The organism is Actinopolyspora sp. BKK2, from assembly GCF_011291845.1.
Classification (GTDB): Bacteria; Actinomycetota; Actinomycetes; order Mycobacteriales; family Pseudonocardiaceae; genus Actinopolyspora; species Actinopolyspora saharensis.
The window spans coordinates 230,685-346,027 of sequence record NZ_JAANTE010000003.1; the positions used below are offsets into that span (position 1 = coordinate 230,685).

100 protein-coding genes and 3 riboswitches (2 of these 103 cut by a window edge) are annotated in these 115,343 nt (G+C 68.8%); of the genes, 43 read left to right on the top strand and 57 right to left on the bottom strand.

Annotated elements, in window-relative coordinates; translation table 11 throughout:
• Positions 1-787: the 3' portion of a xylulokinase gene (xylB, locus tag G9Q41_RS07960; RefSeq protein ID WP_165632257.1), read on the top strand. 626 nt of this gene lie to the left of the window's left edge; only the last 787 of its 1,413 coding nucleotides appear in the window; its start codon lies beyond the left edge, outside the window; the stop codon is at positions 785-787.
• 201 nt (positions 788-988) lie between these two features.
• Positions 989-1,516, top strand: coding sequence for a gamma carbonic anhydrase family protein (locus tag G9Q41_RS07965; RefSeq protein ID WP_165632258.1), 528 nt, complete (start codon positions 989-991; stop codon positions 1,514-1,516).
• Positions 1,517-1,618: 102 nt separating this feature from the next.
• Here G9Q41_RS07965 and G9Q41_RS07970 read toward each other — a convergent pair whose 3' ends face one another.
• Positions 1,619-2,410, bottom strand: coding sequence for an IclR family transcriptional regulator (locus G9Q41_RS07970; protein ID WP_165632259.1), 792 nt, complete (start codon positions 2,408-2,410; stop codon positions 1,619-1,621).
• Positions 2,411-2,632: 222 nt separating this feature from the next.
• Here G9Q41_RS07970 and G9Q41_RS07975 point away from each other — a divergent pair, with 222 nt between their 5' ends.
• Both G9Q41_RS07975 and G9Q41_RS07980 read left to right on the top strand, forming a co-directional pair.
• A complete protein-coding gene (locus G9Q41_RS07975) occupies positions 2,633-3,757 on the top strand; it encodes a 5-methyltetrahydropteroyltriglutamate--homocysteine S-methyltransferase (protein ID WP_165632260.1) in 1,125 nt (374 codons plus the stop codon).
• Positions 3,758-4,101: 344 nt separating this feature from the next.
• On the top strand, positions 4,102-5,298 hold the full coding sequence (locus tag G9Q41_RS07980) for a hypothetical protein (protein WP_165632261.1): 1,197 nt from the start codon (positions 4,102-4,104) through the stop codon (positions 5,296-5,298).
• Positions 5,299-5,406: 108 nt separating this feature from the next.
• On the opposite strand, the gene G9Q41_RS07985 is transcribed toward G9Q41_RS07980, so the two are convergent.
• The 5 genes from G9Q41_RS07985 to G9Q41_RS08005 all read right to left on the bottom strand — a co-directional run bounded on the left by G9Q41_RS07985 (position 5,407) and on the right by G9Q41_RS08005 (position 11,610).
• A complete protein-coding gene (locus G9Q41_RS07985) occupies positions 5,407-6,144 on the bottom strand; it encodes an IclR family transcriptional regulator (RefSeq protein ID WP_092522068.1) in 738 nt (245 codons plus the stop codon).
• A 430-nt stretch (positions 6,145-6,574) separates the two neighbouring features.
• Positions 6,575-7,216 carry a sarcosine oxidase subunit gamma family protein gene (locus G9Q41_RS07990; RefSeq protein WP_092522070.1) on the bottom strand — a complete coding sequence of 214 codons (642 nt, stop codon included), beginning with the start codon at positions 7,214-7,216 and terminating at the stop codon, positions 6,575-6,577.
• Positions 7,194-10,097, bottom strand: a complete 2,904-nt coding sequence (locus G9Q41_RS07995) for a 2Fe-2S iron-sulfur cluster-binding protein (protein WP_165632263.1) — start codon at positions 10,095-10,097, stop codon at positions 7,194-7,196. The genes G9Q41_RS07990 and G9Q41_RS07995 overlap by 23 nt, the downstream gene beginning before the upstream one ends.
• A gap of 4 nt (positions 10,098-10,101) precedes the next feature.
• The gene (locus tag G9Q41_RS08000) at positions 10,102-10,371 is read right to left on the bottom strand and encodes a sarcosine oxidase subunit delta (RefSeq protein ID WP_165632264.1); all 270 of its coding nucleotides are present in this window, start codon (positions 10,369-10,371) and stop codon (positions 10,102-10,104) included.
• 15 nt (positions 10,372-10,386) lie between these two features.
• Positions 10,387-11,610 carry a sarcosine oxidase subunit beta family protein gene (locus G9Q41_RS08005; RefSeq protein WP_092522076.1) on the bottom strand — a complete coding sequence of 408 codons (1,224 nt, stop codon included), beginning with the start codon at positions 11,608-11,610 and terminating at the stop codon, positions 10,387-10,389.
• 170 nt (positions 11,611-11,780) lie between these two features.
• Between G9Q41_RS08005 and G9Q41_RS08010 the strand changes: the two genes are divergently transcribed.
• The 5 genes from G9Q41_RS08010 (at position 11,781) to G9Q41_RS08030 (ending at position 18,992) form a co-directional block, all read left to right on the top strand.
• On the top strand, positions 11,781-12,449 hold the full coding sequence (locus tag G9Q41_RS08010) for a GntR family transcriptional regulator (RefSeq protein ID WP_165632265.1): 669 nt from the start codon (positions 11,781-11,783) through the stop codon (positions 12,447-12,449).
• A gap of 203 nt (positions 12,450-12,652) precedes the next feature.
• Complete coding sequence (locus G9Q41_RS08015; RefSeq protein WP_165632266.1) at positions 12,653-15,145, top strand: FAD-dependent oxidoreductase; 2,493 nt, start codon at positions 12,653-12,655, stop codon at positions 15,143-15,145.
• Between the two features lie 99 nt (positions 15,146-15,244).
• Entirely contained in the window at positions 15,245-16,456 is a 1,212-nt protein-coding gene (locus tag G9Q41_RS08020) for a glycine cleavage T C-terminal barrel domain-containing protein (protein WP_165632267.1), read from the top strand.
• Complete coding sequence (locus G9Q41_RS08025) at positions 16,453-17,298, top strand: methylenetetrahydrofolate reductase (protein WP_165632268.1); 846 nt, start codon at positions 16,453-16,455, stop codon at positions 17,296-17,298. Before G9Q41_RS08020 ends, G9Q41_RS08025 begins: the two co-directional genes overlap by 4 nt.
• On the top strand, positions 17,295-18,992 hold the full coding sequence (locus G9Q41_RS08030; RefSeq protein WP_165632269.1) for a formate--tetrahydrofolate ligase: 1,698 nt from the start codon (positions 17,295-17,297) through the stop codon (positions 18,990-18,992). Before G9Q41_RS08025 ends, G9Q41_RS08030 begins: the two co-directional genes overlap by 4 nt.
• A gap of 337 nt (positions 18,993-19,329) precedes the next feature.
• Here G9Q41_RS08030 and G9Q41_RS22270 read toward each other — a convergent pair whose 3' ends face one another.
• Positions 19,330-19,722 carry a LuxR C-terminal-related transcriptional regulator gene (locus tag G9Q41_RS22270; protein WP_092522088.1) on the bottom strand — a complete coding sequence of 131 codons (393 nt, stop codon included), beginning with the start codon at positions 19,720-19,722 and terminating at the stop codon, positions 19,330-19,332.
• A gap of 336 nt (positions 19,723-20,058) precedes the next feature.
• Here G9Q41_RS22270 and G9Q41_RS08040 point away from each other — a divergent pair, with 336 nt between their 5' ends.
• Both G9Q41_RS08040 and G9Q41_RS08045 read left to right on the top strand, forming a co-directional pair.
• Positions 20,059-21,354 (top strand): glutamate decarboxylase, encoded by a 1,296-nt coding sequence (locus G9Q41_RS08040; protein WP_242687239.1) that lies wholly within the window; start codon positions 20,059-20,061, stop codon positions 21,352-21,354.
• A gap of 160 nt (positions 21,355-21,514) precedes the next feature.
• Positions 21,515-22,447 carry a nitrilase-related carbon-nitrogen hydrolase gene (locus G9Q41_RS08045; RefSeq protein WP_165632271.1) on the top strand — a complete coding sequence of 311 codons (933 nt, stop codon included), beginning with the start codon at positions 21,515-21,517 and terminating at the stop codon, positions 22,445-22,447.
• An 83-nt stretch (positions 22,448-22,530) separates the two neighbouring features.
• Here the strand turns inward: G9Q41_RS08045 and G9Q41_RS08050 are convergent, their stop codons facing one another.
• Positions 22,531-23,301: a 5-oxoprolinase subunit PxpA gene (locus G9Q41_RS08050; RefSeq protein WP_092522094.1), complete on the bottom strand. Its 771-nt coding sequence runs from the start codon at positions 23,299-23,301 to the stop codon at positions 22,531-22,533.
• 206 nt (positions 23,302-23,507) lie between these two features.
• On the opposite strand from G9Q41_RS08050, the gene G9Q41_RS08055 reads away from it, so the two are divergent.
• The 4 genes from G9Q41_RS08055 (at position 23,508) to G9Q41_RS08070 (ending at position 27,039) form a co-directional block, all read left to right on the top strand.
• A complete protein-coding gene (locus G9Q41_RS08055; protein ID WP_165632272.1) occupies positions 23,508-24,410 on the top strand; it encodes a carboxyltransferase domain-containing protein in 903 nt (300 codons plus the stop codon).
• Positions 24,407-25,384 carry a biotin-dependent carboxyltransferase family protein gene (locus G9Q41_RS08060; protein ID WP_165632273.1) on the top strand — a complete coding sequence of 326 codons (978 nt, stop codon included), beginning with the start codon at positions 24,407-24,409 and terminating at the stop codon, positions 25,382-25,384. Before G9Q41_RS08055 ends, G9Q41_RS08060 begins: the two co-directional genes overlap by 4 nt.
• 78 nt (positions 25,385-25,462) lie before the next feature.
• Positions 25,463-25,702, top strand: a complete 240-nt coding sequence (locus tag G9Q41_RS08065) for an acetyl-CoA carboxylase (RefSeq protein ID WP_092522100.1) — start codon at positions 25,463-25,465, stop codon at positions 25,700-25,702.
• Positions 25,699-27,039, top strand: coding sequence for an acetyl-CoA carboxylase biotin carboxylase subunit (locus tag G9Q41_RS08070; protein ID WP_165632274.1), 1,341 nt, complete (start codon positions 25,699-25,701; stop codon positions 27,037-27,039). Before G9Q41_RS08065 ends, G9Q41_RS08070 begins: the two co-directional genes overlap by 4 nt.
• A gap of 184 nt (positions 27,040-27,223) precedes the next feature.
• Here G9Q41_RS08070 and G9Q41_RS08075 read toward each other — a convergent pair whose 3' ends face one another.
• Entirely contained in the window at positions 27,224-27,583 is a 360-nt protein-coding gene (locus tag G9Q41_RS08075; protein ID WP_165632275.1) for a metalloregulator ArsR/SmtB family transcription factor, read from the bottom strand.
• Positions 27,584-27,846: 263 nt separating this feature from the next.
• On the opposite strand from G9Q41_RS08075, the gene G9Q41_RS08080 reads away from it, so the two are divergent.
• On the top strand, positions 27,847-28,716 hold the full coding sequence (locus tag G9Q41_RS08080; RefSeq protein ID WP_165632276.1) for an SAM-dependent methyltransferase: 870 nt from the start codon (positions 27,847-27,849) through the stop codon (positions 28,714-28,716).
• A gap of 72 nt (positions 28,717-28,788) precedes the next feature.
• On the opposite strand, the gene G9Q41_RS08085 is transcribed toward G9Q41_RS08080, so the two are convergent.
• The 3 genes from G9Q41_RS08085 to G9Q41_RS08095 all read right to left on the bottom strand — a co-directional run bounded on the left by G9Q41_RS08085 (position 28,789) and on the right by G9Q41_RS08095 (position 32,642).
• On the bottom strand, positions 28,789-29,208 hold the full coding sequence (locus tag G9Q41_RS08085; protein ID WP_165632277.1) for an organic hydroperoxide resistance protein: 420 nt from the start codon (positions 29,206-29,208) through the stop codon (positions 28,789-28,791).
• A 213-nt stretch (positions 29,209-29,421) separates the two neighbouring features.
• Entirely contained in the window at positions 29,422-31,941 is a 2,520-nt protein-coding gene (locus G9Q41_RS08090) for a DEAD/DEAH box helicase (RefSeq protein ID WP_165632278.1), read from the bottom strand.
• 365 nt (positions 31,942-32,306) lie between these two features.
• Positions 32,307-32,642 (bottom strand): YnfA family protein, encoded by a 336-nt coding sequence (locus tag G9Q41_RS08095; RefSeq protein ID WP_092522112.1) that lies wholly within the window; start codon positions 32,640-32,642, stop codon positions 32,307-32,309.
• 642 nt (positions 32,643-33,284) lie between these two features.
• Here G9Q41_RS08095 and G9Q41_RS08100 point away from each other — a divergent pair.
• From G9Q41_RS08100 to meaB, 4 genes are all read left to right on the top strand, one after another.
• Positions 33,285-34,493, top strand: a complete 1,209-nt coding sequence (locus G9Q41_RS08100) for a glycosyltransferase (RefSeq protein WP_092522116.1) — start codon at positions 33,285-33,287, stop codon at positions 34,491-34,493.
• 243 nt (positions 34,494-34,736) lie between these two features.
• Positions 34,737-36,665 carry a methylmalonyl-CoA mutase family protein gene (locus G9Q41_RS08105; RefSeq protein WP_165632279.1) on the top strand — a complete coding sequence of 643 codons (1,929 nt, stop codon included), beginning with the start codon at positions 34,737-34,739 and terminating at the stop codon, positions 36,663-36,665.
• Positions 36,662-38,896, top strand: a complete 2,235-nt coding sequence (scpA, locus tag G9Q41_RS08110; protein WP_165632280.1) for a methylmalonyl-CoA mutase — start codon at positions 36,662-36,664, stop codon at positions 38,894-38,896. The genes G9Q41_RS08105 and scpA overlap by 4 nt, the downstream gene beginning before the upstream one ends.
• 206 nt (positions 38,897-39,102) lie before the next feature.
• Positions 39,103-40,119: a methylmalonyl Co-A mutase-associated GTPase MeaB gene (gene meaB / locus G9Q41_RS08115; protein ID WP_165632281.1), complete on the top strand. Its 1,017-nt coding sequence runs from the start codon at positions 39,103-39,105 to the stop codon at positions 40,117-40,119.
• Positions 40,120-40,135: 16 nt separating this feature from the next.
• Here meaB and G9Q41_RS08120 read toward each other — a convergent pair whose 3' ends face one another.
• From G9Q41_RS08120 to G9Q41_RS08155, 8 genes are all read right to left on the bottom strand, one after another.
• Positions 40,136-42,325, bottom strand: a complete 2,190-nt coding sequence (locus G9Q41_RS08120; protein ID WP_165632282.1) for a diguanylate cyclase — start codon at positions 42,323-42,325, stop codon at positions 40,136-40,138.
• Between the two features lie 412 nt (positions 42,326-42,737).
• Entirely contained in the window at positions 42,738-43,445 is a 708-nt protein-coding gene (locus tag G9Q41_RS08125; RefSeq protein WP_245695676.1) for a M50 family metallopeptidase, read from the bottom strand.
• 178 nt (positions 43,446-43,623) lie between these two features.
• The gene (locus G9Q41_RS08130) at positions 43,624-44,406 is read right to left on the bottom strand and encodes an EI24 domain-containing protein (protein WP_165632283.1); all 783 of its coding nucleotides are present in this window, start codon (positions 44,404-44,406) and stop codon (positions 43,624-43,626) included.
• Between the two features lie 237 nt (positions 44,407-44,643).
• Positions 44,644-45,975, bottom strand: coding sequence for a dihydrolipoamide acetyltransferase family protein (locus G9Q41_RS08135; RefSeq protein WP_207630730.1), 1,332 nt, complete (start codon positions 45,973-45,975; stop codon positions 44,644-44,646).
• 97 nt (positions 45,976-46,072) lie between these two features.
• Positions 46,073-47,068: an alpha-ketoacid dehydrogenase subunit beta gene (locus tag G9Q41_RS08140; RefSeq protein ID WP_092522130.1), complete on the bottom strand. Its 996-nt coding sequence runs from the start codon at positions 47,066-47,068 to the stop codon at positions 46,073-46,075.
• Positions 47,069-47,195: 127 nt separating this feature from the next.
• Positions 47,196-48,317: a pyruvate dehydrogenase (acetyl-transferring) E1 component subunit alpha gene (gene pdhA / locus G9Q41_RS08145; protein ID WP_092522132.1), complete on the bottom strand. Its 1,122-nt coding sequence runs from the start codon at positions 48,315-48,317 to the stop codon at positions 47,196-47,198.
• 157 nt (positions 48,318-48,474) lie between these two features.
• The gene (gene lpdA / locus G9Q41_RS08150; protein ID WP_092522134.1) at positions 48,475-49,935 is read right to left on the bottom strand and encodes a dihydrolipoyl dehydrogenase; all 1,461 of its coding nucleotides are present in this window, start codon (positions 49,933-49,935) and stop codon (positions 48,475-48,477) included.
• A 346-nt stretch (positions 49,936-50,281) separates the two neighbouring features.
• Positions 50,282-51,523, bottom strand: coding sequence for a helix-turn-helix domain-containing protein (locus G9Q41_RS08155; RefSeq protein ID WP_347567488.1), 1,242 nt, complete (start codon positions 51,521-51,523; stop codon positions 50,282-50,284).
• A gap of 224 nt (positions 51,524-51,747) precedes the next feature.
• On the opposite strand from G9Q41_RS08155, the gene G9Q41_RS08160 reads away from it, so the two are divergent.
• From G9Q41_RS08160 to G9Q41_RS08185, 6 genes are all read left to right on the top strand, one after another.
• Complete coding sequence (locus tag G9Q41_RS08160) at positions 51,748-52,434, top strand: GntR family transcriptional regulator (protein ID WP_207630731.1); 687 nt, start codon at positions 51,748-51,750, stop codon at positions 52,432-52,434.
• Positions 52,435-52,698: 264 nt separating this feature from the next.
• Entirely contained in the window at positions 52,699-52,848 is a 150-nt protein-coding gene (locus tag G9Q41_RS08165) for an archaellin/type IV pilin N-terminal domain-containing protein (protein WP_165632154.1), read from the top strand.
• 341 nt (positions 52,849-53,189) lie between these two features.
• Positions 53,190-53,924 carry a thioredoxin domain-containing protein gene (locus G9Q41_RS08170; protein WP_092522138.1) on the top strand — a complete coding sequence of 245 codons (735 nt, stop codon included), beginning with the start codon at positions 53,190-53,192 and terminating at the stop codon, positions 53,922-53,924.
• The gene (locus tag G9Q41_RS08175; protein WP_092522140.1) at positions 53,921-54,571 is read left to right on the top strand and encodes a vitamin K epoxide reductase family protein; all 651 of its coding nucleotides are present in this window, start codon (positions 53,921-53,923) and stop codon (positions 54,569-54,571) included. Before G9Q41_RS08170 ends, G9Q41_RS08175 begins: the two co-directional genes overlap by 4 nt.
• 275 nt (positions 54,572-54,846) lie before the next feature.
• Positions 54,847-55,323 (top strand): ATP-binding protein, encoded by a 477-nt coding sequence (locus tag G9Q41_RS22275; RefSeq protein WP_245695678.1) that lies wholly within the window; start codon positions 54,847-54,849, stop codon positions 55,321-55,323.
• A complete protein-coding gene (locus tag G9Q41_RS08185; RefSeq protein WP_165632284.1) occupies positions 55,320-56,129 on the top strand; it encodes a SigB/SigF/SigG family RNA polymerase sigma factor in 810 nt (269 codons plus the stop codon). Before G9Q41_RS22275 ends, G9Q41_RS08185 begins: the two co-directional genes overlap by 4 nt.
• Before the next feature lie 189 nt (positions 56,130-56,318).
• Here G9Q41_RS08185 and G9Q41_RS08190 read toward each other — a convergent pair whose 3' ends face one another.
• Complete coding sequence (locus G9Q41_RS08190) at positions 56,319-57,278, bottom strand: M23 family metallopeptidase (RefSeq protein ID WP_165632285.1); 960 nt, start codon at positions 57,276-57,278, stop codon at positions 56,319-56,321.
• Positions 57,279-58,071: 793 nt separating this feature from the next.
• Here G9Q41_RS08190 and G9Q41_RS08195 point away from each other — a divergent pair.
• On the top strand, positions 58,072-58,533 hold the full coding sequence (locus tag G9Q41_RS08195) for a DUF6069 family protein (RefSeq protein ID WP_092522148.1): 462 nt from the start codon (positions 58,072-58,074) through the stop codon (positions 58,531-58,533).
• A 105-nt stretch (positions 58,534-58,638) separates the two neighbouring features.
• Here G9Q41_RS08195 and G9Q41_RS08200 read toward each other — a convergent pair whose 3' ends face one another.
• Entirely contained in the window at positions 58,639-59,811 is a 1,173-nt protein-coding gene (locus G9Q41_RS08200; RefSeq protein ID WP_165632286.1) for an NAD-dependent epimerase/dehydratase family protein, read from the bottom strand.
• Between the two features lie 319 nt (positions 59,812-60,130).
• Between G9Q41_RS08200 and G9Q41_RS08205 the strand changes: the two genes are divergently transcribed.
• Positions 60,131-60,613, top strand: coding sequence for a GtrA family protein (locus tag G9Q41_RS08205; RefSeq protein WP_165632287.1), 483 nt, complete (start codon positions 60,131-60,133; stop codon positions 60,611-60,613).
• Here the strand turns inward: G9Q41_RS08205 and G9Q41_RS21480 are convergent.
• The 10 genes from G9Q41_RS21480 to G9Q41_RS08250 all read right to left on the bottom strand — a co-directional run bounded on the left by G9Q41_RS21480 (position 60,582) and on the right by G9Q41_RS08250 (position 70,744).
• Positions 60,582-61,430, bottom strand: coding sequence for a glycosyltransferase family 2 protein (locus G9Q41_RS21480; protein ID WP_207630733.1), 849 nt, complete (start codon positions 61,428-61,430; stop codon positions 60,582-60,584). The two genes, G9Q41_RS08205 and G9Q41_RS21480, sit on opposite strands and share 32 nt — an antisense overlap.
• Before the next feature lie 28 nt (positions 61,431-61,458).
• On the bottom strand, positions 61,459-62,892 hold the full coding sequence (locus G9Q41_RS21485) for a hypothetical protein (RefSeq protein ID WP_207630734.1): 1,434 nt from the start codon (positions 62,890-62,892) through the stop codon (positions 61,459-61,461).
• Complete coding sequence (locus G9Q41_RS08215) at positions 62,889-63,815, bottom strand: NAD-dependent epimerase/dehydratase family protein (protein ID WP_165632440.1); 927 nt, start codon at positions 63,813-63,815, stop codon at positions 62,889-62,891. The genes G9Q41_RS21485 and G9Q41_RS08215 overlap by 4 nt, the downstream gene beginning before the upstream one ends.
• A 167-nt stretch (positions 63,816-63,982) precedes the next feature.
• Positions 63,983-64,420: an SRPBCC family protein gene (locus tag G9Q41_RS08220; protein WP_092522152.1), complete on the bottom strand. Its 438-nt coding sequence runs from the start codon at positions 64,418-64,420 to the stop codon at positions 63,983-63,985.
• Between the two features lie 66 nt (positions 64,421-64,486).
• Positions 64,487-65,332, bottom strand: a complete 846-nt coding sequence (locus G9Q41_RS08225) for a phosphoenolpyruvate hydrolase family protein (RefSeq protein ID WP_092522857.1) — start codon at positions 65,330-65,332, stop codon at positions 64,487-64,489.
• A 32-nt stretch (positions 65,333-65,364) separates the two neighbouring features.
• Complete coding sequence (locus G9Q41_RS08230; RefSeq protein ID WP_165632441.1) at positions 65,365-66,561, bottom strand: Tm-1-like ATP-binding domain-containing protein; 1,197 nt, start codon at positions 66,559-66,561, stop codon at positions 65,365-65,367.
• Between the two features lie 201 nt (positions 66,562-66,762).
• On the bottom strand, positions 66,763-66,915 hold the full coding sequence (locus tag G9Q41_RS08235; RefSeq protein WP_165632288.1) for a hypothetical protein: 153 nt from the start codon (positions 66,913-66,915) through the stop codon (positions 66,763-66,765).
• A gap of 152 nt (positions 66,916-67,067) precedes the next feature.
• Positions 67,068-68,246, bottom strand: coding sequence for an acyl-CoA dehydrogenase family protein (locus G9Q41_RS08240; protein ID WP_165632289.1), 1,179 nt, complete (start codon positions 68,244-68,246; stop codon positions 67,068-67,070).
• Positions 68,247-68,351: 105 nt separating this feature from the next.
• A complete protein-coding gene (gene fabG / locus G9Q41_RS08245) occupies positions 68,352-69,125 on the bottom strand; it encodes a 3-oxoacyl-ACP reductase FabG (protein WP_165632290.1) in 774 nt (257 codons plus the stop codon).
• Positions 69,122-70,744: a long-chain fatty acid--CoA ligase gene (locus G9Q41_RS08250; RefSeq protein WP_165632291.1), complete on the bottom strand. Its 1,623-nt coding sequence runs from the start codon at positions 70,742-70,744 to the stop codon at positions 69,122-69,124. Before G9Q41_RS08250 ends, fabG begins: the two co-directional genes overlap by 4 nt.
• A 390-nt stretch (positions 70,745-71,134) precedes the next feature.
• Between G9Q41_RS08250 and G9Q41_RS08255 the strand changes: the two genes are divergently transcribed.
• From G9Q41_RS08255 to bioB, 4 genes are all read left to right on the top strand, one after another.
• Complete coding sequence (locus tag G9Q41_RS08255; protein WP_092522859.1) at positions 71,135-71,776, top strand: TetR family transcriptional regulator; 642 nt, start codon at positions 71,135-71,137, stop codon at positions 71,774-71,776.
• A gap of 218 nt (positions 71,777-71,994) precedes the next feature.
• A riboswitch (glycine riboswitch) is annotated at positions 71,995-72,133 on the top strand.
• Positions 72,134-72,242: riboswitch (glycine riboswitch) on the top strand.
• 34 nt (positions 72,243-72,276) lie between these two features.
• The gene (gene gcvT / locus G9Q41_RS08260; protein ID WP_165632292.1) at positions 72,277-73,380 is read left to right on the top strand and encodes a glycine cleavage system aminomethyltransferase GcvT; all 1,104 of its coding nucleotides are present in this window, start codon (positions 72,277-72,279) and stop codon (positions 73,378-73,380) included.
• A gap of 50 nt (positions 73,381-73,430) precedes the next feature.
• Positions 73,431-74,711, top strand: coding sequence for a serine hydroxymethyltransferase (gene glyA, locus G9Q41_RS08265; protein WP_165632293.1), 1,281 nt, complete (start codon positions 73,431-73,433; stop codon positions 74,709-74,711).
• A gap of 201 nt (positions 74,712-74,912) precedes the next feature.
• Positions 74,913-75,974 (top strand): biotin synthase BioB, encoded by a 1,062-nt coding sequence (gene bioB / locus G9Q41_RS08270; protein ID WP_165632294.1) that lies wholly within the window; start codon positions 74,913-74,915, stop codon positions 75,972-75,974.
• 68 nt (positions 75,975-76,042) lie between these two features.
• Here bioB and G9Q41_RS08275 read toward each other — a convergent pair whose 3' ends face one another.
• From G9Q41_RS08275 to G9Q41_RS08285, 3 genes are all read right to left on the bottom strand, one after another.
• The gene (locus G9Q41_RS08275; protein WP_165632295.1) at positions 76,043-76,750 is read right to left on the bottom strand and encodes a DedA family protein; all 708 of its coding nucleotides are present in this window, start codon (positions 76,748-76,750) and stop codon (positions 76,043-76,045) included.
• A gap of 98 nt (positions 76,751-76,848) precedes the next feature.
• Positions 76,849-78,456, bottom strand: a complete 1,608-nt coding sequence (gene dacB, locus G9Q41_RS08280) for a D-alanyl-D-alanine carboxypeptidase/D-alanyl-D-alanine-endopeptidase (protein WP_242687241.1) — start codon at positions 78,454-78,456, stop codon at positions 76,849-76,851.
• 159 nt (positions 78,457-78,615) lie between these two features.
• Positions 78,616-79,245, bottom strand: coding sequence for a LysE family translocator (locus tag G9Q41_RS08285; protein WP_207630736.1), 630 nt, complete (start codon positions 79,243-79,245; stop codon positions 78,616-78,618).
• Positions 79,246-79,324: 79 nt separating this feature from the next.
• On the opposite strand from G9Q41_RS08285, the gene G9Q41_RS08290 reads away from it, so the two are divergent.
• Positions 79,325-79,825 carry an Lrp/AsnC family transcriptional regulator gene (locus G9Q41_RS08290; protein ID WP_165632296.1) on the top strand — a complete coding sequence of 167 codons (501 nt, stop codon included), beginning with the start codon at positions 79,325-79,327 and terminating at the stop codon, positions 79,823-79,825.
• 137 nt (positions 79,826-79,962) lie between these two features.
• Here G9Q41_RS08290 and tesB read toward each other — a convergent pair whose 3' ends face one another.
• Together tesB and pyk are read right to left on the bottom strand one after the other, a co-directional pair.
• Entirely contained in the window at positions 79,963-80,907 is a 945-nt protein-coding gene (tesB, locus tag G9Q41_RS08295) for an acyl-CoA thioesterase II (protein WP_165632297.1), read from the bottom strand.
• Positions 80,908-81,024: 117 nt separating this feature from the next.
• A complete protein-coding gene (pyk, locus tag G9Q41_RS08300; RefSeq protein WP_092522175.1) occupies positions 81,025-82,446 on the bottom strand; it encodes a pyruvate kinase in 1,422 nt (473 codons plus the stop codon).
• Between the two features lie 109 nt (positions 82,447-82,555).
• On the opposite strand from pyk, the gene G9Q41_RS08305 reads away from it, so the two are divergent.
• Together G9Q41_RS08305 and G9Q41_RS08310 are read left to right on the top strand one after the other, a co-directional pair.
• Positions 82,556-82,978, top strand: a complete 423-nt coding sequence (locus G9Q41_RS08305; protein ID WP_245695683.1) for a hypothetical protein — start codon at positions 82,556-82,558, stop codon at positions 82,976-82,978.
• Between the two features lie 20 nt (positions 82,979-82,998).
• Positions 82,999-85,353: a LuxR C-terminal-related transcriptional regulator gene (locus tag G9Q41_RS08310; protein ID WP_092522865.1), complete on the top strand. Its 2,355-nt coding sequence runs from the start codon at positions 82,999-83,001 to the stop codon at positions 85,351-85,353.
• 102 nt (positions 85,354-85,455) lie between these two features.
• Here G9Q41_RS08310 and G9Q41_RS08315 read toward each other — a convergent pair whose 3' ends face one another.
• The gene (locus G9Q41_RS08315; RefSeq protein WP_165632443.1) at positions 85,456-86,196 is read right to left on the bottom strand and encodes an FCD domain-containing protein; all 741 of its coding nucleotides are present in this window, start codon (positions 86,194-86,196) and stop codon (positions 85,456-85,458) included.
• Positions 86,197-86,519: 323 nt separating this feature from the next.
• On the opposite strand from G9Q41_RS08315, the gene G9Q41_RS08320 reads away from it, so the two are divergent.
• The 4 genes from G9Q41_RS08320 to G9Q41_RS08335 all read left to right on the top strand — a co-directional run bounded on the left by G9Q41_RS08320 (position 86,520) and on the right by G9Q41_RS08335 (position 92,151).
• Positions 86,520-88,820 (top strand): ATP-binding domain-containing protein, encoded by a 2,301-nt coding sequence (locus G9Q41_RS08320; RefSeq protein WP_165632298.1) that lies wholly within the window; start codon positions 86,520-86,522, stop codon positions 88,818-88,820.
• A gap of 240 nt (positions 88,821-89,060) precedes the next feature.
• A riboswitch (cobalamin riboswitch) is annotated at positions 89,061-89,137 on the top strand.
• 103 nt (positions 89,138-89,240) lie between these two features.
• Positions 89,241-90,200, top strand: coding sequence for an ABC transporter substrate-binding protein (locus G9Q41_RS08325; RefSeq protein WP_165632299.1), 960 nt, complete (start codon positions 89,241-89,243; stop codon positions 90,198-90,200).
• Positions 90,201-90,209: 9 nt separating this feature from the next.
• Positions 90,210-91,298 (top strand): iron ABC transporter permease, encoded by a 1,089-nt coding sequence (locus G9Q41_RS08330; RefSeq protein WP_207630740.1) that lies wholly within the window; start codon positions 90,210-90,212, stop codon positions 91,296-91,298.
• A 58-nt stretch (positions 91,299-91,356) separates the two neighbouring features.
• Entirely contained in the window at positions 91,357-92,151 is a 795-nt protein-coding gene (locus G9Q41_RS08335; protein WP_092522183.1) for an ABC transporter ATP-binding protein, read from the top strand.
• Between the two features lie 57 nt (positions 92,152-92,208).
• Here the strand turns inward: G9Q41_RS08335 and lgt are convergent, their stop codons facing one another.
• From lgt to G9Q41_RS08365, 6 genes are all read right to left on the bottom strand, one after another.
• Positions 92,209-93,276 (bottom strand): prolipoprotein diacylglyceryl transferase, encoded by a 1,068-nt coding sequence (gene lgt / locus G9Q41_RS08340; protein ID WP_165632300.1) that lies wholly within the window; start codon positions 93,274-93,276, stop codon positions 92,209-92,211.
• A 54-nt stretch (positions 93,277-93,330) separates the two neighbouring features.
• Complete coding sequence (gene trpA / locus G9Q41_RS08345) at positions 93,331-94,146, bottom strand: tryptophan synthase subunit alpha (protein WP_092522187.1); 816 nt, start codon at positions 94,144-94,146, stop codon at positions 93,331-93,333.
• Positions 94,143-95,423, bottom strand: a complete 1,281-nt coding sequence (gene trpB, locus G9Q41_RS08350; RefSeq protein WP_175455018.1) for a tryptophan synthase subunit beta — start codon at positions 95,421-95,423, stop codon at positions 94,143-94,145. Before trpB ends, trpA begins: the two co-directional genes overlap by 4 nt.
• Positions 95,424-95,431: 8 nt before the next feature.
• Positions 95,432-96,244 (bottom strand): indole-3-glycerol phosphate synthase TrpC, encoded by an 813-nt coding sequence (gene trpC / locus G9Q41_RS08355; protein WP_092522189.1) that lies wholly within the window; start codon positions 96,242-96,244, stop codon positions 95,432-95,434.
• Positions 96,245-96,571: 327 nt separating this feature from the next.
• Positions 96,572-97,207: a Trp biosynthesis-associated membrane protein gene (locus G9Q41_RS08360; RefSeq protein ID WP_092522191.1), complete on the bottom strand. Its 636-nt coding sequence runs from the start codon at positions 97,205-97,207 to the stop codon at positions 96,572-96,574.
• Positions 97,204-98,844, bottom strand: coding sequence for an anthranilate synthase component I (locus G9Q41_RS08365; RefSeq protein ID WP_165632301.1), 1,641 nt, complete (start codon positions 98,842-98,844; stop codon positions 97,204-97,206). The genes G9Q41_RS08360 and G9Q41_RS08365 overlap by 4 nt, the downstream gene beginning before the upstream one ends.
• A 78-nt stretch (positions 98,845-98,922) precedes the next feature.
• On the opposite strand from G9Q41_RS08365, the gene G9Q41_RS08370 reads away from it, so the two are divergent.
• Entirely contained in the window at positions 98,923-99,546 is a 624-nt protein-coding gene (locus G9Q41_RS08370; RefSeq protein WP_165632302.1) for a TetR family transcriptional regulator, read from the top strand.
• 75 nt (positions 99,547-99,621) lie between these two features.
• Here G9Q41_RS08370 and hisI read toward each other — a convergent pair whose 3' ends face one another.
• The 5 genes from hisI to hisH all read right to left on the bottom strand — a co-directional run bounded on the left by hisI (position 99,622) and on the right by hisH (position 102,464).
• Positions 99,622-99,990 carry a phosphoribosyl-AMP cyclohydrolase gene (gene hisI / locus G9Q41_RS08375; protein WP_092522196.1) on the bottom strand — a complete coding sequence of 123 codons (369 nt, stop codon included), beginning with the start codon at positions 99,988-99,990 and terminating at the stop codon, positions 99,622-99,624.
• Positions 99,987-100,760, bottom strand: a complete 774-nt coding sequence (gene hisF, locus G9Q41_RS08380; RefSeq protein ID WP_165632303.1) for an imidazole glycerol phosphate synthase subunit HisF — start codon at positions 100,758-100,760, stop codon at positions 99,987-99,989. The genes hisI and hisF overlap by 4 nt, the downstream gene beginning before the upstream one ends.
• Positions 100,761-100,817: 57 nt before the next feature.
• Positions 100,818-101,558 carry a bifunctional 1-(5-phosphoribosyl)-5-((5-phosphoribosylamino)methylideneamino)imidazole-4-carboxamide isomerase/phosphoribosylanthranilate isomerase PriA gene (gene priA / locus G9Q41_RS08385; RefSeq protein WP_165632304.1) on the bottom strand — a complete coding sequence of 247 codons (741 nt, stop codon included), beginning with the start codon at positions 101,556-101,558 and terminating at the stop codon, positions 100,818-100,820.
• 73 nt (positions 101,559-101,631) lie between these two features.
• Positions 101,632-101,784, bottom strand: a complete 153-nt coding sequence (locus G9Q41_RS08390; RefSeq protein ID WP_245695686.1) for a hypothetical protein — start codon at positions 101,782-101,784, stop codon at positions 101,632-101,634.
• 47 nt (positions 101,785-101,831) lie between these two features.
• A complete protein-coding gene (gene hisH / locus G9Q41_RS08395; protein ID WP_092522204.1) occupies positions 101,832-102,464 on the bottom strand; it encodes an imidazole glycerol phosphate synthase subunit HisH in 633 nt (210 codons plus the stop codon).
• Positions 102,465-102,555: 91 nt separating this feature from the next.
• Here hisH and soxR point away from each other — a divergent pair, with 91 nt between their 5' ends.
• Positions 102,556-103,017, top strand: coding sequence for a redox-sensitive transcriptional activator SoxR (soxR, locus tag G9Q41_RS08400; protein WP_092522206.1), 462 nt, complete (start codon positions 102,556-102,558; stop codon positions 103,015-103,017).
• A gap of 123 nt (positions 103,018-103,140) precedes the next feature.
• On the opposite strand, the gene G9Q41_RS08405 is transcribed toward soxR, so the two are convergent.
• Positions 103,141-103,821 carry a response regulator gene (locus G9Q41_RS08405; RefSeq protein ID WP_092522208.1) on the bottom strand — a complete coding sequence of 227 codons (681 nt, stop codon included), beginning with the start codon at positions 103,819-103,821 and terminating at the stop codon, positions 103,141-103,143.
• 1 nt (position 103,822) lies between these two features.
• Complete coding sequence (locus G9Q41_RS08410; protein WP_207630741.1) at positions 103,823-105,481, bottom strand: sensor histidine kinase; 1,659 nt, start codon at positions 105,479-105,481, stop codon at positions 103,823-103,825.
• A gap of 133 nt (positions 105,482-105,614) precedes the next feature.
• On the opposite strand from G9Q41_RS08410, the gene G9Q41_RS08415 reads away from it, so the two are divergent.
• Positions 105,615-106,970: an SLC13 family permease gene (locus G9Q41_RS08415; protein WP_242687244.1), complete on the top strand. Its 1,356-nt coding sequence runs from the start codon at positions 105,615-105,617 to the stop codon at positions 106,968-106,970.
• Between the two features lie 114 nt (positions 106,971-107,084).
• Here the strand turns inward: G9Q41_RS08415 and G9Q41_RS08420 are convergent, their stop codons facing one another.
• The 6 genes from G9Q41_RS08420 to hisD all read right to left on the bottom strand — a co-directional run bounded on the left by G9Q41_RS08420 (position 107,085) and on the right by hisD (position 114,055).
• Positions 107,085-107,234 (bottom strand): hypothetical protein, encoded by a 150-nt coding sequence (locus G9Q41_RS08420; protein WP_165632307.1) that lies wholly within the window; start codon positions 107,232-107,234, stop codon positions 107,085-107,087.
• Positions 107,235-107,289: 55 nt separating this feature from the next.
• Positions 107,290-109,662 carry an FdhF/YdeP family oxidoreductase gene (locus G9Q41_RS08425; protein ID WP_165632308.1) on the bottom strand — a complete coding sequence of 791 codons (2,373 nt, stop codon included), beginning with the start codon at positions 109,660-109,662 and terminating at the stop codon, positions 107,290-107,292.
• A gap of 43 nt (positions 109,663-109,705) precedes the next feature.
• Positions 109,706-110,656 (bottom strand): cysteine synthase family protein, encoded by a 951-nt coding sequence (locus tag G9Q41_RS08430; RefSeq protein WP_207630742.1) that lies wholly within the window; start codon positions 110,654-110,656, stop codon positions 109,706-109,708.
• Positions 110,657-110,965: 309 nt separating this feature from the next.
• Positions 110,966-111,580 (bottom strand): imidazoleglycerol-phosphate dehydratase HisB, encoded by a 615-nt coding sequence (hisB, locus tag G9Q41_RS08435; protein ID WP_092522217.1) that lies wholly within the window; start codon positions 111,578-111,580, stop codon positions 110,966-110,968.
• Complete coding sequence (locus G9Q41_RS08440) at positions 111,577-112,695, bottom strand: histidinol-phosphate transaminase (RefSeq protein WP_165632309.1); 1,119 nt, start codon at positions 112,693-112,695, stop codon at positions 111,577-111,579. Before G9Q41_RS08440 ends, hisB begins: the two co-directional genes overlap by 4 nt.
• Positions 112,696-112,741: 46 nt before the next feature.
• Positions 112,742-114,055 carry a histidinol dehydrogenase gene (gene hisD, locus G9Q41_RS08445; protein WP_165632310.1) on the bottom strand — a complete coding sequence of 438 codons (1,314 nt, stop codon included), beginning with the start codon at positions 114,053-114,055 and terminating at the stop codon, positions 112,742-112,744.
• Positions 114,056-114,247: 192 nt separating this feature from the next.
• Here hisD and G9Q41_RS08450 point away from each other — a divergent pair, with 192 nt between their 5' ends.
• Positions 114,248-115,343: the 5' portion of a M14 family metallopeptidase gene (locus tag G9Q41_RS08450; protein WP_165632444.1), read on the top strand. 170 nt of this gene lie beyond the right edge of the window; the window shows 1,096 of its 1,266 coding nt (coding positions 1-1,096); it begins with the start codon at positions 114,248-114,250; its stop codon lies off the right edge, out of view.

Genomic DNA, 115,343 nt, shown 5'->3' on the forward strand with positions numbered 1-115,343 from the left:
GGCGGGCGAAGTCGCCGGTCTGGAGGAGCTCAACGGTGCCGTGCTCGGCCCCGGTACCGGCGACAACATGGCGGCCGCGCTGGGCATGGGCATCGGACCGGGCGACGTGGTCGTCTCGCTGGGGACCTCGGGAACCGCCTTCGCCGTCTCCGACCACCCCACCTCCGAGGAGACCGGGACCGTGGCCGGGTTCTGCGACGCGACCGGTCGACACCTTCCGCTCGTGTGCACGTTGAACGCCGCTCGCGTGCTGGACTCCACGGCCAACGCGCTGGGAACCGACCTGGACGGGCTCAGCGATCTCGCGTTGTCGGCGGCTCCCGGTTCGGGAGGCCTGAGCCTGATCCCCTATCTCGAGGGGGAGCGCACTCCGGACCTGCCGGAGGCCACCGGCACGCTCACGGGCATGCGGGGGACGAACATGACCCCGGAGAACCTGGCCCGGGCCTCAGTGGAGGGGATGCTGTGCGGCCTGGCCGACGGAGTGGAGGCGCTGCGCGAGGTCGGGGTGACGGTGCGACGTGTCCTGCTGATAGGCGGAGCGGCCGACTCCCCCGCCGTACGCGCGATAGCCCCCTCCCTGTTCGGCGTGGACGTGCACGTGCCGGAACCGGCGGAGTACGTCGCGCTGGGAGCGGCCAAGCAGGCCGCGTGGGTCGCCGCCGGGAGCGAGCAGCCACCGGACTGGCAGCTGCGCTACGAGCGGCACGAGGCCGGCGACGTCGATTCGGGAGCCGAGGTCCGGGAAGCCTACCGGCGGGCGCGCACCAGGGTCTACGGCGTCTGATAGCGCCTCTCCCCGCCTCCCGGCCGGGCGGCGTCCACCGGGTCGCGGCGGCTCCACCGGGGTCCCGCCGGGCACTCGCGAGGAGCCCGCGGGATCCGGCCCGCGGCGGAGCACCCGGGCGCTCACCCGGATGCGTCCACGAGTCCCCACTCGCTCGTGTGTAGGTTGTCCCCTGCACGAGTCCGATTCCACGGAGGTGTCATGTACGCGGTGGAGATCAACGGGACCGCTCCGCAGCTCGCGGAGGACTCCTGGGCGGCCCACGGAACCACCCTGGCCGGCTCCGTCACGCTCTCCTCGGGGGCCAGCGTCTGGTACGGCTCGGTCGTGCGCGCCGACGGGGACCGCATCTCCATCGGCAGGTACAGCAACGTCCAGGACGGCTGCGTGCTGCACGCCGATCCGGGATTCCCGGTGACCATCGGCGAGCACGTCTCGGTGGGGCACCGGGCCGTGCTCCACGGGTGCACCGTGGAGGACGAGGTGCTGGTCGGGATGAGCACGACGGTGCTCAACGGTGCCCGCATCGGAACGGGCACCCTCCTCGCGGCAGGGACCGTGGTCCTCGAAGGCACTGAGATCCCACCGAATTCGCTGGTCGCGGGTGTTCCGGGCAAGGTGCGCCGGGAGACCTCGGCCGAGGAGCGCGAGCTCGTGAAGGCCAACGCCGAGCACTACCTGGAGCTGAAGCGACAGCACGAACGAGCCTCCGAGGTCCACTCCCGTTGAAGCCCTCCGTCCGGTTGTCCCGGCGGGGAGGCGAACCATCTTCCGCCCACCGGGACGCGGCCACCGGACCCGCGGACGGGGGCGCCCGGAAGTTTCGTGCGCTCAGCGTCCGGCGGGAGCGCTGCCCGCCGCCGCGAGCGAGCGGGACATCCCCAGCGCGGCGGCCCGCACGGCCGGGGTGAGCGAACTCGGCCGGGCGTCCCCGAAACGTTGGACCACGGACAGGGCGGCCACCACGTCGTGGTCGTCGTGAACCGGGACGGCCACCGACACCGCGTCCGAGGTCACCTGGCGGTCACTGATCGCCACCCCGGTGCGGCGCACTTCGGCCAAGGTGTTGCGCAGTGATTCCGGATCGGTGAGCGTGTACGGCGTGTACCGGGTCAACGGAGCCTCCAGCACGCGTTGCTGGACATCGGCCGGTGCGTGGGCGAGCAGCACCAACCCCACTCCGGTCGGGGGCATCGGGAAACGCCCGCCGATGCGAGTGCGAACCCCGACCGAGGAACGTCCGGCGATCCGCTCGACGAACACCATCTCGTCGCCAGCCCGCACGGCGAGCTGGACGTTCTCCCTGGTCACCTCGTAGAGGTCCTCCATGAACGGCAGTGCCACCTCGCGCAGCCCCGGACCGCGGGGAGCCAGTGCCGCTATCTCGAACAGGGCCAGACCTATGCGGTACCTGCGATCCGCCCCTCGTTCCAGGAGTCCGCGTTCGGTCAGCTCACCGGCCAGTCGGTGCACGGTCGTCGTGGCGAGCCCGGAGAAGCGAGCCATCTCACTGAGAGTCAGTTCCTGGCGCCGCGGCGAGAACGCCGCCAGCAGATCGACCAGTTTCCCCACGACCGTTTCTTTCTCCGGTCTTTCCCCGGATCTTCCCGCGTCGGACACCATGCCTCTCCCGAGAGCGAATCACCCGTTGCGGCCGCCGCGACGGACACACCCGGACAGAATGCAGGACGCGAAGCGGTCCATGAACCCCATTTTCCGCTCAGCGGAAATAAAATTACGGAAAGTTTTCCCGAACGCAGAAATCCGCGGAAATAACAGCAGCGCACGGGCGACGATCCGGGCGGATGCTGTGCAGCGCTTCCGCACTGCCCTAGTGTGCGCCGCATGGCACAGCGCAGTTTCCCACCGTACCGGGCCGACCACGTCGGCAGTCTGCTTCGCCCCTCCTACCTGCACGCGGCTCGCGAGGACTTCGCGGCGGGCCGCATCACCGCGGAGGGGCTGCGCGAGGTCGAGGACCGCGCAGTCACCGAAGTGGTGCGCATGCAGGAGGAGATCGGGCTCTCCACTGCCACCGACGGGGAATTCCGGCGCAGCACGTGGCACATGGACTTCATCTACCGGCTCGCCGGGATCGGGAAGTCCGACTCGACCATGCACGTGCAGTTCCACAACGAATCCGGAGACATCGAATTCACCCCGTCGGCGACCAAAGTGGACGGGAAGATAGCTCTGGAAGAACCCATATTCGCCGAGGATTTCGAGTACCTGCGCAAGCAGGTCACCACGAACACCCCGAAGTTGACACTCCCCTCTCCGAGCATGGTCCACTACAGAGGTGGACCCGCGGCCATCAGCGAGGAGGTCTACCCGGACATCGAGGAGTTCTGGAGCGACCTCTCCGCCGCCTACGCCGACCAGATCAGCGCCATGGGCCGCCTCGGGTGCCGCTACCTGCAGCTGGACGACACCAGCCTGGCCTACCTCAACGACCCGGCGCAGCGGGAGCAGCTCGCGGCCACGGGGGCCGACGCCGAACGCCAGCACCTGCGCAACATAAAGCAGATCAACGCGGCTCTGGCGGGGAAACCGGCGGACATGGCCGTGACCACGCACATGTGCCGGGGCAACTACCGCTCCTCCTGGGTCGCCGAGGGCGGCTACGAATTCGTCGCCGAGGCGGTGTTCAGCGAACTCGACGTGGACGGGTTCTTCCTCGAGTACGACGACGAGCGCTCCGGAGGATTCGCTCCGCTCCGCTTCGTCCCCAAGGACAAGGCGGTGGTCCTCGGCCTGGTCACCACCAAGAGCGGTGAGCTCGAGTCCAAGGACACGCTGAAACGTCGCATCGAGGAGGCCAGCCGCTACATCGACGTCGACCAGCTGTGCCTGTCCCCCCAGTGTGGATTCGCCTCGACCGAGGAGGGCAACGCCCTCAGCTACGAGCAGCAGGTCGCGAAGCTCAAGCTGATCGTCGAGACCGCCCAGGAGGTGTGGGGCACGTCCTAGGGATTCGACGCGGGGCCGGGGCCCGTGCGGCACCGGCCCCTCCCGTCCCGGAAACGTCTACTCCGTTCGAGCGAACTCGATCACGGGAGGTACCTCTCCCCCAGGTCCGAGCGGTACGCACGGGGGTGTGCCATCCGATCCGCCCCCGCGGAGCCTGCGGAAACCGCTCGGCGAAGCTCATCGAAACGCGTCGCGGGCAGGAGCGCTCAACCGGTCCCACGACCCCGGCAGCACCACCCGGACCCCCGCCCCCTGTGTGGCCGCCGCGCGGGAGACCGGAACGCACCGGGAGCGGGAAGCGCGGAAGCCGGATTCACACACCGGCGCGATGAGGAGGTCAGCCGATGACGTACGAGGAGAAGACGCTGCTCGGAACGTTGGCCGGAGTACTCCTGCTCGCTCCGGTGCTTCTCGGGCTCGCCCTGGGCTGGCCCGTTTGGGCCTGGCTGCCTCTTGCGCTCGTGCTGCTGACGATTCCGGCGCTGCTCGGCAGGGGAATACTCCAACGACGCGCACAGCAACAGATCCGCCAGGAGATGCGGGAGAAACAGCAGCGTACCGAGGATCCCCCGACTCCCCATCCCTCCTGCGAAGTGAGCGGACTCCGGGTGCCCACCGTTCACCCCGAGTACCCGCTGTTGCTCTCCGCCAACGTGCACTGGATACCGGGGCCGGGAGCTGCCGGTCCCGGCCCGGAACGCCAACGAGCCATCGCCGTGGAATCCGTGCACGACCGCGCCAGCGCGGTGACGGCCGAGACGGGGGCGCTGGACCACGAGATCACCGCGCACCGGTTGCAGGCCGCTCTCGGGACGCTCCGGCAGGACGGAGAGGGCTACCTGCAGGCCTGGGCAACTGACGTCTCCCTGTCCCTCGGGGAGCAGGACGCGGAACGACTGCGCGCGCTCAGCGAGGCGGCCAAGGACGAGGAGCTCCGGCAGCGCAGGCGGGACCAGGAGCGTGGACTGCGCGAGTACCTGGCCGAGGACGCGCTCAAGGACGCAGGCAGCGCCGTGGTGTGGTGGTTGGCCCAGGGCGAGATGACCAAGCAGCACCTCGAGGAGACCCTCGAGCTGGTGGACTCCCTGGACCGCCTCTCCCAGCTGGCGCACAGTTCCGGACCGGCCCGATCCACCCCGAGCTCGTCCAGCAGGTGGTGGACCACGTCCGAACGGACCAGCGCGGAGACCGAGCTCGGCGGAGCCGGGCAGCACGGATTCGAGTTCGACGGGCAGAACCCCGACCCCGGGATCCTGCCCATCAACGATCAGGCTGACCGGAGCGCGCTGCGGATCTACTTCGCCAAGCACATGATCGAAACGGTGCATCCGGAGGACGAGCACCAGCGCGCGCTGTTCGCCGACCGGGTCGCGGACATGTTCACCACCCACCGGATGCTCCGGGAGGCCGCCGGCATCCGCGCCCACTACTCGCTCTCCGAGCCGGCGGAGAATTCCCGGAGCTCGGACACGATGGTCAACGACGCGGCCGGCCCCCAGCACACGCGAGAGTCCCCCGCGGAAGGAGACGAGTCGCGCTGATCCCGCACACGGGTGGAAGGACGGGTCCGGAAGCCGCGCGGGCTCGGACGAGCGAGTCCGTCAGCCCTGGTTGCGCACGGCCTCCAGCCTGAAAGGCGGACGAAAGGCTCAGGACTCCAGGTAACCGAGCTGGGCGGAGAGCTCCTTGGAGGCCACCGTCATCGCGTCCACCAGTTCGCGCATCCGCCTGCGGGAGAAGCGGTAGGACGGCCCGGAGGCACTCAACGCGGCTATGACTCCGCCGTCGTGGTTGTACACGGCGACGGCGGCGGCGTTCAGTCCCAGCTCCAGCTCCTCGTAACTGGTCGCGAAACCGTCCCTGACGATCGCCTGGAACTCCTTGCGAAGTTCCTCCGGATCGGTGATGGTGCGGGCCGTGTACTGCTGCAGCTCCTCATTGAGCAGGTCCTCACGATCCTCTTCCGGGGAGTGCGCGAACAGCACCTTCCCGCTGGAGGTCGCGTGCAGCGGGGTCCGCTGTCCGACCCAGTTGTGCGCGGTGACGGCGGCCGTACCACGCGCCTGACTGATGTTGATGGCCACGTCGTGGTCGCGGATGGCGATGTTGACGGTCTCACCGAGTTCGGCCGCGAGCGAGTCACAGTACGGCCCTCCCAGCCGGGGAAGATCCATCCGCTCGGTCGCGGCGCCGGCCAGCCGCACCACCCCGAAGCCGATCACGTACTTGCCTCTGTCCTTGAGTTGTTCCAGCAGGCCGCGCGTTTCCAACACGCTGACCAGCCGCGACGCGGTAGACTTGTGCACACCCAGCTCACCGGCGATCTCCGTGATCCCGACTTCGCCGTTGCGTGCCACGAGTTCCAGGATCGTCACGGCCCGATCCACCGACTGGACGAGTGCTGCCGATCCCTTACCTCGTGCGTCCGCTGATTCACTCACTACTCAACCGTATCCGTCCGGGGACAACTGCCGGAACCAGCTGTCTGCCCAGCCGCACCGTCGAACCAAAAGCACGACCGGGACTTCGCTGGACTCCCTGTTCGCAACAATGCTCGCCCGTGTGGACGAACCCGGCGGTACCGGCGAGCTCACCGGTTGCGCTACCACCATCCGGCCTGGGCGGGGGAAATCGCCCGAACCGGGACCCGTCACTTTTATCCTACCGCGCGAGGGAACCACCACGACCCCCGCGAAACCGGCCCTCCACCGGGTGAGCCACTGATGCGGCCGAACCGGAATCGCGTCGATCGGTCCCACCGACGCGGTTCCGGCCCGACGGACTCGGTCGAGTGCTGATGCTGTCGTGCCCGCTGACTCATCCCTCCAAGAACTCGGCCATGGCGTCGAGCAGCAGGTCCGCGAGGTACTCCGCGAACGAGCAACGCACCAGAACGCGGTACTCGGGTTCCGCACCCACCTGCCACAGCACCGCGCCCGCGCGCCCGAGCAGGGTCTGCGCGCAGTCACCGACCGAGAAGGCCCGCGGGTGCAGGTCCAGCGAGCACACCTTTTCCAGCACCTCGCGCGCGGCCGGGCCGGCGAGCCGCAGCGTCGTCCGGTTCGCGGACACGTCCACCGAGGAACCCCGCGCCTCCTGCTGCGCGGCACGGACCGCACGCAGCACGCCCCGGGCCCGCTCCTCCTCGGCCACCAGCAGCCACTCGTCCGGCCCCAGCCACAGCAGGGCCCGCTCCTCGTCGCCGCTGACCTCGTTCGCCGCGGGCGGCGTCAGACCGAGCGTCTCGGCGATCGCCCCGGAAGCAACCTCGTCCGGAGGAACTCGGAGGTCGAGCTGAGTCAGGAACGGCTCCTCCCTGAGGCGGACTCCCCTCGGCCCGAGCGCCGTGGCTCGTTCGAACTCCGCGCTGCGGTGTTCCAGGGGGCTGTGCCGCGGTGCCGCCACTGCGGCGGTGTCCTCTTCGGCGAGATCGGTTTCAACCCTGTGCAGGACCGTCACGTCGAACTCCTTCCGGATCGTAGAGAACTGGGGTGGTTACCTCCACCTCGATGTCGGAACCGTCCACCGGGGAGCGCAGCACTTCCCCGATCCGTTCCTGCCCCCCGCTGACCAGCCCTAGCGCGAAGGTGCGTCCGAGGGCGGCGCTGTGGTAGCTCGACGTGACGTGCCCCTGCATCGGCACCGGAGGACGCCGGGAAGCCCCGGGGTCGACCAGATGAGCCCCCTCGGGGAGCAGGGTGTCGGTGTCCACCGGCAGCAGCCCCACCAGCTGCTTGCGGTCCTCGCGCAACATCTCGGGGCGACTCAGCGAGCGTTTCCCGATGAAGTCCTTGCGGCGGGACACCGCCCAGTCCATGCCCAGGTCCAGCGGGGTGACGGTACCGTCGGTGTCCTGCCCGACGATCACGAACCCCTTCTCGGCGCGCAGCACGTGCATCGTCTCCGTGCCGTAGGGAGTGATGTCCAGGTCGGCGCCCGCCGCCATCGCGGCGTCCCACAGCGCTCGTCCGTACCACCCGGCCACGTTGATCTCGAAAGCCAGCTCGCCGGAGAAGGACACCCGGGCCACCCTGGCCGGTATCCCGTTGCCGAGCACCGTCTCCCGGAACCGCATGAAGCCGAAGGACTCGGCGGAGACGTCCAGATCGGGGGCGAGGCGCCCCACCACCGTCCTGGAATCGGGCCCCACCACGGCGACGGCCGCCCACTGCTCGGTCACCGAGGTGCAGTAGACGTCCAGCTCGGGCCACTCGGTCTGCAACCACTCCTCGAGCCAGTCCAGCACCTTCGCCGCGCCGCCGGTGGTGGTGCTCATCAGGTACCTGTCCTCGGCAAGTCGCATCGACACGCCGTCGTCGAGCACCATCCCGTCCGCCCCGCACATCATTCCGTAGCGGGCTCTGCCGACCGGGAGGTTGGCGAAACCGTTGGTGTAAACCCGGTCGAGGAAGGTCGGGGCGTCCGAACCGACCACCTCGATGCGCCCCAGCGTGCTCACGTCCTGAATGGCCACCCCGGTGCGCGCCGCCGCGCACTCCCGCAGGACCGCGCTGTGCATGTCCTCGCCCGGACGCGGGTAGTAGCGCGGCCGTTTCCACTGGCCGACGTCCTCGAAAACAGCTCCGGCCTGTTCGTGCCGGGAGTGCATGGGGGTCGTGCGCACCGGGTCGTAGAGCGACCCGTTGGTTCGGCCCGCGAACAGTGCCAGCGGCACCGGCGTGTAGGGCGGGCGGAACGTCGTGGTGCCGACCTCACCCGGGGAGTCGGCCGCGAGGACGTCGGCCAGCACGCCGATCGCGTTCACCCCGGAGTTCTTGCCCTGTTCGACCCCCGTGGAAATGGTCGTGTACCGCTTGACGTGCTGGACCGAACGCATCCCCGTCTCGGTGGCGGCGTGGATGTCGGCCACGGTGGCGTCGCGCTGCAGATCGACGAAGTGGTCCGCGCAGGACTCCGGGGGACGCGATTCGTCCGGAACCGCCCAGACCGGACGGGGCCGGGAACCGGGGCGGTCCCCGTCCACCTGGGGGACCGGTGGCGGCGCGGTTCGGAAACCGGCCACGGTCGCGGCCTCGGCTCCCGCCGCGAACCCCTGTGCCAGGCAACCGGCCAGATCGTAGGTCCCGCGGGCCGCTCCCACGACCCGAGTCGAGCGCCCCCCGGTGTTCGACGGCACGAACCCGGCGACGACCGGATCCCACCGCACCGCTCCGCCGCTCTGGGCGAACAGTTGGACGGCCGGGTTCCAGCCACCGCACACGGCCAGCAGATCGCAGGAGACGTCCACGGGTGCACCGCTGAGCGCACCGTTGTCGTCCAGTCCGCGGATTCGCACCGCGGAGATCCGCGGGGATCCCTCCGTGGCGACCACGACAGCGCCGGGGTGAACCTGCGCCCCGGCCGCGCGGGCCTGCTCGACCAGTCGAGCTGGGGGATTCGGTCTGGTGTCGACGATCGCGGGAACCCGCGCTCCGGAGGAGAGCAGATCGAGCGCCGTGGTGTAGGCGCTGTCCGAGGTCGTGAACACCACCGCGTTCCGCCCCGGAAGCACGGCGTAGCGGTTGAGGTAGGAGCGCACCGCCGAGGCGAGCATGACCCCGGGGCGATCGTTGTCGGCAAACACGAGGGGGCGCTCGTGCGCCCCCGTGGCGAGCACCACCTGGCCCGCCCTGACGTGCCAGAGCCGTTGCCTGGTGGCCGCCTCCGGGGTCGTGGGCAGGTGGTCGGTCCTGCGCTCGGCCACGAGCAGGTAGTTGTGGTCGTAGCAGCCGAGCACGGCCGAGCGGGGCAGCACCCGCACGTTCTCGTTCTCGGCCAGCTCCCTGGCGGAGCGCCCCACCCATTCGGTGGCCGGATGCCCCGCGATGTGCGACTGCCCGTCCAGCAGCATGCCGCCCAGCTCACGATGCTGGTCGACCAGGATCACTCGCGCGCCGCTGCGGGCGGCGGCCAGACTCGCGGCCATGCCCGCCGGTCCGGCCCCGACCACGACCACGTCGGAGTGCACGAACTTCTTGTCGTAGCGGGCGGTGTCCCGCTCCCCGCTCAACCAGCCGACACCCGACAGGGTGCGGACTTCCAGCCCCTCGTACAGCTCGATCTCGGTGGCGGCGAGCATCGGTTCCGGACAACCGTCCAACCGCTGCACCAGGGCGTTCGGCTCGGTGCAGTCGGCCGTGAGCACCCCGCGGGCTCGGCCGCGGTGCACGGAGGAGCCCACTTCGATCGTTCCGCTGGCCAGCAGCGCCGAGGCCAGGGTGTCCCCGGGACGTCCCTGAACCGTGATCCCGTCCACGGTGCAGTTGATCAGCCGGGTGCGGTCGATCCGTCCGGAGCGGACGGAAGCGTTGAGCCGGTTGGGATTGGACGAACTCATCATGGCGCTACCGACTTTCCCGACGCCGGGGGATGTCCGGCGTCATCTCGTTGGTCGCGGTGTCACGGACGACGGAGAACCACCGGCGGCAGCCGGCGGTGTGCACCCACCGCTCGGTGAGTGCCCCCATCGGGTTCGCTCGCACGAACAGGAACTTCCCCCACTCGGCGTCGTCGAGCTCGTGGGGATCGGCCGGGTAGGCCACATCGGCCTGCCCTCCGTAGCGGAACTCGACCTCGTCGCGGTCGCCGCACCACGGACATCGGATGAGCAGCATTGATCTCCCCCTTCCTCAGTGGGCCACGGCCGCAGCACCGTGTTCGTCGATGAGCGCCCCGCTCGTGAACCGCTCCATCCCGTAGGGCTCGTTGAGCGGGTGCGGAGCTCCGGTGGCGATGGTGTGGGCGAACACCCACCCCGCCCCCGGCGTGGCCTTGAAACCACCGGTTCCCCAACCGCAGTTGACGAAGAGGTCCTCGTAGGGGGTGGGGCCGATGATCGGCGATGCGTCGGGGGTGACGTCCACCGTTCCCGCCCAGGTGCGCAGCAGGTGGGCCCGCGCGAAGACCGGGAACAGTTCCACGGCCGCGGCCAGCTGGTTCTCGATCACGTGCACCGAGCCGCGCTGCGCGTACCCGTTGTGGGTGTCTATCCCCGCTCCGAGAACCAGCTCCCCCTTGTGGGCCTGACTGGTGTAGACGTGGACGTGGTTGGACATGACCACGCACGGGTGCACCGGTTCCAGGATCTCGGTGGCCATCGCCTGCAGCGGATGGCTCTGCAGCGGCAGGGAGATCCCCAGCGTGTCCGTGAGGAGGCTCGTCCTCCCGGCCGCGGCCAACCCGACTCGTCCCGCGCCGATCGTCCCCCTGCTCGTGTGCACCCCGGTCACCCGATCGCCTGCCGTGACGAACCCGGTGACCTCACAGTTCTGGATGAGGTCCACGCCCATCTCGTCGCACTTGCGCGCCAGCGCCCACGCGACGAGGTCGTGCTTGGCCACCCCGGCTCTGCGCTGGTAGGTGGCCCCGAGCACCGGGTAGCGCAACCGCGGTGAGGTGTCCAGGATCGGGCACACCTCGGCTGTTTCGTCCGGGGTGAGCCATTCGGCGTCCACCCCGTTGAGCTCGTTGGCGAAGGCTCGTCTGCGCGCGTCCCGCGCCTCCTGCTCGGTGTGGGCGAGATTGAGCACGCCGCACTGGCTGAACTGGAACTCGTGGTCCAGCTCCTCCGGAAGTCCCTCCCAGAGCCGCAGGGCGTGATCGTAGAGCGCCGCGCTGGCGTCGAGGAGGTAGTTCGAGCGGATGATCGTGGTGTTGCGTGCCATGTTGCCACCGGCGAGCCATCCGCGCTCGAGGACGGCTACGTCCGTCACACCGTGGTTGCGCGCCAGGTAGTAGGCGGTGGCAAGTCCGTGCCCACCCGCGCCGACGATCACCACGTCGTAGTTGCTCTTCGGCTCCGGATTGCGCCACAGCCGGTCCGGAGCGGGAGAAGTGTGTCCGTCAACGACCAACGGGGCTCCTTGCTGGGAGTGCGTTCGGGTTGCTCGCAGTAGTGCTCGTGATTTACCGGTTCCCACTCCGGAGTGAGTTGCGCTCCACTTTCGAGTGGCCACAGCACACGAAGGGTTATATACAACTAACCAACAACTGAAATGTCAGTCTGTACGGTAGACTACGAGCCGTGTCGGAAGCGGTCAATTCCCCATCGGGTGATGGCTCAACCCGGAACCTCTCGCAGGCGGAGCGGGCCTACCTGACCCTGCGGGAGGAGATCCTCTCGTTACGACTGGAACCCGGTTCACCGGTTCAGGAGGAAGCCCTCACCCGTGAGCTCGACCTCGGGCGCACCCCCTTCCGAGAGGCCGTGAAGCGACTCGCGGCCGAGTCCCTCGTCGCGATCTACCCCCGCCGGGGGACGTTCGTCACCGAGGTCAACATCACCGACCACGCGCTGATCGCCGATGTGCGCCGACGCCTCGAGGGGCACGCGGCCCGCAGGGCGGCCGAGCGAGCCACCGAAGCGGAACGCGCGGAACTCGAGGAGCTGGCGGAAGCGGTCGAGCACCTCCCCGAGGAGCGGGACGCGGTGATGGGCGTGGACGCCCGCATCCACCGCACGCTGTACCGCTGCACCCACAACGGATACCTCGAGAACACCCTCGGGCAGTACTACAACCTCGCGTTGCGCATCTGGGGCCTCTTCTTCGATCGACTGCCCGACGTGACGGGACACGTCACCGAGCACGCAGAGTTGCTGAAAGCGGTGGTCTCCGGCGACGGGGAACGCGCGGACCGCATCGCCGTGGAGCACGTCGACCACTTCGAGAACGCCATTCGCCGGGCGATCTGAAGCTCCGCCCCGCACGCTCCCCGAAACCCGAAGAAATGTTCGGGAACTCCCTGTTCAGGCGCATGATGCCGCCTCTCCGAAACAGTTGTCTTTCGCCCGAATGTGTGTCTTGACACACCTATAGCATCGGGCGCACTGTTGCGAGTGACGCAGATAGTTGTTCTAAACGCAACACCGGTTCCCGACTTCGACAGGGGGCGGCTATGGCTTCGGCGCTCGGTTCGCGTGCACGCACTGTGATAATCGGTGCCGGAATCGTCGGATGCAGTACCGCGTATCACCTCGCCCAGCGCGGGATGACGGACGTGCTCGTGATCGAGCAGGGCCCGCTCTTCGCCACCGGAGGATCCAGTTCACACGCCCCCGGGCTGGTCTTCCAGACGAGCGGTTCGCAGACGATGACCCAGCTCGCCAACTACACGGTCGAGCTGTTCAACTCGTTGAGCGTCGACGGTCGGCCCTGCTTCCACCAGGTGGGCGGTATCGAGGTGGCCACCACCAGGGCCAGGTGGGACGACCTGCACCGCAAACTCGGGCTGGCCACGGCTTGGGGGGTGCAAGGAACGCTGCTCACCCCCGCCGAGGTGCGGGAAAAGATCCCGCAGGTGGACCCGGACCACATCTACGGCGGGTTGTACGTCCCCACCGACGGGATCGCCAAGCCCGTGCGCGCGGCCGAGGCGATGTCGCGCGAGGCCGAGCGGCTCGGTGTCCGCTTCGCCGCGCACACCGAAGTCACCGGGTTCGACGTCTCGGACGGCAAGGTGCACGCCGTGCACACCTCGGCGGGCACCGTGGAGACCGACACCGTGCTGTGCTGCGCGGGCATCTGGGGACCTCGGGTGGGGGAAATGGCCGGGGTGTCCGTCCCCGTGCAACCGGTGGCGCACCAGTACGCCGTCACCGAGCCCGTTCCCGGGCTCACGGCCGGTTCCGAGGAGGTCGAGCAGCCGATCCTGCGCCAGCAGGACAGCTCGATGTACTTCCGCCAGATCCACGACCGCTACGGGGTCGGGTCCTACCGGCACCGCGTCATCCCGGTGTCCACGGAGGAGATCAGCCCGACCGCCGCCCCCGGCGAGGGGGCCGAAGCCCCGCCGGAGGGAGGCGGTTGGAAGGGGATGTCCTCGGTGCACCCCTTCACCCCGGAGGACTTCGCCGAACCTTTCGAGCGCGGCCGTGAGCTCGTCCCCGACCTGCGTCGAACCCAGGTCTCCGAAGGGATGAACGGCGTCTTCCTGTTCACTTCGGACGGAGGGCCGGTGCTCGGGCCGACCCGCGAGGTGGACAACTTCTGGCTCGCCGAAGCGGTGTGGATCACGCACTCGGCCGGAGTGGGCAAGGCCGTGGCCGAGTGGATGACCGACGGTGTCCCCGGCACCGACCTGCGTTCCGCCGACGTGCGGCGTTTCGAGAACTTCGCCCACAGCAACAGCTACGTGGCCGAGCGCAGCGCGCAGACCTTCCGCGAGGTCTACGACATCATCCACCCCCAGCAGCCTCCGGAGCACCCGCGCCCGCTGCGGACCAGCCCGTTCTACCCGAGGCAGCAGGAGCTCAGCGCCGTGTTCCTCGAGGCCAGCGGGTGGGAACGCCCGCACTGGTTCGAGTCGAACGCACCGCTGACCACCGAGCGCGAAATAGTCGCGCCCGGCGAGTGGGCGAGCCGGTACTGGTCCCCGATCATCGGAGCCGAGCACCAGATCACCCGCGAACGGGTCGCCATGTACGACATGACCTCACTGTGCCGCGCGGAGGTCAGCGGTCGCGGTGCGCTGGACCTGCTGCAGCGGGTGACCACCAACCAGCTGGATCGGGCCCCCGGCTACGTCACCTACACGCTGATGCTGGACGACACCGGAGGGGTTCGTTCCGACGTGACCGTGACCCGCCTGTCCGAGGACACCTTCCAGGTCGGCTGCAACGGTCAGCGCGACATCGCGTGGATGCGCGAGCACGCGGACGAGGCGACCACGGTGCGGGACACGACCGGTGGAACCTGCTGCATCGGCCTGTGGGGGCCCTACGCCCGGGCCGTGCTGCAGTCGTTGACCGACGAGGACGTCTCCCACGAGGGGTTCCGCTTCTTCCGAGCCAAAAGGCTGTTCGTGCGCGAGGTCCCGGTCACCGCGCTGCGCCTGTCCTACGTCGGTGAACTGGGCTGGGAGCTCTACACTTCGGCGGATTTCGGTCTCCGGCTGTGGGACCTGCTTTCCGCCGCGGGCGCCGAGTACGGCGTCATAGCCGGAGGCAGAGGTGCTTTCAGCAACCTCCGGCTGGAGAAAGGATATCGGGCCTGGGGCGGCGACATGTGGAGCGAGCACACTCCCGACGAGGCCGGACTCGCCTTCGCGGTCAAACCGGACAAGGGCGAGTTCATCGGTCGTGACGCTCTGCTTCGCCGTCGCGAGAACCCGATTCGACGCAAGTTGTGCTGTCTGTCGATCGACGACGGCACTGTGGTCATGGGGTCCGAACCGGTCTTTTCCGATCGAACCGCCCGGCAGGCCTGCGGCTTCACCACGAGCACGGGCTACGGCCACAGCATCGGGCTCAGCCTGGCCTACGCCTGGCTGCCCTCGGAGTTGTCCGAGGCGGGAACTCCGGTGGAGGTTTCCTACTTCGGACGACGCCACCCCGCGACGGTGATGTCCGATCCGGTCTTCGACCCCGAGATGAAACGGATGCGCTGCTAAAAGCGCATCGAAACCGATCCCCCGATCATCGTCCCCACCGTCCTCCGCGAAGCGGTGGGGGTGATCCGTTCAATCCGAAGATCCCTTGAGGAGTCCCCCATGAGCATCAACCCGACCCCTGCGATCCTGCAGTACCCCCGCATCCGCAAGTCGCCCTTCTTCTACGCCTCGCGCAGGCACGGGGTGGGCATGTACAGCGTGTACAACCACACCTACCACGCCAGGCACTACGGCGACCCCGTCGCCGAGTACTGGCACCTGCTGAACGGTGTGACCCTGTGGGACGTCGGTGTCGAGCGGCAGGTCGAGATCACAGGGCCGGACGCCTTCGACTTCACCAACATGCTGGTTCCCCGTGATCTCAACAAGTGCCGGGTCGGGCAGTGCAAGTACGTGTTCATCACCTCCGAGGAGGGCGGGATCATCAACGATCCCGTACTGCTGCGGCTCGGTGAGAACCACTTCTGGCTGTCGCTGGCCGACAGCGACGTGCTCCTCTGGGCCAAGGGGCTCGCCTACAGCATGGGCATGAACGTCCAGATCAGGGAACCCGACGTGGGCCCCGTGCAGGTGCAGGGCCCCAAGTCCCGCGACGTCATGATCGACCTGTTCGGTGACTCCATCAAGGACATCCCCTACTACTACGCGGTGGACCGCGAGCTCGACGGCATGGACGTGATCGTCTCGCGGACCGGTTACACCGCCGAACTCGGTTACGAGATCTACCTGCACAACGCCAGCCGCGACGGTGTGCGCCTCTGGGAGAAGATCTGGGAGGCCGGTCGTCCCTACGACATGCAGGTGATCGGTCCCTGCCACATCCGCAGGATCGAGGCCGGCATCCTCTCCTGGGGCTGCGACATCACCTACGACACCAACCCGTTCGAGGTCGGCTACGGCTTCGAGGCGACCTGGATGGTCGACCTCAACCAGGAGGCCGACTTCATCGGCAAGTCGGCGCTGACCCGCATCTACAACGAGGGAATCAGCCGCAGGCTGGTGGGCGTGAAGATCGGCGGTCCGGAAGTGGGCAGCTTCAACGACGGTTCGATGATCGACACCTTCCCCGTGCGGGACCCGAACGGCCTGCACATCGGGGATGTCACCTCGGCCTGCTACTCGCCGCGAGTGGAGAGCAACATCGGCTACGCCATGGTGCCGATCAGCTACCGCGAGACCGGAACTCCGCTCGTCGTCGAGACCCAGCACGGGCCGCAGGAGGCCGTGGTGGCCGAGAAGCCCTTCCTCGACCCGAACAAGCAGATCCCCAAGCAACTCGAGCAGCAGGAAGAAGCGGCGGTGTCGAAATGAGCACGAACGCGCGGCAACAGCTACAGCACCACCTGCGCAACGCTCGTTACGAAGTGCTGCCGTTGCGTGGAACACTGGAACAGGTGCAGGGGCTTCCCCCCGGCACGACGGTGACCGTGACCTCCTCGCCCTCCAAGGGGACCGAGGCCACCCTGGATCTCGCGGCCAGGCTGCGCGGTTCGGGGATGCACGTGGTCCCGCACCTGGCGGCGCGGCTCGTCCGGGACAACGCGCACCTCGACGAGCTGCTGTCCCGGATCGAGGCCCTGGGGCTCACCGAAGTGTTCGTGATCGCCGGTGACGCGGACAACCCCGCAGGCAGGTTCACCGACGCGCTTTCCCTGCTCCGGGGCATGGAGGAGATCGGCAACAGGCCGCACCGGGTGGGCATCACCGGTTATCCCGAACCGCACTCCTTCATCTCGGACCAGATGACGATCCAGGCCACCGACGAGAAGGCGCGGTACGCGGACTACATCGTCTCGCAGATCTGCTACGACCCGAACACGATCGCCTCGTGGGTCAAGACCATGCGGGCCAGGGGGGTGACCCTTCCGGTCTACATCGGGGCTCCCGGCTCCATCGATCCGAGCAAGTTGCTGCGGATCTCGATGAAGATCGGGCTGGGCCAGTCCATGAGATTCCTGCGCAAGCAGCACGGGGTGGTCGGGAAACTGCTCACCCGCTACACCCCGGAGAACTTGTTCGACGAGCTCTCCCCCTACCTCGTGGACCCGGACTACAACATCGCCGGTTGCCACTTGTTCACCTTCAACGAGATCGCCAAGACCAGGCAGTGGGCCATGGAAACGGCCGACCGCTTGCAGGAGGTGCCCGCATGAACATGCCGTCCGATCTGGACATCTCGCGGTCCTCCCCGCGCAGATCGCTGGAGGAGATCGCCGGGCAGTTGGGGCTGGCTCCTCACCTGCTCGAACCGTACGGCCGGGACGTGGCCAAGGTTTCCCTGGACGCCCTCGAGGAGGCCGGTACGGAGAACCGTGCCAAGTACGTCCTGGTATCGGCCATCACGCCCACTCCGCTGGGGGAGGGCAAAACGACCACGACCGTCGGGCTCGGCCAGGCGCTGCGCCACCTGGGCAAGACCTCGGCGGTGACGGTCCGCCAGCCCTCCATGGGCCCCACCTTCGGCATCAAGGGCGGCGCAGCGGGCGGTGGATACAGCCAGGTCGTGCCGATGGAGGCGCTGAACCTGCATCTCACCGGGGACATGCACGCGGTCACCGCCGCCAACAACATGCTGGCGGCGATGGTGGACAACCACTTGCACAAGGGGAACCGGCTGGGGCTGGATCCACGTCGCATCACCTGGCGGAGGGTCACCGACGTCAACGACAGGGATCTGCGCAACATCGTGACCGGACTGGGCGGCAACGACGACGGCTCACCGCACCAGACGGGTTTCGACATCACCGCGGCGAGCGAGGTGATGGCGGTGCTCGCGCTGTCCACCTCGTTGCACGACATGCGTGCCCGGCTCGGACGAATCGTGATCGGCTACACCTACGACGGCGAGCCGGTCACCGCCGAGCAGCTCGGCGCGGCCGGAGCCATGACGGTGATCATGCGCGAGGCCATCAAGCCCAATCTGATGCAGACGGTGGAGAACACGCCCGTACTGGTGCACGCGGGCCCCTTCGGCAACATCGCCCACGGGAACTCCTCGATCGTGGCCGACCGGATAGCCAGCAGGTGTGCCGACTACGTGGTCACCGAAGCGGGGTTCGGCGCCGACATGGGGGCCGAGCGGTTCTTCAACATCAAGTGCCGCAACTCCGGGCTCCGCCCGGACGCCGCCGTGCTGGTGGCCACCGTGCGCGCGCTCAAGGCTCACTCCGGTCGCTTCCGCGTGGTGGCGGGCAAGGACCTTCCGGAGGAGATGCTGGCCGAGAATCCCGACGACGTGCTGGCCGGAGCGGCGAACCTGCGCAAGCAGATCGACAACCTCCGGTTGCACGGTGTCTCCCCGGTGGTGGCGGTCAACGCCTTTCCGTCCGACCACGCCAGTGAGCACCAGGCGATCCGCGACGTCGCCGAGCAGGCCGGGGCCAGGGTGGCGATCAGCACCCACTTCAGCGACGGTGGCAAGGGGGCGGTCGAGCTCGCCGAGGCGGTCGCCGAAGCCGCCGAGGAGCCGAGTCGCTTCGAGCTGCTCTATCCCGACTCGGCCGACCTGCGGAGCAAGATCGAGACCATCGCCACTCGGGTCTACGGAGCCGAGGACGTCTCGTACGAGCCCGCCGCGGCGAAAGCGCTGAAGAGCTACACTGAGAACGGCTTCGGTTCGTTGCCCGTCTGCATCGCCAAGACGCATCTGTCGCTGAGCTCGAATCCGAGTCTGCTCGGAGCCCCGACCGGGTGGACATTGCCCGTACGCGATGTCCGCGCCTCGGTCGGAGCCGGGTTCGTGTACCCGATCTGCGGTGACATCCGCACCATGCCGGGGCTCAGCTCCCGTCCGGCCGCGGAACGGATCGACATCGACGATCGCGGTGAGGTCGTCGGATTGAGCTGAACGCCGCCCGCCCCGCACCGCACCGATCACGACTGCTCGTCGGGTCGGTGCGGTGGTGCGAGGTGGCCGACCACGGTACTGCGGGGAACACGCGTCGATGTTTCCGGACTCCCGAGAACGGGACCGAAAAGCGACTGCCCTTCGCAACGCGCGGCCAAAACTATTTCCGAATTTTTTTCGTTTTGAATTCTCACACTATCGTGCCAAATACTTCGACCCCGCACAACCGAAGCAGCACACGGGCACGTTTTCTCTTCACTTCTCACCTGTCGGACACTTCTACTTGATCATTTCAGTGAAAAGACGTCCCACGTCGGGACGCCCACCGAGATGTTGATCAAGTTTCCCTGCTCTCGTCCAGCGCCGTGATCGCGGCAGAAGTGCGGTCCGTGACCCCCAACTTGGTGAATATACCGTGCAGGTGATTTTTCACCGTCCGCTCCGATATCGCCAGCGAGCGCGCGATCTGACGATTGGACCTGCCACGCACCAAGTGGTCGAGGACCTCTCCCTCCCGCTGGGTCAGCCGATCGAGCCCGGACGACTCGGACTTCACGACCTCCTCGTCCCCGTCCTGGTCCTCCCCCTGGGTCTCGGCCAGCCTCACCCGCAGCGTGACCAGCTGGTTGATCTGGTCGACCAGATGATCCAAGGCCTCCGAGTGCTCCATGGCCTCGCGCAGCATCGCCGTGATTGCCGAATCGAGTGCCTTCCGGTAAGAATCGATCATGAAATGACTCCCGCCACTCTCCACCATTGCCACCTATCGACCTGACGGTCCCCTACTGACGCTTCGAGCCACAGAAGTGATCTCGGTCACTTTTGAGCCCGGGGCCGGATCGACCGCCATCCTGGTTGTCGTCACGCCGGAGGCAACATTCCACCTCACCCGGAGCGATTTAGCACTTCTGTTCATGGAATTCGTACTAACGGACCATTAAAGCCAACCTTCATTCCAGCCCGTGATCAACCGGAGTGGAACCTTCCTCCTATGGGCTCGCACGGCCCTGCCGACATAGGTTTCGGAAAGTCGGTACAACGACAACTCGATTCCTAGGAGATGAACATGTCGGGTAGGCCGGCGGTCAGCCGACCTGGCACACCAGCTTCCACACAGGTACCGCCAGGCGAATTGCCCGAACACGGCAGGGAGGCCTCCGCCGCGGCGGATGTGCTCAGGAAGCGCATGGGGGGTGACACACCACCCGCGATGAACCTCGCCACCTTCCTGGCCACGTCCTACGAGCCGGAAGTCGCCCAGTTGTTCAACGAATACCTCGAATACAACCTGGTCGACCGGGACCAGTACCCCGCTGCGACCGAGATCGAGCAGCAGTGCGTGCGGATCCTCGGAGGACTGTGGAGCGGCGATCCCAAGAGCGTGGTCGGAGGCGCCACCACCGGTTCCAGCGAGGCCGCGTTACTCGCGGGGACTTCCCTGCTGCGCAGGTGGGAGCACAACTCCCGTCCCCGGGGAGGTAACGCTCGACCGAACCTGGTCTTCGGCTCCAACGCGCACGTCTGCTGGCACAAGTTCTGCCGGCACTGGAACGTCGAACCCCGTGTGGTCCGGGTGGGGGAGCAGGCACTGCACCTGACCCCCGAGTCGGTGACCGAGCTGTGCGACGAGAACACCATAGGTGTGGTCGGCGTCCTCGGATCCACCATAGACGGCAGCTACGAACCGATCGCCAAGATCGCCACAGCCCTCGACGAGCTCGCCGACTCGAGCGGTGTCGACGTGCCGTTGCACATCGACGCGGCTTCCGGCGGTTTCGTGGCACCGTTCCTCGACCCCGAGCTGGACTGGGACTTCCGGCTGCCCCGGGTGCAGTCCATCAACGCATCCGGGCACAAGTACGGTCTGGTCCCCCCTGGACTGGGTTGGATGCTCTGGAGGAACCGCCAGGCGCGCACCGGATGGTTGGACTTCCGGACGAACTATCTGGGCAGCACGCGCACGCATCACGAGTTGACCTTCTCGCGCTCCGCCGCTCCGGTGGTGGTGCAGTACTACAACTTCGTCCGACTCGGTTTCGAGGGCTACCGCGCCACGCACGCGCGCAGCCGCGAGATCGCGGCGATGCTGGCCGACGCACTGGCCGAGACGGGGCCGTTCGACATACTCGGAGACGGCCGCCAGCTTCCCGTGGTGGCTCTTCGGCTCCGGGACCACGTGCAGTGGAAGCTGCACGAGCTGTCCGACCACCTGGGCCAGCTGGGCTGGTCCGTTCCCGTCTACGCACTTCCGCCCGACATGGAGGACACGGACGTGCTGCGTGTGGTGGTGCGTGACGACATGACCCGCGAAAAGGCCGAGAGCCTGCTGAAGAGCGTGCGGAGTTTCGTCACCGGCCCCTGAGTTCACCACAGTTTCTCCGTGGTCGCCCCGCCCCGGTACCGGAAGGGACGCGTACCGGAAGTCCTCAGCGCAACGGGAGTTCGCCCGACCACGTCGAGTTTCCGGAGCTCGCACAGCGCTCCGGACCGTTTCGAACACCAACCGGATGAAAGGAGCGGCAATGTCGCCGATCCGTGCCGTCTGTAGGCTCAACAGCCAGGAACCTCCCTACGCGGGGAGTGGACTGCGCCTGGGAATCTTCCAAGCCGAGAACCCGGTGGGAACCCCGGAGGCGGTCGAGAAGAACCTGCGGCGGCTGCACGAGGCCGTTCGCATGGCGGGCACGTACCGCTGCCAGCTGACGGTCTTCCCCGAGTGCTACGTCACCGGTTACGCCCTGAGCCCGGAGGAGTGCCAGCAGCTGGCCGAGCCCAGCTCGGGCAACACCGTCTCCACGGCCCGCGAACTGTCCCTGCGTCACGAAACGGCCATCGCGCTGCCCTACGTGGAACGCGCTGCCCGCGGCACCGTGCACGACTCGATCGCGCTGGTCTCCGACGGCGAGCTCGTCGCCAACTACCGCAAAACCCACCTCTACGGTGCCGCCGAACGCGCCAACTTCACGGCAGGTACCGAACTCCCACCCGTGTGCAAGATCAACCAGTACCCGGTGGGGCTGTTGAACTGCTACGAGTGCGAGTTCCCCCCGCTGTACCAGAACCTGGTGCAGCGCGGGGCCGGTCTCGTGGTCGGCCCCACAGCCGCGGATCAGCACTTCGTGCTGCACGACGGAACACCGACGCAAGTCCCCTACCCGGACGCCACGGAGCACATCATCCCGGCCATGGCCTCGGTGTGGCGCGTCTTCGTCGCCTACGCCAATCGACGCGGCTGGGAGAGCACGGAACGCGGGCACTGGCAGTACCGCGGCAACTCCGGAGTGTGGGCACCGGACGGAAGTGCGCTGGTGACGGCAGGCCCCGAGGAGCGCGCGGTGGACTCACTGCTGGTCAGCGACTGCGTTCCGGATCGCATACCTCCGTTCAGCCCGGAAGGTGACCACTACAGCGATCTCCGGGTCTCCCTCCGGGAGGAACTGTTGCCCGCCACCTGATCGGTGCGGGGCGCCCCGGGCCGAGCCACTCCGGCCGGACCGGGGGCGCCCGGCTGACGGAAGTCGCTGACAGGCGTGCCTTTTCAGTCACGCTTCGCGAGCACGGTGGCCATCGGCGCGGTTCCGACCCCTTCCTCGTCGAAACGGGCTCGGATCGCCTCCGCGATCTCGACCGCGTTCGGCCGGTCACCGTGCACGCAGATCGTGTCGGCGTCCACCGGAACCGAAGCACCGTTCATCGAGACGAGCTCCCCCCGCAGCACTGACGTCGCCTGTTCGGTGCACTGCTGCGGGGACTTCGCCCGAGGGACCGGTTCGATGACGATGTGGCCGTTGTCGTCGTAGTCCAGATCCGCGAACGCCTCCCGCACCACGGGGTATCCCTTGGCAGCGAGCCGTTGGGCCGTCTGCCCGGCCAACAGCACGACGTTCGTCTCCGGGGCGGCGTTGGCCAGCGCGTCCACCACCGCATCGGCCACGTTCTCGTCCCGCAGCGTCAATCCGTACAGCGCTCCGTGCGGCTTGACGTGCGTGACGGGCACTCCGAGGCTGTCCGCGATACCGCGCAGCGCCCCGAACTGATACAGGCACGCGTCCGCCGCCTCCTGCGGGCTCAGCGCGATGGCCCGCCTCCCGAAACCGGCCAGGTCGGGCATGCCGGGGTGGGCTCCCACCGAAGCCCCCGCTTCCCGCGCGATCCGCAGAGTGCTGTGCATTGTGCCCGGGTCCCCCGCGTGCCACCCGCAGGCGACGTTCACCGAGTTGACGAGCGGAATCAGTTGGTCGTCCGCGCCGAGAGTCCAGCGCCCGAAACTCTCCCCTGCATCGGCGTTGAGGTCCACCAGTGTCTGCATTCCGCACCTCCACGGCGAGTGAGACCGGTCACAAACACTCTACGCTATATTGACGATTCACGCAGACGGACGTTGTCACGCGCTGCGAAATCAATCAGCCTGTCCCTCGAACGTGCGAAACCCGTGCGGGTAAGTCCTGCGTCATCAACCAGCGCGATGCATGCTCGTGCACACGGACAGATCGCAGTCAACCCCGGAGGTCGACTATGGCGGAAACGACGGTACGACTGCCAGAGGCCCGCTACGAGTTCGGGGGAGACGAGTTCGTTTTCGTCGAGCTGGACCGGGAGATGAGCCTGCAGGCCAACTTCAAGGCCATGGCGATCACCGGAGCTCTCCGCGACCGGGATCTGGAGGGGATCGTGGACATCTGCCCCTCCAACGCCTCCTATCTGGTCAGACTCGACCCCGGGAAACTGCATCCCACCGAACTGGTCGAGGAACTGCGGCGGTTGGAACACTCGGCCGGAGAACTCGACGGGAACCGGGTGGTCTCAACCCGGATAGTGGACGTTCCGGTACTTTTCGACGATCCCTGGACCAGGGAGACCCTGCTCCGATTCAGGGACAATCACCAGGACCCGAACGTGACCGATCTGGAGTACGCCGCTCGGATCAACGGCTTCTCCACCGTCGAAGAACTGATCGAGGCGATCGGCAGCGCTCCCTTCATCGTCACCATGCTCGGCTTCGTCCCGGGGCTGCCCTTCTGCTACCAGATGGTTCCGCGGGAACGGCAGATCGAGGTGCCCAAGTACGTGCGGCCGCGAACGGACACCCCGGAACGGGCGTTCGGTTACGGCGGTGCTTTCTCGGTCGTCTACCCGGTCCGCGGTGCGGGCGGGTACCAGCTGTTCGGGATCGCCCCGGCCCCCGTGTTCGACGGGAGGCAGAGCCTGCCCGACTTCCACGACCGGATCGCGTTCCCGCAGCCGAGCGACATCCTGCGCTATCGACCCGTCGATCGTGCCGAGTACGACCACGTCCGCTCGGAAGTGGAGGCGGGCACCTTCCGCTACCGCATCCGCGAGGTGGAGTTCTCCCCCGCCGCCTTTCTCGAGAACCCGGACGCGGTCAACCGCGATTTGGTGAAGGAGTTGGACCGATGAACGAAGTACTAGTCCGTTCGGGAGGGTTGTACACCACGGTGCAGGACGCCGGTCGTGACGGGCACTACGCGATCGGCATGCCCCCCTCCGGGGCGATGGACCGCTACTCCTTCACCATCGCCAATCTGCTCGCCGGGAATCCGGGGTCGGACGCCGCGTTGGAGGCGACCTACCTGGGGCCGGAGCTCGAGTTCACCGATTCCCGCGCCGTCGCGGTCACCGGGGCGGACAGCTCCGTCACGATCAACGGGGCCTCCGCTCCGATGTGGACGAGTCTGCGCGTGGGTCCGGGGGACGTCCTCGGGTTCGGACCGCTCGCGGCGGGTGCCCGCCCCTACGTCGCGATCGGCGGCGGACTGGACGTTCCCGAGTACCTGAACTCCCGCTCCACCTACAAGCTCACCGGGATCGGAGGGTTCGAGGGACGTGCGCTGGCCGAAGGGGACCGTGTTCCGCTCGGCCAGGCGCAGGACCCTCCCGCCGAGGGAACCACCGTCCCCGCGGAGTTCCTGCCCGAGTTTCCCGACGTGGTGGACGTGCGCCTGGTGGTCGGGCTGTGCTCCTACCGGCTCACCGAGGACGCGCTGAACTCCTTTTTCGACACGACGTGGAAAGTGACCAAGGACGCCGACCGGATCGGCTACCGTCTCCGCGGAGGGACGATCGACTTCATCGAGCGGGAGCAGCCCTTCGGGGCGGGCAGCGACCCGGCCAACGTCGTCGACCTCGGCTATCCGATCGGGTCCGTGCAGATCCCCGGAGGCAACGAACCGATCATCCTGTTGAACGACGCCGTCACCGGCGGCGGTTACGCGACCGTCGGCACGGTCGTGTCGGCCGACCGCGATCGCATAGCCCAGACGGGCACGGGCGGTCACGTGCGGTTCACCGCCACGGATGTCGACTCCGCCGTACAAGCTCGTCAGGACCGCGACGCGTGGTTGCACAAACTCCGCACGGTCCTGAGTGGTTGAGGTCCGGAGAAACGTGAAACCACCCCGGCGCTCACAACGCGCAGCGGATCAAGCGGACCACTCGTCGAAGGAGGCTTCATGTCCACGATGAACGCACAGCTGCCCGGTGTGTTCTACCGACGTCCCTCCCCCGAACAGGACCCCTTCATCGAGGAGGGCGGGACGGTCGAACCCGGACAGCTCGTCGCCCTGATCGAGGTGATGAAGACGTTCAACGAAGTCAAGGCCGATCGTTCGGGAACGATCAGCAAGTTCCTGCTCAACGAAGGGGACGAGGTCGAGGCGGGCCAGGGCATTGTCGAGGTCGATGAAGCATGACGGGACGCAGCAGAATCCTGGTCGCCAACCGCGGTGAGATCGCGGTGCGCATAGTGCGGGCCTGCCACACGGCGGGCCACGAGGCCGTCGCGGTCTACTCGGACACGGACAAGAACGCGCGCTGGGTCCGCATGGCCGACGAGGCGTTGCACATAGGTGGCTCCCCCGCGGCGAAGTCGTACCTCAACACCGACGCGATCCTCGAGGCGGCCAAGTACGCCGAGGTCGACGCGGTTCATCCCGGGTACGGCTTCCTCTCGGAGAACGCGGCTTTCGCCCGCGCGGTCACCGCGGCCGGTTTCACCTTCATCGGCCCTCCCCCCGAGGTGATCGAGCTGATGGGGGACAAGGCCAGCGCGCGCAGCGCCGCGACCGAGGCCGGGGTGCCGGTGGTGCCGGGCAGCAGGCCGGTCACCGACACGGACGACGCGGTGCGCGTCGCCGAGGAGATCGGCTATCCGATCCTGGTTAAGGCCGCGGCAGGCGGCGGTGGACGCGGCATCCGGCCGGTGCGGGACGCCGAGCAGCTGACCGAGGTCTTCGCCGGGGCCCGGGCCGAGGCCCAGTCCGCCTTCGGGGACGGGACCGCCTACCTGGAACGTGCGCTTCCGGGGGCCAGGCACATCGAGGTGCAGTTGTTGGCCGACCACCACGGGAACCTGGTCCATCTGTTCGAACGCGACTGCTCGGTGCAGCGTCGCAGACAGAAGCTCCTGGAGGAGGCTCCCGCGCCGGACCTGGACGAGCGCACCAGGAACGAGCTGGGCGAGGCGGCAAAACGGCTGGGCGAACACGTCGGTTACCGCAACGCGGGCACGGTCGAGTTCCTGGTCGACCCGGACGGACGGTTCTACTTCATCGAGATGAACACCAGGGTGCAGGTGGAGCACCCGATCACCGAGGCCATCACCGGAGTGGACCTGGTCGCCGAGCAGCTCAGGATCGCCGACGGTGCGGAGTTGTCCCTCACGCAGGACGCGGTCCGTCATTCGGGGGCCGCCGTGGAGCTGCGGATCAACGCCGAGGACCCGGACAACGGCTTCCTCCCGACTCCGGGTGAGATAACCGCCTTCGAGGCTCCGGGAGGGCCCGGCGTCCGGCTCGACACCGCTCTCACCAGCGGTGAGCAGATCAGCCCCTTCTACGACTCGCTGATCGCGAAGCTGGTCTGCTGGGGAGCGGACCGGCGACAGGCCTACGCGCGAGCACGTCAGGCCCTGTCGGAGTTCCGCGTGGAGGGCGTGGCGAGCACGATCCCGCTGCACCGCGAGCTGATCGACGACCGGGAGCTTCTCGGGGGGCCGGTGCACACCACCTGGCTGGAGGAGCGGAGCTGACGGGGCCTTTCCGGTGGACCTGCCGGTTCGGCCCGGTTCCCCCTTCGAGGCGGGTAGTGCCGGGCGGGGATTCCGCGCCCTTCGGGGCCGGTGTTTCCCGGAGCTCCTTCAGCGGCACCACCCCACCCCGCGCTGCGCGGAGTCTGCTCGAGGGTCGACTTCCCGCACGCGGGGGCGAACCGCGTCACAGGGATCGCTGACGTTCGAGCGTGTTCGGGTGGAGGTGTTCCACGCGGTGCACCGCCTCGTCGAGGAACTGGGCGACGTGCGTGTCGTAGAGCGAATACACCACCGCTCTGCCCGCCCGGTCCCCTTTCACCAACCAGAGTGAGCGCAGCACGCGCAGCTGGTGCGAGACAGCGGATTGCCCCATTCCCACGGCTTCGGCCAGCTGGTTCACCGAACGGGCGCCCTGGCGCAGCTCGCTCAGGATCAACAAACGGGACGGCGTGGCCAGCGCCTGCAACGTCTCGGCTACGGAGACGGCCGAATCGTGGTCCAGGCGCGCGGTCGGGGTGGTCGCGTCGCGGAGTCCGTGACCCATGGGCGCAGTCTATCGAGTGACTGATCACCACGGCGGGCAGCGCCGCGAAGGCCACCCCGCCCCGGGTGTTCCTCCCGCACCGGTCATGGCAGATGTTTCGGCTGCTCACACGCCTGCGGAAGGCTCTCCTCGCCGCTCCGTCCGCTGGCTCGTCGCCGCGCAGCACCGCTGAAAACGCGATATCGATCACATTCGTTTGTCAGTCGAACGAGTAAAGTTAGTGTCACTAACGAAATGAGTTGGTTCGACTCGGAGGTGATCGGGTGAGCGCACTGCACGACTGGGACATCACGACCGGAGTCGGGATCACGGCTCTCGCCGTCGCGAGTGGGCGTGCCGTCGAGAGCGGCAGGGACGACCGACTCATCTCCGATCCCCACGCGGCCGCGCTCGTGGGAGCCGCCGAGTCCCCGGTCGAGATGCCCGTCTCCCCCACCGAGGAGGCACCACTCCTGAAGCGGATGGCCGACTACGTGGCGGTACGCACCCGCTACTTCGACGACTGGTTCGCGGAGGCGGGCGCACGAGGTGTTCGACAGGCCGTCATCCTGGCCAGCGGCTTGGACACCAGGGCCTTCCGCGCGGAGTGGCCGGAAGGGTTCCGGCTGTTCGAGATCGACCAGCCGAAGGTCCTCGAGTTCAAGGACTCGGTTCTCGGCTCCGAGAGCGCGCGGGCACGGTGCGAACGCCACGCGCTCGGGGTGGACCTGCGCGAGGACTGGGCCCACGAGCTGATGCGCGCCGGTTTCGACACCGCGCAGCCCACCGCGTGGCTGGCCGAGGGGCTGTCCCCCTACCTCCCCGCCGAAGCCGAGAGCGGTCTGCTCGACACCGTGCACTCCCTCTCGTCTCCGGGGAGTCGGCTGGTGATCGAGCACACCGAACTGCCCGCGGACCTCGCTCACTCGCAGTTGAACGAGATCGCACTGCAGTGGGGCATCGACATGACCGAGCTGATGTCCGGTGAGCGGAAGCCCGACCCAGCGGAGCGGCTGCGCCCCGCGGGGTGGAACGTCTCGCGCGAGGCGTTCACCGACATCGCCGAGCAGTACGGCAGGCAGCTGCCCAGCGACGAGGCCCTTGGAACCGTCTTCCGCAACTCGTACGCCCTCTCCGCTCGCCTCGAGGGCTGAACGGACCTGCCGACAGGTCGAACGCGGCGGCGTTCCCCCGGAGCAGCTCGCCCCGGGAGAACGCCGGACCGCTCACTCCGCGCTCAGCTCGATGTCCACATTCCCGCGTATCGCGTTGGAGTAGGGGCACACGCGATCGGCGCCCCGCGCCAGCTCGAGGGCTCTGGCCTCGCCGAAACCGGGCAACCCCACCCGCAGCGTCACGGACAGCTGGTACCCCCCGTTCCCGTCGGGGCCGATGCCCACGTCCGCGGTGACCGAGGAACCCTCGATGTCCTCCTTCTCCTGCTTGGCCACCAGTTGCAGCGCGCTGTGGAAGCAGGCCGCGTACCCCGCCGCGAACAGTTGCTCGGGATTGGTTCCCGCACCGCCGGCCCCGCCGAGCTCCCGGGGAACGGACAGATCCAGGTCCAGCACCCCGTCGGAGGAACGGGTGTGCCCGCCCCTTCCCGAACCGGTCGCGGTGGCCTCGGCCGTGTAAGCAGCACTCATCCTCGTCGCCCTCCCGAAAGCGTATTCGATTACACCCTTGAAAGTAGGACAAAATTGAATTGCGGGCAACTTTTATACGTGCACCCACCTCACCAGGGAAAACCGAGACGGCGCTGAGCGCCACAGCGCGGCGGGCTCACTCGCCGCTGAAACGCAGAACGGCCCGCCACCTCGGCCGAAGAGCCGAAGCGACGGGCCGCCCCGGAAAGCTCGTCAGTACTGCTCGAACCGCCCCACCGAGGTGACCCGAACCACCGCCACCCCGGCCTCGTCCGAGGCAGGCAGATCCACCTCGGCGCTGATCCCCCAGTCGTGGTCCCCGGAGGGGTCATCGAAAATCTGGCGCACCAACCAGCGCTGCGACTCCTCGGTGACCATGAACAGGGCGGGGCCACGGGCGTCGGCATCGGTGCCCAGCTCGTCGTACTCCTCGAAGTACTCGTCCATCGCCGCTCGCCAGTCCTCGGCGGTGAAGCCGTTCTCGCCCTCGAGCGCGGCCAGCTCCTCGAACCGCTCCCGCGCGGCCAGCTCGACCCGGCGGAACATGGCGTTGCGCACCTGCACGCGGAAGGCCCGGGTGTTCTCGGTCAGCTTGGCGGGTCCCTCGTCGACCGGTTCGGCACCCTCGGATTCGGCGGAGGGGTTGCGCAGCCGCTCCCACTCGTCGAGCAGACTGGAGTCCACCTGACGCACCAGCTCCCCGAGCCACTCGATGATGTCGCCGAGCTCCTCGTCCTTGGCGTCGTAGGGGACGGTGTGCCGCAGCGCCTTGTACACATCGGCCAGGTACCGCAGCACCAACCCCTCCGAACGGGCCAGGCCGTAGTGGTTGACGAACTCGACGAAGTTCATCGCGCGCTCGTACATGTCCCTGGCCACCGACTTCGGCGACACCTCGTGCTCGGAGACCCAGGGATGGCCCTGCCGATAGGTCTCGTAGGCCGCCTCCAGCATGTCGGCCAACGGCCGCGGGTGGGTGATCTCCTCGACCACCTCCATCCGCTGCTCGTACTCCACGCCCTCGGCCTTCATCCTGGCGATGGCATCACCGCGCTCCTTGGCCTGCTGCGCCCCCAGTACCTGGCGCGGATCGTCCAACGTCGCCTCGATGATCGAGAGCACGTCGACCGCGTAGCTCGGTGACTCCGGATCGAGCAGCTCGATGGCCGCCAGCGCGAACGGCGAGAGCGGCTGGTTGAGCGCGAAGTCGAACTGCAGGTCCATGGTCAGCCGCACCAACCTGCCCTGCTCGTCCGGCTCCTCCAGCTGCTCGACCACTCCGGCCGAGACCAGCGCCCGGTAGATCGCGATGGCACGCAGCATGTGCTTGCGCTGCGCCGGACGGCTCTCGTGGTTGTCGGTGAGCAGCTTGCGCATGGCCGCGTAGGTGTCACCCGGCCTGCTGATTACGTTGAGCAGCATGGCATGCGTGACGTTGAAGCTGGAGACCAGCGGCTCCGGCTCCGCCGCCACCAGCTTGTCGAAGGTCTTCTGCCCCCAGGACACGAAACCCTCGGGGGCCTTCTTCTTGACGACCTTGCGGCGCTTCTTCGGGTCGTCGCCCGCCTTGGCCAGCGCGCGCTCGTTCTCGATGACGTGCTCGGGCGCCTGCACCACCACGTAACCGTCCGTGTCGTAGCCCGCACGTCCGGCACGTCCCGCGACCTGGTGGAACTCCCTGGCCTTGAGGTGCCTGGTCCGGTTCCCGTCGAACTTGGTCAGCCCGGTCAGCAGCACGGTGCGGATGGGCACGTTGATGCCGACCCCGAGGGTGTCGGTGCCGCAGATGACCTTGAGCAACCCGGCCTGGGCCAGCTGCTCCACCAGACGGCGGTAGCGCGGCAGCATCCCCGCGTGGTGCACGCCGATGCCGTGCCGGATCAAGCGCGAGAGCGTCTTGCCGAACCCGGCGGTGAACCGGAAACCGCCCAGCTTCTCGGAGATGGCGTCCCGCTCGGCCCTGCTGGCCACGTTCATGCTCACCAGCGCCTGCGCCTGCTCCACGGCGGAGGACTGGTTGAAGTACACCACGTAGATGGGGGCCTGATTACCACCGAGCAGTTCCTCGATGGTCTCGTGCAGCGGGGTCATGGCGTAGCGGAAGGTCAGCGGGACCGGGCGCTCGGCGGAGCTGACCACGGCCGTCTCCCGACCGGTGCGCCGGGTGAGGTCCTGCTTGAAGCCGGTCACGTCCCCGAGCGTCGCCGACATCAGCACGAACTGGGCCTGCGGCAGCTCCAGCATCGGCACCTGCCACGCCCAACCGCGCTGCGGTTCCGCGTAGAAGTGGAACTCGTCCATGACCACCTGGCCGACTTCGGCGCGCTCCCCGTCGCGCAATGCGATGTTGGCCAGGATCTCGGCGGTGCAGCAGATGATCGGAGCGTCCGGGTTGACGCTGCTGTCGCCGGTCAGCATGCCCACGTTGTCCGGTCCGAACGTGTCGACCAGTGAGAAGAACTTCTCCGAGACCAGTGCCTTGATGGGCGCGGTGTAGAAGCTGCGCTGCTTGTTCGCCAGGGCGGTGAAGTGCGCGCCGACCGCGATCAGGCTCTTGCCCGATCCGGTCGGAGTACTGACGATAACGTTGGACCCCGACACCACCTCCATCAGCGCTTCTTCCTGAGCGGGGTAGAGGTCGAACCCCTGCTCGGCGGTCCAGGTGGTGAAACCCTCCAGGAGCGTGTCCGGATCGGCATCGGGCGTCGGGGGGAGCTGGTCGGTAAGCGTCATCTCTCCTCCATCTTCCCGTTCGGCGTCCGTGGTGGGCACGTGGGGTCCGACACACTCGTCCGGAGGTGCTCCCCCGACTGGCCAAGCCCCACCCCCGTGATGTGCAGTCCCGCGGCGCTCGGCGCAGCACGGTGACGGCTGCCGGCACCGCCCCCAGCGCCACCGAGCCCACCAGGGGGCGAGGCAGCCCTGCGGACGAACCGACCTCCTCCCGCTCCGATGCGCCCGCCACTTCCCCGGACGACCGCCCGGTTTGAGCGGCACGACGTTCGCGCCTTCCGGTCACATCCGGCCGAGCCCGGTAGCCGACTCCTGCCGCCGACGGGGCCGAGTCACCGCGACCGAGGTTGCGCTCCGGTGAGAACTCACCGGACGCGCGGGGCGTACATGATCACGGCCACCCCGAGCAGGCAGATCAACGCACCGATGACGTCATAGCGATCGGGCCGGTAGCCGTCCAGCGCCGCTCCCCAGGCCAGCGACCCGGCCACGAACACGCCTCCGTAGGCGGCGAGGATCCGTCCGAAGTGGGCATCGGGTTGCAGGGTGGCCACGAACCCGTACGCCCCGAGCGCCGCCACACCGGCACCGATCCACAACCAGCCACGGTGCTCACGCACCCCCTGCCAAACCAGCCAAGCACCGCCTATCTCGCAGAAAGCGGCCAGCACGAACAGGGCGATGGAACGGGCTATCAACACGGCTCCACGCTACGACCTCTGCCGAACTCGCACCGACCGCCGTCCTACGTCGCCCGCAGGAACGACCGCGGCTGTTCGGAGCAGCCTCCCGAGGACCACACGAAAGCGTTGTGTGAAAACCATCTCACCGATGGTGATCGCCTCGGCGAGTACCGTCGATCTCGAGAGCCCGCTCACGACCCGGCACCGTGCACGGTCCAACCACGGTTCAACCACGGTTCAACACTGCCCTTCGATTCCCGGACCAACGTATGCCTGCTTGTTCAGAGTTGCCCATGACCGTCCTCGGCGGACGAGCTCCGGCGGACCGGGGAGTTCGCCGCGCGAGCCGGTCCACCGACGAGCACGGCGCACCGGTGGGAACGCGCGCGGTGCGCTCTCCCGGGGCAGAGCGTCGCGGTGTGCGCCTCCCGCTGAACAGCGCCGTCGTACCGTCCGACACGCCGCGATCGACGGGACGGAGCCCCGAGATCTCCCCGCGCCCCCCGCGCGAGCGGGGGAAGCGCAGCCGGCAGGACCGTGATCTCTCCGCAGGGGGAGCTGCTCCTGTCGAACGCCACCCCACCGTTTCGGCCTGCGGTGAGCGAAACGTCCTCAACCACACGCTCGACGAGCACGATCGATGAAAGGGAAGCAGTCGCCTTGCGTATCGCCTTCGGCAGTCAACCCATCTACTCCCACCTCGTTCCGGCCGTGCTCCCGCTCGCTCGGTCGGCGGCCGATGCCGGGCACGAAGTGGCGGTGCTGACCTCGCCCGAACTGTCCGAACAGGTCCACTCGTTCGGGTTGACCCCGCTTCCCCTCCGGAACGCGGCCTCTCCGCGCGAGATGTTCCAACGCCCCGAACTGCGCGAGCGGCTCGGGCTGGACCTGTCGCTGTTCGACGAGCTCGGACGCAGGACGATGCGTACGCAGGACGACCACTTCGCGGCGATGTTCGCCGGACCGGTCGCCGGGGACAGCGCGGAGGAGGCCGTGGAGGTGCTGAAGTCCTTCGCCCCCGATCTGCTCGTTCGCGAGTCCACCGACCACTCGAGCTACTACGCGGCCGAATACCTCGGCTTGCGGCACACCGCCCTGGACATCGGCCCGCTGGGGCCGTTCAACACCGAGGCCATGCTCACCACGATCAACGAGCAGCGCGACAGGCTCGATCTGGAACCGGTGACCGATCCGCTGCACCCCTTCCGGAGCGGCAGGATCGGCATGGCCCCGGAAAGCTTCTACCCGGAGTCGCTGCGGATCCCCTCGGCGAGCTATTACAGCGCTCCCCCGCCGCGGGCCGAACAGCTCGACCCGGAGATCGCGAAACTGCCGGGCGACCGCCCCCTGGTACTGGCCACCCTCGGCTCCAACGCGGCCGGGGTGCTCGGCGGCGGTGAACTCAACCTGTTGAACACCATCGTGGAAGTACTCGGCGATCTGCGCGTCACGGGAGTGGTCGCCCTGGGCAGCGGAACCTCTCCCGAGGACTGGACCGGCTCCCGTCCGGACAACGTGCACCTGACCTCCTTCGCGCAGCAACAACTGCTGCTGCCCGCCTGTGAGGCCTTCATCACCCACGGCGGTTTCAACGGGGTCCGGGAGGCGCTCAGCAGCGGGATCCCCATGGTGGTGCTGCCCATATTCGCCGAGCAGCCGGCCAACGCCGAACGGGTCGAGCAGTTGGAGTTGGGCAAACGTCTCAACCTCGAGGACGTCGACCACGACTCGCTGCGCACCGCCGTGGGAACGGTGCTGGCAGACTCCGCCCACCGCCACCGCGCCAGGGCGATGGCGCGGGAGTTCCGCGCTCTCGCCCCGTTCGACGAAATCGTGCCCGGACTGGAGCGGCAGTTCGAGCAGCGGTGAGCCGCGGTGCTGGCCGGACCGTCGCTCGCAGCGGCCACGTGTTCCTCACTTGAGGACGTCCGCACGCCAGCGCCCGATCTCGGCGAGTATCGCGCCGAGCGCCGAGCGCGCGGAGTCCACGACGACGCCCGACGCTCCCGGTACGGCTCCCGAAGCCGGTTAACGAGCTCTAACAAATTTGGGACGTGCGTCACACCCGGCGCCGGTCTCGACAAGTCGGAAGCGGGCATACCATCGGCTTCCATGACGGCGTCGGAGCGCTCAACGTCGAGCGAGCACGGAGACCGGCTCGATCTGATGGCCGGGTTCGAACCGCCCACTCACGGGCAGTGGCAGGCGCAGGTCGATCAGGTGCTGCGCAAGTCCGGACTGCTCCCCCGGGACGCCCCCGCCCGGGAGCATCCGGAGGAATCGCTGGCAACCGAGACCTACGACGGGATCGAGGTCCAGCCGCTGTACACGGCGCGCGCCGGGCACTCCGCGAGCGGACTTCCCGGACTGGCGCCGTTCACCAGGCACTCCCGGCCCGCTGGCGCGGTCGACGGGGGCTGGGAGGTCCGCCAGTACCACGACGATCCGGACGCGGCCACGAGCAACCGCGAGATACTGGCCGATCTGGAAGGCAGGGCCGGTTCGGTGTGGCTGCGGACGGGTCCCGGCGGCATCGCCGTGGAGGACCTCGGGGACGCGTTGCACGGAACCCGGCTCGACCTGGCCGGTGTGGTGCTGCAGCCCGGACAGCACTACGAGAGCGCCGCCGCGGAACTGCTGCGCCTGGCCGAGCAGTGGGGCGTGGCCGCGGAATCGCTGCGCGGCAACTTCGGGGCGGACCCCGTGGGCCTGCACGCCCGCACGGGAATCCCCCACGACATGGCCCCCGCCGTGGAACTCGCCCGCCGCTGCGCGCGGCGGCATCCGGGAATGCAGGCCATCAGCGTGGACGGGCTGCCGTCCCACGACGCGGGGGGTTCCGACGCCGAGGAGCTCGGCTGCGCCGTAGCGGCCGGAGTCGCCTACCTGCGCGCGCTCACCGCGGCCGAGCTACCCGTGGAAACCGCGGCGGGCCTGTTGGAGTTCCGCTTCGCGGCCACCGTGGACCAGTTCACCACCATCGCCAAGCTCAGGGCTGCCCGCCGGATCTGGGAACGGGTGCTGCGCGCCTGCGGAGTCGCCGAGCACGCGCGGGGCCAGCGCCAGCACGCCGTCACCTCCTCGGCGATGCTCACTCGCCACGACCCGTGGGTGAACATGCTGCGTTCCACCATCGCCGCGTTCGCCGCCGGCGCCGGGGGTGCGCAGTCGGTCACGGTGCAACCCTTCGACACCCCGCTGGGGCTGCCCGACTCCTTCTCCCGCCGCATCGCCCGCAACACCCAGGCCCTGCTGACCGACGAAGCCCACATCGGACAGGTGATCGACCCGGCGGGCGGCTCGTACTACGTGGAGTCCCTGACCGACGAACTCGCGAAAACCGCGTGGAGCTGGTTCCAGGACATCGAGGCGGCAGGAGGCCTGCCCGAGGCGCTCGACTCGGGAATGGTCGCCGAGCGGTTGGACGACACCTGGCAACGGCGCCGTGCGGCGCTGGCCCACCGCACCGACCAGCTCACCGGAGTCAACGAGTATCCGGACCCGAGCGAACGCCCGCTCACCCGTCGCGCCCGTCCCCCGGAACCGGAAACGGGCGGACTGCCCCGGCACCGCTACGCCGAGGACTACGAGCGGCTCCGCGACGAGGCCGACCGCATGGCCGAGGAGCTGCCCGCCGGACGCCCCCGGGTCTTCCTCGCGACGCTCGGCCCGCTGGCCTCCCACACCGCGCGCGCCTCGTTCACCAGGAACCTGCTCGCCACGGGCGGAGTGACCACCGAGGAGGCCGGGGAGACCGAAACCACCGCCCAAGTGCTGGAGGCGTTCGAGCGCTCGGGGACCTCCCTGGTCGTGCTGTGCTCCTCGGACGAGATCTACGAGCAGCGCGCGGAGGAGACCGCAGCGGCCCTCGGGAAGGCGGGGGCGCGGCTCGTCCTGCTGGCCCGCTCCCCCCGGGGGGATCCGGCTCCCCGGGGCGTGGACGGCTTCGTCCACGCTCGCAGCGACGTGCCGCAAGTGCTGACCGACATCCACCAACGGTGGGCCTCGCCCACCGCGGCCGTTCCGAAAGCGACATCATGACCAGCCACGACAGGATTCCCGACTTCACCGAAGTCGAGCTGGACGAGCCCGCGGCCACTGAGGACGGACAGCAGTGGAACCGGGCGGTGCGGGAAACGACCGGCCACGACCCCGAGCAACTGGCCTGGCACTCCCCCGAGGGCATCGACGTCAAGCCGCTCTACGCGGAGTCGGACACCGAAGGGCTGCGCTTCCAGCACGGCTACCCCGGTGTGGCCCCCTACCTGCGCGGCCCGTACTCGACGATGTACGTCAACCAGCCGTGGACCGTGCGCCAGTACGCCGGTTTCTCCACCGCGGCCGAGTCGAACGCCTTCTACCGGCGCAACCTAGCCGCCGGGCAGAAGGGACTGTCGGTGGCGTTCGACCTCGCCACCCACCGCGGCTACGACTCCGACCATCCGCGGGTGGCCGGCGACGTGGGCATGGCCGGAGTCGCCATCGACTCGATCCTGGACATGCGGCAGCTGTTCGACGGCATCCCGCTGGACCGGATGAGCGTGTCTATGACCATGAACGGCGCGGTGCTGCCGGTGCTGGCGCTGTTCATCGTCGCCGCCGAGGAGCAGGGGGTTCCGCCGGAGAAGCTCGCGGGGACCATTCAGAACGACATCCTCAAGGAGTTCATGGTCCGCAACACCTACATCTACCCCCCGCAGCCCTCGATGCGGATCATCTCGGACATCTTCGCCTACACCTCGGCGCGGATGCCGAAGTTCAACTCGATCTCCATCTCCGGCTACCACATCCAGGAGGCCGGGGCCACTGCCGACCTGGAACTGGCCTACACTCTCGCCGACGGACTCGACTACATCAGGGCCGGGCTGAACGCGGGCCTGGACATCGACTCCTTCGCCCCCCGACTGTCCTTCTTCTGGGGGATCGGGATGCACTTCGGCATGGAAGTGGCGAAGTTGCGCGCGGCCAGGTTGCTGTGGGCCCGGCTGGTCTCCGAGCACGGCCCCACCGACCCGAAGTCGCTCTCGCTGCGGACCCACTCGCAGACCTCCGGCTGGTCGCTGACCGCGCAGGACGCGTTCAACAACGTGGCGCGCACCTGCGTGGAGGCCATGGCGGCCACCCAGGGGCACACCCAGTCGCTGCACACCAACGCGCTGGACGAGGCGCTGGCGCTGCCGACGGACTTCTCGGCACGCATCGCCCGCAACACCCAGCTGCTGCTGCAGCAGGAGTCCGGAACCACCAGGGTCATCGACCCGTGGGGCGGCAGCCACTACGTCGAACGCCTCACCCAGGACCTGGCCGAGCGGGCGATGACCCACATCGACGAGATCGAGCGGGCCGGTGGCATGGCCGCTGCCATCGACGCGGGGATCCCGAAGATGCGCATCGAGGAGGCCGCCGCACGCACCCAGGCACGTATCGACTCGGGCAGGCAACCACTGATCGGGGTCAACCGCCACCGCCCCGGGGATTCCACCGAGGACGGGGCGCCCGAGGTGCGCAAGGTGGACAACAGCGCGGTGCGCGCCGAACAGCTCGAAAAGCTCCGCAGGCTGCGGGAGCACCGCGACGAGCAGGCCTGCACCGACGCGCTGCGCAGGCTCACCGCGGCCGCCCAGGCCACCGTGGACGGACAGCGCCCCGACGACCTGGAGCACAACCTGCTCACCCTGGCCGTGGACGCGGCGCGGGCCCACGCCACCGTGGGCGAGATCTCCGACGCGTTGGAGGCCGCGTTCGGCAGGCACTCGGGGCAGATCCGTACCATCTCCGGGGTGTACACCGAGGAGACCGGCGACGACTCCAGCATCGAGCGGACGCGCTCACTGGTCGAGGAGTTCACTCGGGACGAGGGGCGCAGGCCCAGGATCCTGGTGGCGAAGATGGGCCAGGACGGCCACGACCGCGGCCAGAAGGTGATCTCCACCGCCTTCGCCGACCTCGGCTTCGACGTCGACGTGGGACCGCTGTTCCAGACCCCGGCCGAAGTCGCCCGGCAAGCCGTCGAGTCGGACGTGCACGTGGTCGGCGTGTCCTCGCTGGCCGCGGGCCACCTGACCCTGGTCCCCGCCCTGCGCACGGCGCTGGACGAGGTCGGCGGGGACGACATCGTGATCGTGGTCGGCGGCGTGATCCCGCCCGCCGACCACGAGGCGCTGCACGAGGCCGGGGCTGCAGCCGTGTTCGGACCGGGCACTGTGATCGCGGAAGCCGCCGACGGGCTGCTGCGGCGGTTGCGCACCGAGCTGGGGCACGAGGCGGGGTGACTTCCGCGGCCAAGCTCAGCTCGGCCGGTCGGGCAGCCGTCCCGCGTGAGTCGACGCCGGGAGCACCGACTGCCCACGCACCGGTCGTCAGCACACCGGTCGTCAGCACACCGGGAAGGCCTTCAACGAGCACACTCGTCCGAACAGGGTGCCCGGGCGTGAACGGAGCGTCCGGGCGGCGCCCGCGGCGAAACGGGACCTGAACCATGCCACGCAACATCGACGTCGACACCTACGCGGAGGGGGTGCTCGCGGGGTCCCGCGCCACGCTGGCACGGGCCATAACCCTCGTGGAGTCCACCCGCCCCGAGCACCGGGACAAGGCGCAGCGGCTGCTTGCCCGGCTGCTGCCGCACGCGGGCGGATCCCACCGCATCGGCGTCACCGGTGTCCCCGGGGTCGGCAAGTCCACCTTCATCGAGTCGCTCGGCACCAAGCTGGTCGGTGCGGGGCACCGGGTGGGGGTGCTGGCCGTGGATCCCTCGTCGAACCGGAGCGGGGGCAGCATCCTCGGGGACAAGACCCGCATGGGCGCCCTCGCCGCCGAGGCGAACGCCTTCATCCGCCCCTCCCCCACGGCGGGAACCCTCGGCGGGGTGGCCAGGGCCACCAGGGAAACGATCGTGCTCATGGAGGCGGCCGGATTCGACGTGGTGCTGGTGGAGACCGTCGGGGTCGGACAGTCCGAGATCACGGTCGCGGGCATGGTGGACTGCTTCCTGCTGCTCACCCTGGCCCGCACCGGGGATCAGCTCCAGGGCATCAAGAAGGGGGTGCTGGAGCTGGCCGACCTGGTCGCGGTGAACAAGGCCGACGGCCCCCACGAGGACGAGGCCCGCCGCTCCGCCCGCGAGTTGCGGAGCGCGCTGCGGCTGCTCACCCCGCCGAACGCCTCCTGGAAACCGCGGATCACCACCTGCAGCGGCCTCAACGGAGCGGGGCTGGACGAGCTGTGGCAGCAGGTGCTGGAGCACCACGCCGCGCTGTCCGCGGCCGGCGAGCTCGCGGAGAAACGCAGCAGGCAACGGCTGGAGTGGACCTGGGAGCTGGTGCGGGACCAGCTGATGAGCGAACTCCTCGGGAACCCGCGGGTGGAGCGGACGCGCGAGGAGATCGAGCAGCGGGTGCGCGACGGCGAGGTGACCGCGGGCATGGCCGCCGAGCGCATCCTGCGCGCGTTCCGCGCGGACGGTTCCAGCCGTGCGGAGGACTCGGGCGCGTGACCCGGAGTCCCGCACGTCATCCCGCGAGGTCGTAGGGAGCTGTTCCGCTCCGCAGCAACTCGGTCGTGCCCGCCGCGTCCAGCGGTGTGCCGTAGTACGGTCCGGAGGCGATCGCGCAGCCGGCTTCCCTCCACCAGCGCGCCTGGTGCTCGGTGCTCACCCCCGAGGCGGCTACCGGCACCCCGCAGTCCCGCACCAGCGGGATCACCCCGGCCAACGCGCGGGCCTCCGGGGTGTCCCGCTCACTCGCGCACTCACCGACCAGCCGCACCACGTCCGGAGCCAGCAGAGCGGCGTAGGTGGGGAACTCGCGCAGGAAGCGCAGTTCGGAGGGAGCTCCGCTGAACTCGTGCGCAGCGGTCTGCACACCCGTTCCGGCCAGGGTCGTTACGTTGTCGCGTGCCTCACCACCACTGCTCATCAGGGCTTTCATGGACACGCACAGCCGCAACCACCCGGCGTCGAGCTCTCCCCCGTCCACGAGGTCGCGCACCACGGCCACCAGATCCGGGTCGCGGGACTGGTTGGGGCTCAACCCCGCGATGAGCTGCGGGCGCAGCCCCTGCGCGTGCCACTCGCCGAGCTGGGTCCACGCGGTGCGCAGCATCCAGTCCCGCAGGGGCAGCGTGATCCCGGACAACTCGGCCAGCCGCAGGCACTCGTCGTGGTCGAGCTCCGCGCAGCCGGAGGGTTGCCAGGAGAGGCGTACCTCCACGGCGAACAGACTGCCCTCGGCCAGCGACACCCACGGTCTGTAGCGCACTTCGAACTCGCCGAGTTCCAGCGCTCCCGGCATCACGGCGGCCAGCCTGGCATCGGAACGCTCCGACGGGGCCCGGTGCGGGTCGAAGAGCGCCCACTGCCGCTTGCCCGCCTGCTCCGCTCCGCGCAGCGCCACTTCGGCCGCCCACATCATGTCGGTGGGTTCCTGGTCGCCCACGGCGCGTTGGATGACCCCGATGCTGGCTGTGGGGGCCAGCCCGCTCTCGCCGATGTAGATGGGCTCGTCCAGCTCCTCGTTGATCAACTCGGCGAACTCGGAGATCTCCGGCGTGTACTGCTCCTGCCGGATCAGGACGGCGAACTCGGTCCCACCGATGCGGGCCACCAGTCCGTCCTCGTCCTCGACGAGCCCCTGGAGCCGGTTTGCCACGGTGCGGACGATCTCGTCACCGACCTCGTAGCCGAGCCCCTCGTTGATCAGTTCGAAACCGTCCAGCCGCAGCTGGTACAGCGTGAGACGTTCCGTGGCGGGCAGTCCCGCGAGCGCGGTCTCCAGTCTGGAGCGGAAGTGCTGTCGGTTGGGCAGGCCGGTCACGGCGTCGTGCAGGGTCTGGTGCTGCAGGCGCTCCTGCAGGGAGCTCAACTCCCGCAGGTCCTCCACCATCACCACGAAGCGGCCGAGGAGTTCCTCCCCTCCGGGCAGGCTCGCGAGCGAGACGCGGGTCCAGACCTCGCCACCGTCGGCTCGCAGCAGGTTCCTGCGTTCCCGCAGCTCGTCGCGGGTTCCCCGCAGCAGCTCCGCGCAGGTGTTCGCGAGGAAGTCGGCCTCGTCGGGATGAAGCAGCTCGGCCAGCGTCCTGGAGCGCAGCTCCTCCCCCGAGTACCCGAGGATCGACTCCAGGGCCTCGTTGACCTCGAGGAAAGTGCCCTGCCGGTCGCATATGCCCACGCCGACCGGAGTCGTGCGGAAGATCTCGCGGAAACCGTCCCGACTGGCCCGGAGACCGTGTTCGCTGTCCGCCTTGGAGCGCAGCAGCGCGCGTCTCAGATGCTCCTGCTGGTCGAGCACGGTCGCGCGGTCCGCGGCGGCGTAGCCGGAGGCGAGCGAGGCCAGCAGACCGAACACCTGCCGGGTCGACTCGTCGGAGGAGGCGGGCAGCAGCGCACGGCAGAGCAGGTCGAGGCTGCGCGCGAGGCTGTCCTCACCGGTGGCGTTCAGCCGGACCAGCTGCTCGCCGACCCGCTCCCCGGCACGCTCGGCCTCGCCCGACGTCCGGAGAGCGTCCACGAGCTCACCGACCAGTTCGCGCAGCCTGTCCTCCAGGGACTCACGCGCCATCGGCACGTAGGAGGTGCGGTCCAGTCGCCGGGCCCACTGCGCCGCCAGTTCCGCGCACCACGGCTCGCTGCCCCAGGAAGCAGTTCGCTGATCGGGCACGAATCCTTCGCTCGAAGCACCACCGCCGGAACTCGCGCGACTCATCTCACCTCTCCCTAGCGACCGCACCGAACCCCGCACGCCCGAAGGCCGACGGGAAACCACCGCCGCACGTGCGGCGTACCGGAGCCGCACGCCCCAGCGCAACCGGCACGCCACTCCCGCTCACGGCTCGCTCCTCGCGACGGTTCCGCCCCGTGCTCCCCGAGACTACCGAGTGATCCCGACAAAACGTCCGAACGCACCACTCCGGCGTTCGACCCGGTCGCCTCGGAAGGGGCCCGCGGACTCGGCTCTCCGCGGGAGCGCGGACTCCCCTCGGCACGGCGAACAGGTCCGGATGCCGGCAACGAGCGGACTCCTCGGCACGAGCCGCCGTTCCGGCGCCGACCACCACACCGCCACTGCGACGATGCTCGTCCAACCGGCGCCGCGTTGGCAACCGCTCGGACGAGATTCAGCCGCTGACCAGTGCGGAGAACTCCGTCAGCGGTGGCAGGTCCAGCAACCAGCGCGCCCCCAGAACCAGCAGTCCCACGGAGATCACGAACCAGAGCCCCATCCAGACTCCCCCCGCGACACCGGTCAACCTGGCCAGCTGGTCCGCATCGGAATCGGACGCCCGCCCCCTGCGGCGCTTGCCGGCCAGCTCGAACAACGGCCGCACACCACCCAGCAGCAGCAACCAGCTCAGCAGTTCGGCGCACACCACTGTGACCGGAGGAGTCCCCCACCGGATCACGACCACGAGAGCGAGCCCGGTGAGCACCACGGACAACACCCCGTAGAGGTTGCGCAGCGCGATCAGCAACAGCGCCAGCGCCCCCACCGCCGTCCAGAGCATGACCTCCACGTGCTCGGCGGAAACCGTCCAGGCCGCGACGGCCCCCAGCAGCGACACGGCCGGATATCCCGCGAACAGGGTCAGGACCATCCCCGGACCGCGCGCGGGCCCGGTGGAAACGGTCAACCCGGAGGTGTCCGAGTGCAGTCGGATCCCGTTGAGTCTGCGGCCGCTGAGCAGAGCCACCAGGGCGTGCCCAGCCTCGTGGGCGATGGTCACCACGTTGCGCAGCACCCGCCAGGTGCCGCGGTAGCCGACCAGCACGAGCGCGAGCAGCGCTACCACGGAAGCAGGAACCGCTCCCGACACGTTCGTCAGCACTTGGCCGAACTCTTGCACAACGATCCTCGCAACCGACTCGGTTCGGGCTCCTGCACGTTCTCAACGACCGGCCACCGCGAGTTCCCCTCCGGCTCCGGGAACCGGCCGCCACCGGGGCGGAGTTCCACGGCCGGTGACCGGTGGGAGACCCCGCTCAGCGGCGGATGAGCTCTCCCCGTCAGGTGCTCCCGCTCGGGGCTCCCGCCGCGTGATCGCCGCCCCGCTCGTGGCCCAGCACCCGGTGCGCCAGCAGGACTCCACCGACCACCGCGGAGGGGATCACCACGAGCTGGGCGACCGGGATCAGGCAGAGCAGGTAGGTCGGAACGGCGAATCCCAGCACCTCGCGCCGGTGGCGCCACAGCACCCGGTGCCGCCGTCCTACTCCCATACCGAGCCGTTGGAACACGGGGCCGGTCACTTCCAGGGCTATCAGCCACGCGCCGAACAGCACTCCGCAGAGCGGCACCACGGTCTGTCCCAGCACGGGAACGAACCCGAGCGGGAACAGCAGCAGCGCCCCGAGGACACCGATCAGCACCAGCCGCAGCGCGTCACGCACGCCGCGCCACATCAGCAGGGGCTGGCCTGCCCCGTCGGATCCGCTGTCCAGCCCGCGCTCCCGTTCGGTGCGCTCTGCGATGTAGTCGTAGAACGGCCCGCCGATCAACAGGGTCAGCGCGACGAAGGACACCGAACCGAGCAGCACGGCCCCCGCGACCAGGGCGCAGGCCAGCACCACGCGCAGCACCCCGCGCCACCACGCGGACCACCCCTCGGCGAAGGGGGTCATCCAGGAGGCCAGGTCACCGCTGAACCAGGCGAGCACACCGATCCCCGCGAACAGGAGCAGACTGCTCAGCAGGGCGGGCACACCACCGAGCAGCAGCATCTTCGGTGAACGGAGTATGTCGAACAAGCCCTTGCCCAGTTCGCGGGCTCCGACTCCCGTGTCATTCATCGGCGAACTCTCGCGGCACCGCCGAAACAGCGCCGCCGATCCTGTGGTGGTCTCCCGTCCCGGCCGCCGGGACGCCCGTTCGGGGGAACCGTCCGACAGCCACGGCGACTGATCCTACCGGAACTCCGTTCGCGCGAGCGGTTCTCCCACCCGACCCCGAGGACGGGCGCGAAACGAGCGGGGCCGGCCGCACCCCGGCGACCGGCCCCGCTCTCGGCTCGTCTCACGCGATCCGTCTCACGCGATGATCCTGATCGGGTCCTCCAGCAGTCCCGTGAGCTGCTGCATGAACACCGCGCCCACGGCACCGTCCACCGCGCGGTGATCGGCCGACAGGGTGAGGCGGAGCATCTTGCGGACCGCGAACTCGCCGTCGCGCACCTGCACCTCGTCCCGCGTGGCGCCCACCGCGAGGATGGCCGCCTCGGGCGGGTTGATCACGGCGGAGAACTCCTCGATGCCGAACATGCCCAGGTTGGACACGCTGAAGGTGCTTCCGGACATCTCATCCGGCTTCAGCTTGCCGTCCCGGGCGCGCTCGGCCTTCTCCCGCCCCTCGGCGGCGATCTCCGAGACGCTCTTGCGGTCGGCGTCGGGGATGACCGGCACCACGAGTCCGGAGTCCAGCGCCACGGCCACTCCGAGGTGGACCCGCTTGTGCTGGAACAGCTTCTCGTCCCGGAAGGAGACGTTGACCGAGGGGTTGGCGCGCAGGGCGGTCGCGCAGGCCTTGACCACCAGGTCGTTCACGCTGACCTTCGGACCGCCCGCGGCCTGCAGCCGCTCGTTGAGGTCCGCGCGGAAGGAAACCAGGTCCGTGACGTCGACCGCGCTGGTCAGGTAGAAGTGCGGGGCCTGCTGCTTGCTCTCGGTCAGCCGCTTGGCGGTCACCTTGCGGATGTTGCTCAGCGGGATCTCCTCGAGATCCGGGTCCTCCTCCGCGGCAGGGCTCCCGCCTGCGGCGCTTCCCGTGGAAGCGGCGGGAGCGGTAGGAGCGGCCGCGGGCTGCTCCGAGCCGGAACGCTCGGCGGCAGCTTCGATGTCGACCCTGATGATCCTGCCCCCGGGGCCGGTGCCGGAAACGGTGGACAGGTCCACGCCCTTCTCCCGCGCGACCGCGCGCGCCAGCGGGGAGGCCTTCGGGCGGTTCCGCGGACCGTCCTGGGAACCGTTGGTGGTCTCCGCAGCCGAGCCCCGTCCGGCGGGAGCGGAGTCCTGCTGGGTCGGAGCGGAACCGCCCCCGTTGTCCTGCGATTGCGAACCGCTCGCCTCCCCGGAGGACTGCTGGGCGGAACCGGGGCTCTCGGAGGGGCCCGCCTCCGCGGCCGAACCGGAGCCGTCGCCGAGCAGACCGATCGGGGTTCCGATCGGGACAGTCTCGCCCTCCCCGATCAGGATCTTCTCCAGCACCCCGTCGTCGTAGGCCTCCAGTTCCATGACGGCCTTGTCCGTCTCGATGTCGGCCACCACGTCGCCACGGTTGATCTGCTCGCCCACCTGCTTGCGCCAGGCGGAGATGACGCCTTCCTCCATCGTGTCGGACAGGCGCGGCATGTGAATCTCGGTCATGGTCTTCCTCGGCTCCTGATGAAAGACTCACCGCGCCGGTGCGGGAGCTCGCTGCTCTTCCGCCGCCGGCACGGCGAGTCTGCGCCTTGCTGGGTTCTCAGCGACGATGTCCGACGGCTTCGAGTGTCTGGTGCACCGCCGTGGTCAGCGACTCGGCGGAGGGCAACGCCGCCCGCTCCAGCGGTTTGGCGTAGGGCAACGGCACCTCGGCCGCGGCGACACGGCGCACCGGGGCGTCGAGGTAGTCGAAGGCGCCGTCCGAGATCGAAGCCGCGATCTCCGCACCGACACCGTAGGTCAACCAGTCGTCCTCGGCGATGACGGCGCAGCCGGTCTTGCGCACCGACTCGACGATGGTCTCCCTGTCCAGCGGGCGCAGGCTGCGCAGGTCCACGACCTCGGCCGAGATGCCCTCCTCCTGCTGCAGCTGGTCGGCGACCTGGGTGGCGACGTTGGCCATCCTCGAGTACCCGATGATGGTGATGTCGCTTCCCGGGCGGACGACGCCCGCCTTGCCGATCTCCGCGGGGGCCACCTCGTCCGGAACCTCGCCCTTGGTGTTGTACAGGGCCAGGTTCTCCAGGAACAGCACGGGATCGTTGTCGGCCATGGAAGCCTTGAGCAGCGCCTTCGCATCAGCGGGCGTGCTCGGTGCGACCACCTTAAGGCCGGGGACGAAGGCGTAGTAGAGCTCGATGTTCTGGGAATGCGTGGCACCGAGCTGCTGCCCACCGCCACCGGGGGTGCGCAGCACCATGGGGGCGTTGGACTGGCCACCGAACATTCCGTAGATCTTCGCGGCGTGGTTGACGATCTGGTCCAGCGCCAGCAGCGAGAAGTTGATCGTCATCAACTCCACGACCGGGCGCAGTCCCAGCATCGCCGCTCCCACGGCGGCACCGACGAAGCCTTCCTCCGCGATCGGGGTGTCCCGGACGCGCTTCTCACCGAACTCGTCGAGCAAGCCCGCGGTGATCTTGTAGGAGCCCTCGAAGACTCCGATCTCCTCGCCGATGAGGAAGACGTTCTCATCGGCGAGCATTTCCTCGCGCAGCGTGTCGTGCAGCGCTTGCCGATAGGTGATGACGGCCAACGGTGTTTCTCCTGGGCATGCTTCGCCGCGGGCCGCGCGCACGGCCCCGGCAGTTCGTGGCGGGGTGTGATGATTCGGCGGGTCGTCCCGCCGGCCCCCTCGGGAAGGGGCCCGGCGGGACGACTCGTCAGAAGACCGGGTCGGCCGGAAGCCTGCGGGAGTCGTTGGCGACCGGCGTGGCGTAGGTGTAGTCGAACAGGTTCGAGGGATCGGGGTGCGGACTCTCGTCGGCGAAGGCGACTGCCTCGTCGACCTCGGTCTGCACGGTCTGCTCGATCTCGGAGGCGCCGTCCTCGTCCAGCACTCCGGCCGAGACCAACTGGTCCCGGAAAGCGGTGACCGGGTCGGCAGCCCTGGCCGCCTGGGCGTCCTCGGAGCTGCGGTACTTGGCCGGGTCGACCACCGAGTGCCCCTTCATCCGGTAGCTGACCGTCTCGAGCACGGCCGGCTCGCCGGTCTTCCTGGCGTGCTCGACCAACCTGCTGGACGCCTCGTTCACCGCGAGCACGTCGTTGCCGTCCACGCGCTCACCGTGCATCCGGTAGGCGACCGCCCGCTTGTAGAGCTCGGACTCGGCCGAGGACCTGTCCACCGTGGTCCCCATGCCGAGGTAGTTGTTGATCACGACGAACACCACGGGCAGCTTCCACAGCGCCGCGATGTTCAACGACTCGTGGAAGGCGCCGATGTTCGTCGTACCGTCGCCCATCTGACACATGACCACCTGGTCGTCGCCCCGGTAGTCGATCGCCAGCGCCGCGCCCGTCGCGAGCGGAATCTGTCCACCGACGATTCCGTACCCCCCGAGCAGCCCGACCTCGGTGTCGAACATGTGCATCGAACCGCCGAGCCCCTTGGAGGTTCCGGTGGTGCGGCCGTAGAGCTCGGCCATCACCCTGCGCGGCTCGATGCCCTTGGCGATGGCGTAACCGTGCTCCCGGTAGTTGGTGAACAGGTAGTCGGAGTTGCGCAACGAGCTCATCAACCCGACGACGGTGGCTTCCTCGCCCAGGTTCAGATGGCAGTACCCACCGACCTTGGCCTGGGTGTAGCCCTGGGCGGCGCGCTCCTCGAAACGCCTGATCAGCGACATCTGCTTGAAGTAGTCGCGCAGCTGTTCCGGGGACTCGGATCCCAGCGCGGCCTTCTCCTGAGTCTGTTGCGCCCGGTTTCCGCTCGAGCGGGTGCCGCCGCGACGACTTTTCGAGCCGGAGCTTGTCGGCTTGCTGCGGGTAGCGGTCTCCGCCATGAGAGATCCCCTCTTCGAGTGGGTGGTTGCGGCGTCCCGAGGACCGAAGGGCAACGCGGTGCGTGGCGGTTGCGGTCGAACGCCGATGCCTTCTGCAGCTCGGGATCCGCCCCTGGCGCACAGGGGCGGATCCCCACTGGGTGAACCGCCTCCGCGCTCAGCGACGGCGCGGCGGCGCGGTGTGCAGCGGGAGCCCGAGGGCCGACATGGCTCCCTCCATGCCGATCTCCCCCAGCGTCGGGTGGGCGTGGATCGTGTCGGCGAGCTCGTCGAGCGTGGCCTCCAGACTGATCGCCAGGGTTCCCTCGGTGATCAGGTCGCTGGCCGAGGGGCCGATCACGTGCACCCCGAGGATCTCCCCGTGCTTGCTGCCGGCGACGATCTTCATGAAGCCCTCCTCGTCGCCGGTGGTCTTGGCCCGACCCAGCGCGGCGAAGGGGAAACGGCTGGTGACGACGTCGTGCCCCGCCTCCTTCGCGGCCGCCTCGGTGAGCCCGACACTGGCGATCTCGGGATGGGTGAAGGTGGCCGCCGGGACCACTCCGTAGTCGATGTGGGACTCGTGCCCCGCGATGGTGTCCGCGGCGACCACGCCCTGGTGGGAGGCGACGTGGGCGAGCAGCGCCTTGCCGGTGAGGTCACCGATCGCGTGAAGGTGCTCGACGTTGGTCCGCATCTTCTCGTCGACCCGGACGAAACCGCGCTCGTCGGTGGCGACGCCGGTGGCCTCGAGGTCGAGTTCGGCGGTGTTGGGCTTGCGGCCGACGCCCATGAGCACGACGTCCACGTCGAGCTGCTGCTCCTTGGCGCCGTCCACCCGCACCCGCAGTGCTCCGTCGGCCTGCTCGATCGCGGAGACGGTCGACTCGGTGAGCACGCGGACACCGCTCTTGCTCATGGAGCGGCCGAGCGCCTTGCCGACCTCGGCGTCCTCGATCGGCACCAGGCTGGAGGCCATCTCCACGATGGTGACCTCACTGCCGAAGGCCGCGAACATGCTCGCCCACTCCGCTCCGACGGCGCTGCCTCCGATCACGGCGATGCGCCCCGGCACCTCGTCGAGACCGAAGGCCCCGTCGGAAGTGATCACACCGGGGAGGTCTCCCCCCGGGATCGGCAGGCGGACGGGAGTCGAGCCGGTCGCCAGGATCACGTCCCGCGCGGTCACCTTCTCCACCGGTTGTCCCCCGGCCGGGGCGGCGGCGTAACGCGGCCCGCCCTCGCCCAGCGGGGAGTCACCGGTCGGGTAGACGTCCACGCTCGTCGGTCCGGTGAAACGGGCGTGTCCGTCGATGACGGTCACGCCGTTGGCCTTGAGCAGGCCCGCCACACCGTCCGTGAGGTTCTTGACGACCCCGTCCTTGCGGCGCGCCACCGCACCGAAGTCCAGCGCCACGTTCTCCGCGCGGACCCCGAAGTCCTCGGAGTGCAGCACGGTCTCGTACACCTCGGCGGAGCGCAGCATCGCCTTGGTCGGGATGCAGCCCCAGTTCAGGCACACGCCACCGGCTTTTTCCTTCTCCACCAGGCCGACCGAGAGGCCACGCTGGGCGGCGCGGATCGCCGCGACGTAGCCACCGGGGCCGCCGCCTACCACGAGTAGGTCGAATTCCTGCACTTCGCTGTGCTCCTTTGTTCTCGCACCCGCCGAAAGCGTCGAGCTGTCGCATCCCGAGTGTCGTGACCGCGACCACGGTCGCGCCATGCCCTCACGCCCAGAGTTGACCCTCAGTGGCTGTGCAGTGCGCACATTTTCCCCACCATTCAGTGACGTAGCGGTAAACAATGAACACGAAAAGTGAACATGCCAGCAGTAACTCGAAGTTCGAGCCGGAAAAACGGCACCGCCAACCGACCCAGTGTCAAAAATTCGAGAAATTACCGATCAACACGGTTGACGCGCTCCGAGATCGATGTTCAACCGTCCGCGGTCGACCACGGGGCCTGCGAGCGGCAGCGCCGCTTCAACCGTCGGCGCGCATCCGCAACACCGACAGGGCCAGGGAGAGCGCGACGTAGGAGTCCCGGCCGTGCAGCGGCTTGCCGATCAACGTCGTGATCCTGTGCAGCCGGTTCAGCACCGTGTTGCGGTGGCAGTGGAGCCGCACGGCCGCGTTGGCCGTGGAGCAGTTCTCCTCCAGCCAGGCGGACAGGGTCTCCAGCAGCATGTCGCGTTCCTTCGGTTGCAGCGCCAGCACCTGCCCCAGCTGCTCGTCCAGCAGTCGCTGCGCCAGGTCGGGGGACTGCACCAGCAACGCCTCGGGATAGCGCTGTCCCAACGAGACGAGCTCGACGGAGCCCCGCGGCGAGGTCCCCAGCGCCGTGACGGCCAACTCGTGCCCCAGCCCCACCTCGGCCAGACCGCGCACCACGGGCGAGGCGCCCGCCCGTCCGCGGACCAACTGGCGCAGCGCCCCCAGCGCGGTGGACTCGTCGTGCTGCTCCAGCGCTATCAGCCCCACGAAGGTGTCCGCGCGCACCTGCCACACCGACCGGATGTGCAGCGCGGCCAGCGCAGCCTGCTGACCACGCAGCGCGAAGCTGCCGTCGGCGATCATCTCCGCCACCACGACGACGTAGGGGCCGGAAGTGGGCAGGTCCAGCTCCTTGGCGGTGCGCTGCGCGAACGCCGTGTCCCGCGCCCGTCCGCCGAGCAGGTCCTCCACGAGGGCGTGCCTTCGCTGGTCGTCGCTGCGCAGTTGTTCCAGCTCGGTGTTGCGGTAGGAGGTGGACAGCGCCGAGGACAGGGCGTCGATGACGTTCCACATCGCCGTAGCGGCACCGAGCACGGCGTCCGGATCGACCTGATCGGCGTGCGCCTGCTCGACCAGGGCCTCCCAGACCACGCGCCCCCCGAGTCGGAAGGTCCGCAACATCACCTCGAGCGGAACTCCCTGCTCGGCACGACGCCTTCCGATCGCCGCGGCCACGCTGTCGTCCTCGCTGCGCGGAACGCGTCCGCTGAGCACGTGCAGCACGCGAGCGAGGTAGTTGGCGCATCCCTCCCACAGGTCCTCCCGGGGAACCGGACGGTAGTCGGTCCACTCCGGGTTGTCGGTGAAGATCGCGCCCATGAGCCGTTGTGCCAGCTCGGGCACGTCGTCGAGCCTTGCCTGCGCGAGTGAACGCGTGATCTGTTCGGTGGGCCCGTCGGGGCTCTTGTGGGTGAACGCCCCGTGGACACCACCCGTGAAGGGATCAGCCACCACGCCTCCAGACGATACGCCCCGGGGTTCTGCCGGACCGGCACCGCGAATCGTGCTCAGGTCAGTCCGCCGCTGTTTCGCGGGCGACTGACGGCAGGCCGGGCCGCGCGCGATGCGCGTCCCGCCGGATTCACCGACAATTCGGGGCCCGGCCCTCGCACGGAGGCCCTCCGGGAACACGAGCGCGTGTGATCGCCCCCAGCATCGTGACGATCGGGAGTTCGATGGCCGTATCCGAATCAGCGTCCCGCGGACGCAGACCCCAGCTTCCGGAGGAAGTCGCGGTGCACATCCGCGAGCAGATCATAACCGGCCAGGTGCTCGACGGGGAGTACCTGCGGCTGGATCAACTCGCCGAGGACCTGGGCATCAGCGTGACGCCGGTGCGCGAGGCGCTGATCACCCTCACCGCCGAGGGGTTCGTCGAGCTCGAACCGCGGCAGGGCTTCGCAGTCGCCTCGCCGAACCGCCGCGACCTGATGGACATCTTCGAGCTGCAGGCACTGATCGCGGGCCGGTTGGCCCGCCGGTGCGCGGAGGAACTCACCTCCGAGGAGCTCGAACAGCTGCGCACGGTGCAGCGGGACCTGTCCCGGGCGCACGAGCTCGACGAACGCACGAGGGCGGCCGAGCTGCTCAACCGCTTCCACCGGGAGCTGGGCGACGCCGCCCACGCCAGGAAACTCGCCTGGTTCTTCGAACTGACCAGGCGCTACGCACCGCGTGAGCAGGCCCTGGCCGCGGCGGGCTGGACGGATGCCTGCGCGCGGGACCACTCCGCCGTGCTCACCGCCCTGGCGGAGGGGGACGGCGACTCCGCCGAGAGCAGGATGTACGAGCACCTGCGCGCCCTGGGCGAACTGCTGATCTCCTACCTCGACGAGCGGGACGCGTGGGCCGCGGAGCACTGAGCGAAGCTCTCCCGGCCGTGGGGCCGCTCGGCCCGAGCACACCGCGGCGGGGCGAGTGCCCGGGTCTCGTTCCGGCGCCGCCCGCGTCGGTTCCCCGAACCGACCGCAGCTGCGCCCGGAAAGCACCGATGAGCACTGATCCACCGCACCGTGTAACGATTCGGAAGCGATGTTCGACACCCGGAGTGCGGTGATCTTGTCACCTCCGGGGGGCGGAGCGTCACCGCGCACGCTTTTCGGCACGGCGCACACGGGGGATCGAAGATGCAGGTCAGTTCTCGCCAGGTGATCGCTTCCATAGCCGGCACCGTTCTGATGGTCGTGCTGACCGTCGTGCTGGCCACCTGGTTTCCCGCCGAGCAGGTACCCCCTGCCGACGGCGAAGCGGCAGTGCTCGGGTTGCCCGCGAACTGAAGCGGTGCGTGAACCGAGCGGTTCGCCCCGGTGGCCGTTCGGCTGATCCGGTGCTCAGCCGGCTATTCGCCCCTCGATCGCCACGGCGGGGAGCGTCTGCCCCTCCCTCTCCTCCTGTGGATCTCCGAGCGTAGTTGAGTTCACCCAAGCGAGCGAACAAATCGAACTCCACCGCGGGCATGATGGTGACGAACAACTATCACAGCGCAGCCCCTTCCCCCGTCACGGTGACATGACCCACCCCGGCGAATTTCACGATCGTGTGAGTAGGGGAAACTGACCGAAACGCCCGCGCGCGAGCAGTCCTCGCGCGAACCGACCGTCGAAGGTGTAACAGGCCGATGCCCAAGACAACCAATCCGATGGCGAAGCGCAGCGGGGCTTCGACCAACATCATCCTCACCGCGATCGTGCTGGTCGTAGCGGTGGCAGTCATCGGTGGCGTCGTGTTCTTCGGAGGTGGCGGCACCAACTCCACCAACGGCTCGGACAAGGTCGCCGCATCCGTGCTGCACCCCGAGGGAAGCAACAAGGTGCTCGACGCGGGTGAGGGAGCCCCCACCCTGGTCGAGTTCGTCGACTACCAGTGCCCCAGCTGTCACTCCTACTACCAGGCCGTGAACACCAAGATCGAGCAGGAGTACGACGGGAAGATCAACTTCGTGGTGCGGAACTTCCCGCTGGACATGCACCCCCTGGCCGAACCAGCGGCGCGCGCAGTCGAGGCCGCCGCCATGCAGGGCGAGTTCAAGCAGATGTATCACAAGGTGTTCGACAACTACTCCTCCTGGGCGGCCGCCTCCGGCGGGCAGAACGTGAGCAGCGACAAGCAACGCGCCCAGGAGCAGTTCACCAAGTTCGCCGAGCAGATCGGCCTGGACGTGGACAAGTTCCAGAAGGACATGCAGTCCGACCAGGTCCAGCAGCGCATCGACCAGGACAGGTCCGACGGTGAGCAGGCCGGGGTCTCGGGAACTCCCACCTACTTCCTGAACGGCAAGAAGGTCGAGTTCGGGAGCGGGGGCAACCCGGTGCAGCACCTGCGTGAGGAACTGGACGGAGCCCTGGCCAAGTGACAGCGACAGCCGAAACGACTCAACACGAGGGCCCCGGAAGCCCGGCGGAGCGCTCCGAACCCCCGCTCTTCGGGCGCGGACTGGGTTGGCTCTACCTGATCGGGGGCGGAATCGGCTTCATCGCCGCGTTCGCCCTCAGCATCGAGGAGTACCTGAGCCTGATCAATCCCGACTACGTGACCAGCTGCAGCATCAACCCGGTGGTCTCGTGCGGCTCGGTGATGGAGAGCGATCAGGCCACGGCGTTCGGATTCCCCAACCCGCTGATCGGCGTGGCCGCCTTCGCGATCGTGACCACGACCGGTGTCGCGCTGCTGTCCGGCTTCCGGCCGCCGCGCTGGTACTGGATCGGCATGCAGCTGGGCACGCTGTTCGGGGTCGTCTTCGTGCACTGGCTGATCTGGCAGAGCCTCTACGAGATCCACGCGCTGTGCCCGTACTGCATGGTGGTGTGGGTGGTGACCATAGCGGTGTTCTGGTACACCACGCTGCACAACCTCGAGAGAAGGAACCTCCCCGTCGGCCCGGCCCGACCGCTGGTGCTCGGCGTGGCCCGGGTCCACACCGTGGTGCTGGTGCTGTGGTACCTGGCCGTCATCGGCCTGATCCTGGAGGCGTTCTGGGCCTACTGGAGCACCCTGGTCTGACCCGCGGGAACTGATGAGCCCGCGAGCCTCCGGGCTTGTTTCCACAACCGAAAAAGCACAGCCGCAGCCGCCTGGCCCGCAACGACGAACATCCGTTTGCAATGCTTCGTTGTCGGGTACCAGGCGGCTATGAGCGTTCAGTTCCGTTCACGGTCTCTGTCCGAGCCGTGGCCCGAAGCGTCCTCCCCTCGATCGCACCCCCGAGATATTGGACGATCTCGTCCCTCTGATTCGATGTGCGGTGGTCTCGCATGAGGTTGGAACGAGGAGTCCGCGTGTCAGCATCCCAGTCGGATCACCACCAGGCAGCTGTGGAAAGTTCCGCTCCGCACCCGCAAGCACCGGGCACGGACGGAGATCCGCACGTGGTCGAAGTGCGGGTCGTGGCCGATCCCGAACAACTCCCCGTCATGCGCGCCGTGGTCGGTGACCTGGCCATGCGTGCCGACTTCGACGTCGACACCATCGCCGACCTGCGACTGGCCGTGGACGAGGCCTGCTCGTCGCTGGTCCGCATCGCCGCTGAGCGGAGTCAGCTGGTGGGGCGCTTCCGCACCGAGAACGACGTACTGGAGTTCACCGCCGAGGTGAACAGTCCGGATGCCTCCGGACCGCGCAAGAACACGTTCAGCTGGCGTGTACTGAGCGCGTTGTCGGACAACGTGGCATCCTCGGTTCAGGAATCGGAAGAGCACGCTGACGGGCATGTCGTGCGTATACAGCTGAGCAAGGGACGGATGGTCCACGAGTGACGCAGGCGGACTCCGAGCACGCCTACCGAGGTCAGAACTACGAGGAACTGGCCCCGTTATTCGTCGAGTTCGCGGGGTTGGAAAAAACCGATCGGCGCTACGCCGAACTGCGGGACAGGTTGGTGACCGAGCACCTGCCCATCGCACAGCACATAGCGCGGAGGTTCAGCAACCGGGGTGAGGCCCAGGAGGACCTCATCCAGGTGGCCACTCTCGGACTGATCAACGCCGTGGACCGATTCGACCCGCAACGGGGTGTCGATTTCCTCTCCTACGCCGTTCCCACCATCATGGGCGAAGTGCGGCGCCATTTCCGGGACACCGGCTGGACGGTTCGAGTACCACGACGCCTGCAGGAAAGGCACCTGTCCATTTCCTCGGCGATCTCGACGCTCTCGCAGAGCCTGGGCAGAGCCCCCACCCCCAGTGAGATAGCCGGACATCTCGGCATCAGCAGGGACGAGGTTCACCAGGGGCTGGAGGCGGGCAACGCCTACCGGAGCAGTTCCCTCGACGAACTGCTCAGCGACACCGACGAGATACCGCTCGGCGACGCCATCGGCTCTTCGGACGCAGAGCTGGACGAGGTGGAGAACCGCGCGGCGATCCGCCCCCTGCTCGAGGAGCTCGGCGAGCGGGAACGGCGCATCGTGGTGCTGCGCTTCTTCAAGTCGATGACCCAGACCCAGATCGCCGAGCAGATCGGGATATCCCAGATGCACGTCTCACGGCTGCTCGCGCGCACCCTGAGCTGGTTGCGGGAGCGCATAGAAGTGGACGTCCCTCCCGAACCCGTGAAGGACTGACCTCTCGCGGGGTCGGTCGTGAGAACCGTCTCTGCCCTCCCGTCTCTGGTTGTGACCCACGCGAATCGGGGCCGCTCGGACTGAGCGGCCCCGATTCGCATCCCGGCCCGGGGGGTGTTCGGTTGGGGAGTTGCCGGGGAACCGGCGTCGGGGGAAGCACGGTCCCCCGGCAACGACTCGTCGCGGGCGTCAGCCGAGGCCCAGGCCCCGCTGCTGCAACCACGGGATCGGGTTGAGCTCCTGCGCTCCGGGACCGACGCGGACCTCGAAGTGCAGGTGCGGTCCGGTCGACTGCCCGCGGCTGCCGACGGTGGCGATCTGCTGTCCGGCCTCCACCTGCTGGCCGACGCTGACCTGCGAGCTATGGATGTGCCCGTAGACGGTGACCTCACCGTTGTCGTGCTGCACGCGGACCCACATCCCGAAGCCGCTGGCGGAACCGGAGCTGATCACGGTGCCCGCTTGCGGAGCGTAGATCGGTGTTCCCGTGTCGGCGCCGATGTCGATACCGGCGTGCGTGCCACCACGGCTGTGGAAGCCCGAGGTGAGGAACCCTTGCTCGACCAGCTTGTTCGGCGTGGGATCAGGTGCCTCGGCCGCCTTCGGAGCCGCCTTGGCCCGTGGCTGCTTCTCCTGCTCGTCCGCCTTGTTCTGCTGCTCGGCCTTCTCCTTCTGCGCGGCCTCGCGGGCAAGAGCCCTCTTCTTCTCGGCCTGCTGCTGGACGGCCTTCTTCTGCTCAGCCTTGCGCTCCGCCTCGACCTGCTTCGCCTTCTCGGCGGCACGCTGCTGGCGCACCTGCTTGCTCTTGTCCAGGTTCTGCTTCTCCCCCCCGTCGCTGTCCGACTCGCCGCTGGGCAGCTTCACGGACTCGGGGGACTCGGGGGTGCCGTTGACGGCCGCGCTCAGCGGACGCTGTTCCGCCACCGGAGCGACGTCGCGGTTCTGCGACCCTCCGCCGTCCTCACCGCTCACGGCGACCAGCGGAGATCCGACCGCGACGAAGGCGCCCGCCGCGACCACGCCGGCGAGAATCTTGTTGCGGACGGGGTTGCTCCCGGAACTCGAAAACGAATTGCGAAGGGATTCGGGGATACGTGACTTGAGGGTGGAGAACTTGTCGCGACCGCCCTCGTCATGCTTGTCGGCCATGCTCGCCTTTCCGTCTCGGGGAGGTCCGGACACATCCCGTCGGGGGTCGGGTGCACTCCTCGGGGGTTGAAGTGCGTCGTGACCGAACCGTGACGTACCGGCTGCAACGTAGCTTTATGTATCCACTGCTTCAAGCTCTCACCCTTTGGATGCAGAGCAAGAGCACATGTGCCACGCATGCAAGCACTCTATGTGTTCATAAGCGGGTTGCGCTTCGATAACGCTGCAACCAAACGCCTACTTGGCTCACCACGCCTCCGACTGCGACACGGGGCGGCGCGGGCCGATCCGGGGGACCTCGGGACCCGTGATCGGATTCCTCGTCGAAGTCCCTGGTAAAACCACAAAACAGCTTCGGAAAAGATCCACGTCGTCGACTCATTCCGGATCAAGAACCTCCGGAATCGTGATCTCGAAGAGATCGCGAAAAGCGGTAATGTAGCCCGCCGGATAAATGATCGAATGAACACATCGGGGGCCACGTTAAAGCAAACAAGCCGCCAAAGTGATGTCCGACACGCGAATGCGGGGCTCGCTCGGGGAAAAAGACTCGCGACGCCGCACGGCGCCCGGAAGGTCACAGTGCGCGAGGGAGTGCTCCTTCACCGCGAAGCACTCGTCCCCCGTCCGGCACTGCCCCGGTCCCGCCGTAGCGGGCCGGGCACGGGGACGCCGCGGTCAACCACGCGACCACTCGTTGGAGTGAGGAAACGGGGGCAGGCGTTGCGGTGTAGCGCACCTGCCGTGAACATCGACTGTCGTTGCCCGGTTCGTCGCTGTCGGGAGGGTGCCGGTGTCCGAGCGGGACGCTCGACCGACGGGTGGCGGCTCCGGCCGTCCGGGGATCAACGTTCGACAGCTGTGGACCGGAGGAGCGGCCACGGCTCTCGTCGCGCTGCTGATCGCCCTGGTGGGGCTGGTGATCGCTCGCGGAGTTCTCCACATCCCCGTGCTCGGTCCATCGCGCTACGGCACGCTCGGGGACGTCAGCACGGTCTGGATGTGCCTGTTCGCGGCCGTGGCGGCGCTGCTCGCGACCGGGCTGATGCATCTGCTGCTGCTGAGCACGCCACGGCCGACGACCTTCTTCGGGTGGATAGTCGCGCTCGCCACGACAGCGGTGGCAGTGCGACCTTTCACAACCACGGCGGCGCTGGAAACACAGCTCGCCACGTGCGTGTTGAACGTGTTGCTGGGAATAGCGATAGGAACGCTGGTCGGCGGAGTGGCCGCGAGCGCGGCTCGTCGCCCCTGAAACGGGCACCGCGACGGCGGGACGAGAGCTGCCTCGTCCCGCCCGATTTCGGGAGCGACTCCGAAGAAGCCCCCGCGGCCACTCGTGAACCGCTGTGAGCGGTTGTCAGCCTTCCTCGGCCCGCATCGGGCTGGCCGCCGTACGCCACTGCACGGTGGGGCGCATGGCAGCGAGATCGACGCGGTCCTTGAACTGCTCGGCCACGCCGAACAGGGAGTTGATCAGGGTGTTGGACAGCAGGTGCGGGTCGAGGCCGAGCTCGACCAGACCGGTGTGCACGACGTTGTAGTAGTGCTGGTCCTGCTCCACGCGCGGGTTCTCGAGGTACTCCACCTCAACGGTGCCGTGGTAGTTGTTGGCAACCGTCTTGGCGATCTCCTCCACCGAGAAGCTCTCGGTCATCTGGTTGAACACGCGGAACTCGCCCGGATCGGCGGGGTTCTCCGCGGCCAGCCTGATGCACTCGACGGTGTCCCTGATGTCGATGACGCCACGCGTCTGACCGCCGGTGCCGTAAACCGTCAGCGGGTGACCGAGCACGGCCTGGATCACGAAGCGGTTGAGCACGGTGCCGAAAATGGCGTCGTAGTCGAACCGGGTCGCCAACCTCGGGTCCCTGGCCGTCTGCGGAGTCTCCTGCCCGTAGACGACCCCCTGGTTCAGATCCGTCGCACGCAGGCCCCAGATACGGCAGGCGAACTCGATGTTGTGGCTGTCGTGCACCTTGCTGAGGTGGTAGAAGGAGCCCGGCTTCTTCGGGTACAGCATCCGGTCGGTGCGCCCCTTGTGGGTGACCTCGAGCCAACCCTCCTCGATGTCGATGTTGGGAGTGCCGTACTCACCCATCGTGCCGAGCTTGACCAGGTGGATGCTCGGATCGACTTCCTCGATCGCGAACAGCACGTTGAGGTTGCCGATCACGTTGTTGTGCTGGGTGTAGACCGCGTGCTTGCGGTCGATCATGGAGTAGGGAGCGGCACGCTGCTCGGCGAAATGCACGATGGTGTCGGGACGGAAGTCCCTGATCATCTCGACGGTGAATTCCGAGTCGACGAGATCACCGTAGTACATCTTGATCTCCTGGCCGGAAACCTCCCGCCAGGCGTCGACCCGCACCTGCAGCGGTTCGACCGGAACCAGGCTACGCACGCCCATCTCGTGGTCATAGGCCCTACGGGCGAAGTTGTCTACTACGGCCACCTCGTGACCGCAGTCGGACAGGTGCAGAGCGGTCGGCCAACCAAGGTAGCCGTCCCCACCGAGGACGAGGATTCGCACGCCTTCTTCTCCTCTGTACAATGCCGGCTTCCACGATGCCGTTCACCGACATCGTGTCCACCATCTGCCAAGGTCCGTTTCCGAGACACCCTGCTCGCGGGTATCCACAGAATGTGATTCACCGGGCACGACGTGTGTGAGCGAAAACCCGTCTCACACGATCGTGTCCGATATGAAAGGCTAACTGCCGCCCTGTGACAGCCAACCTCACCTCCACGAATGGCATGCTCTCATCCAATGGGCCGGCGACGAAGCCATCTCCGTACATTCGTGGAGTCCACTTCGACGACCCGTTCCACCCACAGGAAGGGAGCACATCGTGGCCGCCACCTCGGGGCCGGAAGCACAACAGCCCACCGGAGGCGCACGTCACTACTGGCGACTGCTCCGCCGTTTCGCCGGAGCTTCCGCCGTAGCTACAATCAGTAGTCAGCTCGTGTTCCTGCTCTCCTACTCGCTCAGCTCCATGCCGATCCTGTCCACGGTGCTGGGCTGGCTGGCAGGAGCCGTCCCCAACTTCCTGCTGAATCGGAGAACCTGGGGCAGCAGGGGGCGCAGCGGGCTGCGTGGCGAACTCGCCCGGTTCCTCCCCGTCTCGGTGGCCACCGTGCTGATCGCCGGAACAGCCGCCAACTACGCCGAAACTCTCGCCCTGCATCTGTTCGCCGAATCCGCTGCCCCCCGAGTCACGCTGGTCTGGGGGGCCTACCTGGGAACCTACCTGCTGATGTTCGTGGTCAAGTTCTTCCTGATGGACCGGGTGGTCTTCCCTAGTCACCGGCGGCACGAGCCGGCTCGCTGACCTGCTCCTCCGAGGAGGTCGATCCCGCCGAAGCCTGCATCACGCGCCGGGCCTTGCGCTCACGCATCCAGGTGCCGAGCACCACCTTGGTGTAGCGGTACCCGTAGAGCACGTTGTTGCCCTTCTTGCTGAATCCGGCGACCCGCTGACGCATGGTCATGGCCTGCTCCCGAACGCGGTAACCACGTGCCAGCACCCCGACCAACAGCTCCGAGGACTGGTACTGCTGCTGCTCCAGGCGCACCGAGTTGGGAACCTCGGCGCGCATGGCGCGGAACCCGAACGAGGTGTCCGTGATGCGCTGCCCGGTCATGGCGCTGACGAGCCACGCGAACACGTAAGTGCCCACGCGACGCAGCAACTGCGGGTTCTCGCTGCTGCCCAGACGCCGCGATCCGGTCACGAAGTCGGCCTCGTCGTCGATGAGCGGACGCAGCAGGCTGGGAAGCTCCTCGATCTCGTACTGCCCGTCGGCGTCAGTGGTCACCACGTAGCGTGCCCCGCGCTCGGCGGCCAGTCGGTAGCCGAGCCGCAGCGCGGCTCCCTGCCCCCGGTTCTTCGGAGCCGTGCAGGTGTAGGCACCGTGACGCGCCGCCGCCTCGGCCGTGGCGTCGGTGGCACCGTCCACCACGACCAGGGTGTCCACGTTCAGGCCGCAGCTCGTCTCGGGGATCCCGTCCAGCACGGAGGGGATTGCGTCCTGCTCGTTGTAGGCGGCGATCAGCACAACTACCGGGGCGAACCGGTGATCGCCGTAGCGCGTGGCGTAATCGGCCAACGCGTCCTGGTCGACCTCGTCCGGAAAGGTCGTCGACATCTCATGCTCCTTCAGGCCGTGATCTCGGCTACCGGTTCGTCGTGGAACCCTTCGTGTCGGTCCGGCGGCCGGTTATGGCTGTGATTCCCAGTGCCCCGGCCAGGGGCAGCAGCACCAGCCCGGGAAGTTGATACCGCCAGGAGAACTCCATGGCCGCCGCGGTGAAGAGTGCGGCCGAAGCCAATCCTCCCGAAAGCAGACACACCGCTCTGAGCCCGCTCCGGTTGGCTCGTCCCACCCCCAGCATCGCCGCAACAGTGACGAGCAGAGCCAGCCCGAGGACAGTGCCGGGAGTATAGCCCCCGCTCTGCTGGTAGGTGCGCAGAAGCCCCGCGGCTCGGTCGTTGACCGAGTAACCACCGTCGTCGTAGTACTCGAGCCATCCGTTCAGGGACCACTCGGTGAAGTAGAGCGGATACTCGGTCTGGAAGTGCCACCTCGACAGCGGGACGTCCCCGGGCGACTGGGTGCGCATGGGGGCGAACCCCTTGAGGAAGTCCTTGGCCACCCCTCCGAAGACGTCCAGGGGCTGACTGCGCAGCACCTTGAACGCCAGTGAGTGCTGTGCGATCGAGTAGGTCGTGTCCTCGGGCAGCTCATCGGTGTCGACCTGGTTGTGGAAGAAGTGGATGTAGTAGTCGATCCCGTTGCGCTTGCGCTCGGACACCGGCTCCTTCGGGCACACGGCCCGCTGCGCCTTGGTGAGGTCCAGCTCGTCGCACTTGGCCACCATCGCCGTACGACCGAACACCACGCTCCCCGTCGATCCGCCGAGAGCGGGAACTCCGGTCCAGAGCATGTGGTAACTCGCGTACCCGGCCAGCACGAGCACGAAACCGCCCACGAGGGCACCTCCGGCGCGGAGCCGGCGCTTCCAGCCGTCCCGCGGACGCAGCCCGGCCGCCAACAGCACGAACACCGCCGCGGGGACGACGAGGGTGAGCCCCACCAGGCGGACCAGCACCGAGGCCGCCAGCACACACCCCGCGACGAGAGCGAGCCGTGGCCCCGGAGTTCCCCACCAGGTCAGCAGGATGAGCACGGTCAGCAGCAGCACCTGGAACAACAGATCGGACATGATCATGTGCTCGACCTGGAGCTGGTACGCGTCGAACAGCACCGGGGCGACCGCGAGAGCTGCCAGCCAACGCCTGCACCCCAATCGCAGCAGCAGGCAGTACCCGGCCAACGCCAGGGCGAGTCCGAGCAGGTGCTGGACCAGTACCACGACCCCGAGGTTCCCGAACAGCAACACCGGCCCGAGCAGCAGCAGCTCGTAACCGATCGGGTTGATGTTGCTGGGATCGAAGACCCCGAGATCCCGCAGGTACCGGGTGGAGTCGATGTACAGCAGCGCGGGCTGGTAAGCGACCTCCACGAGGAGGCGCAGCAACACCCCACCCAGCAGGAACAGCGCCAGCAGCCAGTGCCGCCGGACCGTACGCAACAGCCGGTGGGTCATGTCGTCGCGGGAACACTGCCGTCGGCGACGTGGCGGAAGTCGTCCCAGACCGTGCGCAGCCCCTCGGAGAACCGCACGCTCGGCTGGTAGTCGAGCTCGCGCTTGGCCTTCTCGACCTCGACGATCACCGCGGGCATCTCACCGTTCTTCGCGGGCACGTGCGTCACGGGGATCTCCTTGCCCGTGACGGCGCGCACCGACTCGATCAGTTCCATCACCGAGACGGAGCTTCCGGAGCCGATGACGGCCGTACCGCTGTACTGCTTGTCCCACGCGGCGACGATGGCTCGGACCACGTCGTCGAGATGGACGAAATCACGGCTCTGCGAGCCGTCTCCGTACACCTCCACTCCTTCGTCCGCCAGCGCGGCGCGCATGAGGCGCGGCACGAAGCTGTCCTTGTGCCCCATGCCGGGCCCGTAGATGTTGGTGAAGCGCAGTGCCGTGGTGGCGATGCCGTAGGCGCCGGTGTAACCGGACAGCAGCATCTCGCAGGCGGCCTTGGTCGCTCCGTACGGTGTCAGCGGCCGCAACGGCAGCCGTTCGGAGATCGTGCCGTAGCCGATGTCGCCGACAACGGCGTTGGTGGAGGCGAGCACGAAACGTGTGAGACCCCGCTGGCGTGCCAGTTCCAGCAGCCCCTGGGTGACCTCCACGTTCTCGGCAAAAGTCTCGGTGGGCTTGTCCACCGAGCGCAACACGGAAGTGATCGCGGCCAGATGGATGATCCCGGCACTTCCCTCGGTGACGGCGGCGTCCCGAACCTCGGGGTCTGTCAGATCGCCGGGGACGTGACTGACCAGGTGACGGTGTTCCTCCGGAATCTCGGGCTCGACTCGGTCGACGACCGTCACGGGGTTGCCGCGGTTCGCGAGGGCCCGGACAACGGCTTTGCCGACAAAGCCCGATCCGCCGGTCACCACGACCCGCTCTGCACCGACTTCCGGTTCACCTGATTTCGCTGCGGACTGCACAAAGCTGCTTGGCACGCATATGACTCTAACCGTTCCTGTATTCGCCGTGTGCGAGCCCGTCGCAAACCGATCCCCCGAACGAATTACCTGGGTGTTGGAGGGGTAAGCACAGAGTTTCACTCGTCGGTGTAAAAGCGGGCCAATCCGGCGAGTCCGGGGGCGAACACCTCCGTGACGAAGATCCGGTCCAGCTCGGCCTCCTGCTCCGCCTCGGTGTCGTAGCGAGCCGACCACTCCGCGAAGGTCGCACCGGTGGCCGTGACCGGAGCCAGCCGCACGATAGCCCGATAGCTCCTGACCTGGAACGGCCCCTCCAACATCTCGTAGCAGTAGCTGCGGCCGACCGAGTCGAACGCCGTCAACCGCTCACGCACCCGCGCTCCGTCACCCAGCCACAGCCGCCGGACCACCCCCACCTCGGTCGGGGAGCCGCCCTCCAGCTCGAGAGCGGTCACGGCGGGATGCCACTCGGCGAGACCGGCGAAGTCCCCGAACCACTGCCAGACGCGGTCCACGGGGGCGGGGATGACCGCACTCGCGTAGGACTCTGCCATCGGAACTCCTCCACAACGTTTTCGAAACGAAAATCCGCCCCGCGCCCGGGGAGCGGAAGGCGTCGGTCAGTCGCCGCTCTCACCCGCTCCGCGCAGGAATGCCTCGGTCCGGGCGACCACCGCCCGCTCGGTGGGCAGTCGCTCCATACTGCTCGCACCGTAGAAACCGTGACAGCGCCTGGTCCGGGACAACACGTAACCGGCGTCCTCGGGATCGCTTATCGGCCCCCCGTGGCACAGCACCAGAATGTCGTTCCGGATTTCGGCGGCCGCCGCGGACCACTCGTCTATCAACCGGACGCAGTCGTCGAGGTCCTTGGCAGTTTCCGCCCCGATGGACCCTCCCGTGGTGAGGCCCATGTGGCACACCAGGACGTCGGCCCCGGCCTCGGTCATGGCCCTGGCGTCGTCGGCCGAGAAAACGTAGGGGGTGGTGAGCAGGTCCGCTTCGCTCGCGGCACGGATCAGTTCCACTTCCAGGTCGTAGCTCATCCCGGTCTCTTCCAGATTCTGCCGGAAAGTCCCGTCTATGAGTCCCACGGTGGGAAAGTTCTGCACACCGGCGAACCCCATCCCGCGCAGCTCGGACAGGAACCTGTCCCGCATCATGAAGGGATCCGTTCCGTTCACCCCGGCCAGCACGGGAGTGTTCCGCACCACCGGAATCACTTCACGGGCCATTTCCACGACCGTGTCGTTGGCGTTTCCGTACGCGAGCAGTCCCGCCAGCGAGCCGCGTCCCGCCATCCGGTAACGGCCGGAGTTGTAGATCACGATGAGATCGATCCCGCCGGCCTCCTCGCACTTGGCCGAGAGTCCGGTACCGGCGCCACCGCCGATGATCGGCAGTCCCCGGGAGGCCTTTTCCCGCAGTCGCCCCAGTATCCGGGAACGCTCGCTCGTTTTCCCCACAGCACCAGGGGCCGTGCCGTCGCTGTCGGTCACTAGCGCACCACCTCGGAAAAAGCGGTCAACAGTTCGCGCACGAACTCCGGATCGTTGACGTTGTACGGCAGTCGGACGAGACGCCGCCTGTCGTCCTGGACGACGTTGCTCCGCAGGGTCTCGAAAAGGGCTTCGTCCGCCTCGGGATCGTGAAAGGGGCCGCCCGGGACGTCAAGGAGGGAAACTCCGCCCTCGGGCAGCAGGAAGCGAACCGGGGACGCGAAAGCGTTGAGTTTCTCCGCGATGAACAGACCAATGCGCTCGCACTCCTCCGGAGTGGTTCGCATCAGGGTCACCTGCGGGTTGTGCTCGTAGAGATTCCGGTCGGCGTACTTCTCCGGAACCGTTTCCCGCGGCCCGAAGTTCACCATGTCCAGAGCGCCGCACGAACCGACGTAGGGAACACCGCTGCGCGCCAGGGAGTCGAAGCGCTCCTCCCCCGCGCTCATCACACCGCCCGCGACGAGGTCGCACACCTCGGTGGTCGTGATGTCCAGCACAGCGCGCAGCAAGCCGTCCCCGGCCAGCTTCTCCATCGCGCGACCGCCCGTGCCGGTCGCGTGGAAGACCAGGGGGTCGTAGTCCTCACCGAGCTCGGCGACGACACCGGAAACGCAGGCCGTGGTGACACCGAACATGGACAGGGCGACAGCGGGCTTGTCCTCGCCCCCGGGGCCCGTTCCGGCCACGACAGCACCGTGGATCCCGTTGGCCGCGTTGGCGAGCACGCGGCGCGAGATCCGGTTCAATCCCGCCATGTCGGTGACCGAGGGCAGCAGCGTGATGTCGCTCGCGTCGACGTAGCCGGAGACCTCGCCCGACACGACGGTGGAGACCATGAACTTGGGGACGCCGATCGGCAAAGAGCGCATGGCCGGAGTGATCATCGCCGTGGCGCCGGACCCGCCGAGCCCGAGGACACCGGCCACATCCGTGCGCGACTTCAGGAACTCCTCGAACGCCTCGGCCATGCCGGAGACCGCCGAACCACGGTCGCCGGTGAAAACGCCCCAGCTTCCGTGCGGGTGATGCGCCGCTACCGACTCCGCGGGCACGGACACGGCCGCCGCGGCGGTATCCCGGGTGCTCAGGTCCACGGTCACCACCGAGGAGCCGTTCTGCCGGAGCAGGTCCGCGACGTGATCGAGCTCGGCTCGCTTGGTGTCGAAGGTTCCGACAACGTAAACGCTGCCCATATCACGCCCCGCGGTCACACAGTGATCATGCGTGTCGCACTCTACTGCTCCGCGCGGACGCGGGACAGCCCTTGTCCGGGATTCACCTCACTCGTCCGGGGGTTGATGAAAGCCGCGGAACGCGGACTCGGGAGCACCACGGACGACGAAGGCCCCGCCGGGCTTCCGGCGGGGCCTTCTCCGCGAGTTGCCCGAACAAGGTCAGTGGCTCTTTCCCCTGCCCTTGACCTTGTTGACGACCCGATCGATCTTTTCCTTGTTCTTGGGGTCCTGGGCATAGCGCTTGGCCTGTGCGACCGCACGCCTGCCCTGCGGACTCTTGGCGAAGTCGGCCACCTTCTTGAAGATCGACATGCCAGCTCCTGCCGTCGAATCGGTTTCCTCCGTGTCCAGATTACCCGAAACGCGAGCAAGCGAGACCGACGTCACAGCACGCTGCGCACTCGCGGTGTCACCAGGAGAAACGAGCCCGACGGGGCCGGCCGGCCCGAGAGGTTCGGACTCGCTCAGCCGAGCGCTCCCCGCACCGTGGCGTTGCCCTTCAACAGGTTCCTGGCCAGGGTGCGGCGCTGGATCTCGTCGGTTCCCTCGAAGATGCGCAGCAGCCGCAGGTCGCGGTACCAACGCTCGATGGGCAGCTCCCGGGTGTAGCCCATCCCGCCGTGAATCTGCATCACCCGGTCGACGATCTCGTTGGCGCGCACCCCTCCGTGCAACTTGGCGATGGACTGCGCGTGGCGGGAGTCCATCCCCTGGTCGGCTTGCCAGGCGGCCTGGAGCACCAACCAGCGCAGGGACTCGATGTCCACGGCCGAATCGGCGAGCATCCACTGGATGGCCTGCCTGTCTGCGATGGGCGCGCCGAAGGTCTTCCTCGACTGCGAGTACTCGGTCGCCATCTCCACCATGCGCTCGCACCCCCCGAGCGCACGCGCGGGCAGCAGATACCGCCCCCGGCCGATCCACTGCATGGCCAGTGAGAACCCGCCACCGACCTCACCGAGCACGTTCTCCTCGGGAACCCGAACCCCGTCGAAGGTCAGCGCGGCGGGCTGCCGGTCCCACTCACCCATGATGTCGATGGGTTCCGAGGTCCAGCCCATGTCCCGGTCCACGAGGAAGCAGGTCACACCGCCGTCGGCGCCCTTCTCCCTGTCGGTCACGGCGAAGACCATCGCGAAGTCCGCGTCGATGCCTCCGGTGATGAACGTCTTCTCACCGTCGATGACCCACTCCGCCCCCTCCTTCCTGGCGGTCGTGCGGATGTTCTTCGCGTCCGATCCCGCATCGGGCTCCGTTATCGCGAAGCAGGACTTGCGGGTGCCCTCGATGGTGGGCAGCAGGTAGCGCTGCTTCTGCTGCTCGTCCCCGTGGTAGAGGATGTTGTCCGCGCTGCCTCCGAAGCTGAACGGCACGAAGGTGCGCCCCAGCTCGACCTCGGTCAGGGCGGTCAGCACGGCCGACAACCCCATGCCGCCGTACTCCTCGGGCGTCTGCACTCCCCAGAACCCCGCCTGGCGGGCCTTGTCGCGCAGCTGCTCGGTCTCCTCCTTGCTCAGACCGCGCTCTCCCCTGCGCTCCCTGTCCAGCACCTGCTGTTCCAGCGGCATCAGTTCCCGCTGGACGAAGTTGCGCACCCAGTCGCGGATGTCGCGCTCGGTGTCCGACAACGAGAAATCGACCATGACGACTCCTTCTCCCGAAAAAGAGGTTCCAAGTGACGCGGAGTTCGGAGGCGGTGCACCCGCCCCTGGTGGCGACGGGTGCACCGTCGGAGGGCCCGCTCCGGTTCAGCCGAGCTTGCGGCCGCCGTCGACGTACAGCGTCTGACCGGTGATGAACGAGGACTTGTCGCTGGTCAGGAAGGACACCGCATTGGCGATGTCCTCCGGCTGCCCAACCCGGCGGACCGGAGTCTCACCCGCGGCACCCGCCTTGAGGTCCTCGAAGTCCATGCCGAGTCGTTGTGCCGTGGCCGCGGTCATGTCCGAGACGATGAATCCCGGCGCGATCGCGTTGACGTTGATCCCGAAGGGGCCGAGTTCGATCGCCAGGGTCTTGGTGAACCCCTGGATGCCAGCCTTCGCCGTCGAGTAGTTGGCCTGGCCGCGGTTGCCGAGCGCGGACACGCTGGACAGGTTCACGATCTTGCCCCAGCGCTCGGGGACCATCCGCTTCTGGGCCGCCCTGCTGCACAGGAAGGCACCGCGCAGGTGCACGCCCATGACCGTGTCCCAGTCCTGCTCGGACATCTTGAACAGCATGTTGTCCTTGGTGACCCCCGCGTTGTTCACGAGGACGCCGACCGTGCCGAGCTGCTCGGAGACGCGTTCGAAGGCCTGCTCGACGGAGTCGGAGTCGGTCACGTCCGCGCCCACCGCGAGCGCCCTGCCGCCGGAGGCCTCGATCTGCTCCACGGTCTCGGCGCAGGAGGACTCCTCGAGGTCCACCACGGCCACAGCCGCACCGGACGCGGCCAGGGTCTGCGCGATGCCGGAGCCGATCCCCCTGGCCGCTCCGGTAACCACGGCCACCTTGTCACTCAGTTCCGAAGACACGTTCACTCCTCACTGTCGTTGGTTCGGCGCAGCTCCGCGATGACCCGGGTGCGCAGCTCCCTCTTCAGGACCTTGTGGCTGGGACCGAGCGGGAGCTCGGCCACGAAGCTCACGCGGCGCGGATACTTGTGCGCCGCCAGCCTGCGCGCGGCCCACTCGGTTATCCAATCGCCAACCGACTGGTCGGTATCCACCTTATCGGCGGGAACCACCACTGCACAGACCTCTTCACCACGCACTTCGTCCGGCAGACCGATCACCGCCACCTGCTTCACGGCTGGGTGCTCGAGCAGCGTCTCCTCGACCTCGCGCGGATACACGTTGTACCCGTTGCGGATGATCAGGTCCTTCTTCCTGTCGACGATGGACAGGAAGCCGTCCTCGTCCTTGCGCCCGATGTCGCCGGTCCGGAACCAGCCGTCGACCAGCACGGCCGCGGTCGCCTCCGGGCCGTTGAGGTAACCGGCGAACACGTTGTGTCCCCGCACCACCACCTCGCCGGTCGCCCCGGACTCGAGCAGCTCGATCCGCTCCGCGTCCGGATCGGCGATCTCCACCTCGATCCCCCAGAGCGGATGTCCGACGGTGCCGGCACGGGTTCCCAGCGCGGGTTGGTTCACCGTTGCCGTGGGCGAGGTCTCGGACAGCCCGTAGCCCTCCAGGATCCTGGTGTCGAAACGTTCGTTGAACCGTTCCAGCACCCGCACCGGCAGTGCCGCTCCCCCGGATATGCACAGGCGGAGACTGGGCAGTTCCAACCCCTCCTCCGCCGCCTCGAGCATCCGGCCGTACATGGTCGGAACCCCGTTGAACTGGGTGATCTCGTGCTCGCGAATGAGTTCCAGCGCCTGCGCCGGATCGAACCCGGGCTGCAGCACCAGGGTGGCCCCGGCCCGGAAGGTGGTATTCATCGAGACGGTCTGCCCGAACACGTGGAACAACGGAAGGCAACCGAGCACCCGGTCGCGCGGGGTGGTCTCGTTGGCGTCGAAGGCGTTGACCGTGGCGTTCATGACCATGTTGAGCTGGGTGAGCACCGCCCCCTTGGGCTTTCCCGTGGTTCCGCTGGTGTAGAAGATCACGGCCGGGTCCTGCGGTTGCCTGGAGACGAAACCGCTCACGGGCTCCGCGGAGCGGGCCAGTTCGTCGAGGCCGTGCTCGGGCTGTCCCTCCTCTCGGGGTCCGACGGTGACCAGCCGGACTCCCGCCAACCGGGAACACCCGCGCGCCAGCTCGAGCTGGCCGGTGTGCCCGACGATCAGTTCCGCCTCCGAGTCGACCACCAGGTGCTCGGCTTCCTCCGGAATCAACAGCAGCGGAACCGGGACCACGACCGCCCCCAGGGTCTGCACCGCGTAGTAGACGCGCACGAAGTCCACCACGTTCGGAGCCACCAGGGCCACCCGTGACCCCTCGGCCACCCCGAGCTCGCGCAGCACGGCCGCGTACCCGCGCACCTGCTCCCAGAGCTCGCCGTAACCGAAGCGCTGCCTCCCCTCGACGACGGCGGTTCGTCCGGGGGCGCGCTTGGCGGGTTCCGCCAGCAGCGAGGCCAGCGAGAGCGTGGAACGCGGACCTGCCGCGCTCTCGTCCGCGGAGTTCGAACAAGGACGATTCTCGCTCATCAGCGATCTCCTTCGCGCACCAGGAGCCGCTGCCGCTCGCGGCACGCGCCGCTGCGGGCGACAGCTTAACTAACGTTGTTAGTTTTGCAGGAGCCTACAACGGAACCGCGAGTTTGAACAGGGCCGCGCGCACGGACGAACACCTCGTGAACGCTTCGAGCGCGCACGCCCGCCGCAGCCGGGAGGTGCGCCCCGGGCGCGCGGAACCCGGCACGTCCGCCGAGGCCCGATATGACACATTGAAGCCGCGAACCCGCTCCCACGCGCTCACCGGTGAACCCCGGGACACCCCGAGCGGCGCGCGGCCGAGGCCGAGCGACCGAACCCCCGGACGGAGGCGAGCCGAACGCGCCGGACATCAACGCGGACATCGAGACCCCGGAGGTAACAGTGCCCAGACCGAGCACTCCCCTGCTCTCGATGGGACGCATCCGCGAGTGCGCTCTGGAGATCATCGACGAGGCCGGCCTGGAGGCCCTGTCCATGCGAAAGCTGGCCGAACGCCTGGGAGTGCGGGCCGCCTCGCTGTACAACTACGTCCCCAACAAGGACGAACTGTTGCAGGACATCGCCAATTCGGTGATGGACGAGGTGGACGTGTCCGGGTTCGACACGGACTGGGTCACCGGACTGATGGTGTGGGCGCGCTCCTACCGGGCAGCGCTGGCCGAGCACCCCAACCTGGTTCCGCTGCTCGCCTCCGGGCCCGCGCGCAGGGAGGCGGCCCTGCGACGTGCCGACGCCGTGCACGGCGGCCTGGTCAACGCGGGGTGGCCGCAGCGGTACGCCACGATGATCGGCGCCTCGGTCAAGTACCTGGTCATCGGAGGAGCCATGGGCTCCTTCGCGGGTGGCTTCCCCGCGGACGCGGAACTGTACGAGGAGCGCTTCCCCAACCTGGAACGGGCGCACCTGCTCCCCCGGCGCGCCGCCGAGATCGACAACGCCAGTTTCGAGCTGGCCCTGCAGGCCTTCGTGGAAGGACTGCGCAGCAGGCACGCCGAACTCGCGGGAGACTCCGGGCAGTCCTGACGAGCCCCGCCGGGACCTCGCCGACCCGGGCCCGGCTCGCGCGGCGGCGCGAGCTCCCGCTGCTCCCTCGTGCCGGGACTTGCCGACGGAGGTGAGGATGATCTCCCCGCCCGGAGGGCAGGGATTCGCGGCTGATCGGACGAGGATCACCCCTCGGTGTGCTTGACTCGACACCGGGGGCTCCGTAGCGTCCTGCTCACAACCGAACAGTGCGCCGATGACGTCATGCGGGAGAGACTCCGCAAGCGGCTCGCGGCAACGCTGCCCGGCCACGGCAATGGCCTCAACGTGCACGCGGAGCGCCGAAGGAGCAATACTCCCCGATAAACTCTCAGGCCCAATCACCGCATGGCAACAGGCGATCACGGAGGAAAGCAGGGGCGGGAGCCCCTCGCCCACGGTGCAAGCCGCCACGGCACGAGCCACGACGCGGCGAAACTCTCAGGCCAATGACTCCGGGGAGACGCCTAGCAGGCGCCGTCCGGGAGGAGTCACACATCATGTCACCACCACGTCAGACACCACTGCACGACGTGCACCGACAGCTGGGGGCGAGTTTCACCGAGTTCGCCGGCTGGGAGATGCCGCTACGCTACGCCGGGGACATCGTCGAGCACAACGCCGTGCGCAACGCGGCCGGGCTGTTCGACCTCACGCACATGGGCGAGCTCAGGCTCAGCGGACCGCAGGCCGCCGAGGCGCTGGACCACGCGCTGGTTGCCAACGCCTCCGGACTCAAGGTCGGGCGCGCACGCTACACGATGATCTGCGACGACAACGGCGGCGTGCTGGACGACCTGATCTTCTACCGCACCGCTGACCAGGAGTTCCTCGTGGTGGCCAACGCTGCCAACGCGGAGGTGGTCTCGGCCGAGCTCGCCGAGCGGGTGCGTTCCTTCGACACCGAGTACACCGACGTCTCCACCGAGTACGCGCTGATCGCGGTGCAGGGCCCCGCAGCCGCGGAGATCCTGGCGCCGCTGACCGACACCGATCTCGGCCAGGTCCGGTACTTCGCCGGCTACCCGAGCCGTGTGGCCAACTGTGACATTTTGCTCGCCCGTACCGGCTATACCGGCGAAGACGGTTTCGAGCTGTTCACATCGACCGCGGACGCCGCTACGGTTTGGCACGCGCTCAGCGAGTCGGGCGCACCGCACGGGCTGCAACCCGCGGGCCTGGCGTGTCGGGACACCCTGCGGCTGGAAGCGGGCATGCCGCTGCACGGACACGAGTTGTCCCCCGAGCTGACTCCGTTCCACGCGAACCTGGGGCGAGTGGTTCGGCTGGACAAGTCGGCGGACTTCGTCGGTCGCGCGGCGCTCGCGGCGGCCGCCGAACAACCACCACGGAGGACTCTGGTGGGGCTGCGCGGGACAGGTCGTCGCGCGCCGCGGCACGGTTACACCGTGCTGGACAGCGATGGCGCCGAGACCGGTGTCGTGACCAGCGGAGCACCGTCGCCCACGCTGGGACACCCGATCGCGATGGCCTATGTGGACCGGGTCAACGCCGAGCCGGGTACCGAACTGCAGGTGGACATCCGCGGAAAGGCCGCGCCCGTGGAGGTCGTGGAAACCCCCTTCTACAACCGAAACCGCTGAACGCGGCCGACCGAGTCCACCGGTAATCACAAACACGGAGGTAATTGATCATGCCGTCAGGCGATCTGTTCAACGAGCGACTCGCCTCGGTCGATCCCGAGGTGGCCAATGCGGTCGATGCCGAGCTGCATCGCCAGCAGAACACGCTGGAGATGATCGCCTCGGAGAACTTCGCACCGCAGTCGGTGCTGGAGGCTCAGGGGTCGGTGCTGACCAACAAGTACGCCGAGGGGTACCCGGGCAAGCGCTACTACGGTGGCTGCGAGCACGTCGACGTCGTCGAACAACTGGCCATCGACAGGGTCAAGGACCTCTTCGGGGCCGCCTACGCCAACGTCCAACCGCACTCGGGTGCCCAGGCCAACTCGGCGGCCATGTTCGCGCTGCTCAACCCGGGTGACACCATCCTGGGCCTCGATCTGGCCAACGGTGGGCACCTCACCCACGGGATGCGGATCAATTTCTCGGGCAAGCTCTACAACGTGGTCCCCTACCACGTCCGCGAGGACGACAACCTCATCGACATGGATGAGGTCGCCCGCCTGGCCAGGGAGAACAAGCCGCAGCTGATCATCGCCGGCTGGTCCGCCTACCCGCGTCAGCTGGACTTCAAGCGTTTCAGGGAGATCGCCGACGAGGTCGGCGCCTACCTCATGGTGGACATGGCCCACTTCGCCGGGCTGGTCGCGGCCGGACTGCACCCCAACCCGGTTCCGCACGCCCACGTGGTCACCACCACCACGCACAAGACCCTCGGCGGTCCGCGCGCGGGTGTGATCCTGTCCGCCCAGCAGGATCTCGGCAAGAAGTTCAACTCGGCCGTGTTCCCCGGCCAGCAGGGTGGTCCGCTGGAGCACGTGATCGCGGGCAAGGCCGTGGCCTTCAAGCTCGCCGCGGGCGAGGAGTTCGCCGACCGCCAGCGGCGCACCCTCGAGGGGGCGCGGATCGTCGCCGACCGGCTGCAGCAGCCCGACGCGGCCGCGGCCGGGGTGCAGATCGTCTCCGGCGGGACGGACGTGCACCTGGTGCTGGTGGATCTGCGCAACTCGGAGCTCAACGGTCAGCAGGCCGAGGACCGCATGCACGAGATCGGCGTGACGCTCAACCGCAACGCGGTGCCGAACGACCCGCGGCCGCCGATGGTGACCTCGGGGCTGCGCATCGGCACCTCGGCGCTGGCCACCCGCGGGTTCGGGGCCGAGGACTTCAGCGAGATCGCCGACATCATCGCCACGGCGCTGCACTCCGAGTTCGACGAGGCGCTCAGCAAGAAGCTGCGTGCCCGCGTCGAGGCGCTCGCGACGAAGCATCCGCTCTACCCCAACCTCTGACGGAGGGCCTGTTGCGTTCCGGTCGCGGGTGGCGCACGCGACCGGAGAACGTCGGTGATCCGGATTAGTTGAAGGTGCCGCGTCCCCATCGGGGGCGCGGCACCTCTTCGACACCGGGCTCCGTACCGACAAATCAGCGCTGCCTTTCTTGTAGATTTCGCGATCTTGTGACCCTCCGGTCGTTCCGCGACCGTCGACGACATGACGAATCCGCTGGACGAACTGGTCACGAAGGCGCTGCAACGGCGGGCTCCGACGCGCGAAGAGGCGGCCGGAGTGCTCACCGAGGAGTTCGACGTTCTCGACGTCGTAGCGGCCGCTGCCCGGGTGCGCAGGCACTTCTTCGGGAACCGGGTCAAGCTGAACACGATCATCAACATGAAGAGCGGACTGTGCCCGGAGGACTGCACCTACTGCGCGCAACGTCTGGGTTCCGACTCGGAGATCCTCAAGTACTCCTGGGTCGCTGCCGAGGAAGCGGCCGAAGCAGCCGAGGCGGCCGCCGAGGCGGGGGCGAAACGCATCTGCCTGGTCGCCAGCGGCCGCGGACCTGGTCAGCGTGACGTCAACAGGGTCGGCTCGACCATCGAGGCCATCCTGCGCAAGCAACCGGACGTGGAGATCTGCGCCTGCCTCGGACTGCTCTCCGCGGGGCAGGCCGAGCAGCTCCGCGCGGCGGGCGCGTACGCCTACAGCCACAACCTGAACACCAACGAGGAACGCTACTCCGAGATCTGCTCGACGCACACCTTCGCGGACCGGACGAGCACGGTCCGGGAAGCCACTTCGGCGGGGTTGTCCCCCTGCTCAGGAGCGATCTTCGGCACGGGGGAGTCCGACTCGGACGTGATCAGCCTCGCTCTCGAACTGCGCGAGCTGTCCCCCGACTCCGTACCCGTCAACTTCCTGATTCCGATGGAGGGAACCCCGCTCGAGGGGCAGTGGCACCTGACGCCGCAGCGCTGTCTGCGGATCCTGGCCCTCTACCGGTTCTTCTTCCCCGACGTCGAGCTCCGCCTCGCGGGCGGCAGGGAGATCCACCTGCGGAATGTGCAGGCGTTGGCACTGCACGTGGCGAACTCGATGTTCTTGGGCGACTACCTGACCAGCGAGGGGCAGACCGGGGACCAGGACCGCAGGTTGATCACCGACGCGGGGTTCGTCATCGAGGGCAAGGAGGAGGCGACCCTGCCCGAGCAGCGGCAGGACCTGGTCCACATCCGCAGGCGCGGTGTCGGCACCGACGTGGCCCCCAACGTCTGAGCGGAGCTCGCCGTCCGGCGGCGGTGCGGAAGCGTGCTCCGCTTCGGAGCAGACCGGTGCGCGAGCGCTCACGCGGCGCGGTCGACGTCCTCGGCCGTGCCGTTTCCGGTTGCGAGGTCGGGGGCCTCCGCTCCGACCGGGCCCGCCGCGGTCTCCTGCGCGGCGCGGCGACCGGAACGACGTCGCCACAGCCAGAGAACCAGCCCGACCAGCACCAGCGCCCCCAGTGCGCCCCAGCCCGCTCCGCCGAGTATGTGCTCGATGTACTTGGCCGAGGCCCCGGCCAACCAACCGATCGACACGTGCAGCACGGCCCAGGAGATTCCCCCGAGCAGCGAGGCCGCCAGGAACCGGGCGTAGCCGAGCCCGCAGGACCCGGCCGCGGCCGGGGTCAGGGTGCGGACCACGGGCAGGAAGCGCGCCAGGAAAACCGCCCCCATCCCGTAGCGGCGCAGGTGTCCGCCGGCCCGGTCCCAGTGCCGTTGGCCGAGCTTGCGCACGGCGGCGCTCTCCCGCATGCGCCATCCGTAGCGACGCCCGAGCAGGAAACCGATGTTGTCGCCGATCACGGCGAACAGGGCCACCGACAGGGACAGCGTCAGGAAGAAACCGACGTCGGTGACGGCGGCCGAAGCGATCAGCAAGCCGCTTTCCCCGGGAACGAAGAAACCGATGCCGAGAGTGCACTCGCCCAGCACCAGCGCGCCGACCACCACGACGAGGAGTGGCCGGGGCAATCCCGCGATCGCGGCGAGCAGCTCACTGACAACAGACACACGCACTCCTCGGGCCGGCGACGTGACTCACGCTATCGCGTGATTACGGTCGCACGAATCCGGTGCGCCCCTGAACCACCCTGAGTCAGGGGACGAGCTCAACCATCGTTGTCGGTGCGACAGCTCTTGGTCCAGGAGCACTCGAGCGCTGAGCGGCGGGCGTCGACACCGGAGCCGTCCCTTCCAGCGGAAATGCGCGGCGGGTCGTGCTCCCGGGAACGCGGATCGCCCGTTCCGGGGGACGCGTCACCTCCGTGCTCGGCCAGTCGCACCGCCAGCGCGTCCTGCACGTCGCGCGGGGCGGCTCCCAGGAAGTCGTTGAACACGACCGAGAACACCAGAGGCCGGTCCGAGCGGGTGCGCACGTACCCGGACAGAGCGGTCACCCCGGTCATCGACCCCGTCTTGGCCACCACCTCGCCCTCGGCGGCGGTGCCTCCCATGCGCCCCCTGAGCGTGCCTCCGACCAACCGTTCGGGCGCTCCCGCGACGGGCAGCGCCGCGTACCAGGTGTCGAACCACGGTTCCGCACGCGCGGCGTCGAGCAGCAGGCTCAGCTGCCGCGGGCTCACCGCGTCCAGAGTGGAGAGCCCGGAGCCGTCGACGAGGCGGTAGCTCCCAGGATCCACACCGAGGGCGTCCAGCTCGTCCCGGAGCACCTGCATCCCGGCGGTCCAGCTGCCCTCGCCCAGAACCCGCCTTCCCATGGTCTTGACCAGCGTTTCCGCGTGCCCGTTGTTGCTCAACTTGAGGAAGGGGGTCAGCAGCTCGCCCAGAGGCATGGAACGGTGCTCGGCCAGCACCCTCGCCCGTTCGGAGGTTCGGGCGGTGCCCACCCCCTCGAAGGACACCCCGTGCTCGGCCAACGCGCGCCGGAACACGTCCAGCGCGTACCGGGTGGGATCCGGGACGCTGCTGAAGAAGCGCTTCCTCCCCGAATCGGCGGGCAGTTCCCCGGAAACGAGCACCCGGTCGCTCCCGTGCTCACGACGCACGGACAGGGTCTCCGGGGAGCCGGCACTGCTCGTTCGAGCGCGGTTGACCACGGTGACCGCACCGGTCGAGGGCCTGGTGCTCACCCGCACGGGGGTCCCCGGCTGCCCCGGACGCACCCGGACGAGCACCGAACCGGCGTCGTAGTCCTCTGTGGGGGCGACGGTGAGCGCCGAGACCGGTGCCGCGTAGTGGTAGGGCTCGTCCACGGCCATCCATCCGTTGGCCAGCCCCGGACCGGTGAACCAGCTGTCGTCGGCGAGCACCCTGCCGCGCACGACCTCGATCCCGGACGCGGCGACCTCGGCGGCCAGCTCCCGGTAATCGGCAGCCAGCATCGTCGGATCGCCGGTCCCGCGCAGGTACAGCTCACCGCGCAGCTCCGCTCCCCGCCTTTCCCCCGTCGCGAGCACCTCGGTGTCGAACCGGAAGTCCTCTCCGAGCGTTTCCAGCGCGGCCACCGAGGTGAACAGCTTGGCGTTGGAGGCAGGGGTCATCCGCGTGCGCTGGTTCCGCGCGTAGAGCACGCGGTCACTGCGCGGGTCGCGAACCACGACCCCGGCGGTCGCCCCCTCCAGCCGGGGGTCCTCGAGTATTCCGTCCAGGTCGTCGCGCAGCTCACCACCCGCGTCCGGAGGGGACGGCGAAGCGGCGCCGGTGGGGATCGTCAACAGCACGACGAAGCCCAGGAGCAGAGCCAGCCCACGTCGCAACGTCCCGCCTTTCGAACAGGGCACACGCAAGCAGCACGAACGAACACTGCTCGTGCTCGGTACAACCAAGCACAGCCCCGGCACGCGGTCAACACCGACGCACCGCGCCCGTGAGTGTTCGCCCGCGGAAGCGGGCCCCGTCCGGGGAGTCCCCGCCGATCAGGCCATCGCGATGGAGCCGGCCATCACCAGCAGCGCACCCCCGCAGCAGCGCTCGAAGACACGCTTCCGCCGCGGGGCGGCGAGAAAGGCCGACAACCACCCGACCGAGGGAACCACGATCAACCACCAGGCGGCGAACGAGGAGACCGCCACCCCGCTCAACAACAGTGCCTGGGGCATCGGATCACCGGAGGGATCCATGGCCTGCGGCAGCAGGGTGAGGAAGGTGAGCAGCACCTTCGGGTTGAGCACGTCGATCAGCAAACCGCGGAAGAACACCGCCCTCCGCGACGTCGGCTCCGCTGCCGTGTCGCGCACGGTTCCGGTGCCCGCCCGTCGCAGGATCTGCAGCCCCATGAAGGCCAGATAGCAGATCCCGATCACCTTGACCACGACCAACGCCCCGGGGACGGCCACGACCAGAGCGGACAGTCCCGCGGTGGCCGCGCTCGCGTGCACGAGCAGCCCGCAGATCACACCGGCCGCGGCCAACCATCCCCACCTGGTTCCGCTCGCGGCGTTTCTGGTCACCACCACGAAGTCGGGCCCCGGAACCAGGATGATCACCAGCAGGGCGAGCAGGAACGACCCCCAAGCGATGTGCACCGCGAACTCCTTCACACTCATCCGACGAATCTTCGACAGTCCTCGGAACAATGGGCCATTAGTTCGTGCACTTGCCAGCTACGACATACGATGTTCGGCGATGACGAACACAGTAGAACTGGATTCGGTGGACTGGCGGATTCTGGAGGAGTTGCAGAACGACGCGACGCTGCCCAACAGGACGCTGGCCGAAAGGATCGGGCTGGCCGCGTCGAGCTGCCTGCAGCGAGTGCGCAGGCTGCGCGAGCAGGGGGTGATAACCGGCTCGCACATCGACGTGGACCCGGCCGCGACCGGTCTGACCCTGGAAGCGGTGGTGTCCATCAACGTCCGCCCGCACACGCGGGCCGTGGTGGACTCCTTCCGGGAGTTCGTGATGGCCCAGCCCGAGACCCGTTCACTGCTCCACGTCAGCGGCCAGGCCGATTTCATGCTGCACGTAGCCGTGGCCGACAGCGCGCACCTGCAGAGCTTCCTCGTGGACAAGCTGTCCGCGCGCACGGAGGTGCGGCACTTCACCACGTCGGTGGTGCTCGAACAGGTCCACACCCGCGCGCTCACTCCACCCCGTCCACCGCGGCCCGCACGCAGGCGGAGTTGAGCACCGCAGGCCGGGCTCACCTCGAGACCGAGGCCGTGCGCACCGGGGCCTCGTGCGCCGGTCCCCGCCTCGACCCAGCGGTCCGGTCCGGCTCGTCGATGCACGCGACGACCGACCGGACCGGGAAGCTCCCGCTGTCAGTCCGCCACGCGAAGCAGCCCTTCCTGGACGACGGTGGCGATCAGGGAACCGTCCCTGGAGAAGAAGTTCCCGGTCGCCAACCCGCGCGCCCCGGAAGCGCTCGGGGAGCTGCAGTCGTAGAGGAACCACTCGTCCGCGCGGAAGCGACGGTGGAACCACATCGCGTGGTCCAGGCTCGCGCCCTGGACCTTGTCCACCCCCCAGTACACGCCGTGCCCGATGAGCACCGAGTCCAGCAGCGTCAGGTCCGAGGCGTATGCGAGCAGGCAGACGTGCAGCAGATCGTCGTCGGGCAGCTCGCCGTCGGCCCGCATCCACACCCTGCTGCGGGCGTCCTGCGGCCCCTGCCTGCGGCTCAGCCACGGCGGTTCGGTGACGTGTCGGATGTCCACGGGTCGCGGCAGGTTGGCCATGCCTCCGATCTCGTGGGCCATGGCACCGAGGCGCTCCCCGTAGGTCGGCAGCTCCTCCGGGGCGGGGACCTCGGGCATCGGCTCCGCGTGGTCCATGCCCTCCTCCTCGATCTGGAAGGACGTGGACAGCGAGAAGATGGGTTTGCCGTGCTGCACCGCGACGACCCGACGCGTGGTGAACGAACGACCGTCACGGGTCCGGTCCACCTCGTAGACGATCGGAACGCTGGGATCTCCGGGGCGGAGGAAGTAGGCGTGCAGGGAGTGCACCCTGCGGTCGGACGGCACCGTTCTCCCGGCCGCCACGAGGGCCTGACCGGCCACCTGGCCGCCGAACACCCTCACCGGTGATTCCGCGGGACTGACCCCCCGGAAAATGTTCTCCTCGATGGGTTCGAGATCCAGCAACGCGACCAGCCGGTCCAGCACAGGCTGTCCGTGCGGCATTCCGCTGGCGTCCACCGGAACCGAGGACTGACTGCTGGCGCCTGCAGGGTCTGCGGCGGCGTCCCGTGCCGCTCGGGTCACTTCGGGCTCCTCGTGTCGTGATCGGTGTGCGCCAACCCTCGCCCGAGGCGCGCGGAATGCCGGAGAGCGCCGGCACCGCGGTGCCGCGTACTCCGGTTCCGCCACGCTTCGGGGAGATCAGACGTGGTCTTCCTCGCCGAGACGGTGCACCCGAACCAGGTTCGTCGAGCCAACCGTCCCCGGAGGAGACCCGGCGACGATGACCACTGTGTCCCCGGTCTCCGAACGTCCGATCGACAACATGGCCTGATCCACCTGGCGCACCATCTGGTCGGTGGTCTCCACACTAGGAACCAGGAAGGTCTCCGTCCCCCAAGTGAGAGCGAGCTGACTCCGGACGGATTCCTCGGGGGTGAACGCGAACAGCGGCAGCCTGGTGTGCAACCGGGCCAACCTCCGCACGGTGTCACCGGACTGCGTGAACGCCACCAGCGCCTTGGCGCTGAGACGCTCCCCGATGTCCCTGGCGGCGTAGGAGAGCACTCCCCGCTTGGTGCGCGGCACGTGGCTCAGTTCCGGCGGTTCCGAGGAACCTGCCTCGACCGCCTCGACGATGCGGGCCATCGTCTCCACCGTGTCCACCGGGTACTCCCCGACGCTGGTCTCGCCGGACAACATCACGGCGTCGGTGCCGTCCAGCACGGCGTTGGCCACATCGGACGTCTCCGCCCTGGTCGGCCTCGGGTTGCCGATCATGGAATCCAGCATCTGGGTGGCCACGATCACCGGCTTGGCGTTCTCCCTGGCGATCCCGATCGCCCTCTTCTGCACCAGCGGCACGTGTTCCAGCGGGAGCTCGACGCCGAGATCCCCCCTGGCCACCATCACTCCGTCGAAGGCGAGCACGATGGCCTCGAGGTTGTCCACCGCCTCGGGCTTCTCCAGCTTCGCGATCACCGGGGCGCGGCGACCGACCCGGTCCATGACCTGGTGCACGATGTCGATGTCGGCCGGGGTGCGGACGAACGACAGCGCGATGAAGTCCACGCCCATGTTCAGCGCGAACTCCAGGTCGTCGATGTCCTTGGGCGACATCGCCGGAACGGAGACGTCCATTCCCGGCAGGGAGAGCCCCTTGTGGTCGGAGACCGGCCCCCCTTCGTCGACCTGGCAGACCACATCGGTCTCCTCGACGGCGGTCACGGTCAGTCCGACCTTCCCGTCGTCGACGAGGATCCGGTCGCCCACCTTCGCGTCGCCGGTCAGTCCCTCGTAGGTCGTGGACACCCGATCATGGTTGCCCTGCACGTCCTCCACCGTGATCCGCACCGTCTCACCGGTACGCCACTCGACCTCGCCCTCGGCGAAGGTCCCCAGCCGAATCTTCGGCCCCTGCAGGTCGGCGAGAATCCCCACCGCGCGTCCGGACTCGGACGCCTGGGCGCGGACCATGTCGTAAACATGGCGGTGGTCCTCGTGACTACCGTGACTGAAATTCAGCCGAGCGACGTTCATCCCGGCGCTGACGAGCGCACTCACCTTCTCCGGGCTGGCCGTTGCTGGCCCCATAGTACAAACTATCTTGGCTCGTCGACTCACGGTGTCACAGCCTAATCCGTACTATCGCGCGCGCAGTATGCGACCACCGGCGTTGTCCACCTTCCGAGAGGCCACAGTGCTGGATCCTTTCAGTAAACTCCTCCACCGCGTGCTGTTCACGATTTGCTGCGTAGCCAGCGCGGTGATTCTTTTCACCCCTTCGAGCGGGGTTCCCACCGCTCCTCCCGGCGCGGACAAGCTCGTCCACCTCACGCTCTTCCTCGCGCTGACCGGCACCGGGAAGCTGGCCGGCCTGCGCTCAGGCCCGCTGGTGACCGCGCTGGTCTGCTACGCACCGCTGTCCGAGCTGCTGCAGGCCGCGCTGCCGATACATCGCCACGCCGATCCCCTCGACCTCGTGGCGGATCTGGCGGGCGTCCTCGCCGCGCTGGCGCTCCTCCGGCCGAAGCGGAGCTCCTCGGACCGGGTCGGGCCTCGCGGGCCGAGAGGGCGTTCCCACCTTCGAGTGAGTAATCGTTCCCCCAGGTCAGCGCGCTCCGGAGCGGAGCTGATCGACGGTTCCGCGGACTGAATCGCGTTATTCTCGTGGGCGTGGACTCCACCGCACGAGCTCGCTCACGCACGGCCGGCGGCAATCTCCCGGCAGAGGTCACGAGCTTCGTCGGAAGGCGTCGCGAGATCACGCTCACCAAACGACTGCTGGCCGAGTCCCGGGTGGTTACGCTCACCGGCCCCGGGGGGATCGGCAAGAGCAGGCTGGCGCTGCGCGTGGCCACGGGCGCGCGCAAGTCGTTCCGGGACAAGGTCTGGCAGGTCGATCTCGGCGACCTGGACGACCCGGAACTGCTGCCCGCCACCGTGGTGGAACAGCTCAGCATCCCGGAGTCCTCCGGTGGCACGGAGACCGACGACATCGTCGAGTACTTCCGCGAACGCGAAACACTGCTCGTCGTGGACAACTGCGAGCACCTCGTGGAGGCCTGCGCCGAGTTCGTGGACGTCCTCGTGCGCTCCTGCCCCGGGGTCCGCGTACTCGCCACCAGCAGGCAGTCCCTCGGCATCGCAGGGGAGAGCACGCTGGTCGTCCCACCGCTGCAGACCCCCGAGCAGGAGCAACTTCCCGCCCCGGAGGCCTACGAGCAGTACGCGGCAGTGAGGTTGTTCGCCGACCGGGCCCGCGCCGTGGTTCCCGAGTTCGAGGTGACCCCGGACAACGCTCCCGTGCTGATGCGCCTGTGCCAGCGGCTCGACGGGAACCCCCTCGCCATCGAGCTGGCCGTGGTGCGGCTGCGCTCCCTGTCCCCCGAACAGCTCGAGCAGCGCCTCAACGAGCGCTACGAGCTGCTCAGCGGAGGACGGCGCGGAGCGCCGCAACGGCAGCGGACGCTGCGCGCCCTGATCGACTGGAGCTACGACCTGTGCACCGAGCAGGACCGCAGGGCGTGGGCGCACCTGTCGGTGTTCGCGGGCAGCTTCGACCTGGAGGCCGCCGAACACGTCCTCGGAGACGCCGTCGACCGCGGGAACGTCGCCACGCTCGTCCACTCGTTGGTGGACAAGTCGATCCTGCTGCGCGACTCCGAGCACGACGGCCCGAGCCGCTACCGGATCCCGCACGCGCTGCGCGAGTACGGTCTGGAGAAGCTTACCGCTGCGGGCGAGCGCTCCGGGACCGAGGAACGGCACCGGCAGTGGTACAGCAACATCGTGGCTCGGTTCTCCGCCGAGTGGATCGGCGCCGAGCAGGTCGAATGGGTGCGGCGACTGCGCATGGAGCAGGCGAACCTGCGCACGGCCCTGCACCTGGCGAGCACTCCCGAGAGGGCGGCCGAGGACCCGTCCTCCGCCCTGCGCCTGGCCATCGGGCTGGGACGCTACTGGCAACTGCGCGGGTTGCACTCGGAGGCGCGACACTGGCTGGACAGGACGCTGGCCCTGACCGGCACGGAACACGCCAGGCGGGACCGGGCCTCGGCACTCGCCGCGAGCGCCTGGTTCACCCTGCTGCACGGGGACGTCTCGGTGGCGCGGCGCTCCCTGGACACGGCCATCACCACGATCGAGGACGAGGACGCCGCCCTCGAACGCGCCCATCTGACCCAGGTCTACGGCATGGCGGCGCTGTTCGAGCAGGAAACGGACACGGCCACCCGGCTCCTCCAGGCAGCGCTGACCGCCTTCCGCCGCCACGTCGACCCGCAGGGCGAGCTGTTCGCGCTGATCGGGCTCGGGCTCGCCCACACGCTGGGCGGGCGAAGACAGCACGGTCTGGAACTGCTCGACGACGCGCTGGCGATCACCACCGGGCGCGGGGAGATCTACTGGCGGTCCTGGACGTTGTGGGCGATCGGCTACCTCAAGATCACCGCCGACAACCCCGAGCGGGCCGACTCGGCCCTCAAGGAAGCGCTGAGCCTGCAGCGCAGGCTGGACAACCGGCTGGCCATCGCCTTCAGCATGGACACCATGGCCTGGGCCGCGCGCCGCCGCGGTGACGACAAGCGCGCGGCCCGGCTGTTCGGGGCGGCGGGCGGAGCCTGGGAGGCGGCGCGTTCCACCCCCAATCTCTACGCCGCCTTCGCCGAGCAGCACCGGAGTCATCTGGTCGACACGCGGCAGGCCCTCGGCTCCGAGGAGTACAACGACGCCTTCGACCGCGGATACCGCTGGTCCTCCGAGGCCGCGATCGACTACGCGCTGGAGATCAAGCAGCGTTCGCGAGCCAGCTCGCGGGAGAACGTGCACCCGATGCCGCTGACGAGCCGGGAGCGGGAGATCGCCCAGCTCGTGGCGCAGGGACGCACCAACAAGGAAATAGCCGAACGACTGGTCATCGCGCTGCGGACGGTGGAAGGGCACGTGCAGCACATCCTCACCAAGCTCGACTTCACCTCGCGGGCGCAGATCGCGGGGTGGGTCGCGGGCCAGCAGTCGGAGCAGTCCTGACCGGGCCCTCCGCACGGCTCACCGGACCTCCGCCCCGTCCCTTGCCGAGCCGCGCTCCGCGTGCCGGGTGCGGGCGGCCGGCAACCACCGGTGCGGAGCGGCTCACGCCTCGGAGGGAGCGTCCAGCAGCTCCAACGTCCCGTGCAGCGCCTCGGCGACCAGCTCCCTCGTGGCCTCCTCGGCGCGCCGGCCGTCGCCCCGACCGATGCACCGTGCGATCTCGTCGTGCAGCTCGATGGCCATCGGCTCGGGACGTGCGGGCATCAGCCCCTGCTCGGTGCGCCAGCGCAGCACCTCGCGCACCACCTCGTGCAGCTGGGCGAACATCTCGTTGCCCGAGGACCTCAGCACCAGGGAGTGGAAGGCCACGTCGGCGTCGAGGAACTCCTCCAGGGCCCCTGCCGAGGCGAGTTCGCTCATCCGGGTCGCGAGACGCACCAGCTCGGCCACCTGCTCGGCGTCGGCACGCTGCGCAGCGGCACCGGCGGCCACCGGTTCGACCGCGGTGCGGAGTTCCACGAGGGTCTTGACCTGGTTGGTCCTGTCGACCTCCAGCAGCCAGCGGATCAGCATCGGATCGAAGGTGTTCCACTCCTCACGCGGCCGCACCACGATCCCGATCCGCTGACGCCCCACCACGAGCCGGATCGAGGCGAGCGTGCGCACCACCTCGCGCACCACGCTGCGGGATATGCCGAAACGCTGCTCCAGGTCCTCGACGCGCAGCACGCTACCGGGCGGATGCGTTCCGGAGCTGATCTCGCGCCCCAGAACGTCGACGATCTTTCCGTGCAGTCCTCCGCTCAACCTGGCTCCGTTCGCCGCCACGCACGCCCGGGACATCCCGAGCCCCGCCCGGAAGTCACCGCGCGGCCCACCCCGGTGACGGCGCAGGAGGGCCGCCAACATGGCACGTGCACATTCCGGCTCCCCAGAATAGTCGTCGCACTACTCACGCGGTCGGGGCCGCTTTTCCCGCACGGCTCCCGCCACGGGCCACGTGCTTCACACCGGCTCGGCGATCACGCACCGGCAAGCACCCTCCCCGCGGGGGTATACTCGTTCGTCGGCCCTGCTGGCGGGCCGTGGTGTTCGCATTCGACACCGCCGCGCCTCCACTTGGCGCATTTCCTGTCCCAACGCTCTTGACCGCACGAGGTGGAGTCGTGTCCGACACCCGAGCCGATCGGGAACTTGACCACACCGACAGCGTCGCCGCCGAGCAGCAGTACGTGTCGATGCTCTACGACAAGCTCGACGAGCTACGCCAGTACAACAGCAGGCGTCTGGCCGAGACGCTCCGCGAAACCGGTGGCACACCGCAGGCGCGCACCGAGCGCGACATTTCCACCAAGATGCACATCGACAAGCTCTCCCAGTTGAGCGCGGTGGAGAACGGGCTGTGTTTCGGCAGGCTCGACCTGGACAGTGGTGAACGCTTTCACATCGGCAGGTTGGGGCTGTTCGACGAGGAGAACGAGTACACACCGCTGCTCATCGACTGGCGCGCTCCGGCCGCGCGGCCGTTCTACCTCGCCACGGCGGCGTCCAGGGACGGAGTCGTGCGCCGCAGGCACATCCGGACCACCAGACGCACCGTCACGGATCTGGAGGACGAGGTCCTCGATCTGGACGCGGCCGAGCAGAGCAGTCATCTCGGCCTCGCCGGCGAGGCCACGTTGCTCGCGGCCCTGGACGAGCGCCGCACCGGGAAGATGGGCGACATCGTCGCCACCATCCAGGCCGAGCAGGACCGGATCATCCGCAGCGGCATGAACGGCGTGCTGGTGGTGCAGGGCGGCCCGGGAACGGGCAAGACGGCCGTCGCGCTGCACCGGGCCGCCTACCTGCTCTACACCTACCGGCAGCAGCTGACCAAGCGCGGCGTGCTCGTGGTCGGCCCCAACCCGACGTTCCTGCGCTACATCGGACAGGTGCTCCCCTCGCTCGGGGAGACCGGCGTGCTGCTGTCCACCGTCGGCGAGCTGTACCCGGGCGTGGTGGCCACCGGACGTGAGTCCGCCGAGGCCGCCGAGCTCAAGGGGCGTTCGGAGATGGTCTCGGTCCTGAACAACGCGGTGCGCGAGCGGCAACAGGTCCCCAAGAACTACATCGAGGTGACCTTCGACCGCGAACCGCTCCACATCGACAAGAGCACGTGCAGCCAGGCACGCACCAAGGCGCGCAAATCGCGCAAGTCGCACAACGAGGCCAGGAAGATCTTCCGCCGCGAGATGTTCTCGGCACTGGCGTTGCAGGTGGCCGACCGTCTCGGCAGGGACCTGCTCGACCAGCGCGACATCGACGACATCTCCGCGGAGCTGCGCGCCGATACCGGGGTGTGCGAGGCCCTGGAGGGGCTCTGGCCCGAGCTCGAACCGACCACGCTGCTCGACGAGCTGCTCTCCTCGCCCGAGCGGCTGCGCAAGGCGTCCCGCAAGTACTTCGACGAGCAGCAGCGGCAGGCCCTGCTGCGCGGGTCGGGGGCCGAGTGGACCCCCTCGGACGCACCGCTGCTCGACGAGTTGGCCGAGCTGCTCGGCGAGGACGACTCCGAGCAGCAGCAGGCACAGCGCCAGCAGGAGCGCGAGGAGCTGGCCTACGCCGAGGGCGTGCTGCACATCATGGAGCAGGACGAGGAGATCATCGACCCCGAGCGGCTGCGGGTCTCCGACGTGCTCGACGCCGACCTGCTGGCGCAACGGCATCGCACCGACAGCGACATGACGGCCGCGGAGCGGGCCGCAGGCGACCGCACCTGGACCTTCGGGCACGTCATCATCGACGAGGCCCAGGAGCTGTCCGCGATGGCCTGGCGCGTGCTGATGCGCAGGTGCCCCAGTCGGTCCATGACGGTGGTCGGCGACATCGCCCAGACCGGTTCCACTGCGGGGGCCAGTTCGTGGCACGAGGTGCTGTCCCCGTACGTGGCGCGGCGCTGGCGCTTGGAGGAGCTGACGATCAACTACCGGACACCTTCCGAGATCATGTCCCGCGCGGAGTCGCTGCTGTCCGCGATGGACGTGGACCTCTCAGTGCCCAACTCGGTGCGCAGCACCGGGGTGGAGCCCTACCGCCTCCGCGTGGCGGAGGAGGAGCTGCCCACCCGGGTCGCGGAGGTGACCGCGAAGGAGACGGGAGCCGTCGACGGCGGGCGGGTCGCGGTGCTGCTCCCGGCAGGCGAGCTCTCCGAGATCGGTCCCTCGATCGTCGAGCGGACTCCGGAGGCCGCCTTCGGTCCCCAGCCGGAGGGCCTGGAAGCACCGGTGATGGTGCTGACGGTGGATCAGGCCAAGGGGCTCGAGTTCGACAGCGTGGTCGTGGTCGAGCCGCAGGTGCTGCTGTCCGAGTCCAGTCGGGGGCTCAGCGATGTGTACGTGGCGCTCACCAGGAGCACCACCAGGCTGGCCGTCGTGCACACCGGCGACCTGCCCCCGGAGCTGCAGGGCCTCGAGATCGAGGAATGAGCGGACCGGCGCCCTCGGTCCGGCGCGGCACCTCCCGCCCGCCGGGAGTCCTCGCCACGTCGGATCGAGGGCGGAAGTCGCGGTGCACCCGCCGAACTTCCCACACTCCGGGACGCGACCCGGAGCGCGTTGCCGTCCCCGGCGGGGCTGTTCGCTCACACGACCGAACGAACTGATATCTTTGCTGATCAGAACGTTGACTGCTCCCCGGAGCAGCCCGCGTGGTGCCGTACGAGCGAAACCCGGTGCGACTCCGGTGCTGTCCCGCAACTGTGAGGCCCCGCTCCGCCGCGGCGGAGCGACCGGGCCGAGCCAGGTCGCCTCGTACGTCACTCGAGACCGCCGTTCCCGGTGCAGGAACGCGGTGTCGGCCGGTTCTGTGGCGGACTCCGCGTGCACCGGCCGAGACCGAGGACAGTCATGAGCCGGACGATCGGACTTAGCCGCAACGCCGCCCTGCTGCTGGCCGTGCTCGCGCTGCTCGTTCCAATCACGTCGTGCGCGAGCAGACCCGGTTCCGGCGGGCAGTCGAGCAGCGGGAACGACTCCGCCTCCTCCTTCCCGGTCAAGGTCGAGCTGTCCGACAACCAGTCGATCACCCTGACGGAGCAGCCGAAGCGCATCGTCTCGTTGAGCCCGACGGCCACCGAGGTCCTCTACGAGATCGGCGCGGGCGAGCAGGTCGTCGCGGTCGGCAAGAACTCGGACTACCCGGAGAGGGCTCCGCGCAAGGACTTCTCCGCCCTGGACACCAGCGCGAGCGCCGTTTCCGAGTACCGCCCCGACCTCGTGATCGCCCAGGCGGGCAGCGCGGACTCGCTGGCCGACGGACTGCGCAAGATCGACGTGCCGGTGCTGCTCACCCCCTCGGCCGAGAACCTCCAGGACTCGTACGACCAGATCAAGGCGCTGGGACGGGCCACGGGGCACGGCGAGCGGGCCACCGAGACCGTGAACCGGATGCGCTCCCAGCTGGACGAACTGGTCGCGAAGACTCCCGACCCCGGCGGGGAGCTGACCTACTACCACGAGATCAGCCCGGACCACTTCACCGCCACGTCCGACAGCTTCGTGGGCAGCGTCTACCGGAAGTTCGGGCTGACCAACATCGCCGACTCCGCCGGCGACGGCAAGTTCCCCCAAATCTCCGCGGAGAAGATCCTGCGGGCCGACCCGGACATGATCTTCCTCGCCGACACCGGTTCCGCCGGCGTCACCGAGGAGAAGGTCTCCCGGCGAGCGGGCTGGGACAGCCTGACCGCGGTGCGCGAGGGACGGGTCCACGAGCTCGACGAGGACATCGCCAACCGCTGGGGCCCGCGCGTGGTCGAACTGGCCCGCGCGATCAGCGAGGCCGTCACCGCCGCGCAGAAGAGCTGACCGTTCCGGATGAGCGAGTTACGGGCCGGCCCCGCAGTCACGGACGGCTCTCCCGGAGCGCCCGGGCGCGGAGCACGTCCACGGCACAACGTCCTGCGGCCGGTCCACGTGCTGTGCGGGATCGCGGCGCTGGTCGCGCTGGCGCTGCTGTCCGTGCTGCTCGGCGCGGCCGATCTGGGCTGGCAGCGCGTGCTCACCGAGATCGGTGCGCAGCTGACCGGGGGACGCTCCCCGCTGTCCGAGCGGGAGGCCGCGATCCTCTGGCAGCTGCGCGTCCCCCGCGTGGTGCTCGCGGCGCTGGTCGGAGCCGCGCTGGCGATCTCGGGAGCCGCCTTCCAGGGGGTATTCCGCAATCCGCTGGCGGATCCCTACCTGCTCGGGGCGGCGGCGGGAGCAGGCCTGGGCGTGACCGTCGTGGTCATCACGACGCCGCAGGTCGATCTCGGAAGCACCGGCCTGGCCCAGGTGGCCGCTTTCGGCGGTGCGCTGGGCGGGGTCGGGCTCACCTGGTTGATCGGCCGTTCCGCGGGCCCCGACACCGCCACCCTGGTGCTGGCCGGGGTGGCCGTGGGGTCCTTCCTCACGGCGGCCCAGACGTTCGTCCAGCAGCTCCGGGTGGAGTCGCTGCAGCGCGTGTACATGTGGATCCTCGGCAACCTGAGCACCTCGGGCTGGGACGAGGTGCTCGTGGTGCTGCCGACCTCGGCGCTGGCCGCCGTGGTGCTGTGCGCGTGCGCCCGCCTGCTGGACCTGCTCGGGACCGGGGACGAGGAGGCGAGCGCGCTGGGCGTCCGACCGGGCCGGGTGCGGGCCCTGGTGCTGGTGGCCGCGTCGCTGGCCACGGCGTCGGCCGTTTCGGTGGCCGGGTTGATCGGGTTCGTCGGACTGGTCGTCCCCCATCTGGTGCGGTTGACCGCGGGGGGAAGTTACCGGGTGATAGTTCCGCTCTCGCTGTTGTTCGGCGGTTCCTTCCTGGTGGGGGCCGACACGCTGGCCCGGACCGTCATGGCTCCGGCCGAGCTCCCGATCGGCGTGGTCACCGCCTTCACCGGGGCCCCGTTCTTCGCCCTGCTGCTGCGCACGAACCGCGCGCGGTGACCGAACGAGAAAGAGGCGTCCCGCGGGGACCGGGACCGCGAACGGAGAGGCGAGGCGCATGAGCACCGTGGAAATCGACGGGCTCTCGGCGGGGTACCGGGGACGCACAGTGGTCTCCGAGGTCTCCGCCGGGATCGGTTCCGGGGGCTGGCTCGGGGTCATCGGACCGAACGGCTCGGGCAAGTCCACCCTGCTCAAGGCCGTGCTCGGTCTCGTCGAGCACACCGGCCGGGTGCTCGTGGACGGGCGCGCCGTCAGCGGACTGCGCCACCGGGACCGGGCCAGGGCGCTCGGGTACGCGCCCCAGCTTCCGCAGCTGCCCGTGGGGCTGACCGTGACCGACTACGTGCTGCTCGGGCGCAGTCCGCACACGGGACTGCTGGGCAGGGAGACCGGGGCTGACCTCGACGTGGTGGCCGAGGTGCTGGATCGGCTGGACCTCACCCGGATGGCCGATCGCAAACTGCCCACCCTCTCCGGGGGTGAGCGGCAACGCGCCGTGCTGGCGCGGGCCCTGGCCCAACGCGCCGGGGTGCTGCTGCTCGACGAGCCGACCACGGGGCTGGACGTGGGGCACGCCCAGGAACTGCTGGACCTGGTCGATCGGCTGCGTCACGAGCGGGGAACCACGGTCGTGAGCACCCTGCACGACCTCACCGTGGCGGGCCAGTACGCCGAGCGCCTGTTGCTGCTGAACGGGGGTGTGGTGACGGCGGAGGGCACTCCCGAGGAGGTGCTCACGGCCGACACGCTGGAGAAGCACTACACCGCGCGGATCTCCGTGCTGTCCGCCCCGGACGGTTCCCCGGTGGTGGCGCCCGTGCGCGCCGCGGGGCCTCGGCAGGAGTCGTGATCAGCGCCCTCGGTCAGCACCGGGCGCGCTCCGGCGGAGCGCGCCGGCGATTCCCGGTCACTCGGTGCTGTTCGGCCGCTCCGCGCCCCCCTGCTCAGCTGAGGAGTCCGGGGACTCCTCAGCACGAGCGTGCTCGGCCTCGTACCTCTCCTCCGTGACGGAACCGCGCCCGCTCCGCTGCCCCGAGTCCGCGCTCTCCGGGGGCGTGGAGTTCCCGGCCCCGTAATCGGGATCGCCCGGGACGGGTTTGCCGAGCAGGAAGTGCGGCTCCTCCCGGCCCCGCCGGGCGAGCAGCAGGTAGACCACGGCCAGCAGGAAGACCAGCGCCGAGACGTAGACGTTGACCCTGATCCCGAGGTCGAACGGGGTGGAGGCCGGGTCCGTGCGCATCATCTCGATCCAGAAGCGCCCCGCGGTGTAGCCGGCCACGTACAGCGCGAACACCCTGCCGTGCCCCATCCGGAACTTGCGGTCGGCCCAGACGATCAGCAGCGCCACGAGCAGGTTCCACAGCAGCTCGTAGAGGAACGTGGGGTGCACGACCTTGACGGGCACGTCGCTGACGGCCACCCCGGTGACCGGGTCCGGCGCGCGCTGGTAGATCTCCAGGCCCCAGGGCAGGTCGGTCGGGCCGCCGTAGAGCTCCTGGTTGAAGTAGTTGCCCAGCCTGCCGACCGCCTGGGCCACCACGAGCCCTGGGGCCACCGCGTCGGCGAAGGCGGGCAGCGGCACTCCGCGACGCCTGCAACCGATCCAGGCTCCGACCGCGCCGAGGGCCACGGCTCCCCAGATGCCGAGACCACCCTGCCAGATCTGGAAAATTCCCCACCACGGGTTCGGACTGTCGGCGCCGAAGTAGCGCCAGTAGTCCGTGATCACGTGGTAGAGCCTGCCACCGACCAGGCCGAAGGGAACCGCGAAAACGGCGATGTCGGTGACCGCGCCCTTGCGGCCGCCGCGCGCCACCCAACGGCGCTCCGCCCAGAGGATGGCGATGATGATGCCGACGATGATGCAGAGCGCGTAGGCGCGGATGGGGATCGGACCGAGGAACCAGACCCCGCGATCGGGACTGGGTATGTTGGCCAGCTGCGTGGTCACCGGGGTCGGCAGCGCGACAGTCACGTGACTACCGTAACGGGCGCGGGGACCGCCTCCGACACGGGTTCCCCGTCCGGATCACCGGTCCGCCGTCGACGCGGGCTCGGCGCGCAGGCCCCTGGCCAGCTCGCCCGCGAAAGCCCCCACTCCCGGGGCTCCCTCCTGCTCGGCACGGGTGATGAAGGCGGAACCGACGATCACCCCGTCGGCGAACTCGCCCACCTCGGCCGCGTGCTCGGCGTTGCGCACCCCGAGTCCAACCCCGATCGGCAGGCTCGTGTGCTGCCTGGTGCGTCGCACCAGCTCCCGCGCCGAACCGGACACGGAGTCGCGCGCCCCGGTCACCCCCATCACCGAGGCCGCGTAGAGGAAGCCCGAGCCTGCCTCGGCGGTCAGCGCCAGGCGTCGCTCCGAGGACGAGGGAGCCACCAGGAAGATCCTGTCGAGTCCGTGCCGGTTCGACGCGGTCGACCACTCCCCGGCCTCCTCCGGGATCAGGTCCGGGGTGATCAGCCCGAACCCGCCCGCGGCTCGCAGATCCGCGGCGAAGGCGTCCGGGCCGTAGCGATGTATCGGGTTCCAGTAGCTCATGACCACGGGCGCCGCGCCTGCGGCGGCCACCGCCGAGACCGCGTCGAACAGCTGGCGCACCCGGAATCCGTTGCGCAGCGCCTGCCCGGAAGCGGACTGGATCGTCGGCCCGTCCATCACTGGATCGGAGTAGGGCAGCCCCACTTCGACGACGTCGCAGCCGGGGGTGTCGCCGTCTCCCCGGACCATGGCCTCGAGGAGCTCGACGCTCTCGGGCACCGTGGGAAACCCCGCTGGCAGGTAGCCGATCAGCGCCGCCCGCCGCTGTGCCGCACAGGTGCGGAAAACATCTTCCAGGCTCACTGCTGGTCCTCTCCCGTGATACCGGCCTCGGGCACGAGGCCGAAGTAGTGCGCGGCGGTGTCCATGTCCTTGTCCCCTCGTCCGGAGAGGTTCACCAGCAGCACCGCCTCGGGACCGAGCTCCTCGCCGAGGCGCAGCGCTCCGGCCAGCGCGTGGGCCGACTCGATGGCGGGGATGATGCCCTCCGTGCGGGAGAGCAGCTTGAACGCCTCCATGGCCTCTTCGTCGGTCACTGCGCGGTACTCGGCGCGTCCGCTGTCGGCCAGCCACGCGTGCTCCGGGCCCACACCCGGGTAGTCCAGCCCGGCCGAGATCGAGTACGCCTCGGCGATCTGGCCGTCCTCGTCCTGCAGCAGGTACGACCTGGCCCCGTGGAGCGTGCCCGGTGTTCCGCTCGTGAGGGCGGCCCCGTGCTCCCCGCTGTCGAGACCGTGCCCACCGGCCTCCATGCCGACCAGGCGGACCCCCGGATCGTCGACGAAGCCGTGGAACACGCCGATCGCGTTGGATCCGCCCCCCACGCAGGCGACCACGGCGTCGGGGAGCGCTCCGGTCGAGCGCAGCACCTGCTCCCTGGACTCCTGACCGATCACCTTGTGGAGGTTGCGCACCATCAGCGGGAACGGGTGGGACCCGGCCGCCGTGCCCAGCAGGTAGTGGGTGTCGGCCACGTTGGTCACCCAGTCCCGCAGGGCCTCGTTGATCGCGTCCTTGAGCGTGGCCGAACCGGTGTTCACCGGCCGCACCTCCGCCCCGAGCAACCTCATCCTGGCGACGTTGAGCGCCTGCCGCTCGGTGTCCGTGGCGCCCATGTAGATGACGCAGTCCAGATCGAGCAGCGCGCAGGCGGTGGCCGTGGCGACCCCGTGCTGTCCGGCTCCGGTCTCGGCGATCACCCGGCGCTTTCCCATGCGCTTGACCAGCAGGGCCTGGCCGAGCACGTTGTTGATCTTGTGGGAGCCGGTGTGGTTGAGGTCCTCGCGCTTGAGCAGCACGCGGGCCCCTCCCGCGTGGGCACCGAACCGCTCGGCCTCGGTCAACGGCGAGGGCCTGCCCGCGTAGTCGCGCAGCAGCCGATCGAGTTCGGCGACGAACTCGGGATCGTTGCGCGCCTTGTCGTACTCCTCGGCGAGCTCGTCCTGAGCGGCGATGAGCGCCTCGGGCATGAACCGCCCCCCGTAGGGCCCGAAGTGTCCGCCCTCGTCGGGGTCGTGCCCACCGGACGTGACGTGCGCACCGCTCACGCCGCTCGCCCCCTCGGGATCGCGTGCTGTCATCCGGTCTCCTATCCCCGACTCGGCCGCGGGCACGCGGGGTGCGACCCCGCCGTGACCAACTGCGTCAAAGCAGCACGCGGGTTGTCGCTGCCGACCAACCCCTCGCCGACCAGAACGGCGTCGGCGCCGGAACCCGCGTAAGCCATCAGATCGCTGGGTCCGCGCACCCCGGACTCGGCGACCTTGATCACCTCGGCGGGAAGCCCGGGGGCTGTCCGCCCGAAGACCTCCCGGTCCACTTCCAGCGTGTGCAGGTCCCGCGCGTTCACTCCGATGATCTTCCCGCCCGCGGCGAGCGCCCGGTCGGCCTCCTCGGCGTTGTGCACTTCGACCAGGGCCGTCATCCCGAGCGACTCCACCCGGTCCAGCAGGGCCTCGAGAGCGTTCTGCTCGAGCGCGGCCACGATGAGCAGCACCATGTCCGCTCCGTGCGCACGCGCCTCGTGCACCTGGTAGGGGCTGACGATGAAGTCCTTCCGCAGCAGCGGAGCACTCACCCGCGCGCGCACCGCGTCGAGATCGGCGAGCGAACCGCCGAAACGACGCTCCTCGGTGAGCACGCTGATCACCCTGGCGCCCGCGTCGCAGTACTCCGCGGCGAGATCGGCGGGTTCGGCTATGTCGGCCAGGTCCCCCTTCGAGGGACTGCGCCGCTTGACCTCGGCGATCACACCGACGCCCGGTTCGTGCAGCGCCGCCCACACATCCTTGGGCGGCTGTGCGGCAGCGGAACGCTGCTTGATTTCCTCGAACGGAACGGCCGCCTCACGAGCGGCCAGATCCGTTCGCACATCCTCGATAATCGTGTCCAGAACGCTCACGCGCGCACCTCACCTAGGGCCGGCCGGACACTTGCTCGCAGGTGGCAATACGCGCGGATCGTCTCGTCGCGCTCGATCACGACACTCCCCTTCCCCGCCGTGCCGGTCGCGTTATCGATGCTAACCCCGTTCGGTGTGAACCCCACCGCAGGGGGCGGAAGAACGTCCCAGCGCACCAAGGACCTAAGTCCCTGGTGGTCACACCGTTCCCGCATTCGGGGGCACACGGGCTCCCCCAGTAGGAGGTTTTCCGCGACATCCCGGAGGCCCCGGAGCGCCCGCCCCGGGCCCGCGAGCGCGCGGAGCGGACCGGGCGGGAGAACTCGCTCAGGAGCTCCGGGGGCCGCCCCCCTCGGGAGGCTCGTCGTTCTCGGTGGGATCCCGCCCCTTGTCGAGGGCGTCCCAGATGCGCTGGTCGGGGTCGCTGGGCTCGCGCTCCGCCGTGGGAGCCGAGTACTTGCCCCCCATAGTGGGCATCCACCGAGCCGCCACCAGCACCGCAAGACCGCAGAGCAGCAGCACTGCCGCGCAGGCCCCCATCAGGATCGGACCGTACGGGACCACTCCTTCCACGGCGAGCGCGCGGGTACCGGGGGGAGTTCCGGGCAGCTCGTCGACCCCGTGGGCCCCCGTGGTCCAGTCGACCAGGCGCCAGGTCAACAGCGCCCCCTCCAGCAGGACGATCAGCCCGATCACCCGACGCATCAGCCCGCCCGTGGCCAGCACTGCGGCGATGGCCGCCAACGTGGCCAGCGCGAGCGGGGTGAGCTCACCGCGAATCGTGGAGCCGGTGACCTCGGCCACCGACTCCCCCGAGAACGGGGTCCGATACCTCTGGTGCACCCACACGAGCGAGCCGGCCGCCCACAACCCCACGGCGACGGCGATCATGCCGATCACGCACGCGACCAGCAGTCGGCGCCCCGTGGCGCGCCCGCCGCCGGATTCCTGCTCACCGGTCACGCCTGCCTCGCATTCCCGTCATCGGTGTTGTCGGGCGTCGGCACCGCGGAACTCACGCCGGCCGCCTCCAACGAGTCCTCCCCGCCTCCGGAAGCCGTCGAGGGGCTCCGCAGGGTCTCGGCGGTGGCCACCGCGTTGAGCACGGTCATGGCCTTGTTGAGGCACTCGCGGTCCTCGGCCGCCGGATCCGAGTCGGCGACGATCCCGCCGCCCGCCTGAACGTAGGCCGTCCCGTCCCGCAGCAGCGCGGTGCGGATCGTTATCGCCGTGTCCGCGTCACCGGCGAAATCCAGATAACCGACGACGCCCCCGTACTGGGCGCGCCGCACCGGTTCCAGCTCCTCGATCAGTTCCAGCGCACGCGGCTTCGGCGCCCCGGACAGCGTCCCCGCGGGGAAGCACGACTCCACGGCGTCGAAGGCGACCCGGTCCGCGGCGAGCTCACCGGTGACCGAGGAGACGATGTGCATGACGTGGCTGTAGCGCTCCACCCTGAAGAACTCGACCGGGCGCACCGATCCCGGCCTGCACACCCGTCCCAGGTCGTTGCGCGCGAGGTCCACGAGCATGAGGTGCTCGGCGCGCTCCTTCTCGTCGTTGATGAGCTCCTTCTCCAGGGCGGCGTCCTCGTCCTCGTCCGAGCCGCGCCACCTGGTTCCCGCGATCGGGTAGGTCGTGGCCTGACCGTCCCTGACCCGAACCAGGGACTCCGGGCTGGACCCGACGATGTCGAAGGGCCTGCCGCCCTCCGGATCGGGCAGGCGCAGCAGGTACATGTACGGGCTCGGGTTGGTCGTGCGCAGGATGCGGTAGATGTCGAGGGCCTCGACGTCGGTCCGCATCTCGAAGCGCTGGGAGACGACCACCTGGAAGGCCTCGCCCTGGTGTATGGCCTCCTTCGCCTTCCGGACGGCCTCCTGGTGCTGCTCGGAACTGCGGTGCCGCGTGAACTCCGGCTCGGAGCGGGAGAAGGTCGCGACGGTGGAAGGCCGCGGCTCGTGGAGCCGTGCGGTCATCTCGTCGAGCCTGCGGACCGCGTCGTCATAGGCCGCATCGACCCGTTCGGGGCTGTCGTCCCAGTTGACGGCGTTCGCGATCAACGTGATCGTGCCCTCGTGGTGGTCCAGCGCGGCCAGATCCGTCGCGAACAGCATGACCATCTCGGGCAGACCGAGGTCGTCCTCGGCCGAGTCGGGCAGTCGCTCGAACCGGCGAACCGCGTCGTAACCGAGATAGCCGACCATCCCACCGGTCAGCGGGGGCAACCCCGGCAACGGATCGGTGTGCAGCAGGCGCACGGTCTCCCGCAGCGTGCGCAGCGGATCCCCCTCGGTCGGCACTCCGGCCGGCGGTTGCCCCAGCCAGTGCGTCCGACCGTTGCGCGCCGTGAGAGCCGCCGCGCTGTGCACGCCGACGAAGGACCAGCGCGACCAGGACCGCCCGTTCTCCGCCGACTCGAACAGGAAGGTTCCCGACTCGTCGCGGGCGAGCTTGCGATAGACCCCGAGCGGCGTCTCGTCGTCCGCGAGCAAACGCCGCACCACCGGAATCACTCTGCGTCCCGTCGCCAGTTCCCGGAACTCGGCTCGTGAAGGACTTACAGTGCCGATGTCACCGTCGCCGACCATGGCCGCCATTGTTGCAGGCCTCCCAGCGGACCCGTGCGCCTAACCCCGCCGTTTGCCGGAGCGCGGCCAGCCGGTGAGGATGTCGTCGTGCAGGACAGCGATCACGACAGCGGCCCGGAGAGCGGACGCCGCGGCAGGCGCGGCGGCGGCAGCGAGACCAGAGCGGCGTTGCTCACCGCCGCGCGTGCGGCGTTCATCGAGCACGGTTACGACGGGGCCACCGTGCGCGGCATCGCGGGCAGGGCCGGAGTGGATCCCGCGATGGTCCGCCACTGGTTCGGTGACAAGAAGGGGCTGTTCACCACCGCGGTGGCGCTGCCGGTGGAGCCGGACCGGATACTCGCCGTGCTGCTGGACGGCCCGGTGGAACGACTCGCGGAACGCATGCTGCGCGCCTTCCTGTCGACGTGGGACTCGGCCGGTGGTGGCGAGTTCACCGCGCTGATGCGCAGTCTGTCCACCGGGGAGCAGGCCGCCCGACTGCTGCGCGAGTTCCTCACCACGACGCTGCTGGAACCGCTGCTGCGCTCCCTGGAAGTCGATCGCAGGGAACTGCGCGCGGCCCTGTGCGGCTCCCAGCTGGTCGGTTTGGGGATGATGCGCTACGTGGTGCGTCTCGAACCGCTGGACAGCACCGAGCACGAGACGATCGTGACCGCCGTGGCCCCCAATCTGCAGCACTACCTGACCGGTCGCCTCGACCCGGCCTGAGCACCGCGCCGCGAGCCCCGCCGGGGGCTGCGGCTGCGGGAAACGGCCGCACCCGCACGCGGCCGCACCGCGCGGTCAGTCCTCCGTCAGGAGGACGTCGGCCTCGAAGCAGTTCGGCGCGCCCGTGTGGCAGGCGGGGCCCGTCTGGTCGACGAGCAGCAGCACCGTGTCCCCGTCGCAGTCCAGCCGAACCTCGCGCACGTGCTGGGTGTTGCCCGAGGACTCGCCCTTGGTCCAGTGCCTGCCCCTGCTCCGGGAGTAGTAGGTGGCCCGCCTGGTGGCCAGGGTGTGCCGCAGCGCCTCGTCGTCCATCCAGGCCAGCATCAACACCTCGCCCGTGTCGTACTGCTGCACCACGGTGGCGACCAGCCCCGCGTCGTTGCGCTTGAGCCTGCCCGCGATCGCGGGATCCAACTGCTCCGGGAGCTGCTCCGGCTCGCTCATCGAACGGTGATCCCCTCCGCACGCATGGCTTCCTTGACCTCGGCGATGGTCAACTGTCCGAAATGGAACACGCTCGCGGCCAGCACCGCGTCGGCACCCGCGTGCACGGCCGGGGCGAAGTCCCGCTTGTCCCCGGCACCACCGCTGGCTATCAGCGGAACCCCCACCGCCGCGCGCACCGCGCGAATCATCTCCAGGTCGAACCCCTCCTTCGTGCCGTCGGCGTCCATGGAGTTGAGCAGGATCTCACCGACCCCGAGGCGTTCGGCCCGCTCGGCCCACTCGACCGCGCAGATCCCGGTCCCCCTGGTGCCCCCGTGCGTGGTGACCTCGAACCCGGAGGCCGTGTGCTCCCCGCCCTCCGGAACCCTCCTGGCATCCACCGAGAGGACGACGCACTGGGCGCCGAACCGCCGGGAAGCCGTCTCCAGCAGCTCGGGACGCGCGATCGCGGCGGTGTTCAGACTGACCTTGTCGGCCCCGGCGCGCAGCAGCCGGTCCACGTCGTCCGGGGTGCGCACCCCACCGCCGACGGTCAGCGGGATGAAAACCTGGTCGGCCGTACCGCTAACCACGTCGTAGGTGGTCTCCCTGTCCCCCGAGGAAGCGGTCACGTCGAGGAAGGTCAGCTCGTCGGCTCCCTCGCGGTCGTAGGTCCTGGCCAGCTCGACGGGGTCTCCGGCGTCGACGAGACCGGTGAAGTTCACCCCTTTGACCACTCGCCCCTCGTCGACGTCCAGACAGGGGATCACGCGCACCGCAACAGCCATGCCTCCAGGGTAAGCACCCCACACGAGGCGCGGTACGCGGCACCGCTCGCGAAGCGATCAGCCGGTCGGCCGCACGGCTTCCAGCGCCTCGGAGAGGGTGAAGTTGCCCGCGTAGAGGGCCTTGCCGACTATCGACCCCTCGAGGCCGACCGATTCGAGGGAGGTCAGCGCCACCAGGTCCTGCACCGTGGAGATCCCGCCCGAGGCCACCACGGGGGCCGGCGTGTACTCGCAGACGGCGCGCAGCAGCGCCAGGTTGGGCCCCTGCAGAGTTCCGTCCTTGCTCACATCGGTGACCACGTAGCGGCTGCACCCGGCTTCGTCGAGCCGATCGAGCACCTCCCACAGGTCCCCGCCGTCGCGGGTCCAGCCACGGGCGGCGAGCCTGTGGCCCTGCTCCTCCACTCGCACGTCCAGCCCGACCGCGACGCGCTCGCCGTGCTCGCGCACCACCTTCGCGGTCCACTCCGGATCCTCCAGGGCGGCGGTCCCCAGGTTCACCCGGGCGCACCCGGTGTTCAGGGCTGCCCGCAGGGACTCATCGTCCCGGATCCCCCCGGAGAGCTCGACGTTCACGTCGAGGCTGCCGACCACCTCGGCCAGCAGCTCCCGGTTCGAACCACGCCCGAAGGCCGCGTCCAGGTCGACGAGATGCACCCATTCGGCACCGGCCTGCTGCCAGGCCAGGGCGGCCTGCAACGGGTCGCCGTAAGAGGTCTCGGTTCCGGCCGCGCCACGCACGAGGCGCACTGCCTGTCCATCTGCCACATCGACGGCGGGAAGCAGCGTGAAAGTCACGCTTCAAGCCTACGACCCCGCCGGCCGGCCCCGACGACGCCCCGCGGAGCAGCGCGGCGCCCCGGGGAGCGGTTCAGGACCGACGGCTCGAACGCAGCGCGGCCACCACGGGAACCCCCAGCACCAGCAGCGCGAAGAACAGCACGAGCCAACCGGACACCCCCGCCGCCACGAGGTAGGTCGAGGAGAAGCCGACGACCATCCCCAGGCACAGCACGAGAGCCACGACACGGGCGGCTCCTCCCGGGCGCATCAACCCGTGCCTGCGCGCTCTCACAGGCTGTCCAACCAGTTGCGCAGCAACCGGCTGCCCGCCTCCCCCGACTTCTCGGGGTGGAACTGGGTGGCCATCAGGGAGCCGTCCTCCACGGCCGCGAGGAAGGACTCGCCGTGCTCGGACCTGATCAACCGGGTCTTGCCCGCACCGCCGTCCCCGGGGACGGCGGGCCACTCGCGGGCCGCGAAGGAGTGCACGAAGTAGAAGCGGGTCTCCGGGTCGAGACCGGCGAACAACACGCTGTCGGCGGGCGCGGACACCGTGTTCCACCCCATGTGCGGCAGCGGTTCGGAGCGAAGCCGTTCGACCGTACCGGGCCAGCGTCCGACCCCCTCGGCCTCGACGCCGTGCTCGACACCGCGTTCGAAGAGGATCTGCATTCCCACGCAGATCCCCAGCACGGGGCGATCGTCGCTCAGCCGACGGTCGATCACCCGGTCCCCTCCCGCGTCGAGCAGACCGCGCATGCAGGCCGAGAACGCACCGACACCGGGCACGACCAGGCCGTCCGCCTCGACGGCGCGCCGATGGTCGGCGGTCACCTCCACCTCGGCCCCGGCGCGCTCCAACGCGCGCTCGGCCGAACGGAGATTGCCCGATCCGTAGTCCAGTACGACGACTCGTGTCACAGCTCCAGACTACCCGAATCGCCCGCAGCTCCCGGCAGGACCACACCTGTTCTTCCAGTGAACTGGAAATCCCGTCGGTAGACTGGGCAGCGTGTCGACCTCCTCCGCAAAACTGACCATCGGCGAGGTGGCGGAACGCAGCGGTTTCGCGACCACTGCCCTTCGGTTCTACGAGGACCGCGGGCTGATCAGCTCGACCCGCACGAGCGGCAACCAGCGGCGTTACGAGCGCGGGGTGCTGCGCCGGCTCGCGTTCATCCGCGCGGCCCAGCGAGTCGGGCTCAGCCTGGACGACATCGCCGACGCGTTGAGCACGCTCCCGGACAACCACGCCCCCAGCAAGGCCGACTGGGCACGGCTCTCGGAGCACTGGCGGAACGAGCTCGACGCCAGAATCGACGGGTTGCAGCGCCTGCGCGACCGGCTCACCGGCTGCATCGGGTGCGGTTGCCTCTCGTTGAACACCTGCTCGCTGTACAACCCGGACGACCGGATGGCGCAAAAGGGTCCGGCCGCACCACTGCTGCGCCCCGAGGCCGAGGGCGGAGTGTGACGCTGATCGGCGCGCTCCGACCGCCCTCCTGGCAAGAGGTGCGCTCCGCGGAAGCTCCGGGGAGGGCTCGCGTGGCGAGCTTCCCGACGCGACGTTTCCCGGCACAGCCGACGGCCGCCCCGGTCAGCAGTTCCCGTTCCAGCGGTAGCTCATCTCGGGACGCCCCACCCCTCCGTGGCGGGGAGCACGCGACACGGTGCCGCACTCGACCAGGTACTCCAGATACCTGCGGGCGGTCACCCTGGAAACACCGCTGAACCGGCCGACCGTCTCGGCCGAGCCGCCGTCCGGAAGCTCCCGCACGGCCGAAGCCACCGACTCGAGCGTCTGCTGCCCCATCCCCTTGGGCAGTTCGCGGCGATCCCCGTCGCGCAGCGCGGAGAAGGCGTGGTCTATCTCGTGCTGACCGTTGACGGCCCCCTCCCGGGAAATGCTGTTCCGGAAGCGGGCGTAGTTCTCCAGCTTCTCCCGCATCGCCGCGAAGGTGAACGGTTTGAGCAGGTACTGCACCACGCCGCTGGCCACCGACTCGCGTACCCGGCTGAGATCGCGAGCCGAGGTGACCGCGATCACGTCGGTCTCGCTCGCCTGCCTCCGCAGGGTGCGGCTCACCCGCAGACCGTCCATATCGGGCAGTCGGAGGTCGAGCAGCACCAGGTCCGCGGGAGTGTGACCGAGGAACCGCAGAGCTTCCTGACCGGTGCGGACCCGGCCGACCACGCGGAATCCGCTCACGCTGTTCGCGCAGTTCTCGTGGGCCTCGCCCGCCACCTCGTCGTCCTCCACCACCAGGACCGAGATCACGTCATCCTCCTGCCTTCGGTTCCCGCCCGGCGAGCGGCTCCAGGGGCAACCACGCGGTGAAAGCCGCTCCCCGCATTCGACCGGTGCCGTTGGTCACTTCGACGTGGCCACCACGACGGCGAACACTCTGCCCCACGAGGGCAAGTCCCAATCCCCTGCCGTCGCCCTTGCCCGAGTGGCCGCGGCGGAACAGCTCGCGCGTGGCTCCCGCATCGACACCCGGACCGTTGTCGACCACCCTGACCAGCAGCCCCGTCTCCTCGGCGCGGAGGGTCACGTCGACCTCGGGGGCCTCGACCCCGGCGGCCAGCACCGCCTCCACCGCGTTGTCGATCAGGTTCCCGAGCACGGTCACCAGCTCCCGGGGGTCCAGGGCCTCCGACGCCGACTCGTCGACCCGGGTGTCCTCGGTTATGCCGATCTCGACCCCGCGCTCACGTGCCTCGGCGGTCTTGCCGAGCAGCACGGCGGCCAGCACCGGCTCCTCCACGGCACCGACCACCCGATCGGTGAGCTGCTGAGCGGTGCGCAGCTCCGCGGTCGCGAACTCCACGGCCTGTTCGGTGCGTCCGAGCTCGATCAGCGAGACGACCGTGTGCAGCCTGTTGGCCGACTCGTGGGCCTGCGAACGCAGCGACTCCGAGAACCCGCGCAGCGTGTCGATCTCGCGGTTCAGCGTGCGCAGCTCGGTGTGGTCCCGCAGGGTGACCACGTTGCCGAGCTCCCCGTCATCGCCGCTCGCCGCGGCCACGGTCACGAGAAGCACCCTGTCCTCGGTCAGGTGCAGCTCGTCGCGCACCGGAGCCCGACTTCCCAGAGCCTCCGCCAGGGAGTCGGGCAGCCCGAGCTCGTCGACGCGCCTGCCCTCCGTGCGCGCCGGATCCAGTCCCAACAGCACGGCGGCCCCGTCGTTGCACAGGGTCACCACCCCGGTGGGGGAAACCAGCAGCAGACCCTCGCGCACGGCGTGCAGGATCGCCTCGTGGTAGTCGTGCACCCGGCTCAGCGCGGCCGGGGAGAGACCGTGGGTGTAGCGGCGCATGCGTACGCTGACCAGGTAGGTCGCCAGCCCGCCCAGCAGCAGCGCCGCTCCCGCCACCAGCAGGAGGGCGCGTAACTGGCCCTGCAGCTGCCCGGTGAGCACCCGGAGCTTGATCCCGACGCTGACCAGCGCCCGCACTTCTCCCGACGGGGAGAGCACGGGGGCCACCGCCCGCACGGAAGGCCCCAGGGTTCCCGTGTAGGTCTCGGTGAAGGTGTTGCCGCGCACCGCGGGTCCGATGTGCCCCCAGAAGCGCTCCCCGATCCTGCTCGGATCCGGGTGGGTGTAGCGGATGCCCTCCTTGCTCATGATCGTCACGAAGTCCACCCCCGTGCGAGCGGTCGTCCGCCTCGCCAGCGGCTGAAGCCGCTCGCTCGGATCGGCATCGTCCAGAGCGGACTTCAGGCTGGGCATCCCCGCCAGGGTTCTCGCCAGGGAGCGGACCTCGTCGCGCGCGGACTCCCGGTTCTGCGCACGAGCGCTGTACCAGGCCAGTCCGGAACCGGCCAGGATCACCACGATCACGATCACCGCCTGGAGGACGAACAGACGTCGCGCCAGGCTCCAACGGGCGTCGCCTCCTTCGCGAGGCGGAACGCGCTTACCGGAATCGGTCAACATCCCTCCCCGGCGGCTCGTGAACGAAATGAACACAACGATGACACCGCACGAGCAGCGACCGATAGTTCCCCGCGACATCGCACGGACGCAACACGGAGTTAACCGTGATGACGACGGAAAGGTCGGGCGGTTGAGCGAATCCCTGATTCTCCTGCACACCGGGATCGCCATAGCGGGGACGATCCTGCTGATTCTCGCGTTGCGCATCGAGCCGCTGATGGCGCTACTGCTCGGATCACTCTACCTCGGGCTGGCCACCGGGCTCGGCTTCAGCGGGACGGCCGAGGCCGTAACCAGTGGTTTCGGCGACATAATGACCGAAATAGGCCTGCTGATCACCTTCGGCGTGCTGCTGGGGTCGCTGCTGTCGGTGACCGGCGCGTTGCGCAAGCTCACCGAGAGCCTGTTACGCGTGTTCGGGGCCGAACGCTCCCCCTACGTGTTCGGAACCGCGATGAGCAGCATATTCCCCGCCATCTACACGGACGTGCTGCTCGTGCTGACCGCGCCGCTGGGCAGGTCCATCGCACCGCGCATCAAGCGGGACGGAACCGCGGCCATGGGCGCGGCCCTGATCCTCGGTTCCGAGCTCGGGCTGGTCCTCGTCGTCCCGGGCGCGGGAGCGCTGGCCGTGGCCGGACTGCTCAACGTCGGTCTGGGACGGATGCTGCTGTTCGGACTGCTGGTCACGATCCCCACCGCGCTGCTGACCATCTACCTCTACCGGTGGCTGCTGCGCGGCGGGCTGTGGAACGCCGAGAAGGACGAGCTCACGGCGCAGGAACACGGCGAGGACGCCCAGCAGGAAGCGGAGGCGAGCACGAGCGAGAGCGGCGACCGGCTCCCCTCCCTGGGAATCTCGCTGCTGCCGCTGGTGCTCGCCATCGTGCTCATCGCCATGGGCGGGATCGCCAAGGTCGCGGGGGTGACCTCCGGCCCGCTCGCCTTCCTCGGCAACCCGCTGATCGCCCTGTTCATCGGCGTGATCGGGGCCTATCTGCTGGCGTGGCGCACGTTCTCCCGCGGTGTGGCCAGCTCGGCCGTGGCCGAGGGCATGCGCGAGTGCGGTCCGATCCTGATCATCACCGGTATCGGCGGCTCGCTGGGCGGGGTGATCTCCGCGACCGGCTTGGAGGAGATCCTGTCCGGCTACTTCTCCTCGAACGCCTTCTCGCCGCTGCTGCTGGCCTGGATCATCGCGGCCGTGCTGCACGTGGCCATCGGCTCCACCTCGGTCGCCGCGATCACGGCAGGCAGCATCCTCGCCCCCGCGCTGGGCGGAACGGACACGGCCCCGCTGCTGATCGCCCTGGCCGCCGGTTCGGGCGCGCTGTTCGCCGTGCACGTCAACAGCAACTTCTTCTGGATGTTCCAACGGCTGCTGGGCCTGAGCACGCGCGGAACCCTGAAGACCTGCACGCTGGTGACGATGATGGCCTCGGTGATCTCGCTGCTCTGCGTGCTGGTGCTCAGTCCGTTCGTCTGACGGGTGCCCGCACCCCGGTCGCACCCGGACGCCGGGCACCACCTCGGACGGTGCGCCCCGGCCCGGAACGGCCTTCCGGCTGCGGAGCACGTCGCGCGGCGCGCGGCGTGCTCCTCACAGCCACAGCAACCCACCGGCCAGCGCCACCAGCGCGGCCACCGCGAGCACCACGGCCAGTCCCCGCGCGGTTTTCCACATCGCGTAGGTACCGCCCGCGAGAAACCCCGCGAAGGCCAGCAGAAAGATCGGCAGGAAGTCCCGCACGGCACGCTCCGCTCGTCACCGGGAAAGGATGTCCCGGTGATTCTCGCCGACCGGTTCAGCCGCGTTCGAGCCGGATGACCACGGCCTTGGACACCGGCGTGTTGGACCCCTCGGCGACCGAGTCCAGCGGAACCAGCGGGTTCGCCTCCGGGTAGTAGGCCGCGGCACAACCGCGCGGAGTCGAGTAGGGCACCACCCGGAACCCCTCGGCGCGGCGCTGCTCGATACCGCCGGAACCGTCGGCCCACTCCGAGACCAGATCGACCGTCTCGCCGTCGGCGAAACCGAGCTCGTCCATGTCCGCGGAGTTGACCAGCACCACGCGGCGCGCGTTCTCCACCCCGCGGTACCGGTCGGAGAGCCCGTAGACCGTGGTGTTGTACTGGTCGTGGCTGCGCAGGCTCTGCAGCAGCAACCGCCCCTCGGGGACGTGGATCATCCGCGGAACGTTCGCGGTGAAGTTGGCCCTGCCCGTGGGGGTGGGAAAGCTCCGGCTGTCCCGCGGCGGATGCGGCAGCACGAAACCGTCGGGCTCGCGCACCTTTCGGTTGTAGTCGGCGCATCCGGGGACCACATTGGCTATGCGCTCCCGAATCCGATCGTAGTCCTGTTCGAACTCCTCCCAGGGAACGCGGTGCCCGGGACCGAACACCGCACGCGCCAGCCGGGAGATTATGGCCACTTCGGACAGCTGCTGGTCCGAGGAGGGCGCCAATCGCCCCCGCGAAGCGTGCACGACCGACATCGAGTCCTCGACGGTCACGAACTGGTCCCCGCTGCGCTGCCGGTCCCGCTCGGTTCGTCCGAGCGTCGGCAGGATCAGCGCTGTTCGCCCCGGAACCACGTGCGAGCGGTTGAGCTTGGTGGAGATCTGGACGGTCAGCTCGCAGCCGCGCAGTGCCCGCTCGGTGGCAGCGCTGTCCGGTGTGGCCGCCGCGAAGTTCCCGCCCAGTCCGATGAACGCGGCACAACGGCCTTGGTGCATGGCGTGCAGGGTCTCGACCGTGTCCCAGCCCGGTTCCCGCGGGACCCGCAGGTCGAACTCCTCGTCCAGCGCGGCCAGGAACGACTCGGGCATCCTCTCCCAGATCCCCATCGTCCGGTCACCCTGCACGTTGGAGTGCCCCCGCACCGGGCACACCCCCGCACCGGGCTTGCCGATCATCCCCCGCATCAGCTGCACGTTCACGATCTCGCGGATGGTGGGCACCGCCTGCCGGTGCTGGGTTATCCCCATCGCCCAGCAGACCACGGTTCCGCTCGACTCGGCGAACATCCGCGCGATTCGCTCGATCTGCTCCCGCTCCAGGCCGGTGAGCCGCTCCACCTCGGTCCAGTCGACGTCGCGCGCCTGCTCGGCGAACTCGGCGAACCCCTCGGTGCGGTTCTCGATGAAGGAGCTGTCCAGCACGGTTCCCGGGGCCTCGTCCTCGGCGCGCATCAGCAGCGCGCTGATCGCCTTGAACAGCGCGAGGTCACCGCCGATGCGGATCTGGGCGAACTCGTCGGCCAGCGGAGTTCCCGCACCGACCACGCCGCGCACGCTCTGGGGGTTGCGGAAACGCATCAGCCCGGTCTCCGGCAGCGGATTGACCGCGAGAATCTTCCCGCCGCGCTGCTTCACCCGCTCCAGCGAGCTGAGCATCCGGGGATGGTTGGTTCCCGGGTTCTGCCCCATCACCACGACGAGATCGGCGTTCTCCAGGTCGTGCAGGCTCACCGAGCCCTTGCCGACCCCGATGGTCTCGTTCAGCGCCGTTCCGGAGGACTCGTGGCACATGTTCGAGCAGTCGGGCAGGTTGTTCGAGCCCATCGACCGGGCCAGCAGCTGGTAGCAGAAAGCGGCCTCGTTGCTGGCGCGTCCCGAGGTGTAGAAGGCGGTGCGCTCGGCGCCGAGCTCGTTCAGCTTCTCGGCGATGACTCGGAAGGCCTCCGCCCACTCCACGGGGCGGTAGTGCGTGTCGCCCTCCCGCTTGATCACCGGAGTGGTCAGCCGCCCCTGCTGTCCCAGCCAGTAGTCGGTGCGCTCGGCCAGGTCGTCGACCGAGTGCTCACGGAAGAACTCGGCGTCGACGGTGCGGGTGGTGGCCTCCTCGGCCACAGCCTTGGCCCCGTTCTCGCAGAACTCCGCGAACTTGCGGGACTCGCCGTCCTCCTCCCGGGGATCCGGCCAGGCGCACCCCGGGCAGTCGAAACCGCTGCGCTGGTTCAGCAGCGGCAACGTCCTGGCTGTCCGCACAGGTCCCATCTGCTCGAGGCTGCGGCGCAGCGCGACCGTGATCCCGCGCACTCCGACCGCAGCCCGTTCGGGCTCGTGCACTTCGAGTTCCGACTCGTCGATGTCCTTTTCGGGGCTCTGCCGTCCCACGAGATCCACCCGTCCCTCGTCACGAACGCGGAGGTTTCGATGCAGGCGATCCGCGCGCATCGATCGTTCCTGCCAGTGTACTCGGCGCGATCACGTCCTTCGATCAGCGAAAGTGCTCGGTGAGGTACTTCTCCCCCTCGTCCGCGAGGAAAGTGACGATCTCCCGGAGCTCGGGCCTGCGCCGAGCGAGTCGTTTCGCCGCCAGCAAGTGTCCCCCCGAGGAGGGGCCGACGAACAGTCCGTACCGGCGCGCCAGTTCACGTGACTGTGCGAGCGCCTCGGTGCTGTCCACGGCGATGATCTCGTCGATCTCGTCGCGGTGACGTGCGAAGACCCCAGGGACGAAACCGTCCGAGATTCCCTCGATGAGGTGTTTGTCGACCTCGCCGCAAGCGAGGGTGCACGACTCGTCGGGTTCCATCGCGGCCACGTGGCACCGCGGGTTGACCTCGCGGAAGGCCTGCCCCACCCCGACGACCGTGCCACCGGTCCCCACGCCTCCCACCACGGCGTCGGGGACCACGTGCTCGGGCAGCTGGCGGAGGATCTCGGGGCCGAGCCAGGTGCGGTTCTCGTCGACGTTCCACTCGCTGTCGAACTGCCTCGGGGCGAAGTACCCCGGTTGCCGCCCCAGCTCCTCGACCGTTGCCAACGCGTCGTTGACGTGGAAGTCGCCCGTGGTGCGCACCTCCGCACCGAAGGCACGGGAGATCGCCGCTCGTTCCGCGCTGACGTTGCGCGGCATCACGACGAGCATCGGGTATCCCTTGACGGCGGCCACCATGCTCATGGCGTTGCCGGTGTTTCCACTGCTGGCCTCCACGACGGTGTCGCCCGGGCGCAGCAGCCCCTCGCGCTCGGCGCGTTCGAGCATGTAGGCGGCGATGCGCGCCTTGATCGAGCCGGACGGGTTGAGGAACTCCAGCTTGACCCGGATTCCCTCGATCAACAGCAGCGGGGTGTCACCGATCGAGTCCAGTATCGACCCGTTGGCGGTGGGTTCGGGAGCGTGCGGAACGGCGGGTGGGGTCCCCGCCGTCGGTGACCTGACCATGAGCTCTCCCCTGACACCATTGTCAAAGCAGTTGAGGACCAGACGACAACCCAATGTGTTGCGTAATGCACATTACGTTGCTCAATAAGCGACAATGATGGCTGCGCTGCAGGACTGTCAAGGAGCTCCCCGGGGAAAACCACCCGGCCGAGCGACCGGAGGCCGGGGCGCGCAGCAGAGCTCGGGGAGGCGCTCGGTGCGGTGCTCGAGCTCGGTCGACCGCACCGGAACGGCGGAGCGAGCGACGAGCTCGGCCCGCCGCCGCGCGGAGAGCGCCTCGCGCGGCGGCGAGCTCCCGGTGGACGAGACTCAGAGAGATCCCTTGGTGGAGGGAACGGTCTCCGCGAAGCGCGGATCGGTCTCGACCGCGGCGCGGAGCGCACGGGCGATGGCCTTGTATTGGGCCTCCGTGACGTGGTGGGGATCCCTGCCGTACATCACGCGAACGTGCAGGTTGATCCCGGCGTGAAACGCCAGCGACTCGAAAACGTGCCGGTTGAGCACGAACGGGTAATTGTTCCCGATGGTGAAGGCGTTGTACTGCTCCGGCTCGCCGGACAGGACGCAGTACGGACGTCCGGAAACGTCCACCGCCGCGTGGGCCAGCGTCTCGTCCATCGGGATCCAGGCATCGCCGAACCTGCGGATCCCCGCCTTGTCGCCCAGCGCCTCCCGCAGCGCCTGCCCGAGCACGATGGCGGTGTCCTCCACCGTGTGGTGCGCGTCGATGTGCGTGTCCCCGCGCGCACGCACCTTCAGGTCGAAAGCGGCGTGCGTGCCCAGCGAGTGCAACATGTGATCGTAGAACGGCACCGTGGTGTCCACGTCCGCTCGACCGCTGCCGTCCAGATCGAGCTCGACGGACACCGCGGACTCCTTGGTCTCCCGCTCCACGCGTCCGGTGCGGGCTGCTGCCGCGTTCACCTGGAGATCTCCTCACTGACTCGCTCGCTCGCGGCGAGGAAGGCGTCGTTGTCCTCCGGGGAGCCGATGGTCACCCGGAGGTGACCCTCGATCCCGACGTCGCGGATCAGCACCCCGGAGTCGAGGTAGCTCTGCCACACGCGGTGGGCATCGTCGAACAGCCCGAACAGCACGAAGTTCGCGTCGCTGGGAACCGGGGTGAACCCGAGTTCGCGCAGCCTGCCCACCACCCGGGTGCGCTCGTCCACCAACCGCTTGACCCCGCTCAGGGTGGCGTCGGCGTGACGCAGCGCCGCGCGCGCGCTCGCCTGCGTGAGCACCGACAGGTGGTAGGGCAGCCGCACGAGCAGCAGCGCGTCTATCACCGCGGGGGAGGCTGCGAGATAGCCGAGGCGGCCTCCCGCGAAGGCGAAGGCCTTGCTCATGGTCCGGCTGATGATGACCTTGGAGGGGAACTCCTCGATCAACTCGACCGCGCTGCTCCGCGCGGAGAACTCCACGTAGGCCTCGTCGATCACCACGACGCCGCGAGCGGCGCGCAGCACCGCGCGCAGGTCGTCCAACCCCACCGACTGCCCCGTGGGGTTGTTCGGACTGGTCACGAACACCACGTCGGGGTCGTGTTCCGCCACAGCCGCGGCGGCCTCGGAACCGTCCAGCGTGAAGTCGGACCTGCGCGGCGCGGGCAGCCACTCGGTGCGGGTCCCCGAGGCGAGTATCGGGTGCATCGAGTAGGAGGGCGCGAAGCCCAGCGCGGTGCGTCCCGGGCCGCCGAAGGCCTGCAGGATCTGCTGGAGCACCTCGTTGGACCCGTTGGCCGCCCAGACGTTGGCCCCCGAGACCGCCACGCCGGTGGCCCCGGCCAGGTAGGCCGCCAGCTCCTCGCGGAGCGCCACCGCGTCCCGGTCGGGATACCGGTTCAGCCCGCTCGCGTGCTCCCGGACCGAGGCGAGCACGTCGTCGACCAGCTCCTGCGGCGGGGGGAACGGGTTCTCGTTGGTGTTCAGCAGCACCGGAACGTCGAGCTGGGGAGCTCCGTACGGGGTGCGCCCGCGCAGGTCCTCCCGCAGGGGCAAATCGGCCAGCGTCGTCTCGCCGCCGATCACGTCGCTCATCGATCTTCCACCAATTCGTCGGTAGTCGGGATGTCTGTGCCCCGGTTCAGTCGAACCGGGCCGTCACCGCCTCGCCGTGCGCGGGCAGGTCCTCCGCCTCGGCCAGTGCCACGACCCGCTCGCCGACCTCGTGGAGTGCCTGCCGCGTGTAATCCACCACGTGGATCCCGCGCAGGAAGCTCTGCACGCTCAGCCCGGAGGAGTGCCGCGCGCACCCACCCGTGGGCAGCACGTGGTTCGACCCGGCGCAGTAGTCGCCCAACGACACCGGGGAGTACGGGCCGACGAATATCGCGCCCGCGTTGCGCACCTCCGCGGCGGTCCGCAACGCCTCCGCCGTCTGGATCTCCAGGTGCTCGGCCGCGTAGGCGTCCACGACGCGCACTCCCTCCGCCAGGGAGGACACGAGCACGCACCCGGACTGCTCACCGGTCAGCGCGGTGCGGATGCGCTCGGTGTGCTTGGTGGCGGGCACGCGGACCCGCAACCGCTCGTCCACGGCTTCGGCCAGCTCCTCCGAAGGGGTGACCAGCACGCTCGCGGCCAGCGTGTCGTGCTCGGCCTGGCTGATCAGATCGGCGGCCACGTGCTCGGGATCGGCCGTGTCGTCGGCCAGGATCGCGATCTCGGTCGGCCCCGCCTCCGCGTCGATCCCGATGACGTTGCGCAACCGCCGCTTGGCGGCCGTGACGTAGACGTTGCCGGGACCGGTGACCATGTCCGCGGGCAGGAGCTCCGCGCCGTCGGTGTCGGTTCCCCCGAAGGCGAGCAACCCGACGGCCTGCGCACCGCCCACGGCCCACACCTCGTCGACACCGAGCAGGGCGGCCGCGGCCAGGATCGTGGGATGCGGCCTGCCACCGAACTCGACCTGCGGCGGGGAGCACACGACCAGGGACTCGACCCCCGCCTCCTGCGCGGGGACCACGTTCATCACGACGCTCGACGGGTAGACCGCGAGTCCGCCCGGCGCGTACAGGCCGACCCGGGAGACCGGCACCCACCGCTCGGTGACGGTCCCGCCCTCGGCCACCTCGGTGGTCACCTCGGTGCGACGTTGATCGGCGTGCACCGCCCTGGCGCGTTCCACCGAGACCTCGAGCGCCGCGCGCACGGCGGGGTCGAGCTCCTCCAGGGCGCGGTGCAGCTCCTCGTCGGGAACCCGCACTCGCTCGGGGCGCACCGCGTCGAACCGCTCGGTGTGGTCCAGCACGGCCGGAACGCCCCGCTCGGCCACATCGTCGAGCACCGGGCGCACCGCGGACAGCGCGTGCTCCACGTCCATGCCGGCACGCGGCAGCCTGTTACGCAGCTCCCCTACGGACGGTTCCCGACCGCGCAGATCAATTCGGCTGAGCATGGCATCCTTCCGCAAACGTCGCTGCTGCCAGGATAGCCGTCCGGACGCGCGGTCCTACCGGCAGTTCCGCACGGGTGTCCACAACGTGATCCACCGGAAAGGGGGACACGCGGTCAGACCTGAGCATGTTTTCACCGAGGACGATCGGCGCGAACCTCGGAGGAGGCCCGAATCGTGACCGATCGGAGAGACATGCGTGCACCACGACTGCGAACCGCGGCCGCGCTGTCCGTGACGGCGTGCCTGCTGGCGTTTCCCGCCACCCAGTCCGTCGCCGAACAGCGGCAGACCGCCCCGGAGGGCGCGGAGCGGGCGAGCTCCGGCAACGTGTACCGGATAACCGGAACCGACGGCAGCACGCGCACGGAGATCCAGCGCACCGGAGCGCTGGTGCTGTCCGTGCGCGGGGACACCGCCTTCGTGCAGGCGAACGGGGCCCAGGCGGAGCGGCTCCGCTCCGCGGGACTGCCCCTGGAGCGGACGGGGGCGACCACCGACCGGTCCTCCCCCGCACGAGCGGCTCCGGGGGAGTTCCCCGCCGAGGACAGCGGTTACCACACGTACTCGGAGATGCTCACCGAGCTCGACGAGGCCGCGAACCGGCACCCCGACATCGTCGACAGGACCACGGTGGGGCGTTCCGCCGAGGGACGCGAGATCCCGGCCGTCAAGATCAGCGACAACGCCGGGGTCGACGAGGACGAGCCGGAAGTGCTGTTCACCTGCAACCAGCACGCGCGGGAGCACCTGACCGCCGAGATGTGCCTGCACATCCTGAAGCGCTACACCGACAACTACGGCTCGGACCGGGCGATCAGCGACGCGGTGGACGGCAGGGAGATCTGGGTGGTCCCGATGGTCAACCCGGACGGGGTCGCCCACGACATCTCGGGGAGCGACTACCTGGGATGGCGGCGGAACAGGCAGGCGAATCCGGTGGACCTGAACCGGAACTGGGGGCACCAGTGGGGCTGCTGCGGCGGGTCCAGCGGTGACCCGAACTCATCGACCTACCGCGGCCCGGAGGCCTTCTCCGCGCCGGAGACCGCCTCCCTCCGCGACTTCGTGAACTCGAGGGTGGTGGACGGCACGCAGCAGATAACCGCGCACATCGACTTCCACACCTTCAGCGAACTGGTGCTGTGGCCCTACGGCTACACCACCGCGGAGAACGCCCCCGGCATGACCCGGGAGGAGTACCGCAGGTTCGCCGACGTCGGCAAGGCCATGGCCGCTACCAACGGGTACGACCCCATGCAGTCGAGCGAGCTCTACGTCACCGACGGCA

Coding starts and splice junctions, on each gene's coding strand:
- G9Q41_RS08060 (WP_165632273.1), top strand. CDS start 24,407: ATGAACGAAGTACTAGTCCGTTCGGGAGGGTTGTACACCACGGTGCAG.
- hisD (WP_165632310.1), bottom strand. CDS start 114,055: ATGCTCAGCCGAATTGATCTGCGCGGTCGGGAACCGTCCGTAGGGGAG.
- hisI (WP_092522196.1), bottom strand. CDS start 99,990: ATGAGCGAGCCGGAGCAGCTCCCGGAGCAGTTGGATCCCGCGATCGCG.
- G9Q41_RS08330 (WP_207630740.1), top strand. CDS start 90,210: ATGAGCGAGTTACGGGCCGGCCCCGCAGTCACGGACGGCTCTCCCGGA.
- G9Q41_RS07975 (WP_165632260.1), top strand. CDS start 2,633: ATGGCACAGCGCAGTTTCCCACCGTACCGGGCCGACCACGTCGGCAGT.
- G9Q41_RS08335 (WP_092522183.1), top strand. CDS start 91,357: ATGAGCACCGTGGAAATCGACGGGCTCTCGGCGGGGTACCGGGGACGC.
- G9Q41_RS08065 (WP_092522100.1), top strand. CDS start 25,463: ATGTCCACGATGAACGCACAGCTGCCCGGTGTGTTCTACCGACGTCCC.
- G9Q41_RS08190 (WP_165632285.1), bottom strand. CDS start 57,278: ATGGCCGACAAGCATGACGAGGGCGGTCGCGACAAGTTCTCCACCCTC.
- G9Q41_RS08230 (WP_165632441.1), bottom strand. CDS start 66,561: ATGGGCAGCGTTTACGTTGTCGGAACCTTCGACACCAAGCGAGCCGAG.
- G9Q41_RS08070 (WP_165632274.1), top strand. CDS start 25,699: ATGACGGGACGCAGCAGAATCCTGGTCGCCAACCGCGGTGAGATCGCG.
- G9Q41_RS08020 (WP_165632267.1), top strand. CDS start 15,245: ATGAGCATCAACCCGACCCCTGCGATCCTGCAGTACCCCCGCATCCGC.
- G9Q41_RS08250 (WP_165632291.1), bottom strand. CDS start 70,744: ATGAGCGAGAATCGTCCTTGTTCGAACTCCGCGGACGAGAGCGCGGCA.
- G9Q41_RS08315 (WP_165632443.1), bottom strand. CDS start 86,196: ATGTCCCGGGCGTGCGTGGCGGCGAACGGAGCCAGGTTGAGCGGAGGA.
- G9Q41_RS08160 (WP_207630731.1), top strand. CDS start 51,748: ATGGCCGTATCCGAATCAGCGTCCCGCGGACGCAGACCCCAGCTTCCG.
- G9Q41_RS08075 (WP_165632275.1), bottom strand. CDS start 27,583: ATGGGTCACGGACTCCGCGACGCGACCACCCCGACCGCGCGCCTGGAC.
- G9Q41_RS08235 (WP_165632288.1), bottom strand. CDS start 66,915: ATGTCGATCTTCAAGAAGGTGGCCGACTTCGCCAAGAGTCCGCAGGGC.
- G9Q41_RS08025 (WP_165632268.1), top strand. CDS start 16,453: ATGAGCACGAACGCGCGGCAACAGCTACAGCACCACCTGCGCAACGCT.
- G9Q41_RS07995 (WP_165632263.1), bottom strand. CDS start 10,097: ATGATGAGTTCGTCCAATCCCAACCGGCTCAACGCTTCCGTCCGCTCC.
- gcvT (WP_165632292.1), top strand. CDS start 72,277: ATGTCACCACCACGTCAGACACCACTGCACGACGTGCACCGACAGCTG.
- glyA (WP_165632293.1), top strand. CDS start 73,431: ATGCCGTCAGGCGATCTGTTCAACGAGCGACTCGCCTCGGTCGATCCC.
- G9Q41_RS08290 (WP_165632296.1), top strand. CDS start 79,325: ATGACGAACACAGTAGAACTGGATTCGGTGGACTGGCGGATTCTGGAG.
- G9Q41_RS07970 (WP_165632259.1), bottom strand. CDS start 2,410: ATGGTGTCCGACGCGGGAAGATCCGGGGAAAGACCGGAGAAAGAAACG.
- G9Q41_RS08015 (WP_165632266.1), top strand. CDS start 12,653: ATGGCTTCGGCGCTCGGTTCGCGTGCACGCACTGTGATAATCGGTGCC.
- hisF (WP_165632303.1), bottom strand. CDS start 100,760: ATGGCTGTTGCGGTGCGCGTGATCCCCTGTCTGGACGTCGACGAGGGG.
- G9Q41_RS21485 (WP_207630734.1), bottom strand. CDS start 62,892: ATGACCCACCGGCTGTTGCGTACGGTCCGGCGGCACTGGCTGCTGGCG.
- G9Q41_RS08045 (WP_165632271.1), top strand. CDS start 21,515: ATGTCGCCGATCCGTGCCGTCTGTAGGCTCAACAGCCAGGAACCTCCC.
- G9Q41_RS07980 (WP_165632261.1), top strand. CDS start 4,102: ATGACGTACGAGGAGAAGACGCTGCTCGGAACGTTGGCCGGAGTACTC.
- G9Q41_RS08440 (WP_165632309.1), bottom strand. CDS start 112,695: ATGAGCGACGTGATCGGCGGCGAGACGACGCTGGCCGATTTGCCCCTG.
- G9Q41_RS08050 (WP_092522094.1), bottom strand. CDS start 23,301: ATGCAGACACTGGTGGACCTCAACGCCGATGCAGGGGAGAGTTTCGGG.
- G9Q41_RS08220 (WP_092522152.1), bottom strand. CDS start 64,420: ATGGCAGAGTCCTACGCGAGTGCGGTCATCCCCGCCCCCGTGGACCGC.
- trpB (WP_175455018.1), bottom strand. CDS start 95,423: ATGACAGCACGCGATCCCGAGGGGGCGAGCGGCGTGAGCGGTGCGCAC.
- G9Q41_RS08170 (WP_092522138.1), top strand. CDS start 53,190: ATGCCCAAGACAACCAATCCGATGGCGAAGCGCAGCGGGGCTTCGACC.
- G9Q41_RS08040 (WP_242687239.1), top strand. CDS start 20,059: ATGTCGGGTAGGCCGGCGGTCAGCCGACCTGGCACACCAGCTTCCACA.
- G9Q41_RS07965 (WP_165632258.1), top strand. CDS start 989: ATGTACGCGGTGGAGATCAACGGGACCGCTCCGCAGCTCGCGGAGGAC.
- scpA (WP_165632280.1), top strand. CDS start 36,662: ATGACCAGCCACGACAGGATTCCCGACTTCACCGAAGTCGAGCTGGAC.
- G9Q41_RS08165 (WP_165632154.1), top strand. CDS start 52,699: ATGCAGGTCAGTTCTCGCCAGGTGATCGCTTCCATAGCCGGCACCGTT.
- meaB (WP_165632281.1), top strand. CDS start 39,103: ATGCCACGCAACATCGACGTCGACACCTACGCGGAGGGGGTGCTCGCG.
- G9Q41_RS21480 (WP_207630733.1), bottom strand. CDS start 61,430: ATGTCGACGACCTTTCCGGACGAGGTCGACCAGGACGCGTTGGCCGAT.
- G9Q41_RS08425 (WP_165632308.1), bottom strand. CDS start 109,662: ATGCGCGCGGATCGCCTGCATCGAAACCTCCGCGTTCGTGACGAGGGA.
- G9Q41_RS08325 (WP_165632299.1), top strand. CDS start 89,241: ATGAGCCGGACGATCGGACTTAGCCGCAACGCCGCCCTGCTGCTGGCC.
- G9Q41_RS08000 (WP_165632264.1), bottom strand. CDS start 10,371: ATGCTGCTCATCCGATGTCCGTGGTGCGGCGACCGCGACGAGGTCGAG.
- G9Q41_RS22270 (WP_092522088.1), bottom strand. CDS start 19,722: ATGATCGATTCTTACCGGAAGGCACTCGATTCGGCAATCACGGCGATG.
- G9Q41_RS08030 (WP_165632269.1), top strand. CDS start 17,295: ATGAACATGCCGTCCGATCTGGACATCTCGCGGTCCTCCCCGCGCAGA.
- G9Q41_RS08240 (WP_165632289.1), bottom strand. CDS start 68,246: ATGGTCGATTTCTCGTTGTCGGACACCGAGCGCGACATCCGCGACTGG.
- G9Q41_RS08365 (WP_165632301.1), bottom strand. CDS start 98,844: ATGGCGGCCATGGTCGGCGACGGTGACATCGGCACTGTAAGTCCTTCA.
- pdhA (WP_092522132.1), bottom strand. CDS start 48,317: ATGGCGGAGACCGCTACCCGCAGCAAGCCGACAAGCTCCGGCTCGAAA.
- G9Q41_RS08285 (WP_207630736.1), bottom strand. CDS start 79,245: ATGAGTGTGAAGGAGTTCGCGGTGCACATCGCTTGGGGGTCGTTCCTG.
- G9Q41_RS08090 (WP_165632278.1), bottom strand. CDS start 31,941: ATGACGCTTACCGACCAGCTCCCCCCGACGCCCGATGCCGATCCGGAC.
- G9Q41_RS08055 (WP_165632272.1), top strand. CDS start 23,508: ATGGCGGAAACGACGGTACGACTGCCAGAGGCCCGCTACGAGTTCGGG.
- G9Q41_RS08135 (WP_207630730.1), bottom strand. CDS start 45,975: ATGACCGAGATTCACATGCCGCGCCTGTCCGACACGATGGAGGAAGGC.
- G9Q41_RS08120 (WP_165632282.1), bottom strand. CDS start 42,325: ATGAGTCGCGCGAGTTCCGGCGGTGGTGCTTCGAGCGAAGGATTCGTG.
- G9Q41_RS08085 (WP_165632277.1), bottom strand. CDS start 29,208: ATGAGTGCTGCTTACACGGCCGAGGCCACCGCGACCGGTTCGGGAAGG.
- G9Q41_RS08105 (WP_165632279.1), top strand. CDS start 34,737: ATGACGGCGTCGGAGCGCTCAACGTCGAGCGAGCACGGAGACCGGCTC.
- G9Q41_RS08130 (WP_165632283.1), bottom strand. CDS start 44,406: ATGAATGACACGGGAGTCGGAGCCCGCGAACTGGGCAAGGGCTTGTTC.
- G9Q41_RS08430 (WP_207630742.1), bottom strand. CDS start 110,656: ATGGTCAGGTCACCGACGGCGGGGACCCCACCCGCCGTTCCGCACGCT.
- bioB (WP_165632294.1), top strand. CDS start 74,913: ATGACGAATCCGCTGGACGAACTGGTCACGAAGGCGCTGCAACGGCGG.